Genomic DNA, 115,343 nt, shown 5'->3' with positions numbered 1-115,343 from the left:
CAAGCGCTGAAAACGGCTCATCCATTAACAAGATATCTGTGTCCATCGCGAACGCTCGCGCTAGGCCAACACGCTGCTGCATACCACCAGAGAGCTCGTGCGGGAATTTCGTTTCCCACTCAGACAAACCGACCATTTCGAGCTGTTCACGCGCTTTTTTACGGCGCTCTGCTTTGCCAATGCCTTGCATTTCTAGACCAAACGCAACGTTATCTAATACCGTTAACCATGGCATCAATGCAAACTTCTGAAACACCATGGATACGCGGTGAGTACGAAGGTGGCGCAACTTCTGTTCGTCACAGTTAGAGAGCTCAACCATGTCGTCGCCGTCTTTAATTTTCAGAGAGCCACGAGAAATTTCGTTCAGCCCGTTAACTGTTCGCAGCAAACTTGATTTACCCGAGCCTGAAAGCCCCATCAAAACACAGATCTCACCCTGTTTCACGTTCAGCGAAACATTATCAACCCCAACCACTTGGCCAGTTTCGTCGATGATTTCTTGTCGAGACTTGCCTTGGTCTAGTAGTGCTAACGCTTGTGACTGCTGCTGACCAAAAACCACATCAAGATTTTGAATAGTAATAGCGTCCATGATTAAGCCTCCTTCTGGTTTGGTGCTTTACACAAGCGGTCAAGAATGATGGCGACGAGTACAATCGCTAAACCCGCTTCAAAACCTTGCGAGATGTTTACGGTATTGAGTGCACGTACGACTGGCTTACCAAGTCCATCAGCACCAACAAGTGCCGCAATGACCACCATAGAGAGAGACAACATAATACATTGCGTAACACCGGCCATAATACTTGGTAATGCCGCAGGTAATTCCACCTTAAACAGCAACTTCATGCGGCTTGCACCAAATGCTTTGCCCGCTTCAAGTAGCTCCTCCGGCACTTTAATAATACCGAGGTACGTCAATCGAATTGGCGCAGCGATAGCGAAAATGATGGTCGAGATTAGGCCAGGGACAATACCTAAGCCAAACAGAACCAAGGTTGGAATTAGGTAAACGAATGTCGGTACGGTCTGCATCAAATCGAGGATTGGTCGCAACAAGGTGTATAACCAAGGACGGTGTGCTGCCATAATGCCCAACGGCACGCCAATTAATACGGAAATCGTTGTCGCTGCAAACACAAGGACAAAGGTTTCCAGCATTTCTTGCCAGTAACCAAGGTTGAGAATTGCGAGCAAGGCCAACACGATGAATACAACAAGCGGAATGCTGCGGTGTAAGAACCAAGCAATTGCCGCCGTCATAATGATTGGCGCTGCAGGTGGCATCCATTTAAAAATGTCCACCACGAAAAGAATGATCGTTTCAAGTGTAATAGAGATTGCATCGAAGAAACCCGATGCATTGATGGTTAACCAATCGACGCCAGTTTCCATCCATTGGCCCAACGGTAGTTTGTTGTCCGTAATAAAATTCAAAATAAAACCTTTGTGTTAATGAAGCGGGCATGACTGCCCACTTTCTTTTTCAAAAAAAACGCGCTTAAAAACTGCTTAATTAAGCGTTAGTTTTTAAATAATTTGTAATTGCTGTTACTGCGTCTTGACCATCCACCGTCTTAACGCCTTCTAGCCACGCTTCAATTTGTTCTTGGTTTGCGTTCAACCATGCTTGCGCTGCTTTCGACGGTTTCTGCTTCTGGTTGAGAATCGCTTCCATCAATTCGTTTTCCATTTCTAGGTTGAATTCTAGGTTTTTCACTAGCTGACCTACATTTGGACACTCAGCAAGGTAGTTTTTACGTACGTTTGTGTAGACATTCGCGCCGCCGTAGTTAGGGCCGAAGAAGTCGTCACCACCCGCTAGGTATTCCATTTCAACGTTGCTGTTCATTGGGTGCGGGGCCCAACCTAGGTACACAATCCATTGGTTGCGGCGCGCAGCACGTGATACTTGAGACACCATACCAGCTTCACTGGATTCGACTAGGCTGAAGTCTTTTAGGCCGAATGCGTTGCTATCAATCATTGACTGAATTAAGCGGTTACCATCGTTACCTGGTTCAATGCCGTAAATGCGGTCTTTAAATTTGTCGGCATGTTTTACTAGGTCAGCGAAGTTGGTCACGCCTGCGTCATAAACGTATTTTGGAACCGCGAGTGTGTATTTTGCGCCGACGAGGTTCGCTCGTACGGTTTCAACGGTACCTGCATCACGGTATTTCGCGATGTCACCTTCCATCGTTGGCATCCAGTTACCTAGGAAAATGTCGATATCGCCATTGGCCATAGAAGAGTAAGTAACAGGTACCGATAGTAGATCGGTCTTCGTTTTGTACCCCAACCCTTTTAGCAGCTCAGATGTCACGGCGGTGGTCGCCGTAATGTCGGTCCAACCTACATCTGCAAAACGTACCGTTTCACATTGGTTGGCATAAGCGCCTGTTGCTAAAGTACTTAGTGCGATTGTTGAGAAGATTTTTGTCATCTTAGACATATTGAATTCCTTGTAATGATTACTGACTTTTTTCGTTTTTATGAGATCGAATCGAGATCTCTTTTTGGCGGATGCATTCGTTGCATCTCTTGCCAGTTCGGTGCAATCCAAACTGGTGCGTTGTTCGACGTTTCCAGGGCGTTATCCAAAATCATGTCCGCGGCGCGTTCTGCCACCATAATAGTTGGCGCATTTAAATTACCGTTCGGAATGGTTGGGAAAATAGAAGAGTCCACCACACGTAAGCCTTGAATACCGCGTACTTGGCATCGCTCATTCAAAACCGCTAATGGGTCATTGTCTGCGCCCATTTTGCAGGTACAAGATGGATGGTAAGCACTCTCGACATTCTGCTTCACCCATTCATCAATTTGCTCATCCGTTGTGATATTCAGACCCGGCTGGATCTCATCACCACGAAACTCATCCATGGCTGGCTGATTGAGGATCTCGCGAGTAAGGCGAATACAATCACGCCAATCCTGCTTATCTTGTTCAGTGGAAATGTAGTTAAACTCAATCTTCGGCTTATCATTCGGATTCGCAGAGACAACTTCGACCGAACCGCGACTTTCGGGCTTGTTAGGTCCAACATGCACTTGGAAACCATGACCGTCAAAAGCAGCTTGTCCGTCATAACGCATTGCCGCTGGCAAAAAGTGATATTGAATATTTGGCCACTTTAGTCCCTCACGAGAACGGATAAACGCACATGATTCAAAGTGGTTAGTAGCCCCAAGGCCTTTGCGAGTTAATATCCACTCAGTGCCAATCAAGCCCTTGCTCACCAAACCTAATTTGCTGTTGAGCGTGATAGGTTGCTTACAGTGATATTGGAAGTACACCTCTAAGTGATCTTGCAGGTTTTTACCTACCCCTTCCAACGGATGTTTCACCTCAATGCCCGCTTTCTCTAATACTGCTTTAGGGCCAATGCCTGAAAGTTGTAGTAGCTGCACAGAGCCTACCGAGCCAGCACTCGAAATCACTTCATGATTCGCAAAACATTGCTGAACTGAACCTGATTTTTCAAATTCAACACCAACCGCTTTCTTGCCTTCGGCGCCTGTTTCTTCTAGTAAAACGCGATGAACCGTCACTCGCTTCATTAGGGTGAAGTTTTTGCGTTTTTTAGCACGGCTTAAGTATGCATTAGAGGTTGAAGCGCGTACGCCTTTGTCAACGGTCATATGCATTGGGCCAAAGCCCTCTTGCTGATAACCGTTGTAATCTTTTGTTTCTGGGTATCCCGCTTCTTTGCCTGCATCAATAAAAGCTTGGTACAGCGGATTGAGCTTCATATCGTTGCCGTTACATGTGCCGACTGGACCGTTATCTCCTCGGTATTCATCTGCGCCACCGACCCAAGACTCTGCCTTACGGAAATAAGGCAAACACGATTGATAATTCCAGCCTTTCGCGCCTTCCTCTTCCCACTGGTCAAAGTCACAAGCGTGTCCACGAACGTAAACCATGCCGTTGATAGACGAACTACCGCCCAGAACTTTTCCGCGAGGACAATGAAGTTGACGGCCATCCAATCCTTGCTCTTCAACTGTCTCAAACTGCCACGCGTATTTTTCAGTGTTCATCGGGTAAGAAAGCGCCGTCGGCATTTGGATAAAAATACTTTTATCCGACCCACCCGCTTCGAGTAATAGGACCGAATATTGACCACTTTCACTTAAGCGATCCGCTAACACACAGCCGGCCGAACCCGCACCGACGATGATATAATCGTAGTGTTGTTGCATTTGATTCTCCTAGGAGTTAATACCAATCACAGTAGATAAGTGAACGAAATTAGCGTAGGAAAAATGCTTGAGAACAAGGCGGAAATTTTCGATAAGTAGTTAGCCTACAATCAAAATTGACAACGCAGTTATCGAGCATTTTAACAAGCTAAAGTGGTCAGTTATCTACTACGATTGGTATCATTTATAAGGGCTTTCGAAGTCGCTTAGCTGAACCAGAACACTCTTCGTTTGCGTGTAATGTTTAAGGGTTTCGACACCGTTTTCACGACCAACACCTGATTGTTTGTAGCCACCAACTGGCATTTCCGCAGGTGAGTCACCCCATGTATTCACCCAACAAATACCAGCTTGAATTTGATGAATCACGCGGTGGGCACGAGATAGGTTTTGAGTAAATACGCCTGCTGCCAAGCCATAATCGGTGCCATTTGCACGCGCAATCACTTCCGACTCATCACGGAATTTCAGCACTGACATTACCGGACCAAAGATTTCTTGCTGAACGTGGCTCATGTTATCATCGCAATCGACAAATACGGTTGGAGTAACAAAGTTACCATTGGCTAAGCCATTCTCTGTTACTTTGTAACCACCAGTCAGTAACGTCGCGCCACTCGCTTTCGCGGCTTCAATCGCTCCTAGTACTTTCGATTCATGATCTTTAGAGATCAGCGCGCCAATTTGCGTGTTCTCATCAAGCGGATCGCCGACAACTAACAACTCAGTGCGAGCTTTAAGTTGTGCGATGAAGTCATCATAAATACCTTCATGAACAAACACGCGTGTACCGTGCGTACAAACTTCACCTTGCGTGTAGAAGTTCGCCACCATGGCCGCAGAAACGGCATCGTTTAACTTTGCATCATCAAAAATAATCAGTGGAGACTTACCACCCAGCTCCATCGTTACTTGTTTTAGTGTCTTAGCGCTGTCACTCATGACGACTTTACCGGTGCCTGATTCGCCCGTGAACGATACTTTTGCGATTTCAGGATGCGCCGTTAGCATCTGCCCTACTCGGTAATCCCCTTGTACGACATTAAATACGCCATCTGGCATGCCCGCTTCTGAATAAATTTCTGCTAGCCTAAGCGCTGTTAATGGTGTTTCTTCTGATGGTTTGAAGATCATAGCGTTGCCCGCAGCCAGTGCTGGCGCCGATTTCCACATCGCAATTTGAATTGGATAATTCCAAGCGCCAATACCTGCGCAAATGCCCAATGGCTCGCGACGTGTGTAGAAAAACTGGTCTTCGCTGAGTGGCTGCTGTTCACCTTGCAAGCTTGGAGCAAGACCCGCATAGTACTCAAGAACATCGGCACCTGTTGTTATATCAACCGCGATAGCTTCTTGAATTGGCTTACCAGTATCTGCCACTTCTAATGCAGCCAGCTCGTCATTACGCTCACGTAAAATGGCAACGGCTTTGTGTAAAATACGGCTACGCTCGATCGCAGTCATTGCTGACCATGCAGCAAAACCTTTCTTTGCCGACTCAATCGCCGCTTCGAGATCGTCTTGGTTCGCTTGTTTAATGTTGGCCAATGGCTCACCATTCGCCGGATTGTAAGTGGTGAAGTGCTCATCTGAACACCCGTTGTACATCGCACCATTGATATAGTGTGCTTTCATTTCCATTTTGAAGACCTGTGACTTTTATATTTTTTCAGAATAAAACGTAAGTTGTTTGTCGAGATAGTCGTTGATGATGATTCTCGCTCTTTCTGCATCAATGCCTTGCGGGTTGAGCGTTCCGCGCAGCCAAATACCATCGATAAGTGACGCAATACCATGAGCAACCAGTTCGGCCTGCTCTGCATTTAATAATGCTTTGAGTTCTTTTCTTAGGTGGGACAATAAACGTCGTTCATTGACACGCTGCAAACGCTTAAGCTGCTCGTCATGCATTGAGTACGACCAAAACGCCAGCCAAGTCTTCGCAACTTGGTTTTCTGCCTGATAGCCGACAAAGTTACCGTCAATGATGGCATTAATTCTCTGATGATGAGCATCGCTTGGCAGCTCACGCAACTTCTGCGTGATGGTGGACGAAAGCTGACGCAAGATCTCTCGCATCGTTTCCTCCAACAATCCATGCTTACCACCAAAATAGTGATTGATAATTCCCGTTGATACACCTGCTTCTTTACTGATCAACGAAATACTCGCAGCGTGTAAACCGACTCTATCAATCACTGACATTGTCGCTTTCACCAGCTGTGGTTTTCTGATTTCAGGCATCCCCACCTTTGGCATTTTGCGTCCTTGTTATTTTTAATTGAACGGTTAGTTAAATATAAAATGCCTGAAAATTAGTTCGAACTCAAATCATTTCTTAAGAAAAAGGTTATTAACAAAGGAAGGAAAGTTGATGGTGTACGCAAAATTTCTATGCGATAACTTGTCGTAAAAGTCAAAGATGCGTTTAAAAACCCAAATAAAAACACAAACAAACCAACAACTTATTGAAGCATCAATTTTTAACACACCTTTCATAGAATTGTTTTTCGTGCCACAAAAATCCACACCAGAAAAATTTTACATCGACCACTAATCATTTCACCTGTATCGGCTTTGTTTGTATAAAAAACAGACATACTCGTGTGTTATAGCTTCGTATACACAAGTGACATTAGTACTTTGAAAATGTGGGAGATAAAACGAGTAGATAATACTGAACGCTATGAGTATGTAATTCGATACTCTTAAGTGATTCTGAAGTAATCAGTAGGAAGGGTAAGTTCAGGCTCACCGTTTGATGAGCCTGCATTCTTGATTTTATTAGGTCAGCTTGCGCCCTTTCACGCAGTTACGTCCATCCGCTTTAGCTTGATAAAGTAATTTATCTGCCTGATCACAGAGTGATTTAAAATTCATCTCACTATCTTCAGTCGTCACAACACCAAAACTACAGGTCACTCTCACTTCTTCATTCTGTTCCGTGACGAACCCATGTAATGATAAAGCGCTACGTAATCGTTCAGCGGTAATGAGAGAGTCTTCATGATCGGTATTGGGCATCACAACAACAAACTCCTCACCACCAAAGCGTGCAACAATGTCATTTTCACGCACCGTCTCTTCTAGCACTTTGGCAACACCTGTTAGTACGGCATCACCGAACACATGTCCATAGGTATCATTTACCTGTTTAAAATAATCTACATCGATTAGCGCTAAACTTACCGGCCCCGACTGCGGCTTCTTTGGCACCATTTTCTGTTTATCGAGCTTGCTATCCACCCATTTGTTTAAAGCTAGGTAGCCGTACTTAACTTGCTCGACTTGCTCAGACACAAAATGCTGGATCTTTTCTTGCTTAGATTGAGGCGTCGGCTTTTCTTTGCGTTCACGTTTCGTCTCTACGGGTTTAGTGAACCAATCTTCTAAAAAACGGCGATTGAATAACCCTGTCAACGTATCTGTCTTTGCTAGGCGGCGCATTCTTAAACGTGATCGATTCACAACAAGGAATACCACTGCCATCAAAAAGAGAACACCAATGAGTGCTAGTAGCGCTTCACCCAATAGATAAAAGGTACGACGGTTATTTTCCAGTTCCATACGCTGCAACACGTTGTTCCAGTTGAGATCTTCGTTCTCATATTCAAGTCTTTCTAGCTCAAATAGCGTCTGCTGACGCTCAAGATTTTCAACTTCTCTTTGGTTGCTAAATTGGATGAATTTATCGTGATAGTTGCCGTAAGTTTTATACGCTAATTTAAAGTCATTGCTTCCCGCGTAGGCCATGGCAGCCACTTTTAGTAGTTCCATTTGCTGTTGCTTAACATATCGGCTCTCGATAATTTCCGGCAACATAGGCGCGATCATCACTAGAAGTGTCTCAAACTGCTTCTGTTCTAGCATATATTCGGCTTGCAACAGCTTAAATGTAGCTAAGTAGGCGCTAGAGGTTTCTCTATACTGTAAGTTCTCCGCCAACTTTAAGTGGCGAACCATCTTATTTTCTTGGTTCGTCTCACGGTATAACGCAGCAAGCTCGAGGTTAACTCGAAACCTAAAGCGCCCGTCACCAATGATTTGCGCGAGCTTTAGCGCTCTCTGATACGATACAATCGCCTCTTCGTATTGGAACTGTGCCTTATGAAGCTTTGCTATCGTTAAGACGCTCAGCAGCTCATTGAACGACATGCGTCTATCCCTAAAATAACGGTACGCTTGTTCCAACAATGCTTCTGAACGGTCATAGCCCTGAATTTTGACCAGTACGTCACCAAGCTCTAGCGCCGCCCGTTCGACCAATCCTTGAACGCCAGAGGACTCAGCCGCATCCATTGACGACATAATTGCGGCATAGGATTTTTTAAACTCGCCCTGCTCATCGTAGTAACGTCCTTTTAGCAACAGGATCTCCGACTCGAGCTGCTTATCGCCATTTTCACGCGATGTTTCCAACAAACTATCCAACGAAGAAAGCGCGGTATCGATATCGCTCTTTCCGACCATAGTTCGCATCTGAATCAACTTAAATAAGAGATACTCATGGCTTTGTGGACGCACAAGTTCCAACCCTTTTTGTGCGACGTTTTGGCTCTCTTCCGCGCGCCCAAGTAGCTCTAGAACCGTGGACTTTGCAAGCCAATAACGTACCAGTAGCTCTGTTGGTTGATTTTGTAGTAGAGAGTCTTCTTCTAACGCCTCAATCAAAGCCAAAGAGCTCTGAGGTAATGCGTAAATTTGATTTTCAATGCCTTCTAGCGACTGTAAAAACTTACCTTCTTGTTCAACCTTTTCTGCGGATGCCTGAATAGAAAGACACAGACACCCCAATAGTAGTGGCATCGTCCTAAGCGAATGAAATAGTGACATTATTGCTCTTCCCTAATGGGTAGTTACTTCAGTGTAATAGAGAATTCTGGTTATTTTATTATTAAGGTAGCTGAAGGTTATTCAGCCAGCCTCATATTCCCATGTATTTTGCGCTGAATAATAAATCACCATCTTTAGATGTCGAAATGGTTTTCGGTCACAATATAATCAATAAGAGTGTTTTTCATACCCCAAGAAGCAAAATCTCATCAATGAGACAAATAATTGTCTTGATTGTGAATTAATGTATTTACATAAAAATTAACACGAGAGCACTTATTCATACCAAAAATACAAAAGAGTTGTAAATGTAATCGGTACAGCAGCCGTTGCTAAAACATCCATTAAAAATTATCGATAGAAACAATATAAGAAAGGAGGAAGGAAGCGGACAATCAAGCTCGCTCCCCTTTTTAAAATGAGGAGGGGCTACATTCGCATTCCGCCATCGACTTCGAATACTCTTCCAGTCACGAACTCATTGGTTAACACGTATTTGATGGTCGAAGAAATTTCATCAGCAAGACCTAAGCGTCCGACAGGAATCATTTTAACTAAACGCTCCATCGCTTCAGGTTTTATTTGGTCCGTCATGGCAGTCTTGATGACACCCGGAGCAATCGCTACTGAGCGAATTCCGAAACGCCCTAACTCTTTCGCCCACACCGTCGCCATGGTGGCTACCGCCGCTTTGGATGCAGAATAGTTAGTTTGACCAATATTCCCCGCACGCGCGACGCTAGATATGTTGATCAGAACGCCTTTGCTATCGGTGTTCAGCATTACCTTGCTCGCTTCGCGGCCACACAGAAAAGTACCTGTCACATTCACATCCATAACAGACTGAAATTGTTCCAGCGACATCGCGTTAACCTGACCATCTTTAACTTTGATGAACATGCCATCGCGCATAATGCCTGCGTTATTGATCACGCCATTGAGCTGTTTGAAATCCGCTTCAATTTGCGTAAAAGCAGCGCACACTTCTTGTTCTTCCGTCACGTTCGCTACATAAAAACGAGTGGTGACGCCGAAAGATTCACACTCCGCTTTCGTTTCAGCCAGTTGGTCTGAATTGAGGTCGATAAGCGCAAGGTGAACACCGCTTTCCGCTAGCGACAGCGCCATTTGTTTACCAAGCCCCTGCCCGGCCCCCGTGATCGCAATAACCTTATTTGCTAGATCCATAAGCACTCCTTAGGCCTGATTTTGCTTTTGGTAGAACTCAAACAAGCTTGAAAAATCTTTTTGTCCGTTGCCCTGACCGTTGTGAAAATTAAACAGGTTACGAGCCAAGCTGCCCATTGGCGTTGATGTTTGACTGGCAACCGCCGCTTCCATCGCAAGACCGAGATCTTTCGCCATTAACTGACTCATAAAGCCGCCCTGATAACCATTGCTTGCAGGCGTGTTTTCCATCACACCTGGGCACGGGTTGTAAAGCTCTAGCGCCCAGTTACGGCCTGAACTTTGCAGCATGATGTCAGACAGCACTTTGGGATCGAGTCCGTTTTCCATGCCTAAATTGAGTGCTTCACAAGTGCCGCTCATCAAAATGCCCAACATCATGTTATTGCAGATCTTCGCCACCTGACCGGCTCCGGCATCACCTGCATGGAAAATGTTTTTGCCCATGCGGCTAAGCACCACCTTGGCTTGAACAAAGTTCTCTTGTGAGCCGCCAACAATGAAAGTCAACGTACCTGCCGCTGCGCCCGCAACGCCACCAGATACCGGTGCATCAACAAAGCTGATGCCAAGCTGCAGCGCCTTTTCGCCAACCAAACGAGCGGTCGCTGGATCGATAGTCGAAGAGTCGATTAGCAGCGTTCCAGAGTCTACGCTATCTAAGATCCCGTCTTGACCAAGATAAACACTTTGAACGTGTTGGCTAGCAGGTAGCATGGTGACCACCACGCTCGCACCTTGAACGGCTTGTTTTACCGAATCTGCACTCGACGCACCAAGTGCGGTAAGTTCTGCCACAGCGTTTGGATTCAAATCAAACACTTCGACGTTCAAGCCCGCTGTGAGTAGGTTCTTAGCCATAGGCGCGCCCATGTTGCCAAGGCCAATAAATGCAATTTTATCCATGTCGTATTTCTTCCTTGTCTAAAGTGCCACAGTGGCAACCGAGGATGCGGTCAGTGGGTATTCTGCTGAATCAATTGGCGCGAAGAAGCGTTCCAAAACTTGTGGCGTTACGTCAGAAACCGTGCGATGTTGCCAAGTCGGTTGATTGGTTTTATCGATAATCAGCGCACGAACCCCTTCCCTAAAATCACCTTCTAAGCCACAACGTAACGTCAGATTAAATTCCATATCAAAACACGCTTTCAAAGAGAGGTTTTGATACTGCGTTAGCTGCTGATAAGTGATATTGAGCGACAACGGACTGCCATAATTCAATGCTTTTTGCGCATTGATGAACCACTTATCATCAACGTCGGCACTGCTGATTGCGCGAACAATCGAATCTAAATCACCCGAACAAAGCTGCTCAATCAATCCCGCATATGGCATCAACATCCCTTCGCTTGGCTCGTCCACTTGTACCGAACGTAGCGTAGTGGCGATTTTTTCGTTGATGTTTGCTTCACCTTTCCAACTTACCGATGCGAGCAGATCCAACAGTGCTTGTTTGCTTTCTGGCTTTGCAATCCATTGGCTTAATCCCAACGCTTTCATGTCTGTCGCGTTGATTTGGCAAGCCGTCAAACTCAGAAAAAGTGCCAAGTGTTTTGGCAGCTGATTTAGGAAGTAGGTCGCGCCTACGTCTGGGTAAAGGCCGATTTTAATCTCTGGCATCGCAAAGCGTGTGGTGGTTTCTGCTACGCGATGACTTGCGCCCATAAATAAGCCCACACCGCCGCCCATCAGATAACCATGCCCCCACGCGATGATCGGTTTTGGATAAGTGTGAATAAGATGATCACAGCGATATTCGAGGTCAAAGAAGGTTTCCATCGCTGAAAACGCAGAATCAAAGTCTTGCTCTTTGTTTTCAAGTGCACGGTAAATCGCTTGAATGTCACCACCAGCACAAAACGCTTTTTCACCCTTGGCATGCAAAAAGACCGCGACGATACTGTCGTCCATTTGCCATTCATTAAGCTGTTTGTACAACTGCTCAATCATCACGTAACTCAGCGCGTTGAGGGCGGCTGGATTATCAAGCTCCAACACACCAATAACAGAGTCATCCGCGCACTCCAGTTTTGAAACATTTACTGTACCTGTCATTTGGCCTCCACTAGCTGTTTGTCCATTGTGGCTTACGCTTTTGCAAGAAGGCGTTCACACCCTCAGTCTGATCTTGTGTATTGAACAGCTGTAAAAACAGTTCACGCTCCAAAACCAATCCAGCCACGTGAGTTTGGCTGCGTCGACCTTGAATGAGCGTTTTGCACGCTGACACAGATTTCGGTGATTGACCTGCAACACGCTGCGCTAGTTCCATAGCCGCTTCGAGTGCTTGACCTTTCGCCACCACCTCTTCGACTAAACCAATTTTTTCCGCTCGCTCGGCCGTCACTCGTTCGCCACATAGAATCATACGCTTCGCCCAACCTTCACCTACCAACGCGGTCAGGTTTTGTGTCCCACCCGCGCAAGGCAACAAGCCGACCGATGCTTCAGGAAGTGCCATTTGTACTTGTTCTTCTGCGATGCGAATGTCACACGCCATCGCCACTTCCAGACCACCACCCATCGCATAGCCATTAACCGCTGCGATAGAAACCCCATCGAATGCAGACAGCGCTTCAAACGCTTCACCAAATGCGAACGCCATGTCTGCTGCTTGTGATTTATCACCCGATGCAAAGTTGTTGAGATCCGCTCCAGCAGAAAAGAATTTCTCGCCTTCGCCCGTCAGTACCAACGCATAAATAGAGCGATCATTACTGAGTTCAATCGCCAACTCTTTGAGCTGATTTAGGGATTCAAGCGTCCAAGTGTTCGCTGGCGGATTACTAACCGTGAGTTTGGCGATATGCGCTTCGCGCTCCAATTTGATTTGTGCCGTCATAATCTTTCAGTCCTTTTTAATTTCTTTAGGTAAGGCTGTGTCTCGCTTTCTAGAGCAGTTCAACGCCTTCCGTTAGTAATCGTCTTGCGACGATCAGACGCATGATTTCGTTGGTGCCTTCAAGAATTTGGTGAACACGAACGTCTCGGAAATGGCGCTCAACAGGATATTCTTTGATGTAGCCATAGCCGCCATGGATTTGCAGCGCCTGATCACACACCTTAAAACCCACATCCGTTGCAAAGCGTTTCGCCATTGCGCAGTAGGCGCTTTTTTCTGCGTGTTTCGCGTCCAGTTTGGCGGCGGCGAGTCGCACCATTTGGCGCGCTGCCACCAGCTCTGTCGCCATATCAGCAAGCTTGAACTGCAACGCTTGAAATTGCGCCAGTGAACGGCCGAACTGTTTACGCTCGGTCATGTATTGCTTGGCTTCGTTCAGTGCTTGTTGCGCAGTACCAACGGAACAAGTGGCGATATTGATTCGACCACCATCAAGGCCAAGCATGGCGAACTTAAAGCCTTCTCCCTCTTCACCCAACAGATAGTCAGCCGGAATGCGGACATTTTCGAAGGTGATCATGCGCGTTGGTTGGCAGTTCCAACCCATTTTGGCTTCTTTCTTACCGTAGCTAATGCCTTCGATGTCAGCAGGAACGACAAACGCAGAAACGCCACCCGCCCCTTCACCGCACGAACGCGCCATCACGACGAGAACATCTGTATCACCCGCGCCAGAGATAAACACTTTTGCGCCATTGAGGACAAACTCATCGCCGTCACGCACTGCACTTGTCGTCAGCGAAGCGGCGTCCGAACCCGCATTTGGTTCGGTTAAACAGTAGGAAGCGAGCTTTTCACCCGAAATTAGATCCGCGCTAAATTGCTGCGCCACTTCCGCTTTGGCAAAGCTGGTAATCATCCACGTCGCCATGTTGTGAATGGTCATAAACGCAGTAGTCGCGGTACAACCCATAGCCAACTGCTCGAAAATGATCGCCGCATCCAAACGAGACAATCCCAAACCACCATGCTCTGGCGGCGTATAGATGCTCAGAAAGCCAAGTTCACCTGCTTGACGCAGTACATCTTTAGGGAAGTGATGGTTTTCATCCCACTCGGCCGCATGCGGCGCCAACATTTGGTCTGCAAACTGCTTTGCTACTTCGGCAAACGCGAGTTGATCTTCGTTTAATTCAAAATCCATCTTGAAGTCCTAAGGTCTAATTCGTTGCATTTGTATCCGAGCCAAGCCCTCTAAAGGGTTGAAAGGCTTGGCTAGAGGTGTCGCTACTTCTGTGACTAGCTCAATTGAATGGTCATGTTTGGACCGCTTGGAATGTCATCTTCAAACCAACGCGCAGTTACAGTTTTCGTCTCGGTGTAGAAGCGAACCGCTTGTTTACCGTAAGCATGCAGGTCGCCGTAGAAGCTGCCTTTCCAACCCGTAAATGAGAAGAACGGCAATGGCACCGGAATCGGCACGTTGATGCCTACGTTACCTACTTCGATATTATGTTGATACTTTCTCGCGGCAGCGCCGTTCGCCGTGAAAATAGACGTACCATTACCAAAACGGTTCGCGTTGATTAGCTCAATTGCCTCATCTAAATTGTCGACTTCCATGGTGAGCAGCACTGGACCGAAAATCTCTTCCTGATAAATCGACATGTCTGTCGTCACATTGGTAAACAGTGTTGGACCGACCCAGTTGCCGTTCGGGAAGCCAGATACTTCGCAATCTGTCCCATCCAGAACACAATTCGCGCCTGACGCTTTGCCTTCATTAATCAGATTCACCACGCGCTGCTTCGCTTGTGGGCTAATCAGTGGGCCATAACCGGCGGTTTCATCATCCCACGCGCCAGGTTGAACCTGAGCTAACGCCTCTTTAAGCTCTGGAATCCATTCTTTGGTTTCGCCGACAAATACCGCCACCGAAATCGCCATACAGCGTTGGCCTGCGGCACCGACTGACGCGCCAACTAGGTTATTGATGACTTGCTGCTTGTTTGCATCTGGCATGATGACCATGTGGTTCTTCGCACCCGCAAATGACTGCACGCGCTTTAGGTTGTCCGTACCCGTTTTGTAGATGTACTCACCAACTGGCACTGAGCCAACAAAAGAGATCGCACGAACGACTGGATCAGTCAGAATGCGGTCGACTTGCTCTTTGGTGCCGTGAACAATTTGCAAAACACCTTTCGGGGCGCCTGCTTGTTCAAATAGCTCTGCCAATTTCATTGCAGTCAGCGGAACTTGTTCCGAAGGTTTTAGAATAAAGGTGTTGCCACAAGCGATCGCCATTGGGAACATCCACAATGGAATCATCGCAGGAAAGTTAAACGGTGTGATGCCAGCACAAACACCGAGCGGTTGAATGTAAGAGTAACCATCAATATTGGTTGCGACGTTTTCCACCGTTTCACCCATCATTGAGCTACAAATGTTCGCCGCTTGTTCTACGACTTCAATCCCACGCCAAACATCACCTTTTGCATCCGCTAGGGTTTTGCCTGTCTCGCTCGAAAGCAGTATCGCCAACTCATCGTGTTGCTCTTTTAGAAGGTGTTGGTAACGCAGCATCAATCTCGCACGCTCCGGCGCTGCAACTTCTTTCCAACGCTTGAATGTTTCTGTTGCGCTGGCGATCGCCGCATTCATTTCCGATTCCGTGGCACAAGGTACTTGCGCAATCACTTCGTTGGTTGCCGGGTTGGTTACATCTAGCCATTGTTTTGAGTCGGAGATGGCGAATTCACCACCGATATACTGCTTTACTTGTTCTGTCATGATGACATCCTTGTATTTTTCAGCGTTTCACTGACTACTGTGAGTAATTGAGTTGAGAATGATTTAGCAGATTTCAATCGCGATTGCGGTAGCCTCGCCGCCACCAATACAAAGCGATGCAACGCCGCGCTTACCGCCCGTTTGTTTAAGAGCGTGAATCAAAGTAACGAGGATTCGGTTGCCACTTGCACCAATTGGGTGGCCTAATGCACATGCACCGCCGCGAGAGTTCACTTTGCTCGCGTCCAGTTCGAGTGTCTTCACCGCGTATTGAGTGACAACAGCAAAGGCTTCATTGATTTCCCAAAGGTCCACGTCTGATTTGTCCCAGCCCGTTTTTTCCAGCAGCGTTTCAATCGCGAATACGGGTGCGATGGTGAACTCATCAGGCTGTCTTGCATGCGTGCTGTACGCGACAATTTTGGCTAGAGGTTGAAGGTTTTCCTGACGGCCAAATTCACTATCAACCAGTACCATTGCCGATGCACCATCAGAAATAGAACTGGAATTTGCTGCCGTTACGCCGCCATCTTTGGCAAACGCAGGTCGTAAGGTGGGAATTTTATTGACGTCGAGTTTGCTCGGTTGCTCATCGTCTACCACCAAGGTTTCGTCGCGTCGACTTTTTACGTTAACAGGCACGATCTCTTCTTTGAACAAACCTTGCTCAATCGCTTGCTGCGCACGAGTCACCGACTGCTGCGCCCAGATATCCATACTTTCACGGCTGAACTGATACTTTTGCGCGGTTTGTTCGGCAAAGACACCCATCAATTCGCCTTGGTAGGCATCCTGCAAACCGTCATAAAACATATGATCAAGCACTTGCTCATGGCCTAAGCGGAAACCATCACGCGCTTTCTTAAGTAGATAAGGAGAAGACGACATGTTTTCCATACCACCAGCGATAACCGCGTGCGCGTTACCAGATTGAATAAGATCATGTGCCAGCATGACGGTTTTCATACCCGAACCACAGACTTTATTCAGTGTCGTACAACCGATCGATTGTGGCATTTCTGCTTTAAGACTTGCTTGTCTTGCTGGCGCTTGCCCCACGCCAGCGGGTAAAACGCATCCCATTAACACTTCGTCTATTTTTTGCACATCGAGTTGGCTTTCGGCTAGTGCCCCTTGGATGGCCTTCGCACCGAGTTCCGTGACATCTGTTGAAGCTAATGCACCTTGAAAAGAGCCGATAGGCGTTCGCTTGGCGGCAACAATCCATGTTTCATTTTTCATTCCATTAACCTTTTGTTGACGTTTACGTCATAACTATACTAACATTTACGTTAACGTCAAGTTTGCGGTTGTTGTTTGTTCGAGTGATTCTTTTATTTCGAGTAAATGCGAGTGATATCAAGGCTCAAGAGTGGATGTTGTTTATTTACTTTAACGTTAACGAATTGTATATTCGTATGAATGTTATACGAAAGTCGTAAGGTTAAGGAATGAACACATTTAAGATCAGCGAGCTCGCGAAAGAGTTCGACATTACTACCCGAAGTATTCGCTTCTACGAAGATTTAGGTCTCCTAACTCCAGAACGTAAAGGCAACACTCGAATCTACAATGGTCGCGATCGAATTCGACTAAAACTGATTTTGCGAGGTAAGCGATTGGGCTTTTCTCTTGCAGATATCAAAGAGTTATTTGAACTCTACGATACCGATCAAAGTACTGAGCAGTTGAACTATATGATTCGGTTGATCGAAGAGAAGAAGGCAGCATTGCAACAGCAAGCAAACGACATTCAAGCGGTAATGATGGAGTTAAACGCGGCACAGTTGCGATGCCAAAACACACTGAGATCCATGAAAGGCGAAAAAGTCACCTGACACCTCAGCATTGGGATGTAGGTGACGTAAAGGCAAGGACACGCAATGAAATCTACCTACTCTTCCCTGAACTTTGTTTATGACGAAAATACCGATTTGCTTCGCGAGCAAATCAATAGTTTTGCTGCAAGAGAAATTGCGCCGCTAGCGCAATCTATCGACCAATCTAACGACTTTCCAAACCATCTTTGGTCCAAACTGGGTGACATGGGTCTTTTAGGCGTGACCACCAGCGAAGAGTTTGGTGGTGCGAACATGGGTTATCTCGCCCACGTTATCGCTATGGAAGAGATCAGCCGAGCATCCGCTTCGGTTGCGTTAAGTTACGGTGCTCACTCCAATCTTTGTGTCAACCAAATCCACCGCAACGGCACACAAGCGCAAAAAGAGAAATACCTACCTAAGCTCATCTCTGGCGAACATATTGGTGCACTAGCAATGAGTGAGCCCGGAGCAGGTTCCGATGTAGTCTCTATGCAACTTAAAGCGGAACGTAAAGGCGATATATTCCTGCTAAATGGCAACAAAATGTGGATCACCAACGGCCCTGATGCATACACCTATGTTGTCTACGCCAAAACCGACCCAAGCCAGCACTCCAAAGGCATCACGGCGTTTATTGTGGAACGCGGATTCCCTGGATTTACTCAAGCACAAAAACTCGACAAGTTGGGTATGCGCGGCTCGAATACGTGTGAGCTGGTCTTCCAAAACTGCGAAGTCCCTGCGGAAAATATTCTCGGCGAAGAAAACCAAGGCGTGAAAGTATTGATGAGCGGCCTCGACTACGAACGTGTGGTGCTTGCAGGCGGCCCACTTGGCATCATGCAGGCGTGTATGGATATCGTTGTGCCTTACATTCACGACCGTAAACAGTTCGGTAAATCCATCGGTGAATTCCAGCTAGTTCAAGCAAAAATCGCGGATATGTACACACAAATGAATGCCGCTAAAGCGTATGTTTACGCTGTCGCTGCCGCTTGTGATCGCGGTGAAACCACCCGTAAAGATTCTGCTGGCGCGATCCTCTACAGCGCAGAGCTGGCAACCAAGATGGCACTGGATGCGATTCAACTACTTGGCGGTAACGGCTACATCAACGAGTTTGATACGGGCCGTTTGTTGCGAGATGCCAAGCTGTATGAAATCGGGGCGGGCACGTCAGAAATTCGCCGCATGCTTATTGGTCGCGAATTGTTTAACGAAAGCGCCTAATATCAGCCCAGGCGTTCTGACTCAAAAACATTTTCTTACTCAACCTAAATAAAGACGGGTGGTGACACCCGTCTACCGAATGGAGATCGGCTATTTATGGCTTGTTTGACGACCAATATTAATACCCATTCAGAGCAGTATCAGGAAAACTACCGCTCTATGGCATCACTCGTGGATCAACTCTATACCGTGACTGCGCAAATCGAAGATGGCGGCGGTGAGAAAGCACGCGAGCATCAGCAGAATAAAGGCAAACTTCCGGTACGTGAGCGCATTCTTGCCCTACTCGACCCCGGCTCATCTTTTTTAGAAATCGGTCAGTTTGCTGGCTGGGATGTGTATCCAGATTACGTTCCATGCGCGGGCGTAGTAGCGGGTGTTGGTGTGATTGACGGCACCGAGTGCATGATCGTCGCCAACGACGTGACGGTAAAAGGCGGCAGTTACTACCCACTTACCGTGAAAAAGCACTTACGCGCACAGGAAATCGCAGAGAAGTGTCAGTTGCCGTGTGTTTACTTAGTCGACTCTGGCGGTGCTAACCTACCCCGCCAAGATGAAGTATTTCCAGACAAAGACCATTTTGGCCGTATTTTCTATAACCAAGCTCGAATGTCAGCCAAGGGTATCCCGCAAATTGCGGTGGTCATGGGGCTATGTACCGCTGGCGGTGCTTACGTTCCTGCCATGTGTGACGTTTCCATCATCGTCAAAGAACAAGGTACGATCTTCTTAGCTGGCCCTCCTCTGGTAAAAGCAGCAACAGGCGAAGAAGTCAGCGCGGAAGATCTTGGTGGCGCAGACGTTCACTGCCGTACGTCTGGCGTAGCCGATTACTATGCTGAAAATGATCACCACGCGTTAGAACTGGCAAGACAAGCTGTCTCTCAAATCAACCACTTGAAACCCGTCCAACTCAAGCAAAAAGCGCCACAGGAACCACGCTTTACTGCGCAAGAGCTGTACGGCATCGTCGGAACCGATCTTAAAAAGCCGTTTGATGTCAAAGAGGTCATTGCCCGAATTGTTGATGATTCACAATTTGATGAATTTAAAGCCTTGTTCGGTGAAACCTTGGTCTGTGGATTTGCTCATATTCACGGAATGCCGATTGGCATTGTCGCTAACAACGGCATTCTATTCTCGGAATCGGCGCAGAAAGGTGCGCATTTTATTGAGCTGTGCGCACAGCGTAAAATTCCTCTGCTTTTCTTGCAGAACATCACTGGCTTTATGGTCGGTCAGAAGTACGAAGCCGAAGGCATCGCTAAACATGGTGCGAAAATGGTAACTGCTGTTGCGTGTGCAGACGTGCCAAAGTTTACCGTGGTTATTGGTGGTTCGTATGGTGCAGGTAACTACGGTATGTGTGGCCGCGCCTATGATCCAATCATGATGTGGATGTGGCCGAACGCGCGCATCTCCGTTATGGGCGGCGAACAAGCGGCTGGCGTAATGGCGCAAGTGACCCGCGATATCAAAACGCGCAAAGGTGAAAGCTGGAGCACTGAAGAAGAGGAAGCGTTCAAACGTCCTATCGCGCAGCAGTACCAGACTCAAAGCCATGCTTATTACGCCAGTGCTCGCCTGTGGGACGATGGGATTATTGATCCTGCAAAAACCCGTGATGTTGTGGGTATTGCTCTATCTGCTGCGCTTAATGCACCAATACCAGACAGCAAATTTGGCATCTTCCGTATGTAGTCGGATACAAAGCAAAACCCTAACTCCTCGCTATCCATCAATGATGAATAAAGTGCTGATTAGCGAGTATTGGAATATCAGACTGAAATGTCAGACAAAGGAAGTCACATGACCGGACTACTGCTTGAAAAAGACAGCAATGGCGTTGCCTGGTTGAGCCTGAATCGGCCAGAAAAACACAACGCGTTTAATGACGCATTGATTGCCTCACTAATTGAGACACTAGAACAGCTCGAAAAGGACGATTCTCTCCGTGCACTGGTGTTAAGTGCACAGGGAAAACACTTTTCTGCGGGAGCAGATCTGGGCTGGATGCAATCAATGGCAACCAAAACCGAAAGTGAAAACCTGCAAGATGCACAGCAACTAGCAAAACTTTTGCATACGCTGGATACCTTCAGTAAACCAACGATTGCCATGGTGCACGGCGCAGCATTTGGTGGCGCGCTTGGGCTGATCTGCTGCTGCGATATTGCCATTGGCACACCTGAGAGCAGCTTCTGTTTGAGTGAAGTGAAACTCGGCTTATTGCCCGCGACCATCGGTCCCTACGTAATCCGAGCAATTGGACAACGACAAAGCCGACGCTACTTTTTAACTGCCGAGTTGATTGATGCCGAAACCGCGCTATCGATGAACATTCTTCACCAGACCGACTCTCAGCCAAGAGAAGCCGTCAACCGCATCATTGATCACCTGCTTAATAATGGTCCGCAAGCGATGCAGGCAGCAAAAGCACTCTGCTTACGTTGTGATAGCCAACCTATCGATCACTCATTAATTGAATACACCAGCCAAGCCATAGCAACCGCCCGCGTGTCCAGCGAAGGACAAGAAGGGCTGACTGCGTTTTTTGAAAAGCGCACCGCCAATTGGAGGAATCATGTTTAAAAGAATACTGATCGCAAACCGCGGTGAAATTGCCTGCCGAATCATTAAAACCGCAAAAAGCATGGCTATCGAGACGGTTGCCGTCTATTCCGAAGCGGACCGCAGCAGTTTACATGTTAAACAAGCGGATTTCGCTGAATTCATTGGCCCAGCTCCGGCGAGTGAGTCTTATCTTGATATCGATGCGATTATCGATGCAGCGAAAAAATGGCAAGCCGATGCTATCCACCCTGGGTATGGTTTTCTTTCCGAGAACCCGAAACTAGCCAAAGCGTGCAGCGAAAATGACATCGTCTTTATTGGCCCTTCCACCAGCGCAATTGAGGCAATGGGTTCAAAATCTCAAGCCAAGGCAATCATGTCAGAGGCGAACGTGCCCTTGGTTCCCGGCTATCACGGCACAGACAACAGCGTTGAGCACTTATTGGCTGAAGCAGAGAAAATCGGTTATCCAGTGATGCTCAAAGCAACCCAAGGGGGCGGCGGTAAAGGCATGCGAGTGGTCAACAGCGCCGCCGAAATGCCCTTGGCCATCGACGGTGCGCAGCGTGAAGCGCTCTCAAGCTTTGGCGATAAGCAGCTTCTAATCGAAAAATGCATATTGCAGCCTCGCCACGTTGAAGTTCAGGTATTTGCTGACCAACATGGCAACGGTGTTTACCTTTCTGACCGCGACTGTTCCATTCAGCGTCGTCACCAAAAAGTAGTCGAAGAAGCGCCTGCTCCCGGTCTTAGTGATGAACTGCGTAAACAAATGGGTAAAGCCGCGATTCAGGCCGCTCAAGCGATCGACTATGTTGGCGCTGGTACGGTTGAATTCTTGCTCGATAGCCGAGGTCAATTCTACTTCATGGAGATGAATACCCGTCTGCAAGTTGAACACCCTGTCACTGAATTGATCACTGGCGTTGATTTGGTTGAATGGCAATTCAAAGTCGCAGCTGGCGAGTGTTTACCTATCTCGCAATCCGAAATCACCCATAACGGACACTCAATCGAGCTGCGAATTTACGCCGAAGATGCCGACAACGACTTTATGCCGTCGACTGGACGCATTGATTATTTACAAGAACCCATTTCGGACAGCAATGTTCGACTAGCATTTTTGCGCGTTGATAGTGGTGTGACCCAAGACGATACCATTAGCGAGTACTACGATCCGATGATCAGCAAACTGATCGTCTGGGGGCAAACACGTGATATCGCGCTCAAGCAGCTTAAGCAGGCGTTAACTCAATATCACGTGCGTGGAGTGACTACAAACATCGGTTATCTGCATAGCATTATTTCGCAGCCAGCCTTTGCCGAGATTGAGCTTGATACAGGTTTCCTCGTCACACATCAACAAAGTATAAATGAGCAGCAAAACGTGTCGGATTCGATCTGGCTAACGTTGGCGGCGGTTGCTCGCTGGAATGATCTCATTTCAAAATCAGACAGCTCAACGTTACCCGCGCCAACCTCACAAGGTTTTAGGCTGTCAGTTGACAACGTTTATCGATTTAACTTCACGGATGCCAATGCCAACCATCAAGTACGCTTGCAACAATCATCGCAAGATACAGGGGCTCAGCATCTTAACCTCTTCACTGTCCGGTGCGGCGAGGAGTTGCATCAAGTCATCCTGCTTGAAAGTGAGAGCCAGTTTATCGTCGATATCGATAGTGTGCGTTACACCTTTAATGCGCTCAACGACGAGCAAAAGACGACGCTGTTTTATCTTGGTCAGCAACGCACATTCGAACACCAACCAAGCTTTGAATCAGCAAAAGGCGAGGATGATGAGCTAAGCCCAACCGCGCCACTTAACGGCATAATCTCTGCTGTCATGGTGAATAAAGGCGACGAAGTGGCGGCTGGTGATCCATTGTTAGTTCTCGAAGCGATGAAGATGGAATACACCATCACAGCTCCGGTAGCTGCAACTGTTGATGAGATTTTTTATCAGCATGGAGACCAAGTACAGCATGGTTCGATACTGCTGCATTTAGCTTCGATACCCGAAAATGTCTCTGTCGATAAGGAGCGTGAGTATGCTACCAGCGAAGGTTAATATCGTCGAAGTCGGTGCTCGCGATGGCTTACAAAATGAAACGGCAGTGACGCTGGTCGATAAAATCCGTTTTATCAATCAGCTAAGCAACAGTGGTTTAAAACATATTGAAGCGGGTTCTTTCGTCTCACCTAAATGGGTGCCACAAATGGCCGACTCTGCTCAGGTGTTTGCGGGTATCACACAGCAACCAGATGTTGTTTACAGCGCGCTTACTCCCAACCTAGCAGGGTTAGAACGTGCGCTGGAAAGTGGTGTAAAGCAAATTGCAGTCTTTGGTTCCGCTTCTGAAGCGTTTAGCCAAAAGAACATTAACTGCAGTATCGCTGAAAGTCTCTCTCGATTTGAGCCAGTTATCGAGCTTGCAAAGCAGCACAACATTCCTGTGCGCGGGTACTTGTCTTGTACCATGGTGTGTCCATACGAGGGAGAAATAAAACCAGAGCAAACTACCAAGGTCGCGAATGCGCTTTTTGATATGGGATGCTATGAAATATCTCTGGGCGATACTATCGGTAAAGCAACGCCTAATCGCGTTGTCGCCATGCTGGATTCGCTGTTAACGCAACTGCCAAAAGACGCGCTCGCGGTACATTTTCATGACACCTATGGACAAGCGTTGGCCAATATTTACCAAGCCTTGTTAATGGGCATCAACACCATTGATAGTGCGGTTGCTGGTTTGGGCGGCTGCCCTTACGCGAAAGGTGCCAGTGGCAATGTTGCAACGGAAGATGTGCTTTATCTTTGTGAGCAACTTGGGATTGAAACAGGCATTGATCTTAAAATAATCAACCAAGCAGGTTGGCAAATTTGCCGAGCCTTAGGTAAACGGCCGATGTCGAAAGTGGCGTTAGCATTGGGCGATCCAAACAGCTTGTAAATTGCTCAACCCACGATACACAATTACAAACGAGCATGTTTAATAACATGCTCGTTTTTTTGAGCCGATTTAATCTAACCGAAACACTAAACAGAGGCGTGCTTTTCCTCTGCAAGGGTATGGCATCCCCACTTCGCGATCATATTAAGCAAATCACTTTTCTGAACTGGTTTTGTCAGGTAATCATCCATACCTAATGCGATACTTTTTTGTTGCTGCTCTTGCATCGCATGTGCGGAAAACGCAACGATTGGACACCAAGGAAACGCACCACTTTCCTGTAACTCACGAATGTCTTTTGTCACGCCAAAACCATCTTTGTTTGGCATAGAAATATCGGTAATCACCAAGTCCGGAGAAAGCTGTTTATAAAGTTCAACGGCTTCAACACCATCTTCCGCCAACGTCAGTTTAACACCTGTGTCTTGCAACATTTTTTCAATCAATATTCGATTGATATGGCTGTCTTCTGCGACTAATAGGTGCAGGCTAGAAAAGTTAGGGGTCTCATCTGAGGAAAGTTCTCGACGCTTTTGTGTCTTAGTAGAAAACAGAGCTTGCAGTTTATGCTGCGTGACCGGTTGCGGCAATAAACGATCCCGCTCGCACGACCAAGCATGCCCTTCCTCCATCACGCAAGGTGCAAGAAACATTACCCGTTTGGCGGCGGATTCTATCGCATCAAGCTCATAGAGCGCATCTCTATCTTGAGCATTGTTTACACTCGCGAGGATACGATCAAAACCATCCAATTTTTTACCCAAAGACTGCGCAGTTGACCAGTCGTTGGCATGAGTAACTTCAATGCCAATCTCTTGAGCTAAATGTATCAAGTGTTGCACGCGCGGTTGATAATCATCAATCAACAATAGTCGATTTGCACTCAGCTCTATCGGATCGGAAAGAAGCTGACTTTGCTTAGGCAACTGCAAACTAAAGCTAAAACACGACCCTTTGCCAAAATCTGAATGCACACAAAGCTCGCCGTTGTACATGCTGATCAAACGTTTTGAGATTGCCAACCCCAAGCCTGTACCTTCATGACGTCTTGTCGCGGAGGTATCGACCTGCTCAAACTTATCCATAATATGAGCCAATCGGTCTTCGGGAATACCAATGCCCGTATCACTCACGGAAAAATCAAAACCGTGCTCACTTTCTCTGACTTTGAGTAGCACATGGCCTTCATCCGTGAATTTCACCGCATTACCGATCAAGTTAAGCAAGATTTGATTAATCCGACCTTTATCACCGACCACGACCGTATTCATGGCCAATGGCATATCAACCAACAACTTGAGGTTCTTTTTATCCGCCTGATAGGCACACAAAGCGGTGCAACTCTCGACGAGTGAACGCAAATCAAACTCCTCTTCAACTAACGTCAACTTGCCCGCTTCTACTTTGCTGTAGTCGAGGATGTCGTTAATGATCGTCACAAGGTTGTTGGCAGATTTGTGCAGCAAGAGTAATAACTCCCTTGGCTCTCGACGGTTTTCGTTCTCAAGCAATATCTCGCTGATCCCCATGATCGCGTTCATTGGGGTACGAATCTCATGGCTCATGTTCGCCAAAAATTCCGATTTGGCTTGCATCGCCTTTTTCGATTTATCTAAAGCAGACGACAGACGCCTCTCCATCCTGCGCCTGTCGGTGATGTCACGCTCTACCGCAATAAAACGTAACAGCCCGCCATCTTCATCAAACACAGGAGAGAGCTCCAACTCGACCCAATACGGGTGCTTCGACTTGGTGTAGTTGAGTATTTCAACCCTAATAGGAGAGTGCTTACGGACACTTTTTGAGAGCAATGCCACCGTATTTGGATCTGTGTCTGGCCCTTGGAGTAACTCGCCCGGCGATTTGCCAATAACTTCTTCCAACGTATATTCGGTTAGCTGTTCAAACGCAGGGTTTACCCATGCAATAGTGCCGTCAGGGTGAGTAATGATAATGGTATCACGCGCATGTTCAGCAACCTCAGCAAGCTGCGATATTTTGGCCGATAACTGTTGCTGGGTTTGATGCTCTTGCTGAAGTTTAGTTTGCGCTTGCGCTAAAGAGCGTGACATTTGGTTAAACGCTTCGCCAACACGTGTAACTTCGTCATTGCCTGAAATCGAAATTTGCGAACCCGGACCTTGCTGTGAAACCTTGATTACTCCAGTACGAAGAAGATCGAGCCGCTTCATCAAATAGCTACCGAGAGCATACGAAAACATGGCCACCAGCGACATTTCAATAAAGGCGATAACCAAACTTGCTTGAGTCGCAAATGAAAGAACTTGATGTACATGTTCAACATTCACACCCATTTCAACCTTACCGAAAGCCTGCTCTCCAAGAGTAATCTCCTGCGCAACATCGTAAACTCCATCGGTCACATCAAACGGTCTCACACCAGTATCAACACCGCTGTAATCCCCCTGTAGCGTCAGCTCGACGCCATCTTGGTTAACAATACGAATATAAGCCAGCTCGCGCTCACTCACGACAGAACGAGCAAAACTGTCTAGATAGGCTAAGTCCGTCGCAATCACCGCATCTCTCGACGCCTGAGCAAATACACTCACCAAGTGTTGGCTCCCAACCTCGAGGCTAGTCTCGTTGGAACTTTCCAACCAATTAAGCCCACTAATGATGAGTACACCGAGCGCAAGGGCCTCAATAAGAGCAATGCCAAGTATCGTTTTCGAACGCAGCGTCATAGGACAACCATTTATCTTGAGATTCCCAATTGAACAACATCTTGCCAATCTTGGTCTTGTGCAAGCTGTAACCCGTCAATGTTGAGTAAAGTAAAACTCTCCTGTGCTTTTGGATCGTCATTAAGTTGCGAAATTGCCTTTCGTAAGGCAAGAGTAATCTCTTCATCGACATTATTTGAAACCGCAATAGCATGAGGCGTATAACCAGCAGTTGTATAAATGATGCTAAGTTGGTCTTTTATTTCACTCGGTAAGCTCTCAAAGGTACGCTTCACGCCACCACCAGCAATGTACAAACCTTTAAGTACCCCCAAATAGACTGAGTCGTGCGAACCGACGTATTTAGGCGTAAACTTGATGCCTTTCCGCGCCAACTCTGATTGTGTGATGATAGAAGCAGCAAATGCTCGTGGGGCAGGAAAAGCGATGGTCTTGTCTTGCAGCTCATCAAGGGAAACCGACTTCCCTCGCCTTGCTACAATAATGCCTGTGATGCGCTTATTCTTCGCTCTTGCTAAAGCCGTATAACCTGGGTTTTGATTCACCAACGTAAAGTGATATGGGTTCATGTATGCAATGTCGTAGGCTCCAGCCATCAAGCGTGCTTCGAACGTGGGAATATCACGTGCCGTGGCAAACTTAATCTCAACGCCAGCAAGATCTCCCCAGCGTTGCAGTAATGGCTGCCATTGTTGCACTAGTTTGGTCGCCGACTGTTGCGGTACGACACCAAAAACAATGGAAGGTTGAGCAACGACAGAAGGTGACCATGTGCATAACACCATAAGCAACGTAAATATTCGCTTGTGAAGCCGCCAAATCAACGTCTTTAGTTGGGAGTTCAACAAAATCATCTCCTTATGTTTGTCTTTCGTTAAAGATAGATAGCTATCTGAAAGATTGCGAATTATCGGATTAAATTGCCTCGTGTCTCAGATACCATTTATACTCAAATGAACACCTACAACAGGAGCAGGTAAATGCTTATTACATTTCGTTGCCATAGCCACTCGAACGTCACTATGTTTGGCGATATTGCGATAAAGATGATCAAAATGATGGGGCATAGTGGCTCAGTACCAGGGTCAATTTCCGCTCAAGACATCCCTGATGCTCTATCTAGATTGACCTCCGCTCTCGCAGCACAAGAAGCGATAGAGCAGAACAACAGTCAAGCAATGGAAGAAGATGAGGAGCAAGAGGAACAAACGGTCAGTTTAGGACGCAGAGCATTTCCACTTATTGAGCTTTTAAAATCGGCTATTAAAGAAGAATGCGAAGTGATGTGGGACAGCCAATAAATGCTCCAAATCAAGCTGTGGAGAGGAAAGCAACATCCAATCTATACTTTCCTCCCCTGCTAAAAGGAACTCACCCAATTCACTTCACTCCTCTATTTGAATGACTCTTAACGAGTGCTTACTCAAAACTAACCTATTGAATATAAATCAGTGATAAGCCTCTGATTTTATAATAAAAATCCCCTATTGACTGAAACACTCACTTATCATTGTGGCCTCAACTGCAAACCATTAATGGAATGATTGTTATGTCAGAACTGACTCGGATGCGCTCTGGAGAAACCTATAATTGCCTGGATGAAGAACTAAAGCTAATGCGCGCCAACACTGCGCAGCTTGTCTTCCAATTTAACCACGAGCCAAACCCAGATATCCGTAGACAACTATTGGCGGAAATGGGCGTCCAATTAGAAAACAGCGCCTGTATAGAGCCACCGCTTCAACTTACCTACGGTTGTCACTTGTCCATCGGGGAAAACACCTACATCAACTGGGATGCCATTATTCTGGACAATGGACAGGTTGAGATTGGTGCGAACGTCATGATTGGGCCTAGAGTGCAAATTTACACAGCCGCTCATTCACTCGATACACAAAGACGCTTAGCCGGAGATGAGATCGCCAAACCGGTCAAAATCGGCAATAACGTTTGGATTGGTGGGGGCGCAATCATACTGCCAGGCGTGACCATTTGCGATGAGGCCGTCGTCGGCGCTGGCTCTGTCGTAACCAAAGATGTTGCGCCAGGCGATCGAGTTGCTGGAAATCCGGCGCGCTCCATTAAACCAAAAAACTGAAGAAAGTCGCTATTTTGCCAAATGTTCGCGAATAATGTTGGCAAGCAGATTGAGAGCATGGACGTATTTGTCATTGAGCTCAAAAGAAGCGTTAAGACGAATACAGTGATCGTATTGTTCTGTCAGGCTGAACATCTTTCCCGGTGCGATGCTGATATTGTCTTTTAGCGCTTCTCGATATATCTGCAAGGCGTCGATATGCTTGGGAAGCTCTAACCAAATAAAGTACCCGCCGCTTTGGCTTAACACTTTGACTTCTTCAGGTAACAGCTCACTAAGCCGATCCGTCATCTTACTTTTACGTTCAAACAGCTTTTTCCGTAACTGCTTCAAATGCGATTCATAATTGCGGCTTGTTAAATAGTGCACCAATGTCATTTGTACTGGTGCACTCGTCGCTAACGTACTCATTAACTGTAACTTTTGTACCTCTAGCGCCCGCTTTCCCGCCGCAACCCAACCAATACGTAGCCCTGCGATTAATGATTTTGAAAACGAGGAGCACAACATGGTATTGCCCGTGTCATCAAACATTCTTAGTGGGTAAACCGAGTCATTCCCGGCATGCAGTTCGCTGTACACATCATCTTCAATCACTGGCACGTTATATCGCTGTGTCAGTTCAATCAGCTTTTGTTTTTTCTCGTTGGAGAGCGTAAAACCCAGAGGATTTTGGAAGTTCGACATCAGCCAACATGCTTTCACATCGTGTGTTTGCAGCGCTCGTTCCAATGAATCTAGGTCAATACCCGTGACTGGGTCTGTTCTTACTGAGAGCGCTTTCAAACCTAACCGCTCTAAGGATTGCAATGCGCCATAGAATGCAGGCGACTCCACAACCACCCAATCTCCCGGTCTTGTGCAGGCTTGCAAACTGAGCGTTAACGCCTCCAGCGCGCCTGCCGTAATGACAATTTCATCGGGTGAAATTTCAATGCCTTTCGCAGCATAACGCTTCGCGATGATGGTGCGTAATTGTTCGTTTCCTGGAGGTAAGTTATCAAAGGTGGTGGAAATCGGCATATTGCGAGCGGCTGCGCTCATCGCCCGATTCACGTGATAGCGTGGGTACAAACTTGGATCTGGATAGGCAAAGCCAAAATTGATCATGGATGGATTTTTACTCGCCTGCAGCACATCAAATATAAACTCATTGATGTCTACCTGCTCTGTCCACGAAACCGCGGCTGGCGCTTGGGGTTCATTTGAACTCTTAATATTGGGAGCGACTCGATAACCAGAGCGCGGCTGTGAGGTGACCCAGCCTTGAGATTCCAGAATTTGATAAGCGTGCAATACCGTCATCAAGCTCAAACCCGAGTGTTCAGATTGGCGACGCAGAGAAGGCAGTTTGTCACCCGGGTGCCATATCCCCGATTTTATCTGCCTTTTAAGCTGTTCCACTAACTCTTGATACTTCGCCAAACGCAAACCCCCTTCCATAAAGCCGAATGCAAAATAATAACACTTCAATATTTAATCTGTTATAGGTTTATAGTCACTGTCTGTACCTACTTCCCTCATTCCGCTCCTTTTAAAATAGCTCTCTCATAAAACTTAAAAGATCAAAGGAAGTTTAATGTTTGGCCTCGACGCATTTATGCTTGCACGGATACAGTTCGCCTTTACGGTATCCTTTCATATTATTTTCCCCGCTATCACCATAGGTTTGGCCACCTATCTCGCCGTGCTGGAAGGCTTATGGCTAAAAACACGTAATCCCGATTACCAAAAGCTCTATCACTTCTGGTCGAAAATTTTTGCAGTTAACTTTGGGATGGGCGTTGTATCTGGTCTTGTCATGGCCTATCAATTCGGCACCAACTGGAGTGGTTTCTCCGACTTCGCTGGTTCTATCACTGGCCCATTACTGACTTATGAAGTGTTAACGGCTTTCTTTCTCGAAGCTGGATTTCTTGGCGTGATGCTATTTGGTTGGCGTCGCGTCGGCGAAAAGCTGCACTTTTTTGCAACCTCGATGGTGGCGTTAGGCACGATCATTTCGACCTTCTGGATTCTCGCCTCCAACAGTTGGATGCAAACGCCACAAGGCTATGAAATTGTCGACGGACGCGTGGTACCAACCGACTGGTTTGCTATCGTTTTCAATCCTTCATTTCCTTATCGTTTGGCGCACATGAGCATCGCGGCTTTTGTCAGCTCTGCACTCTTTGTAGGCTCGTCAGCAGCTTGGCATTTATTGACAGGCAATCAATCGACTGCGGTAAAGACCATGTTTTCGATGTCGCTCGGGATCTTAGTGTTCCTTGCGCCACTCCAAGCCGTGATTGGCGATGTGCACGGGTTAAACACCTTGGAACACCAACCCGCCAAAATCGCTGCCATCGAAGGACATTGGGATAACAGTGATGGCAAACCAACCCCATTGATTTTGTTCGGAATGCCAAACATGGAACAAGAACGCACAGACTATGCCTTAGAAATTCCTGTTCTAGGAAGTTTGATCCTACGCCACAGTTTAACTGAGCCAATCCCGGCGCTGAAAGACTTCCCGAAAGAGGAACGACCGAACTCACCTATCGTCTTTTGGTCATTTCGAATCATGGTCGGACTAGGACTTCTGATGATTTTTCAAAGCTTCTACAGCATGTGGTTACGAAAAAAGAACACGCTTTATACCTCGCGTTGGTTCCTCAAGTTTTCATTGTTTATGGGGCCATCTGGTCTTATCGCAATACTCGCTGGCTGGTTTACGACAGAGGTTGGTCGGCAACCTTGGATCGTGTATGGCGTACAAAAAACGCGTGATGCGGTTTCTGCACACGGAGACCTACAAATGAGCATCAGCCTGCTGTGTTTCCTTGTTGTATACAGCTTGGTATTTGGTTTTGGTTATTACTACATGATCCACCAAATCAAGAAAGGCCCCGATGCAATCGAACACGATGAGCACGACATGACGACCGTTTCAGGCCGCATCTAGAATTTGTCACAAAGTGAAGGTAGAAAATATGCATTTTGATTTATCCATGATTTGGTTCGCGATCATCGTTTTTGCCACTTTGATGTACATCATCATGGACGGCTTCGATTTGGGTATTGGAATACTGATGCCCTTCATCAAGGATGAAAAACAAAAAGACGTCATGGTCAACAGTGTCGCGCCTGTTTGGGACGGTAACGAAACTTGGATTGTGCTTGGAGGTGCATCTCTATTTGGCGCTTTTCCCATGGCTTACGCAGTAATTATTGAAGCGCTAACCATCCCTTTAACACTGATGTTGATTGCTTTGATCTTTCGTGGCGTAGCATTTGAGTTTCGCTTTAAAGCATTGGAAAACCACTTAAAGTTCTGGGATCGCTCTTTTATGGTCGGCTCGATTTTAACCACGTTTTTCCAAGGCATCGTTGTTGGCGCGGTAATTCAAGGCTTTGCGGTGGAAAACCGCGTCTTCGTAGGTAGCCAACTAGACTGGCTCAGCCCTTTTCCCATCTTTTGTGGTTTGGGTTTAGTCGCAACGTACGCACTGCTTGGTAGCACATGGCTCATCATGAAAACGGAAGGTGCACTGCAAAACACGATGTACCGCTTCACTAACAAAACTCTACTGGCGATGATCTCCGCATTAGTCATTGTGAGCGCTTGGACCCCACTTGCTTACCCTGCCATTGCGGAAAGATGGTTTTCTCTGCCTAATTTGTTCTACTTATTGCCCGTACCTGTCATTACTGGGCTGGTATGTTTGAAGATTGCTGACTCCGTTAAAAAGCGTAAAGAGCGCAGCCCTTTCGTGATGGCGCTAGTGATCGTGATTCTCGGGTTCGCAGGGCTTGGCATCAGTATCTGGCCAAATATCATTCCTCCTAGCATATCAATATGGGAAGCAGCGGCTCCTGCAAGCAGTCAGCGCTTTATGCTCGTTGGAGCGGTGATCATCATCCCGATAATTCTGGCTTACACCTTTTGGAGTTACTACGTCTTCTCCGGAAAAGTAAAAGAAGGCGAAGCGTACCATTAACGAGTTAATGAGGAGTGAGTATGAAAATCAAAAATTGGTGCCGCCAGTGGGCTTGGATGGTTGGGATCTGGGCGGCCAGTGTGCTAGCTCTGGGGTTCGTATCAATGCTGTTTCGCGTCATGATGACCGCTGCAGGGTTAAAATCTTAGCTCGGCACTTTTAAGTCAATAAAAAATGGAAGCCTCTAGATCTTGTGTAAGAGCTAGAGGCGTTTACATTCAAGTCCGACTTTTCACGTGTGCAGACAATACGATAGTAGATTCAGAACCGCGAGCCACTTCAAAATAGCCACCAGCGCGAGATAGCTGGCGAGCCATCAGTTTTTCTTTGCCCAGCTTTTCAAACCAATAAGGTGCCAATGAGCACTGAGCTGAGCCTGTGGCAAGATCCTCTGAAATACCGATTTTAGGTGCAAAGTAACGCAGCACATAGCCACTATCAGAGCTTTGAGCCGTCACGATGACTGCATGAAACTCATCAATTTTAATCAGCTCATCAAAGTTAGGCTTATAGTGAGCAACATCATCTTCGGATTCGAGAACAACAACCAAATCACGCGTTGTAAAAGCATCTACGGGGCGATTTGAGAAGCCTGAAATATCCAAGGGGATTACATGAGGCTTTGCTTGCCAACTTGGCATCACTATCCGATACATTCCATCCAGTTCAGTAACGGTAATATGACCATATTGGCTTTTTAGAATGACCTCATTCTGATGATAGTTGGAAATGATTGCAGCGCCTGCGCCCAAACTTCCGTGTCCGCATAGGTTGATCTCTCCTTCTAGGCTAAACCAGCGAATGTGGTAGTCACTGCCAGACTGAACCACAAATGATGTGACAGGTTGAGCGACCTGATGAGTGATTTGAAGTAACTCAGAATCACTCAGCCAGTGATTTAGTTCGACAACGCCACAAGGGTTACCTTGAGCCAATTCATCACAAAATACATCATATACTTGCGCTTTAATCATCCATCATCCTTGCGGTTTAACGCTGCACTAAGTTGTGAACAACGCTATCATTAACCCGAAACCAAAAAATGACAAGCCTCGGGAGTCCCTCTCAAATGCTTTGTTAGTCTTTTTATGCATCTATCTTGGCTAGTTCAACCGTAAAACCCATGTTTTGTAACCGTCTACTGTGATGACGCAGGTTTACTTTTGAAAAAATGGCAAGTGCACTTCACCTTTCTTCTTGTGCATAATTGCGAGAACAACTCTATGTGTACGCGGTGACTCATCTTTATTAAAAACAATACTCAAATAAGTATCGTCTAAGTGTTTGTTAACTTGTGCAAGCACTGAGTTATCATTTAACAAAAGCTCAGTTGCAACCGTTGCTTGTGAAAATAAATGACTCAATACCGAAGATGCACCATATTTTTTAACATGAATAAAAGCATTGCATTGAGAAAGTAAGTCGCAAAACTCTATTCGAGTTCCTATACCTTGAGGGTAGATCCATTTTTGATCTAAAAGGGCAAAGTTTTCACCATCTGCAATTTTATTGAGATACTCACCTTCAGTAAGAGTTCCGTATGGTGGGAAGTCGATTTTCGACCTAGGTAAATGTTTGAAATACTCATTAACCGAATCACTGAACTTTCTTTCAACTCTATACCATTGAGAATCATTTAAGACGAATACATCACCTTCTAACTCTACTTCTCCATTAAGACAACGAAAAATTGACCATGACTTGAATCTCAGCAGAGTTATAGGCGTAAACTTGTTTGCGCTTTAATGTCTCCACGCTTGTAGGAAGCTTCAACTTGGCTTCTTTCACATACAACTCCAAATCAAGCTCAGGGTGCAGACAAACTGAACAACCTTTTTTGGCTCTTGTTGTATAAGCAAAACCTGAAAAGTCCCCATAATCCATTATTTCAGGGCATGCAATCCAAATTGAATTATAAGCTTGGGAACTAAACTGTTGAACAATCTTGTCATTTAATATTGAAATCGTTTCTGGATCAGTTACAGCTTGTATAAAATCGACCCAAGGGTAATTAGACAAATACTTATCCGAAGCATATGCAGACATTATCCTATCAGCAATTTTAGGTAGCTCCTCAAGACTTACTTTTGTATATAAGGATACAGAATCGTAACCTGAAACAATTTCTAGTTCATCACCTTCAGTATCAACAACTGCAGATATTGACTTTAGAATTTCGTGATCAAACTCGAAGTCAAAATCTGAAACGTTCGTATTTTTTGAAGTTTGAGAGCGTGTCTTAAGTGCAACTTTGTCTAATGTTGACTTATCTATTGATTTGATTTGCTCTGAATCACCAATATTGAGTGATACTCTCAGTCCGAAGCCACGCTGAATTACATGCTGAAAAAGTAATGACTTGGCGTGTCCGAATGTAAAAGCGACTAACCTTCCCTCTGCTTCTACCAAAAACACTCCACATATGCTCTCAGCATAAAACATAGAATCATCAACGTCAGGGTGGATGGTAAAAATATCGCTCCATTTAGGCTTAGATCTAGCATTTTTAATGTAAAGACTATTGGAGCTATCGTTTATGCTAACCTCTATCTTTCTAGCATTTTTCTTAGGGTTGATTATATCGGCCTCTTCGTAGCCTTCTTTGATCAAATATGCAACGACATTAAGCTTCATTTCATCCCTCACCACTCCTACACATAAGCAACTAATATCTCATCAAAGTTCTCCATATGGTATGACATCTGTCATAAATATTACCAATCGTAATGAATAGCTTTATCCTATTAAATCCACTAAATGGCTTTCATTAAACTCTGATAGCTTTTGCAGCTTTAGACTGGCTTCATTAAACTCTTGGTAGAACTTATCAGGTTGAGGTATCACGACTGTTTTTATGTTTGCTCGTGTTGCCGCAAGCATACCCGAATAAGAGTCTTCAAAGGCAATACAGTTACTTGAATCTACACCTAGTTTATTGATTGTTGAAAGGTAGACATCTGGCTCTGGCTTGCCCTGTTCTACATCGTCTGAGGATGATATCGCGTCAAAGTAACTGGCAATACCGAGTTTGTTCAAAATCGTGGGAATGAGTTGATAAGGTGAATTAGTAGACAGCCCTATCTTAAACCCTTTTTCCTTAAGCAATTTGAGTGTTTCTGTAACACCCTCTAATTCGCATCCTTTTTCAATTATTAATGCCTCCACTTTATCCACAACAGCATTCTCTACTTCTTCTAGGCTCTTTTCTTGCCAAGGATTACGTTCATACCAAAACCTTGTTACTTCATCTGTCGTCATCGTTGCAGTCTGCTTTGACAGTACTTCGGTTACCTGGACGCCAACTGATGAAAACACCTGCTTTTCCGCTTCCTTCCACAAAGGTTCTGAATCAATCAGCAACCCGTCCATATCAAAGACCGCAGCGTATATCATTGGTACATCCTCAGTAAGTTCTATTCGTTGAGTAAGATTTGTCTATTCAACCAAAGCATGGCTTTGCATATAACGAGGGAGAGTATCACATTTGCCTGTGGCTATCAGAGCCAGTTCGATGACTCATCTTTAAACCTCAACATGACCGATGTTCATGGCTACTTTCAACGCTTGTTTATTGAGATTAAATGCCTCCCAAGCAACAACAACACGACTAGTGAGAGGGATATCATCAATCTCGGCGACTGTCGCGGAATCATCGAGATGTTCAGCCAGTGAGCGCGGAACGAGAGCGATACCTAACCCGGCCTGCGCCATGGCAATCGTCGTACGAAGTTGCGGTGCTGCGAACTGTGGTTCGAGCCTTACTCCTGCGTCGGCAAAAAGTGTGCTCATGCCATCAAACAATGCGGGTCCAGTCTCTCGTGGAAACAGTAAAATTTTATGGCCTCTCAACTGTTTCATCTGGATACAGGGATATTTTGCCAGTTCGTGCCCCGCCGGAATCACAGCGACAAACGGGTCGTTAAACAACACCTTGTGCTCAAAAGGCTCACTGGCGTAACAGGGTAGCCGCATGATTGCGAGATCAAGTTGTTTGCTTTTTAACTGAGCGGCAAGCTCTGGCATTGACAGTTCCGCCGCCTGTAAATGAACCCCATTCTCTTGAATACGCCCCACCCTCTCTAATACCTTAATGCAGGTTGATGTTGACGTCGCGAACCCAATTTTAACCTGCGTATTTTCACCACGGGCAATCTGTCGGGCTTTTGCTTTAGCGCGTTCCACATCAGCAAGAATATTTACCGCATCCGTATAAAAGACTTGCCCCGCATGGGTCAGTTCTACCCCTCTAGACAAGCGCTTAAATAGGTCCACACCAAGCTCGTGCTCTAACTTTTTGATTTGTTGACTTAAAGGAGGTTGCGCAATCCCTAACTGTTCAGCGGCTCGGGTAAAGTGACGAGTCTCGGCGACCGCGACAAAATACTTCAGGTAGCGAAATTCCATATATTTTCCATATCAAAATAAATCTTTTTTATATTGGATTTAGCACCGTGTAGAAGTCAATCTAAATATACTCTTCATTGCATAACTGGTCTTACTCATGCGTGGATTTTATAACCCTCTATGTGCTTGTTCGCTTGAAGTAGCGAAAGAATTTTCTGAATACCATCACGTTACCGGAGATGGTGAGATTTATCAGACTTCGTTAATGAGTGCTTTGATCGCTGGTGTTTACGAAGGCTCAACAACCATAGAAGAACTGCTGAAACATGGGGATTTTGGTTTAGGTACATTCAATGAACTGGATGGTGAGTTGATTGCTTTTGATAAGGAAGTTTTTCAACTCAAGTCGGATGGCTCCGCAAACCCGGCAGATCTGGCGCAAAAAACGCCCTTTGCTGTCATGACTTTTTTTAAGCCTGATATCGAGCTGCCACTGACATCGCGCATGTCACGTCATGAAGTCCATAGCCTCATAGACGACATGGTTCCAAGCGATAACCTATTTTGCGCAGTGCGCATTGATGGCGTTTTCGATTCAGTTCGTACTCGCACCGTACCTAAACAAACACGCCCTTATCGGCCAATGCTTGAAGTGGTCAAAGAACAACCAACGTTCCGCTTCACGCATAAGCAAGGCGTGGTCGCCGGCTTTCGCAGTCCTAAATATACGACTGGCATCAATGTACCCGGCTATCACGAACACTTTATTACCGATGACCGCCAAGGAGGTGGTCATATTCAGGATTACAGCATTTCGTCAGGGTTCCTCCAGATTGGCAAAGTCTCGCGGCTAGTGATTGATACACCACTATCGACAGACTTCCTCAGTGCCAATTTGGCTCCAGAAGATATAAATACCGCCATAGAAAAGGCGGAAAAGTAACAAAGTCAGGCAAATGATAAGGACAACAAATGCAATCCAAACCTTCAAATAAAAATGGAGCTCAGTTGATCGCTCAACAGCTAGAGTCTCTCGGCATTAAGTACATTTTCGGTATTCCCGGTGCAAAAATCGATCGACTGTTCGATGCGATTGAAGACACTAACATCCAAATGATTCCGGTACGTCACGAGGCTAACGGCGCGTTTATGGCGGGCGTTATGGGAAGACTAACCGGCAAAGCAGGCGTCACAATGGTTACGTCAGGTCCAGGCTGTGGAAACCTAGTTACAGGGGTGGCAACAGCAAACTCCGAAGGCGATCCGCTGATTGCTATCGGTGGTGCTGTGAAACGAACTGACCAGCAAAAACAAACACACCAGAGCATGGATACCGTCAGTATTTTTCGCTCTATAACCAAGTTCAGTGCTGAAGTGCAGCATGTGGACGCCGCAAGCGAGATCATGGCGAACGCATTTCGTATCGCAGAGTCAGGTCGTCCTGGGGCTTGCTTTTTGAGTCTCCCCCAAGATGTTTTATCCGAGCAAACCCAAACGGACATTATTGTCCCCTCGCCTTACACACAGCATGGTTGCGCAGACATCGCAGCAATCGAAGAAGCGGTCAGTCGAATCAGTAAAGCAAAGCGTTGTGTGGTTTTACTTGGCCTTCACGCGAGCCGCAGCCAAAACGCTGCTGCTATCGCCCGATTTCTTCAAAATACGCAGCTACCCGTTGTCGGCACTTACCAAGCCGCCGGAACGGTAGACATCAACTACTATCACCACTTTGCTGGTCGTGTTGGTTTATTTAACAACCAACCCGGCGATGTTTTACTGCGTGATGCCGATTTAATTCTCACCATCGGCTTTAGCCCAATAGAGTATGACCCTGAGCTTTGGAACAGCCACCGCAACCCAGTGATTCATCTCGATATTGAACCGGCAGAATACCAACTTAATTATCAGCCTTGTGTTGAAATCGTCGGAAACATTGCGCAGTCATTAGACAAAATGGGCAGCTATATCTCTGAATATGCTCGTCTTTCCCCAACGGCACTTTCAGTACTGGAAGAGGTAGCACTGCAACGGCAAGTGATCAAGACCTATCCCAATGTCTATAACAAGCAAGGGTTTCATCCACTGGCACTGATTAAAGCCATGCAATCTATCATCACACCAGATACCACGCTATGTCTTGATATGGGGAGCTTCCACATCTGGATCGCTCGTTACTTAAGCTGTTTTCGAGCTCGCCAAATGCTGGTGTCTAACGGCCAACAAACGATGGGCGTTGCACTGCCATGGGCCATTGGTGCCAGCCTACTAAAACCTGGTAGCAAAGTGGTATCGATATCGGGAGATGGCGGTTTTATGCAATCGAGCATGGAGTTAGAAACCGCGGTTAGACTGAACTGCAATATCGTCCATATTGTGTGGGTTGATAACGCCTACAACATGGTAGAAATGCAAGAGATCAACAAATATCAGCGCTGCTCTGGTGTGAAATTTGGACCAATTGATTTCAAGGCGTACGCCGAGGCATTTGGCGCGAAAGGCTTCGCAGTGACTAGTCAACACGAATTGCTACCGACATTGAATAAAGCCATGGACGTTGAAGGACCAGCAGTGGTGGCTATCCCCGTAGATTACAGCGACAACGACAAACTGATGTTGCCGCGCACAGAGAAAAATCAAGATCCCGTTTTTGTAAGTTTCGAAGGAGAAATCGCATGAGAGGATTAAAAAATAAAGTCGCACTCGTCACTGGTTCTGCCAATGGTATTGGTTTGGCCATCGCAAAACGTTTGTATGAAGAAGGCGCAAACGTCGCTCTTGCCGATTGGAATGAAGAGCAGTTGGCAAACGCCGTTGAGGGCTTTGATAAACAGCGCGTGTCTGCGCATTCCATTGACGTTTCTGATCCAGACAAAGTCGCAGCACTGATTTCTGATGTTGTTACCCGTTTCGGTAAACTGGATATTTTAGTAAACAATGCTGGCGTACATGTCCCTGGTTCAGTGATTGAAGGTAGTGTGGAAGACTGGAAGAAGATCTCTGGTGTAAACATTGACGGCGTCGTTTATTGCGCAAAGTTTGCGTTACCTGAACTCTTAAAAACGAAAGGTTGTATGGTGAATACCGCGTCCGTTTCTGGTTTGGGTGGTGACTGGGGTGCCGCATTCTATTGCGCGAGTAAAGGCGCTGTGGTCAACCTGACTAGAGCGATGGCATTGGACCATGGTGCGGAGGGTGTAAGAATTAACGCCGTATGCCCAAGCTTAGTAAAAACCAACATGACGAACGGCTGGCCGCAGGAAATCCGCGATAAATTCAATGAGCGCATTGCGCTCGGCCGAGCCGCCGAACCTGAAGAAATTGCGTCCGTCGTGACTTTCTTGGCAAGTGATGACGCATCTTTCATTAATGGCGTAAACCTACCTGTAGACGGCGGTGCCACCGCATCAGATGGTCAACCTAAAATAGTATAAGCATTAACACTGACTGAGCAGAATTTTTAACTGTAAGGTATCCACGCCAAAAAAAGAGCCGAGTTTGTACTCGGCTCTTGTGTGTCTGTTCTTAAGCCTGCGACGTTGCTAAACCTGCCGACGCGCCGCCTAATAACACATGATTAAACTCCATTCGAGATTCTTGGGCTTGTTCAGACAGTTCTTGCTTCTTCTGTTGAGCCAACTCAAGCGCTTCGGTTAGTTGCTGTAGCTCTGTTTGCATCTCTTCTGGTAAATGATGGTCCGAAAACCCAGATTCACAGCTGTGTTCTAAGGCAAATGCGCGAATTCTCTTACGCATGCTCATCAGGGCCGCCATTGCTTCGCGCTCTTCTTCAGCCGCCTGTTGAGCTAAGTCTTTAAAGCGCTCAAATTTCGCCAAAGCCATTCCCTCTGTTGACCAAGGGTCAATTTCCGGCAGTTCTTCAATGTTAATGGTTGGCTCTTCGTATTCTGCTTGATGTTTAATATCTAGGCTCGCCGCGCGAACAAAGGACACCATCAACATCACCGAGATAACTAACAACGGTAAACCTCCCACGATCGCAGCGGTTTGTAATGTCGATAAACCTCCCATGAACATTAGGACGGTTGGCAGAAAAGACAAAGTAAACGCCCAGAACAAACGGTTCCAGCGCATCGGTTCTTCCGTCACATCATTTTGAACCACAGACGCAAGAATGTACGAGATAGAGTCAAACGACGTCGCCGTAAAAATGATACACAACAGTGTAAAAACACCAATAACGATTGGCCCTAACGGTAATGTGTCTAGCGTTGCAAAAATAGCCGCCGGTGCGCCCGATTCGTTGAGGATTGCGATGACATCAAGCTCACCCGTCAATTGCAACGATAAACCGTAGTTACCTAAAACAATGAAGAATAAGAAACAACCTAAAGAACCGTAAAATATAGAACCTACGACCATCTGTTTGATCGTTCTTCCACGCGAGATACGCGCAACAAACAATCCCATGCAAGGAGCAAAGACCAACCACCATGCCCAGTAGAAAATAGTCCAGTCTTGCGGGAAGTGTGTATCTGTAAACTCACCATAACCACCAAACGGCTCCGCCCAGGTAGCCATAACAAAGAAGTTAGACAACATACGACCAATAGAATCTAAGCCTGTTTCTAACATGAATACGGTTGGCCCAACGGCGAGTACAAAGAGTAACAAGCCCATCGCACCCCAGAAGTTAATGTTACTAAGGAATTTGATCCCCTTCTCAAGCCCTGCATACGCGGAGTAACCAAAAATCGCAGTACAGAGAAGTAATACAGCCACTTGGCTGAAGGTATTGTTTGGAAGACCGAAGATATGATGTAGACCACCGTTGATAAGAGGCGCTGCTAAGCCAAGCGTAGTCGCCGCTCCACCCAACATACCAAAAATAAACAGCACATCAATAAACTTGCCAATACCACCGTTTGCACGCTTTTCTCCTAATACAGGCATTAACGCACTAGAGATTTTCAAAACAGGTTGTTTGCGTACATAAAAGAAGTAAGCGATAGGTAGAGCAGGAATAAGGTAAATTGACCAAGCGATCGGTCCCCAGTGAAACAGACCATAAGTCGCGGCCCAGCGAATAGCTTCTTCACTGCCTGCTTCCAACTGAAATGGTGGTGATTGATAGTAGTATGCCCACTCGATACACCCCCAATACAGAATACTTGCGCCAATACCTCCACAAAATAGCATTGCAGCCCATGAGGCGTTACCAAATTCTGGTTGCTCGTCGGCTTCACCAAGTTTGATTTGGCCAAGATCGCTGAACACGGTGTAAATCATAAAACACATTGCTGCGATACCCAGTGCGAGGTATAACACACCAAGCTTATCGGTCATGAAAAATTTGGCCGAAGCTATCCAATCCGCACCTTGTGTGGGAAATAAAATTAAAGGTATAACAACGCTGAGTAAAAGAAAGAGTGAGCCTAAGAAGGTAGGCTTATCGATGAGAGAAAATGATTTGTCCATATTATATATCCTTATATTTTCAAAGGACATGATCTACATTTCTCACAACTTCGCCAATTCACAACACTTATCGTTACCACAAGAATAATTGTCTTTAAAATATGCATTATGTGACGCTGATTTTGTATTCATTATTTGATGCCATAGCGTTTAAATACGGCAGCTTTTCTGCCACACCATCCAGCGCTCTCTACCTTTAAAAACCTCAACACTGTTTGCCACCACTGAGGATTCCACAAGCTTAAACGCCGGTTCTAGATAACCCTCCAACTCCCCACTTCGCAAACAAAATGGAGGGAAGCGAGAGTGGTAATCATCATCTATAACGAAATAACCAATTAACAAACCGTCTCTTGGCAGCAATTTATCCACCATAGCAAAATAATCTGGCCACTGGTCTCTCGGTAGTGCAGCGAGAAAGGCACGCTCGTAAATCACATCAAATGAGTGCGTAGAGTCAGCGTTAAATACATCCCCCAGCACGACTTTATCTTTGTACTTGCCTAACGTCGATTGCGCCATTTTTACTGCTTGTTGGCTGTAATCCATCGCGATCACATCATGCCCATATTGAATAAAAGAGCTGAGTTCATAAGCAGCACCACAGCCAGGGATAAATACAGATTGACCGCTATGAAGCGCGTTTTCTAGGTAAGCTTTTAGCTCTTGAGGTGTGGTTTTGGCATCCCACGGCATGGTGCCTTGGGTAAACAAATTATCCCAAAACTGTTGATTGATGGTCGGTGCCTGCTTCATTTATCGCCCTCCTGATTGTACTGGCACAAAAAGAAAGGGATACGCAGCACAATGTGGTATCCCCTCTCCTAGCCTTTGATTTTTACGTTGTTAGCTTTTTATAAATGCGTTTTACAATGATGGGTTAACTGCGCAGGTCATTGATTAACGGCTGCTCCGCTTGGTTCGGTACAAACTGGACATTGCCTTTCAGTTTAGTGACAGACTGGAGTGTTGCTTGAATGTCCTCTGCTGATACATGAACATCATGACAGCAGAAAGTAATGGTATCGTTGAAGCCATCACGCTCAATTTTCAAAGAACCTTTAATATCGTGGCGACGACAGACTTCTTGGATCTGATGCGGATAAACAAACAGGCCTTTCACTTTCACCGCTGAGTCCGCACGCCCCATCCAGCCTTTAATTCGCGCATTCATGCGTGGCGAATCCGAGCCCGTTTCTAGGTATGCCGATAAATCTCCCGTTGCGTAGCGAATCAGCGGAAACTTCTCATCGAGCGATGTCACGACCACTTCGCCGACTTCTCCCGGTTGTACAGGAATGCCATCAGGATTAACGATTTCCACGATGATATCTTCGGCAATCACCAAGCCTTGCTCGCCAGACACTTGATAAGCAATCAAACCAAGCTCTGCACTTGCGTAGGCTTGAGAGACTGCAATGCCTTTGTCCTCAAACATCTGTTGCATGTCTGCGGTGACCGCTTCACCAGAGACCAGCGCTTTGGTAAAACTCGGCGACTCATCGTATTGTTCTTGGTACTTTTGTAGCAACGTCAGCAAGTAAGAAGGCGTGCCCGTATAACCCGTTGGCTGCAGCTGTTTAATCGCTTCAATTTGTGCTTCGGTATTCCCGACACCCGCCGGAAATACCGCGCAGCCACAAGCTCTTGCGCCACCATCCATAATAAATCCACCAGGCGAGAAATGATAAGAGAGCGTGTTATGCACTAAATCGCCCGCACTAAATCCAGCCGCGTGAAACGCGCGCCCCATACGCCAGAAATCCATCTCATCCGTTTGTGCCTCATACAACGGCCCCGGTGATTGGAATACACGCGCCATCTGACCAATCGCAACACTATTTAAACCACCAAACGGCGGTTTAAGTTGCTGTTGGTTTGGCATATTGAATTTGCGCGTAACCGGAAACTGGGTAAGCCCTTCACGATTATTTGCCAACGTAGGCTCTAACTCAGCAAAATGCGCCGCATAATGTTCGCTGTTGGCTTTTGCACTTTCAATCAGTGTCGGCAGACGTTGAAACAGCGATTCTTCTCGTGCCTGCGGAGACAACGATTCTTTCGCATCAAATAGTTCGTTCATCCTTGCTCCTTATAACCAACGCTTACGACGTTTGTAAGATTTCAGATTCTTGAAGCTCTTGCGATCTTCATCGCCGCCGCCAAGGTAGAACTCTTTCACATCTTCATTGTTTAGCAGTTCGTGCTTGCTGCCATCCAGTACGATTTTGCCTGATTCCATGATGTAACCGTAATCGGCCGCTTGAAGGGCAAAGTTGGCATTCTGCTCAACCAAAAGCATGGTAATGCCTTGATCTTTATTAATCTTGTTAATAATGCTGAACACCTCCTTCACCAACAGCGGCGAAAGCCCCATCGACGGCTCATCCAACAAGATCATTTTCGGGCGAGCCATCAGTGCACGACCAATCGCTAGCATTTGCTGCTCACCACCTGACAAATAACCCGCTAGACCGGTGCGCTCTTTAAGACGAGGGAAGTAATCAAACACCATTTCGATGTCTTGCTCGACTTCGTTGTCCGTGCGCGTGTAAGCGCCTAAGCGAAGATTTTCTATCACCGTCATGTCTTCAACAATTCGGCGCCCTTCCATAACTTGGAAGATGCCCGAACGGACGATCTCTTCCGGGCTTTTGTTGTCTATGCGCTCGCCCATGAAGTTGATTTCGCCGCGCGTCACTTCACCATCTTCGGTTTTCAACAAACCAGAAATGGCTTTTAACGTCGTGGATTTACCCGCACCGTTGGCGCCCAGTAAGGTCACAATCTGCCCTTTTGGAACTTCTAAGCTCACACCGCGAAGTACTAGTATTACTTCGTCGTAGACGACTTCAATGTTGTTCACTGAAAGCAGTATTTCTGCCGGTTCGATATTCGTTGCTAATTCAGCCATCAAGCTACTCCTTGCTAGGGTGAGAGTGTTCTCTCACCCATCCTTATTTTCAGTAAGCTTTGTTATTAATAAGTCGTCGATTAGTAACCTAGCCAATCGTCACGACGTGACAATGTCACTTGGGACACTTTCTTAATATCGACTGCGCCGCCGTTGTTGTTACCCATAAACACGTTCACGGTTGTTGTGCCACGGTGATCTTCCGGCTTCCAGTTCGCAGGTACACAAACACCTTCTAAGCCTTGTGGGACCCAGTTGTCATGGACATACATGCCCTTCTTGATGTTTTCACCCGTAATGCCACCGTTGTCTTTCGCCCATTCCATCGCTTCTTTCATGTAGAACGCAGAACAAATGCCGCGAATGTAGTGGTGAGTTCTAAACTCGCCCGGCTCTGATTCAGACTGTTTAGAAATTTCACGAACCAGTTTCATGCCTTCGTTATCGTCTCCCCAAAACGCCGTCATGCCAGGGAAAACGTAATCTTTAAGGCCGTCACCCGCCGCTTCAAGTACTGGCTTGTCACCGCCCCAAATGTTCGCCATGTACTGGAACTCAGTACCAACCGTGTTGCAAGACTTCACTAGCGAGATAACCGAGCTACCGATATTGGCAATGTAACCGTAGTTGGTGCCAGACTCTTTAAGTGACAGACACTGTGCTTTGAAGTCCCCTGGTTTTAGTGACACAACGACTGGGTTTTGCACTTCAAAACCAAGCTCTTCTGCATATTCTGCACACGCTTCTTTTGGTGCATTCGGGAAGGGGTGGTTATCACCAATGTGGGTAAATTTCGGCGCACCTTGGTTACCCTTTGACTCCCAATCTTCTTTCGCCCACTTCACCAGTGCACGACAGGCATCCGAGTACGATGCACCATAGAAGAAGTTGTAAGGCGCTGGTTTCGCGGTTTTAGGGTTCTTGCCGGTTGGGTCAGTTAAGTGACCAGAGTAAGAAGCAGAGAACACCGGCACTTTGTCTTTGGTCACAAACGAGATCAGTGCTTCGGTATCCGCAGTCCCCCAGCCTTGCAGCGCAACCATGTTTTTGCGCGCCACCCAACGTTTGTAGTTGGAAATGGCTACTGGCACCTTATACGCCATGTCTACCGTTTCAAATTCGAGCTCAGTACCGTTAATACCACCGTTTTGGTTAATCCAGCGCAATGCGTCTCGCACGCCAGAACCATAAGGCTTACTCACATACGCCGTTGGTCCGGAAAAGTCGACCAATTGCCCGACGAATACAGAGTCTTTTGCCCAAGTTGCGGTAGTAAACAGTGCCGAAGATAGCACCAACGTTGTCGCTAAATGTCCTTTGTTCATAACTCGTTGTCCTTGTTATTGAGGTATATTCCACTTAATTACACGTTAATAAGAAAACGGATAGTGTTTCCAATATGCTCGAATCTGTTGCCAGCGATGCGATAACCCTTGAGGTTCGAAAATAAGGAACAGCATGATGACCAAGCCGATCGCCATTTCTTTGAAGTAAGCAAGCCCATCAACGAACGAAGTGTTATTGCTAAACGCAGCCAACCCCGTCACGCCAAACTCCAACACTTCTGGCAGTAATACGATAAATATCGTGCCCATCAATGTGCCTTTGACGGAACCCAAGCCACCAATGATGATCATTGCCAAGAACTGGATAGACATCATGATGGTGAAACCTTCTGCTGATACGAACCCTAAATAATGCCCGTAGAGTGCACCCCCGATGCCTGCATAGAACGCACACACACCAAATGAGAGCAGACGATACTTGGTTAGGTTGATACCCATGATTTCTGCCGACAGGTAGTGATCTCGTACCGAAACAAACGCGCGACCATCACGAGAACGGATCAAGTTCGATGCCCACATGTACATAAAGATCAGCGCAAACAGAGCAATGTAGAAGAAGCTTTCATCGGTCGTAAACTCAAAGCCAAACAGATTGATAGGATTTGCACCAGCACCATATGAGCCGCCACTGAACCAGTCTGCACGAGCAAAGAAGTCCTCTAAAATAAACTGCGCAGCCAAAGTCGCAATCGCGAGATATAAGCCTTTAATTCGCGCAGCCGGCAGACCAAACAGCATCCCCACAATCATGGTTAAGTAACCCGCAAGCGGAATCGCAAACACGACTGGAATATTGAACTGGTTATTCAGCCAAGCCGATGCAAAGGCACCAAAGCCAAAGAACGCACCGTGACCTAGGGAAATTTGTCCGGTAAAACCAACCAGAATGTTTAAACCCAGCGCCGCGATACCGAGATACGCAATCTGAATAAACAGGTTAAGAAAATAGATATCCAATACCAAAGGCGCAGCCAACATGGCGATGACACCTGCAATCGCAAGGCTTCTGATGGTTTTGGTTTCAAAAATTGGCGTATCACTTTTGTATGTGGTTCGAAAATCCCCACATGGGCGCATGCTAAGTTGAGCCATGTTATTTCTCCTTAAATACGCTCGATATCTTTGGTACCAAACAGGCCGTATGGCTTGAAGGCAAGAATGATTAACAGCACATAGAACGGTGCGATGTTATAAAGGTTACCCACTTGCAGGTATTGGCTATCAAAAAACTCAGCTAAGTTCTCTAGCACCCCGATGGTGATGCCACCGACAATTGCGCCGACTACAGAATCTAAGCCACCTAAAATAACGGCTGGGAAAACTTTGATACCAATAATGGATAGCGCGTCAGATACGCCGTTAACGATCCCGATAACAATCCCTGCTGTTGCAGATACCATGGCCGAAATAGCCCAACTGATGGCGAACACTTTCTTGATGGAAATGCCAAGACTCTGCGCGACTTGCTGGTTAAATGCCGTTGCGCGCATCGCCAAACCCATTTTGCTGAATTTGAAGAACCAGTAGAACGCGCCCATGATGAGCATTGAGAAGATCAAACTCAGAATGTAAGCAAACTCAACATTCAAACCACCAATATTCACCACGTTTGTTTCGAACACTTGCGGATACGATACAGCCGAGACACCAAATATCCATTTCATCAATGCTTGGAAGAACATAGACAGACCGATGGTCACCATGATCACAGAGATAATCGGTTCACCAATTAACGGTCTGAGCACAATGGTTTGCACGGCGATACCGAACACCATCATGAACGCGAGCGTGAGTAAAAAGCCGATAAAAAATGGCAGTTGCAGATGAACAAGTGCCGCCCAACATACCCACGCGCCAATCAGCAAGAACTCACCCTGAGCGAAGTTGACCACCTGGGTCGATTTGTATATCAGTACAAAGCACATGGCGACCACGCCATACAACATGCCAACGATCACGCCATTAATGACGAGTTGCAGTAATAAATCCGTATTCACTATGCGATCCTCCGTTGTTCGCTATCCACCAGTGTTGGCTCATGTTCAATAAGCGTTTCAATCACTAGCGACGTTTGAATGCGTGTTTTGGTGCCATCCTGATAAGTGATCACCGTATCCACATCGACTTTTGGATCGTCGCTGTAGATGGTTTCGATGATGTCTCCGTATTTCTCCGCAACCACACCACGGCGCACTTTACGCGTACGAGTTAGCTCGCCATCGTCGGCATCCAACTCTTTGTAAAGTAGAATGAATTTGCTGATCTTCTGTGCATCCGGCAGTGATTCGTTCACTTTCAGCACTTCTTCACGAATCGCTTGATACACTTCTGGTTGAGCGGATAAGTTGGTGTAGTTAGTAAATGCCAAACCGCGCTGCTCTGCCCACTTCGCAACAATCGCGTAGCGAATACAGATGATGGCGGATAGCCAAGGTCGACCTTTGCCCACCACTACGGCTTCTGCAATAAACGGCGAGAACTTGAGTTTGTTTTCAATGAACTGCGGAGAGTAGCGGTCGCCATGGCTGGTTTCCGACATATCTTTCAGACGATCAATCACCACCAAGTGGCCAGAGTCTTTAAAATAGCCCGCATCGCCTGTGTGCATCCATCCGTCTTGTACGTCTTCGTCATACGCTTCCTGGTTGTTCAGGTAGCCAGTAAACATGCCCGTACTTTTCGCGATGATCTCACCCACGCCATTGCTGTCTGGGTTGATGACTTTCACTTCTGCATTGTCAAACGCGACGCCGACGGAATCGTAATCCACGTCATCGGCTTGGTGGACGGTGTACGCACCACACATTTCGGTTTGACCGTAAAGCTGCTTGAGTGGTACGCCGATCGCTTGCAGATAACGGAAAGTATCAGGTCCCATCGCCGCACCACCCGTCGCAGCAGATGCTAGATTCGAGAAACCTAAGCGGTCACGCAGAGCACGTAGCAAAATCCATTCAGCGAGTTTTGAACGTTTACCCTGCTCCAACGCTTTATTCGCTAAGCTCATGCCCAGTTTGTACATCTTCTGCTTAAACGGTGTGGAATCCATCATTCGTGCAGACACGTCTGCCACAATGTTTTCCCACACTCGCGGCGCAAGCAGCACGAAGTTCGGGCCAATTTCGCGCAAGTCAGACATCATGGTTTCTTGTTCTTCCACGAAGTTAACGATTTGACGAGAAATCAACGCCTGACCAACCACATACACCTGCTCCATAATCCAAGGCAAAGGCAGAACAGAAACGTAGTTGTCGCCTGGAGAGCGCGGGTCGGCACGCAGATAAGCCGCACAGTGATCTAAGAAAGTGCCGCTGTGTAGCTGAGCCAACTTTGGTTTGGAAGTCGTACCCGACGTGGTACAAAGAATCGAAAGATCACTGCCTTTGGTTGCCGCAACCATATTGAGATATTTATCCGGATCCGCTTTGTCGATCAGTTGACCTTTTTTATAGACCTGCTCAACATCAATCAGTCGTGGGTCGTCGTACTTGCGCATTCCACGCGGGTCACAATAGATAATGAATTCTACGCTTGGGATCTCATCACCGAGCTCAAGTAGCTTATCGCATTGCTCTTCGTCTTCCGCAACCACGACTTTTGCTTTGGCATAGTTGATGAGGTACGCCACTTCTTCGTGCATGGAATCTTGATAGATGCCCAGCGAGAAACCTTTGATCGCATGTGCGGCCAACTCGCCCCATACCCATTCCGGGCGGTTATCACCCAGCAAACCAACAACGTCTTGCTCACCAACACCTAAATCTTGAAGTGCCAGAGCCATCCACTTCACTCGATTTTCATAATCTTGCCAAGTGAACTCTCGCCAAATACCAAACTCCTTTTCACGCATTGCGACTTGCTCGGGCCAGTGCTTGGCATTGTGCTGCAACACTTTTGGAAAGGTATCTAAGCGGGTTATATCTGCCCAATCATTATGTTGCTGTGCCATTATGCACTCTCCTCTAATGTCGGTAGCTCTTCGCCTAAGTACGCTTGTTTCACATGTGGGTTGGCCATCACTTCTTCTGGCTCGCCCATCGCAATGTGTTTACCAAAATCCAACACCAATACGCGGTTAGAGATATCCATCACCACGCCCATATCGTGCTCGATCATGATGATGGTGATGTCTAACTCTTCGTTTAAATCCATGATGTAACGCGCCATGTCTTCCTTTTCTTCCAAGTTCATGCCTGCCATTGGTTCATCAAGCAGCAGTAACTTAGGTTTTAAGGCAATGGCACGAGCAAGCTCTACACGTTTACGTAAACCGTAAGAAAGTGTGCCAGCGGTGGCTTTGCGAATGTGCTGAATTTCAAGAAAATCGATTACGTCTTCTACGTATTTACGGTGCGCCATTTCTTCTTTCTGCGCGTTAGAGAACCAGTAAAGTGGTCCTGTGACGAAGTTGTTTTTCAGTAGGTGATGTCGACCAACCATAATGTTGTCGAGTACCGACATATGAGAAAAGAGTGCTAAGTTCTGGAAGGTCCTTCCCAACCCTAACTCAGCTCGTTGGCTAGGTGTTCGTTTGGTTACATCATCTCCAGCGAAGATTACAGAGCCTTTGTTTGGTGTGTATCGACCAGAGATGCAATTGAGCATTGAGGTTTTACCTGCACCGTTTGGACCAATGATTGAAAAGATTTCCTTTTCATTCACATGGAAGCTCACGTCAGTTAGAGCTTTCACCCCACCAAAAGCCAATGAAATATCGTTTACCTGCAACAGAGGCGATTCCGATACCATAGTTGATCTCCCTTTCGTTATTTAAGTGCGTTCCATTGAGCACTATTTGATCAAACCTAACTTTGATACTGGTAACCGCTTTTACACCTATGCATCAACTTTGTATTCAGTTTACGTAAACGTCAATTTAAAATCAGAATAGTGCTTGAAAGATTAAGTTGCAATCGAGTTCATCGAGAAAGATTTGAACTAACGCAAACTTTAAGTAAATAAATTGTTAATAAAAATTATTCTCAGACGACTACATATTCGGATAGTTAGGGCCACCACCACCTTCCGGCGGTGTCCAGGTAATATTTTGACTTGGATCTTTGATGTCGCAGGTCTTACAGTGGATACAGTTCGCCGCATTTATTTGCAGCTCTGGCTGCTCCTCCCCCTGTACGATTTCATACACGCCAGCCGGACAATAGCGCTGTGCTGGCTCTGCATATAATTCAAGGTTCTGCTCAATAGGAATCCGCTGGTTCGCCAGTCGTAAGTGGCATGGTTGATCTTCCTCATGGAAGATATTGGATAGATAAACAGAAGAGAGGCGATCGAAACTTAACACGCCATCAGGCTTCGGATAGACAATTTTATTGCTGTTTTCCGCCAATAACAGAGACTGATGATCAGGCTTATCACAGCGGATATGCCACTTAGCTTTACCTTTTAACACGTTATGTTCCAGCAGCGCTAAGCCACCGCCCAGCCACGATCCAAAGCGGTGAATGCCACTTGAGAAGTTACGTGCTTGATAAAGCTCTTCATACAGCCAAGACTGTTTGAAGAGCTTTTGATAATCAGCAGTAACTGACTGACTCTCAAGGGCTTCACATACAGCTTCGGCGGCAAGCATGCCTGATTTCATTGCGGTGTGCGTGCCTTTAATTTTAGCGCCGTTAAGCGTTCCTGCATCACAGCCAATCAACAAACCACCAGCAAACTGTTGCGTGGGAAGCGAATGGAAACCGCCCTTGGTGATCGCTCTTGCGCCATAACTAATGCGTTTACCATTTTTGAGGTATTGCTCAATCAACGGGTGATGTTTAAAACGTTGAAACTCATCGAATGGACTCAAGTGCGGATTCTTATAATTCAAGTCAACAATCAACCCAACGGCAACTTGGTTTCCCTCTAAATGGTAGAGGTAACTGCCACCTGTGGCTTCGTTTGATAACGGCCAACCTAATCCGTGCACAACTAAACCTTGCTGATGCTGCTCTGATGGGATTTCCCACAGCTCTTTAAAACCGATAGCGTAATGTTGAGGCGTTTTCTCTTCAGCAAGATTAAATCGGTTAATCAATTGCTTACCAATATGACCCCGCGCGCCTTCAGCAAACAGGGTAAACTTCGCTCGCAGTTCAATACCAGGTTCGAAATTGGCTTTTTGTTCGCCATTTTTATCTAACCCCATATCGCCCGTGATAACGCCACAAACACGGTTGTCTTCATCAATGATGGCTTGGCTGGCGGTAAAGCCTGGGTAGATCTCCACCCCTAAGTTCTCGGCCTGCAACGCCATCCATCGGCATAGATTGCCCAAGCTGATAATGTAATTACTGTCGTTATGTAACGTGTTAGGCACAGCCCAAGAAGGCAGCTCATGACCATTAATTTCATTGCCTAGATAGTAGGTTTTATCTTGGTTTACTTTGGTATTGAGTGGAGCGCCCTTCTCTTCCCAGTCGGGAAACAGTTCATCCAAACTTCGCGTTTCAAACACCGCACCCGATAAAATATGCGCTCCAACTTCAGAGCCTTTTTCTACCACGCAAACAGAGAGGTCTTGTTCTTTTTCTGCTGCTAATTGTTTGATTCGGCATGCCGCAGACAAACCTGCGGGACCAGCGCCTACAATCAGAACATCAAATTCCATGCAGTCTCTTTCCATGATTGCATTCCTTTTTCTTTGCATGTTGCCAACTTGTTAAGCAACAATATATTTAAAGTTGACGCAAACGTAAAGGTAAATTAACATCATTTTAAAGACGTCATCACATCGTCTTCACTGTAAACACATAGTCTTCACTGTAAAAAGGAATCTAACGTGAAAATACTAGTGCCAATCAAAAGGGTCATTGATCCCTACATTAAAGTTCGCGTGAAAGCGGACCATAGCGATGTTGAAACCAATAACGTCAAGATGACGATTAATCCATTTTGCGAAATAGCCGTTGAAGAAGCCGTACGACTAAAAGAGCAAGGTATTGCAGATGAAGTCATCGTTGTCAGTGCTGGCGGTAGCCAATGTCAGGAGCAACTACGTACTGCGCTTGCGTTAGGTGCCGATCGCGCTATTCATGTCGATACTGAAGACAAAATAGAGCCATTAGTCGTCGCTAAGCTGCTCAAAGCTCTGGTTGAGCAAGAACAAGCACAGCTTGTGATTACGGGTAAACAATCCATTGATACTGACAACAACCAAGTGGCTCAGATGCTGGCAGCCCTACTTGACTGGCCTCAAGCAACTTTCGCTTCCGACGTTAAGATAGAAGATCAAAAAGTTCAGGTCGTGAGAGAAGTGGATGGCGGCTTGATGACGGTTGCGATGAACTTACCTGCTGTGATCAGTACTGACTTACGCCTGAATGAACCGCGTTTTGCCTCTTTGCCTAATATAATGAAAGCCAAGCGCAAGCCGTTAGATACAATCACACCTGACAGTCTGGGTGTTGAAGTGGTATTTAGCCAAACCATTCAAGAAGTCACACCGCCAGCGCAAAGAAAAGGTGGCATCAAGGTTGAATCTGTCTCAGAGCTTCTCGATAAGCTGCGTAACGAAGCGAAGGTGATTTCATGAAGAACTTAATCATAGCAGAACATGACAATAACCAATTACATGCGGACACACTCAAAGTGGTTAATGCAGCAAAACAAGTCAGCCAAGACAATGTTTTGATCGTAGTGGGCCACCAGTGTGAAGAAGTCGCTCAGCAAGCTTGTCGCGTTGATGGTATATCAAACGTAATTTGTGTCGATGATGAGCAACTTAAGCATCAATTTGCCGAGAGTATCGCACCTATTGTAGTGAGTGTTGCTGAAGGTTTTGACGCAATCTGGGCTAGCTCATCATCAAAAGGGAAAGATCTTGTACCGCGAGTAGCAGCGAAGTTCGGCGTTGGGCAAATTTCTGATATTGTCCAAGTTATAGATGAAAACACTTTTATCCGCCCTATTTACGCAGGAAACGCATTTGCCAAAGTGACCACCAGCGACAAGGTTCGCGTCATCACCGTGCGCGCGTCTGCGTTTGAGCCGGTTACTTGTCACAACCAAGCTGATATCGAGCATCAGCAAGTCACCATCTCAACTCCATTGGTTGAATTGGTTTCTGTCGATAAAACCGTGTCAGAGCGTCCTGAATTAAGCGCGGCAGAGGTGGTTGTGTCAGGTGGACGCGGAGTCGGTAGCAAAGAGAACTTCGCATTGATCGAACAAGTCGCCGATAAACTGGGGGCTGCCATTGGCGCTTCTCGCGCGGCGGTTGATGCTGGGTTTGTAGCCAACGATTTACAAGTGGGTCAAACCGGTAAAATCGTTGCACCTAAGCTTTATATTGCGGTCGGGATCTCTGGAGCCATCCAACACCTTGCAGGAATGAAAGAGTCCAAAGTGATTGTCGCGATCAACAAAGATCCTGAATCTCCTATCTTTGAAGTTGCCGACTATGGATTGGTTGGTGATTTATTTGAGGTACTACCTCAGCTTGCCGAACAACTTTAAACAATCAGATAAGGGGCGAACACTGCTATGTTCGCCCCTTTATTTTGTTTTGGTCATATTCAAAAAGAATTGAAATTAGAGGGACCTATGCAAAATTCTGCACCTATTTGGTCACCATCTGCTGAGCGCATCTGCAATAGCAACTTGCTACGATTTATCGAGACGGTTAATGCGCACCAAACCGAAGATATCTCAATCAATAATTACACGTCTCTACACCAGTGGTCCATTGACCACAATGACGAATTTTGGCGACATACCTGGCATTTCTGTAACGTCATTGGAAATATTGGCTCGCAAGTCAAAAGCCTTGGTGCTCCCAAGTGGACACATACAGATTCTACTCAGAGCCATGTCAATAGGGACACCGTATGGTTTGCTGACGCCACGCTTAACTACGCAGAGAACCTCCTATCTCAGGCCGAACAAACACCTGAACGTGAGTTTATCGTTTTTACTAATGAACGCGGTGAACACAAGCAGCTCACTGGTACACATTTGCTCGAACAAGTGTCTGTCATTCAGCAATGGCTAATCACTTGTGGTGCTGGCAAAGGCGATGTCGTTGCGGGTTATTTGCCCTACCTTCCAGAAACCGTTATAGCCATGTTGGCTACTACCAGCCTTGGCGCCATTTGGACTTCAACCTCTCCTGATTTTGGTATCGATAGCGTCGTAGAGCGTTTTGGTCAGGTCAAACCGAAAGTTCTTTTTTGCTGTGATGGCTACCAGTTCGGAGGCAAAGCTTTCGATATGACGGACAAAAACACCACTCTTAGTAGTAAGTTAAGCAGTACCTCCGAAGACGCTACTATTAGCGTATGCCAAATCGAATATTTACAAAATGCTAAGAATGCTAGCACTTCTGACTTTGTGTATTGGTCTGATATTACTCACCACTTTTCTCCAAAACCAGTTCAATATCAATCAACACTGTTTAATGACCCGTTATTCATTTTGTATTCTTCTGGCACAACGGGGCAACCTAAGTGTATTGTCCATTCCGTGGGCGGAACCCTGCTCAATCACCTCAAAGAACACCAACTACATTGCGATATCAAACCACAAGACAAGGTTTTCTACTACACAACATGTGGTTGGATGATGTGGAACTGGCATGTTTCCGCTCTTGCGAGTGGTGCAACCTTAGTGATTTACGACGGTAGTCCGGTTTACCCTGATCACTCCGTCTTATGGCGATTAGCAGAAGAACATAGCGTGTCGCTGTTTGGTACTTCAGCGAAATACTTAGAGGCACTGGAGCATGCGAGCTACTCTCCCAAGTCAGAACATGACCTGAAGTCACTCAAAACTCTGTGCTCAACTGGTTCGGTGCTTTACCCAGAACAATTTAATTATGTCTATCAGCACATCAAGCAGGACTTGCATCTCGCTTCTATCGCTGGCGGCACGGATATTTGCGGGTGCTTTGTACTTGGAAACCCTATCTCACCAGTTTACAAAGGTGAATGCCAAGGCGCAGGGCTGGGAATCGACGTGCGTGTTTTGGACGACGAGGGAAAAACCATTACACAGCAACGCGGCGAACTGACTTGCAATAACTCACTACCTAACTTCCCTATTGGGTTTTGGCACGACAACGGCGAACGCTATCACAACGCTTATTGGAGCAAGTTTACTGATATCTGGCACCACGGCGACGATGTGATGCAAACCGAACATGGCGGCTTTATTTTTTATGGCCGTAGCGATGCGACATTGAATCCAGGCGGCGTACGAATCGGCACCGCTGAGATCTATCAGCAAGTGAACGCGTTACCCGAGGTCGAGGACTCCATCGCCGTCGGCAAGTTAAACCAGCAGTCTGAAGAAATCTGGTTACTAGTAAAACTCGCTCACGAGGTCGAGTTAACCCAACAACTCACCGATTCAATTCGCCAAACACTAAAATCAAAATGTTCACCACGCCATGTGCCACGCCAAATTTTTGCTATCAGTGATATTCCTAAAACGCGATCAGGCAAACTGGTTGAACTAGCCGTGAAACAATTGGTTAACGGACAAGCTGTAAAAAACATTGGTGCTATTGCTAACCCAGAAGTGCTGGAAGAAATTAGTCAGCTTAATTAATAGTGACAATTGGTTAAACAAGAAAAAACTTAATCATTACGCCAAATTTTGTAGCCGACCTCTCGCATTGCTCTTCCGAGCAGGTGGGAGGCGACTGGTGCCGTGAGAACGATAAACAACATCGTACCGATAACTCGGGAGATCACTGTGACTTCAGGAATTGATAGGGCAACCGCTAGTAGTAAACAACTAACTCCGACGGTACCGGCTTTGGTTGCAGCATGCATTCGGGTATATAGATCTGGCAACCGCAACACACCTAAACTAGCGCTTAGGATCAATAACGTCCCTAAACATAAAAACAGCCCAATCAGCACATCCATTATTCTTTCTCCTTCCTTTTAACGATCAAACGCGCAAATGCGATTGTGCCAAGAAATGCGACCAAACCTAATGTAATGGCGATATCTAACAAGGCATCCTCACCACTGTCTAAGGTGTAAACCGTAATAAAACCGATGGTGATAAATGTAATCAAATCTAACGCCACAACTCGGTCAGCCAGCGTTGGTCCTAAAATTAAACGGAAGAAAGCCATAACAAAACTGAGTAATAGCCCTGCATAGGCAAAAGTGACACTTATTTGCAGCCAACTATCCACGCGTCACCTCCAAAATTCGATGCTCTAATCCGTTTTTAATTCCACGGATAACTTCTTCATGCTCAGGTGCAAACATGGCATGAACGATAAGATGCTTTTTATCAGGCGTAACGTCCAAACTGAGTGTGCCCGGGGTTAACGAAACCATATTCGCAAGTAAGGTGATTTCAAGGTCGGAATCGACGTCCAAAGGGACATAGACGATATCTGGCTGGCTCAAATGCGTTGGCGTCACGACATCCCACACGACTCTTGCAACCGATATGATCATTTCATAAGCGAAGTACACCAGTAACTTTAATGCCGACGCAAAACGTCGAAAGTAGCTGGTTTTTAATCCAAATGGTTGGCTCAACCGTAAGGCAAAAAAACCGACCGTAAACCCGACAATAAAATTCAAACTCGAATAGCTGCCGTTTAACATCATCCATGCTAATGCTAAGAAAAGATTGAGGAATAGATAGATCATAGATTTCCTCCCAATACCGCTCGAATGTATTCATTCGGATTTAACAGTTGTTCAGCAGCTTGAACAGAAAACTGATAAAAAGGCTCCGCCACCAAGCCTATGATCAACGTGAACATGGTCAATACGGCAATTGGAACGCAATACAACCAATGTACTTTGACTTGCAGAGTCTGTTCTGTTCTCTCCCTAACCGGCTTTTTCCAGAATGCCTCACTCCAAATTTTCGTCATCGAGTAGACGGTAAGCAGCCCCACCAACAGCGCGGTACCGGCTAACCAGTAATATTCAGCCTGTAAACTCGATTTGATCACCAAAAATTTGCCCCAGAAACCAGAGAGCGGCGGAAATCCTGCCAGAGAAAACGCAGGGACAAGAAACAAGAACGCTAACCAAGGCATTGCTTTATATACCCCGCCCAAATGTTCAAGTTGACTAGAGCCATATTTGCGCTCAATAAAGCCACCGATTAAGAACAAATTCGCTTTTACAATAATGTGATGGACAATGTAGAAAATGGCACCAGCCAAAGCTAAGGGAGTGTAAATCGCCAACCCCATTATCATGTAACCTATTTGGCTAATGATGTGAAAAGAAAGAATTTTCTTAATATCGAATTGACTTGCCGCCCCCAAAACGCCCGTTAACATGGTGAGGCCAGCAATCCAAATCAACGTCGGCTGCCAACCACTCTCGGCGAGCGGAAATACTAATGTGAAGACTCGTATTAACGCGTATACGCCGACTTTAGTAAGCAACGCAGCAAACAGCGCAACCACACCACTTGGTAAAGTGTGATAAGAAGCTGGCAACCAAGCAAATAAAGGAAATAGTGCCGCTTTGATAGAAAAGGCAAACAAAAACAAGGCGGACAACATCATGTTGATGCTCAGTTCGCTCTCTCCCGCTTTGGTATAGAGATCGGCCAAGTTCAAGGTGCCCGTTGCGCCATACAACAAACCGATGGCAAGCAAGAACACTAGCGTCGAAATCAGGTTCAACATCACATACTTCACTGCCCCATCAATTTGAGTTTTCGTTGCATCTAATACCATTAAACCAAATGACGCGATGAGCATGACCTCGAACCAAACATACAGATTAAAAATATCTCCGGTGAGGAACGCGCCATAAACACCAGCAAGCAACACGTGCGTCAACGCATGGTAATTGCTATAGGAAGGTTTTCGGTGAAGGTCCGCCATGGCATAGAAAACACATATCGCACCAATCACTGCGGTAATCATCACCATGGCAACGCTGAAGTAATCTGCGACAAAGACGATACCAAACGGTGCTTGCCACTGGCCAAAAGCAACGGCTTGAATACCATTACTTATGATGTTTTCTGTGAGAAGGCCTGCGACAACAAGGTTCAAAATCGCACTTGCGCCACTTAACCACTCAACACTTTTTGTTGAGCGACGTACAAAGAAAATGGTCAGCGCCGTACTCAATGAAAGAACAACAGGTAACGTCAGCAAAATCGAACTCATTGACCCTCCTCAGAACGTTGCATTTCGTCGACGTCTGCGGTTCCAGAATCTTTATAAGCTCGATAGAACAGCATTAAAGCAAAAATAAGTAGCCCAAAACCGATGACTATCGCGGTTAAAATCAGCGCTTGAGGTAATGGGTTTGCCGCACCATCTGGTGGAAAAAGTGCATTATCGCCAATCAATGGCGGCTCTCCAGGAGTCAGCCTTCCCGCGGTAAAAATAGCAAGGTTAACCGCACTGCTGAGTAACATGATACCGAACAAAAGACGCAAGATATGTTTTTCAAGCATTAAATAAACACCTGCGGCGACAAATACTCCAACGACAACACTCCAGACAATTTCCATCACTCTAGCTCCTCATTAATACGAAGCAGCATCCCCATCACGCCACCTATAACGGCAAGATAAACACCAACATCAAAAACCAACGGCGTACCCAGTGGTATCACATCTTTCCACCACAACCCGGTTAAAAACGGTTTATCAAACGCAAAGCTCAAAGCTCCTGATATCAAGCTCAATGCAATGCCAGATAACGCAATGAAAAACGGCTTGAAATACAATCTAGAACGAACGTATTTCGGTGATTCCGCGAACATGAGAAGCGATAAGCCAATAACGGCAATCAATGCACCAATGAAGCCACCACCCGGTTCGTTATGACCACGTAATAACAGATACACTGAGAACACGAGCATGAGCGCCGCGACGATATGTGCCGTGGTTGCAAAAATTAATGATTGAATACGGTTTTGCTTTTTCGCTCTTGTCTTAAGCAAGCTCACTGCTGCAATCCCAGCAATGACAACGACGACAACCTCTCCCAATGTATCGAACGCACGAAAGTCGACGAGAATGACGTTGACAATATTGCGCCCATGCCCGCCTGGGACACTATTTTCCGCAAAGAAATCCGACACCGATGAATCCATCGGCTGGGACGTGATTCCTAACAAGAGGAAAGTAATCGAAACACCTATCACGCCCGCTATACAAACATTCGCCAATTTACGTTTTATTGAATGCTTGGGCACGGTGGTTAAACGCGGCATATGACGCATTAACAATGCTAAAAAGACCACCATTAATGTTTCCACTAACAGTAGAGTCTTCGCGACGTCCGGAGCACTGTAGATCATAAAAACAAGCGTGGTCATAAAACCAATCATACCTAGCGCAGAAATCGCAAGAAGCCTTGAGTGAGACAACGTACATACGATCGCTGCACCAACCAGCAATAAGGCAATGCCAATTTCATAGAAAGCCACGTTTGAAAGCTGTTCAAACAAAGGCAGAGGAATAAATGCTACCTGACCAAGCAAAGCGACGGCGAGTACCGTGAAAAATAGCAGGACATAACGACTCAACTTCTTTTGCTGCAACAGCGCCGTTTGCCACTTCGCCAGTGTCATCATGCCATCTAATAGTCGTTCAAAAGCGTTCTCCGCTTTAGGTACGAACAGATGTAACCGCTGAAAAAATGCAGATACAGTAGGATAAACACGGTACACCACATACCCCAATACTAGCGTGATAACGCTTAGGACCAGCGGTACATTCACACCATGCCATAATGATGTCGCTTTAAGAGCAGCTGTGGGCAGAATGTCAGCAGAGCCCGGAAAAATGATATTGCGATCGAACCAATTTAAACCGACTAAAGGAACGATGAGACTGCCAAGTGCCAAGAGTAAAGGTGAAACCCACATAGCCTTTTGGGCCTCAATCGGCTTCGTTTCAATTGGCACGAGATCACGGTGAGCAAAGAATGGTCTCGCAATAAGCATAATAGTTAGCGCAACCATCAGTATATTCACGATTAAAAGTACAAAGGCGATCCAGTTATTGAGCTCTACGGCGGATTTGTACATGTATTCTTTGCTCAAAAAGCCTAACAACGGCGGGAATCCCGCTTTAGACAATGCAGCCAAACTCCCCGCAACCATGCTGATGACGAGCACTGACTTCAAGCCGTACAGTTGATCGATATCTCGTGTTCCTGTCGCTTTGTCGATATTGCCCACCACCATAAACAGCGCTGCTTTATAGAAAGAGTGAGCGAGAATAAACATCAATACTGCGCTCACGGCCAAATCTGTGCCCATACCTAACAATAATGTTAGTTTCCCCAAAGCCACGTTCGTGCTGTAGGCTAGCATCAGCTTCAAGTCAGTTTGTTTTAATGCGACAAACGTGCACCAAACGGCGGTGATACTCCCTGTGATCACTAAGGCATAAAACCAAACCTCGCTATGAGCATAAACTGGCGATAAACGTGCTAACAAGTAAATGCCCGCCTTTACCATTGTTGCCGAGTGTAAATACGCACTGACTGGAGTGGGCGCTGCCATCGCGTTAGGTAGCCAAAAATGAAACGGGAACTGCGCAGATTTAGTAAATGCACCAAGTAGTATGAGCACGAGAGATGGGATAAACCATTCATGCTGCGCAATAGTGTCTGCCTGCTCGATAATGGTATTTAGCTCATAACTCCCTGCCATTGCTCCCAGCAAGATAAGACCAGCTAGCAACGCTAGCCCACCAGCACCTGTAACGATCAACGACTGCAGTGCATTTTTTCGTGACGTTTTGTTTTCGTGATTAAAACCAATCAGTAAGTAAGAAGTGATGGTGGTGAGTTCCCAGAAAACAAATAACAACAGGATGTTATCGCTCATCACAATCCCTAGCATGGCAAGCATGAATAGGGTTAGGTATAAATGAAAGGAAAATCGGCTATCACTCTCTCGTAAGTAAGCCAAAGCGTATATTTGGATCAGTGCGCCAATCCCGCTGATCAGCCCGGCAAAAAGGAATGACAGACCATCTAACCTAAAGCTGAAGTTAATATCGAGGCTAGGTATCCATTCCGCATTCCAGCTTACGCCTGCGGGTGTGTAGATGTAAAAAAGAAAAGAGAAGATTAAAATTGGCAGCACAGGGAAAATCAGTAAGACCAACTGATTATCGGGATTTTTCGGCAGGTTTTCTTTACCCGTTATGCTATTCAACATCGCAGCCCATTCATTTTTATAAGAAAGTTCGCCCTATTTGGCGCAAAGATAAAAAGCTCCACTTGATTGTTTTAGCCCAAGTATTCCAAAAAAGATCATAAAACCAAGGGATAAGTAGCAAACAGCAATCACTGAATGCTACTTAAAGGAACGTTAATACAAACAGCTACTTGCTGTCCGCTACGGTGTAAGAACGTAGATCACTACTTACGTGTTCTCGACTGAATGTGTATGGATTATCGTCATCAGTTAACTCGAACGCATCGTAGGTGCAGTCACCGATATCATTTCTCGGACAAACATAAACGTTCGAACGTTCTATCATTTCTGTGTGGCATTTCGGGCATAGGTTTTTCATGTCACTCTCCTCTGATAACTTATTGATACACTGATAATTCCATGTTCTAGAACTCCGTCTCCCTCCTTTACCTAAAACAACCACTTAAACCCAGGTTTGTTACACACCAATTACTGAATCGGCGATACAAAACCATCGGGCTTAAGAGCGACCAAACTACAGTTTATAGATTGCAAAATGTTTTCAGCCGTATTACCAATGACGTAGCCAGATATCCCTGTTCTCGCTAAGGTACCCATGACTAGAACGTCCACTTCTATGCTTTCTACGTAATCCGGGATTTTTTCATCAGGCTTTCCGTGTAAATGATGAATCACAATTTCACCCGTAATCCCCGACTCTTCCAGCAGTTGTTGTAGAGCTTGTTTATGATCGGCTTTTGCTTTGTCGAGTTCATGTTTCAACTCAGCATCGTCGACTTGAATCCAAGCATTGTCATGTAGGTAGTTCTCTAAGTAATATTCCCAGCAAGAAATCACATGTAAACGACTGTCACAGGTGTCGGCTATTGAACGAGATAATTCAAGCAAACGCACCGCTAATGAGTGCTGTTCATCGCTCGCCGTTAACGGATCTATAGCAACAGCCACGCGGCGTTTGTCTCTCGGCTTATCAATCGGTCGGTGTAACCATAATGGACAAGGACATTTGCGTAACAGTGTCATATCAATGGCTTTGAAGCCTTCAGCGCCTTCACCGAGTGGTTCAGCTTCTTTGATGATAAGATCTTTGTTGTCAGCTAATGCTTCTTTAATGATACAGACAGCGGGTTTTTCACTGCTTTTCACAGTAAGAGGAAATGCCAGATCATCTTCAGAAAGATCGAGCTTCTGTCTGTATTCCTGAATGCTTTGTTTGAGGGAGTCTTGTAGCGATTGCTCATAACTTTGCTGATACTGGAGCATATCCACGGGGAAATCGGGGCACGCAATTAGCCCTGAAACAGGTACTTTGTTGCTGGATGCGATCCTCATCGCTTGTTCGAGCGCCTCACTATGACCAGGCAATCCTTGTGTTGCAAAAAGTATGTTCGCGAATCGTTTCATACACACCTCCTTGTTTGGTTAAATATTAACCACCCACAAAGTATAATACCTAACGGATAATTGTAACGGCTTGTGACGTTGATGAAATCAATTCTCATTAAGCTATGGATATTGCTTCATTTTGCTTTACGTCACCTTCTCCTTTTCTTTACGACTGTGGCCCGCTGACCCCAATAGAGCTACATACTAAAAATTGAGACCAAATAAAAACCCAAATTACTCAAAGTTTTTTCTCACCTTGAGTAACTTGGGTATAAGCAATAACACACTTAGGCTACGGACTTAAATGGGTAACCTAAATTTTCATACGACTTAGTTGAAAGATGCCATATCAATCACGAATCGGTGTGCAAATATTCACAGCCCTAATGATCCAGAAGTCGCTGTAAATTAATGTTAAGGTTGCTGTTTTGTCGGTGCCAAAGCAATTTCGCGAACACATACACCTTGCGGTTGCTGATAAGCAAACAGCACTGCTCGTGCAATATCATCGGCTGCCAACACGCCCCCCATATCCTCTTTCCAAGCATCATAGCCATCTTTAATATCTTGGGACGTAGTATGTGAAAGTAATTCAGTTTCCACAGCGCCAGGTGCAATAGTCGTAACGCGAACATTCGATGATGCGACTTCTTCACGTACGTTTTCAGAAATCGCATGAACCGCAAATTTGGTACCACAGTAAGCGGCATGATCAGGGAATGTTTTCTTGCCCGCAATAGAGCTGATATTAATGATCGTACCACTGTTGCGTGCTTTCATCGGTGCTAAGACGGACTGCATACCATTGAGCAAGCCAAGTACGTTCACATCAAACATGCGCTTCCACTCCGATGCGTCCTGAGTATCTATCTGGCCTAGAAGCATAACGCCTGCGTTATTTACAAGTGCATCTACCGGACCATACAACGCTTCAGCTTTCTCAATTGCCGCCTCAAAAGAAGCTTTGTCGGTCACATCTACCTTTTCACAAAGCGTATTTGGTAAGTTTAATGCTTCTAAACGTTCTACACGTCTTGCTAACAAAAGAAGAGCATGGCCCTGTTCACTGAAGTGACGTGCAATCGCTTCACCAATGCCTGAACTAGCGCCTGTAATAACAATTAACTTTTTCATTTTGAATCCTTAATAGAACGGTTTACCTCAGTGGCGATAAGTTTAAGAAAACTTTGTTTGTTGATATATACCGACCTAGTTGAAACACTGTTGTTATACTGCAACAATACTTTTTTGAATTACGCAGAAGTCATCATGCAAACACACATCAACCTTGCGGATATCCGCTCTTTCGTCCTAATCGCTCAACTAGGAAACTTCACGAAAGCAGCAGAGCAACTTGGCGTTTCTCGCTCACACGTTTCACGTCAAATAACAAATCTGGAACAACAGATTGGTGCCACTTTGCTACAAAGAACCACTCGAACACTGAAGCTCACCGAAGCAGGCAAGGTTCTGTATAAACAGTGTGAAACCGCCCTTCACAATATTGATCAAGCTGTTATGGCAGTGGTTGATGATGTAGAAGAATTAAGAGGCGAAATTCGTATCAACTGCGTGGGGGGGTATTTAGGGGAAGACGTTGTCGCAGATATCGTTGCTCAGTTTCTAATCCAACACCCACAAGTGAACATTAACTTAGATTTCAGCAGCCATCGTGTCGATCTAATCGCGGATGAATTCGACATCGCTTTTCGAATGGGAAAGTTAGAAGACTCCAACTTTATCGCTCGCAAACTGATTGATGTGGAAATGGGGACGTACGCAAGCCCAAGTTATTTAGAAACATATGGCTATCCTTCGCATCCAAAAGACTTAGAAAAACACATTTGTTTGACAGGCAGTGTGACACGCTGGGCATTCGAGAACACAAATACAAAGCAGTCAACGGAACACCAGATACGTGGACAGTTACGATGTAAGAGTGGCAGAGTAATGATAAAAGCAGCGTTGGCGGGAAATGGTATCATCCGTGTACCAGCACTTTATTGCCAACAAGAACTCCAGACAGGCAAGCTAAAAGAAGTGTTTATCGACTGGAGCATTCCGAGTGTGGAGTTTTCACTCCTTTACCATCACGACCGACATCAACCAAAACGCATCCGAGCCTTTATTGACTTTGCTACTCAATATTTTCGTCAGCTGCCGAGTAAACACAAGTAACGTGCACGTTGGTATCTCTCTATGTACTCTTCATAGGCTGAGCCTATGAACCTAGGATTTGTTCTAGAAAGAGTGTGAGTATTTTGATGCTTAGGGCTTGGTTTTCATAAACGTCAGAGGTGTTTGCCCAGTTTGCTTTTTGAAAAATGCAATAAAAGCACTGTCTGACGAAAACGCCAGCCAATCAGCAACGGCGCTAACTTGCATTCCCGTTGATAACAATTCAACTGCTTTTAAGAGCCTCCACTGTTGACGCCAATCTTGATAATTCATACCCGTTTCCGACTTAAATAATCGTGTTACCGTCTTGGTACTTGCCCCCACTTTGCTTGCAAGAGTAGTAAGCGAAGGAGCGAGAAATGAAGGTTCAACCAACTCCCGGCGAAATGTTGTTAAGCGCCGATGTGATGGCAAAGGCAACTGAAACGAATAACGTTTCGCAGCATAAAACTCCTCCCAGAAGAGTGCTGTCGTATTTAGCATCTCGCTGTTAGGCTTATCCCACTCCCAAAATGACATTTTATCAATGAGGGCTTGGAGTAAATTATTCACTTCTATCATCGTGATCTTACTCGGACAGGCAAACTCCTCACAATCAAAATACAAAGATCGATACGCCACCACATTCGTCATTAGTGCGCGATGCGGCGTATTAGGTGGGATCCAAACCGCCTTTGTCGGTGGCAAAATACAAATCGAGTCTTCCAGAGCAAAACTCATACAACCTTGAGGTGCGTACAATAACTGCCCTTTTTTGTGCTGATGCATACCTGAGTCGTGCTTGCCAATATCCGCAGCAATTCCCACTACACAATTAGAAATTTTGTCTGCGTCAAACTGTGTTTCTTCGTCAATAAGTGCCATTTTGTCCGAATATTGATGTATTTGGTTTTTATGTTGTTATTGGCTCAATCATAGCCTCATTTATACTGCCCGCCAACTTCATTAACAATGGGTAACAATATGAATACTAAGCCCTCTTTATGGCTCATGCTGGTTATGTTGATGTTTCCGCAAATTGTAGAAACCATCTATAGCCCAGCGTTGAGCTCAATCGCTCTATCATTTGATGTAAACCACGCACAAGCAGCACAAACACTGTCGATTTACTTCCTAGCGTTTGCCATTGGCGTTGTAGTTTGGGGAGTGCTCGCAGATAAACTGGGAAGAAGGCCTACCATGTTAATTGGGCTCTTTATCTATGGTTGTGCGTCTTTACTCGCAACTCAAACCGAGAGTTTTGCTGTTGTCATGGCTGCGCGAGCTCTGAGCGCATTTGGTATCGCGGTAGGTTCCGTTGTCACACAGACCATGCTTCGTGACGCGTTTGACGGTCAAGAACTGAGTAAAGTCTTCAGCTTAATGGGGATGGGTATATCAATCAGCCCGGTAGTTGGCATGCTATTAGGCGGGCAGCTTACAGCGCTTGGTGGATACCGTTATGTGTTTTTCGCTTTATTTTTAATCGCGTTAGTATTGCTCGCTTATAACGTTATTAAACTTCCTGAAACACAGAAGGAACAGACACCAGTACGGTTGCATCAACTTAGCTTGAAAATGCTAAGAGACGCGCGAATTTGGCGCTCAGCATTATTAGTCGCTTTGTATAACATTGCTCTGTTTGCTTATTACCAACTTGGCGCATTTACTTTCTCAGCACTTGGGTATAACTCCGAACAATTTGGATACAGTGGCATGGTACTGGGGTTAGGCACTCTGCTTGGAAGTTATTTAAATAAATCCCTAGTGTCTAAAAATGTTCGAAAAAGCCAACTACTTTGGCTCTCAGCAGTATTGCTTAGTTTGGGATCAGTCGGTGTGTTGATTCTGAGCCAATCAATCTGGTTTGTTGCTCCAATGATGTTAGTCGTCATGTCGTATGGGATTGCGATACCCAATATACTCAGTGACGCACTCGTTGATTATAAACAACAGGTAGGTAGCGCAGGCGCTTTATTTGGGCTCATGTACTACATCATGATCGGGACGGGATTAGCGATGGCTGGAACAGCACAAAACTTAGGTGTCGTTCTACTAGCATGTAGCTGTTTAGCGATTTTATTAGCGTTTTCTAAAAGGCAAGTTCATACCAACTTGTGACCAGATACTACACATTGCTTGCCTAATCTTCCGAAGATTGGTCTACATCTTTTCTAACGGTTAACTAAAACGTAAATAAAAAGCGCCTGTCGGCGCTTTAATTATCCATAGATCTTATTGCCATGTTGGCTCACCGTACTCTTCACAACGTTGCTTGTCGTAATTTTCAATGCGCCCGCGTTTACCTACAAACTGAACCTGAACAACCATTCCAGCTTCAACATATTCACTGAAATAATCGCAAGAAACACGAAAACTAGTATCGCGTATAACAATTGGTACCCATTCATAACCGCCGCTGCGTGGTAAGTAAGACTTGAAGGTAATGACCCCGTCATCTGAAACGTTGATTTCTTCATCATATTCATTCAACTTATAAAAACGTTGTCCATCAAACTCTGCCTTTGCTTTTTCAATTATTTCCTTCGTTGCTGTCGATTGCATCGGCGTATTTGAGACCAGTTGACACCCAACAACAGATGTCAATACGGACAAAGCCAAAGCGAGTTTAGTTATTTTATTCATTTACCTAACCACTGTATAATTATTCAACACTTACCATTTTAAAAGGAGGGAGACCATACTTTATTTTAAAGAAAATAAAAAGCGCCTTTCGGCGCTTTTTATCTGAACATTTCTTATCCAAACATCTCGAGTAAATTTTCTAGAAAAGCTAACTCTTTATTACAATGAATTTTATTTAGGCTCTCACTGGAATCTATTGCTATTTAATCCCAAGCTTCAAACTCATTGGGCTTTACGTGTTTTATTTTTAATCTAACGTTGGGATCCAGAGCTGTTTCAGTTTCCAATTCACAGTAGTACTCAACAGCATTTTCATCTTCAATCATGTCAACGGAGTTAGCAACGACACTCAACCGCCCACCACCTCTAGTCAATGAAAAATACGCATTCTTGTTTTCATTTACTTCAAACTTCAAAGGAATGAATTCAGGTTCTTCAAAAGAAATATCTATCCATTTATAGTTATCTAAACTCTTCCCTTGTCTTGGAGTATAAACTGTTTTCAACCCATTTTCGTCAACAACAAAATACATCGAATTCTCGGCTTGATTAAAGCAAGCTTTCAAACTGCCACCTTTATTTTCTAAATCACATGTGAATACGGTGGATTCTTGATCACAGCTTGCACTTACAGAAAGTGAAAGAGACAAGGACGATAAAAAGCTAATGATGTTTATATTCCTAATGAACAAGGAGCCCCCTCATCAAACATTCAAGAGTCACGCGCAAGAACCAGAGGATCGTTATAAGCTAACACATCTATTGTAAATTCAGTGAAACTCCGGTTCATTTGGGTCTTGAAATTGTTCAGGAAATCTTTTGATTAGTTCTTCTTCTAATATCACCGAGCCTGATGATTGACCTCCACCAAACGTGTTCAGCTCGGAAGTCTCTTCGCAAGATGAGCTAAATACAAGCTCACTACCTTTATAAACATGCAAGCTACAGTTATCAGCTAAATAACCGATACTATATCTGTAATCCCCTGAATAGAAAAAAATATTCCTACCTTGTAACTTACCAAGTCTTATATGATAACTTAAAAATTTACCTTTTGGGGTTTCTGCACTTTTTGGGTATTCTAATTCTACTTTATCGCTTGTCCCATATCGATACTTTACATAACCAGTACTTGGACTTCTATGCCCAGCCCCACACAAGGAAACATATTTTCGGTTCTCTAACTTTGCATTAAAGTAAATGTCCTCGTTGCTCTTACACAAAGTGACTGTTGTATCGCTTAGTTTTTTGTCTATCTGTGGGTGTACTGCTAAAACTGGGAAGCTTATTATGAGAATGCTTGACATAGCATGAAGTTTAATATTTTTTATCATTAGTTAAATACCTTATTTTCCCATAAAAGTTTGAAGTTTTCTCTACGCTTCCGGTAAGATTTATTGCTAGTATAACGGTTTACCTTACGTGTTATTTCATTCACAACTTTATCGTTGGCTCCTTTATCTGCCCTCTCAGGACCTTTAATATCTAGCCAAAACCAAGCAGCAGAGCGAGTCGCATATTTAGCCTCTAATATAAGCTCTGGTGTATTTAAAAAATCTACGACGTCCAATGGCCACTCTGATTGATTTTGTAAATGCCATTTATTGAAACGCTCATAATTGTCTCTGCCGGTAAGCTGTTTTAATCCACGCCCCCTAAAAATCCACCCATCATCAGTTGTCAAAAAATCACCATTCTTCATTTCGCTTCTGCCTCCATACATAACGTTAAACAATATCCTTTTGTCATCAAGAGTAGGAGAAGTACCATCTTTTTTAACGAATTTACCATTTTTCTTGTCTGCGATACCGTGAACATCAATATAGCGCTTACCTGCATATTTAGGGTGATCTAAAGGATATCGACGTGACCTAGCAGTATTAAATTCTGATGTATCCAGCGTAGAAATACGATAATTGGTATATTCAGCCATATTTAGGCTCTCACCGGTTTCTTGCATAAGCTGAGCAAAAAAGTGTGTTCTACGTAAAGGCGTATCTAGCTTATAAAAAAGCATGTGATCATTTAGTTCATTAACAATACCTTGTAAGACATCCCGCTTAGAGTCTTTAACTTCAGGGTATACCTCTTGTAGCATTTCTAGAGTAAACTTAAAGGCACCTTGAGTTTGAGGAATAAAAGGCCAATAATGCCAAAGACTCTTATCATCGCTTAGTTGCAAATCACCTTGTAAATCTTGCATCCATGAGAACTTATCTGCTCTTTCCAGTTCGAATTGCGAGAAAAGATCAAAGCTATCCATCACTTGATCGCGCCATGGGGAGTTACGGTAGTCCTCTATAGTCACAAAACCAGCGGAGCACTTAATATCTAGAGCTTCCTTTGCGGTCTGATGGATTGATTCATAAAGACTTTGTGACGACTCTGTATGCCAATCTGTAGGATGTTTCACAATAAATCGCTCAAAGTGTTTACGCTTACCGTCTAAGTATACTTTGGCATCGCGAGCAGTGAACGAGGAGAAGTCCGTTACTTGATCTTCTGTCACAGATTCAAGTAATTGCTGAATAAACGAATTACTCATATCAACGGCACCGCTACTATTGGCCCCATCGAGAACAACAAGTGGATTTTCTTCCGCATTTTTGGGAGAAATCTGTTTTTTGAAAAATTCGGGCGGCTCCTCAAAAGAGAACATCTCGATATGCACACGATTATCTTCTTTCTTAGTTCCAATTGCATCGTTACTGTACTCATGCAGTCCCATGTAACCGATATCTTCCCCAGCTGAAACCTTTATCCCCTCTCTAAATAGGAGTGGGAGTAAAGAAACCACACTACCGTCCCTAATCATTGCCGCCTTGTCCGACATCCATTTAGGTTCTGAAACTGGTTCTGATAGGACAGCAGAGGAATCTTCTAAAATGTCAAAGTCACTATTGAGACCCGAAGCAAACCAAACAATCTTGTTTAACAGTGCTTTTTCGCTACCACTTGCCGATTTACCATTCTCTACCACACGGCACTTTATCATTTTGTAGGTATTTTTGTCGATCTGGTATGGATGGGTCTCCTTCTCTTCTGCATACAGGTATTCAAGTAATGTTCCTTTAGACATCGACTGTTTTTTTTCACCAGAATTAGTAGGCACATCACTATGTTTGAAAGTGCGTACATTTCTCGCTTCTTGTAAACGGTAACGCGTGGTTATAGATGAATTGGCGCCAATATCTGAAGGTGGCGCAAGGTGCATATAAAGTGTATAGAACTTAAATACATCTTCATTATCTTCGGGGTTTACAGCCTCATGCTCGATAAGCACAAAGTTATTACTATACTTAAACTCTTGCTCTTGGTACGTTGATGTTAGGTAATCAGGATTTATGCGAAATGCCACTATTTTTCCATCAAGCATCGCTTGAATAGGTCTGAGCCCTTTCCCCCACGGTAACATTTTTGATGTTAAGTGAATGCCACTATGCCAACCGTACCCTTGTCCTATTAAATAACGACCGCTCTTAGCTTGATCAAACAATTTCGTAAAATCACTGAGCGTGTAGTAAGCGTCACCTTCTCGTTGCGCTATCGGAAAAACTGCATCCATGATTTAAATGTCCTAGTCAGAAAAGTTATCGTCAAAAGTGACAAATGATGGGCGGTTCAAGTTGTTTGACTTCGTGTACACCACCGCATTAACCCTACCTAAATTAGTAGCAAAGCTAGATTGGCTCGCTATGTTAACGGTACTCCCAAGGGCCATTGCCGATATAGAAATTAGGGTGTCATTTTTGGTTTCGAAAATTTGGCTAATGACGTCAGGAAGTGCTTGTTTGAAGTGGTTAAGTGCTTTTTTATAACCGTTTATACCCTCTTCAACAGAACTCAACGATCTTGCAGAAGCTTGGCTTTGTATAAAATCTAAACGACCGATGATTTCACTGTTTAGCTCATCGATGTATGAACAGATTTGATTGTTTATCAACGTCCATAAAACAAACTGCAAATACTTCACAGTATTCCCAGTCCCTAAAAAGCGAAGCTTCGCTAATAATTCATAGGGAGGCTCAAACACATCAGCTTGATATAAGACTCTCAATATATCGCCATTTTCGTGCACTTGCTCCAAGAGCAGTTCAACTAAAGATTCATATTTCTCTAGCGCAGTAGTATCAGTTTGGATGTGATAAAGTGCCGAAACATAAGCATCAGAAAAATCTTTAGAGTGATTTTGACTAATCGCATAAGGAGACGATATACGGCTTTGCTCTAACACAATATCTTTAAAGTCATCATCACTGAAGGAAGGGGACATCAATATCCCCCAGTCATTAGCAACCCCAACACGATCTTCCCAAAATGGCGAGCGGCGACCTGCGACAAACGTACAAAAATCATTCGGATCAGGGTAAGTTTCCGTCACAATATTTTCAGCTAAAGATTGGTTCGGCGTATAAGAGTCTTGAGTTTCGCTGAGCACTAACTTGCATTCTTTTAGAGCGAGACCATTAACAGATGCTTTTCCGCTAGAATCCAGCACTCCACTCCCAATGACAGCACCTGAAGGTTCGACTAAAGAAAATTGTGCATTAGAGTAAGGGAGCCCATTTGGATATTTGCATTCTATATCCAGCGTATACGTCCCTTCCTGCTCTTCAGTCACAGAAACCGATGGGTTTTGTGCGCCACCCAAACACATAGTGTTGGCTTTGTTCATGGTCATTTGATCGGACAGGCGACATACGCCCTTACCTTCAAACTTAACCGTTGGTGAAGCTGAAATGAATTTTGCTTCGGCTTCTATCGTGCCTGAGGCAACGCCTTTTCTGTCACCGCCCGCATCGCCGGTACTTTTTGAGAACGTACTGCCCTTGATAGCAACACTGTTACCGCCATCCATAGAGACCGTCGTAGTCCCACCAGCAAGGTCTGCTGATTTAGCATTGTTGCCATAAGGGATAGGAACGACTGGCTTGCCGACCTTAGTTAAACAAACATCTGGGAGCGTTGCATTCGCTTCACCACCTGAGCCTTTATGAACTATCGAAAGTCCATTCGCACCAACTGTTACGCCCATAACCAATCCATTTGAATTTTATTGATTGAATGATAAAAGAGATCGCACATTGCAATCTCTCTAAATGACTAGTGAATTTCACTAAAAGACCAGTGATATTCACAGCAAACCTTAAAACTGGCAGAAGATCTCATTTTTAGATTTCTGGTTATCTATACACTTCAAGCAGTTGCTGGAATTTTAAGTCTATGACGATGTAGGTTGCCGCATACATAAGCGCAAACGTCATCGCACTAAGACTCAAGATCAGCTTGGGTGAAATTACCCTTTTTAACGGCTTCTTTAGGTATTTAGCTTTAAGGTTGATTAAAGAAACTTTTTCTTGTTCTGCTAGGCGGTCATCTCGCACTAATCGATAAATGGTGCTGCCAATTTCCGCTAACTTTTCGTTACCACGCTCTTCACGGCCGTACTTGCCTTGGAAACCAAGTTGAAGCAATAAATAGAGAAACTCTATAACGTGACGGTATTTACGAGGGTCGGCTTTTAAGCGGTCGAGAATAACGAAAAACTTGTCACCACCAGATGTTTCGTTATGGAATTCAGACAGTAAGCTGTTCTGGCTCCAGTGACTATTTGCCCCCCATTCTTGCCGACAAACAGATTCATCAATCGCCGCACACAAGCAGTAACGAATAACAAGAACCGAAGCACGATCGAGCTCCATTTCATTAAGTTTTCGTTCACCTTTTCGAATCTCACGTGCCACTTGTTCACGAAATGGCATCGGGTCATCAAGCCAAGGGATCGAAGACATACAAGACAGACTGGCGATCAACCATGAGAACTGGTCCACTAGCGGGTTAATACCCATGTTGTCGATAGATAGATCTTGTACTGCGATGTTTCTCGACAAGTCAGGCGCTGGCATTACCTCCATTGGTTTGCCAGGCTCTGGTTGGAATAAGACTACGGTGACGTCGGTTTCTGCGTAACTCATAGACGAACGGCCCAAAGTTGCAATGATAAGTTAGCGAAATCGCCCGCAACGTGAATCGCAATCGCAGCAGTGTTCTTCAATGCCATCCACTCTTCGCCCGTTTTATCGAGCTCGAAATAGGTATAGCCAGCGTGATACGGCAGCGCGCGTGGCACAACTGGCATTGGTTTGATCTCAATCCCAGGCAGTTGAAGGTTAATCAAGTCGCGAATGTTATCGATTGAACCGATCTTCGTTTGGCTGACAAACTGCGTATGCAGGACATCCAAGGTAACGTCGGCTTTAACTGCAAGAATAAAGGTCGTCGTATCAATGATCTTATTGTCAGGGATCGCTGCCGTTCTGATGCCATAGTTCTGATCTTTTAAGGTCAGTGGAATTGCTCTTTGTTCAGACATCACGCTCAATGTCATTTTCGCACTGTCTAGAACGCGAGAAAGACAACTAGTTAAATCACCATGATTGTACTTAGTAAACTCAATAGGTCGGCGTGTCGTCGAGCACAGCGTCGAAAGCTCGCCCTCTGCCTGAAGAAGAATTCGATACAAAGACTCAGGGTGTACAGCTTCTGTGTTTGCAAAATGCCAAAACAAGGGTTCGTATCTATTGAGCGCTTGCAAAAGCATAAAGTCAGAAACTGATGATACGCCTTGTTGATCCACTACCCCTAATCGCTGAACTATGGATTCTGCGCGGTGCTTCAGCATAGAAGCAAACTCCGTCGCGAACTTATTAAGTACTGTAGATGCGTGAATATCAATACAGGTAGGAATGAAACTATCATCTAAGATCACGCTACCATCTGGCTTCACTTCCGAAATCTTGAGGATCGGAATAGACGTGTAAGCACTTTTATCTTCATGGTCGTACATTAAGCAAAAGTTAAGCTTACCGACAACGATATTTGCCATGTCTTCCGAATCATAACAAGCATCAACCGCTTCTTGAGATTCCATCGTATAACGTGCACCGTCTTTTTTAGTGCCAAATAACTCAGCACGTTCCGATGGTAACGGACAGCACAAATAAACCACTTTATCGGCAATCGAAGGATCCACATCTTTCACTTCTGGTAGTTCAGCGAGCAGTGGAAGCTCAAATGGCGTGCGGTCCTGTAGGATGCCTTCTGCACGCGTAATACCAATTTTACCGAGGGCTAGCAGTTGTGAATTTATTTCCAAACGCTTAATCCCCCAATGTAAAGGAGATGCGTTGTTGCTCAACATGCTCGACAGTTTACTTTGCGAACGATCGAGTTGTTGAAAATGCTGCGGCTTCATGAACATTCCATCTTGCCAAACAACTGGATTGTATAAAGACATGTTTCTATCCCTTAAAAGTAAACCTGTTCAATGCCGCGAGTATTATCAGAAATTAACTCACTGCCTTCTAACTTGAGCTTGATGTAGTACTCGCTCTTCTCTTCAATGACTTCAACTTTACGCCATGACGAACCATCAATATCACGAAAGGCCACAGAAAAACCGACGGCACGAGTGTCAGGGTCTAGCGTTAGCATTTCATGAACTTTTCCACCTGGCTGTATTTGATATTCATAACGTTTGATGTACTCATCACCCAACGACGCTTTATCGTTTTCAAACAGCGCAAAAAAATCTAAGCTTCGGAATAAAACTGGCGAATTTAATTCGTGAAGGCGGAGAATGACCGGAGATGACTGCCCCCCATCTCTCACATTGAGTACAGGTGACGCCTCAATAACCAATTCAATGGACGAAGTTTCTGGTGTGATACCCGTGGACTCTTTAAATTGATCCCACATGGAACAACCGGACAACATGGCAAATCCGAGTAATACGGCGATACTACGCATGGTTTCCCTTAATCACTTTGTTATAGTTTTTCTTAATCAGCCCTTTTAAGGATGTTTCGTTGAGCAGGCGACGATTATTAGAGTAGAAATCTAAATATTCGCCCCACAGTTTTGACTTCGTTGAGAACAAAGATTGACTCGCCACTTTGTTAGCAAATGCAACGGGATCGTTCGTCTCTGATTGTTCTAAAATGAGCTCATTCAGCGCTTTGTTAAACATGACTTGGTGGTCATTCAACTCATCAAGCATTTGTTCTACCAGTTCATTTGGAGCCAGTAGATGTTGGCTATTGAGAGTCAGCATCAGCTCTGCAATGTTAGAGTTAGACTCACTCGTACTCTGCTCTTCTTTCAAGGACTCTACTTCGTGTAATTCTTTCTGTAGGTTATCAATACATAAGCGCAAACAAGTGCCCATTTGTTTGAACAACTGAGCTTCATTCGTCATTAGCTCAGGATTTCTTATACCCAAACCATCAAAAAACGCTTGTGCTATATCTTGAGAACAGGCGGTTGCTTCGATACCCGCTTGCTCTTTAGTCGTACTGTTTATCGTAGGTTCTACCGCAGGCATTTGAAGTGGCTGATTAGTTTGAGAAGAAGGAGTAAATGACTGTGTCATCTCTTCCCATTTTGAGCCCGTAGCAGTATGTTCGACGATCGCCTCTGTGGAGTTAGGTGCACGATGTTGTCTTTGAACTGCCCTATCTAGAATCGTCGTTTGGGGTTGAACCGTCTCTTCTGAGACAATATCTTCTCTATGTGGCGTACCGTTCTCTACCTCTATCCCTAACGAACCCTTTATTGATGCGTTACTCTTGGTCTCCGTAGCCATCCAATCTTCAGGGATGAGGCTTGGCTGATCGAACTCGGAGTATATGCTGAAACTGTCATCGACCACCTGACGTGTGCTTTCCACCGTTTTAGGCTGTTCAGGTTCTGGATGCTCATCGTCACGAATTAAATAATCATCATCTCGCTGCATTGAAAAGTTAAGGTGCGCAACAGGATCATGACAATCAATGTCATCCTGTTTAGTCTCCATAAACAAATCTTCTAAAGCGCCTACTTTTTCTTCTTCTTCGACAACTGCGTCACCGAGGCTAACCAAAGGATCATTGGATACTCGCTCAGGGGCTATATCAGCGGCAATGTCTTGTGTCGAGGTAACATGCTCCAGAGAAACGCCAATTTCATATTGTCCTAAAGAAATAATATCGCCATCGACTATCGCAACAGGTTGATTTTTGAGTGTTTTGTTTCCGTTAACCATAGTGCCATTAGTGGATACGTCACTAATATAGTAGGTATCTCCATACACACTGATCAGGCAATGAGTGCCTGATATAAAGCGGTTGTGATCGGTTAAAGACACACTACAACTTGGTGAACGCCCTATTGAACCACCACTCTCGGGCATTTCAATGTGCTTGACACCTGTGTATTCCTCTGGGCATTTAGAAATAAATAGAACTAGCTGATTTGAGTGCATCTATATACCTCAAAATAGCATAGAAACAGACAGTTCAAGCCCACCTATCCCATCATTGATAACTGGGAGAATATAAGAGGCTTGAGGAATGATTTGTATATGAGCATCTGGGTTACTACCTAGCTTAATGACTGTACCAACGGCAATAACTGCACCCAGCTCGAACTGATCGATGTCCTCGACACTCTTATAGCGGTAACCTTCTGGGTCAACTTGCCAACGGTTTGAATATTGTGAGTAACCTGCAGATAAACCAGCACCTACGTACGGTGTGAAAACGCTCCAAGAAGCCAGCGCATATTGCGGTACAACACGAAGTTCATAGTTAGTTACTTCTTGATATAGACCGCTAGCTGGCGCTTCGATATCTTCTGCTAGGTAGTTAAGCCCTAACCACCAGCGCCAACGGTTATTATTTTCATCAATAGGGCGAGAATGAACCAAGCCAAACCTCAGAGTGTCTTGTTCACCACTGTTACCTTCTTCGTAATTAATGCTATCGATAGTCAACATACTGGCAGAGAGTCCATAACGCTCTCCCTTTGCGACTGCAAAAGAAGAAAATAGACACATGGCTGAAATCAGCCCGATTTGACTTGGTTTTAGCATTTCGTCCCTCTAGGAAAACCGATATTCTACTTAGAGGCGAAAGATATCAATTATATTCTCTTTTTCAATAAGCCTAAAAAAACACCTATAACTTAATACATTTCAACTACAGGGTTGGTTATTTTACCTACAAACAAAAACTAATGGACCGAACTGAGTTAAAGCAATGAGCCTGTAAACCTATTTAATTAAATAAAAATTAAGAAGGCTCTATCACCAATTTAAGAGGGCTATTTTAAAGAACACAGACGAACAAAAAACAGACAAAATTAACAATTTAATCACATTTATTAACTCAAAAGATCGACTTCGTCATATATAAGGCTCTCCTTAAAAACAAATCGAACTATTGACATTAATATTATGAACAAAGATCACACTAAGGATAATTTAATTTATTTTTTAAGTGTTTTTATTATCTAAACAACTTCTTTTGTCTATAGAATCACTTCGGTAATGCACTGCTTACAATTTAATATAACAGCAGTGGAGTCCTATATACCTTAATACTTCTATATGATCAGTTGGAATTTGCCTTATGTTTTTTAGCGACTTCGCTCGAAGACCAATCGATGAAAATAACCCAAGCGGCTCTAACCCTAATGGCTCTGAAGACTTTGACGAAATAAAACGTCAAATAAATAATCTTAATAAAGTCACCGGAAGAGTCTCTTGGAAAACGGTTCAAACACTCTCAAAAAAAATCTTGAGCACTCACGCTAAAGACTTACGTTGTTGCTGCTACTTCACGGTCGCATCAACATATAACGATGGTCTAAGAGGCCTTGTTGAAGGGTTAAATTCATTGCTTGATGTGTGTGTGGTCTATTGGAACACCGCATACCCTGAACATTCAAAGTCAAAAGCACGAATGAGCGCAATTGAATGGATGGTGGAGCATACTGAAAAACGTATTAATAAGCACCGTGCGTTGCCGGAAGAACTTCCACTGATTGAAGCTGCGCACCAGTTGTGTTTAAGAATAGAGGAAGAGCTTCGCCTTCATTACGGTATTCAAGCGCCTTCATTTGGTCGCATTCGTCGTATCTTAAATCAATGGGCTGAACAGATAAAAGAACAACAACATGCCATAGAGTTACGTGAGAAAAAACAAGCAAATACTAACGCTTCAGCTTCCGCACAGGCAACACCTGAAATTAAAGTGAATGTATCTCCCTCTCCTGCCCCGGACTCGCCATCCCCCCTCAATAACAGTGAAAAAACGAACCCAACAAAGTCCGGCCGATTTATGATCTACTTCATCATTGGCTTGATTGTTACGGCGATATGTTCACATTTTGTGTACGAACAACAACGCTATCGAACGCTGGAGCAAAAAATTAGTCAAGCTTCACTTAATGAACTTGTAAAGTTGGTCGCCTCGTTAGATTACGAAAATAAAAAATATGCCCAGTCACTGAAAACACCAACTATTAATCGCGTAGATATTATGATGAATAACTGGTTTTTAGACTCGGCCAAAGTAAGTAACGTCAGCGAGCTCGATAGCTTGACCAATGAATTAATCGCAATCTATCCAGATTCATCTTCTGCCCAGCAGTTACGTCAAAACTTTTTGACACAGAGCGCCCATTTAGAAGACCAGTTTATGGATGTGTATAAGCGATTCTCAGACGCAAGAACGGTGTTTGCCAACGTAGCTAGACAGAATGTAGATAAGAACTCTAAAACGGCGTACGAATATAGTAACTCACTATTTCCGCTTCTAGGTCGTATTGAATACGCTGAAAAGTATTCACAGCAAAAGGAAATTGACCGCGCAACCCTTTTACTGAACATCTACCTATATAAATTGAGTCAGCTACAAGCTGAAAAAACTGACAATAAATAACAATACAATTAAAGAAGTTTTAGGCTTATGTTCAAACAAAAACTGTTTAGAAATCCAGTTGTGATTTCTACTATATTAACGCTTTTAGTGGCGATAACCATTACCGCTATTTATCTTCTTTTTCTAAAAGATGCAGATAAACTGTATCTTTGGCTGAGCCTTGGTGTTATCGCCATTTTCTACGTCACTTTTCAATTCACACTATGGTTGAAAAAAAAGAACAGCGCTAAAGCTCAAAATTTGGAAACTGAGGAAGAAGCTCTTTCTATGGTCATCCAACCTCTTCTTGCTAACTCAGGCAAGAAACCAATTTATCTGATGCTTGGTAATAAAGGGTCAGGGCGACGTCAATTTTTATTTAATTCTAGTGCAATTAAACCAATGGATCGCACGAGAACCGCTAAGAATGATTTTTTTGAATGGTACGAATCTGACAGCGCTGTATACATCAAACCTGACCAACGCTTAGTGTTTCAAGAAATATCAAGCAGTGATGCTTCTTTATGGAATACATTCATCGAAGAAGTGATTCGCCACCGACCTAGAAAACCATTTTCTGGCTGTTTATTCTTCATCGACTTCGAGTTCATGATCGTCTCTGAGCCAGAACAAAAAGAGTACACTATTTCGTCGTTATTGGAGCGCTTGAGCACTATCAACTCTAAGACGTCGTCGGCATTACCCATTTATCTAATTATGTCGAAGCTAGACAAGTTAGATGGATTTAAAGAATACATGCACTTTAGCTCTCTTAAGACACGTGTAGAGTTCCTTTCTATCCCGCTGAAAGAGGCCAAAGGTGTTTTTTCAGAATACTATCGTGATAGCTACCGAAATCTAGTTAAAGTGCTTGAAAGTAACGCGCTAGATGCATCAGCTAACTCAACAGATATCGACGAGAAACAGGCAATTCTCGCTTTCCCTAAGCAGTTTGAGCTATGTCAGTCTGAAGTCAGCTATGTTCTAGAGCGTCTGTGTGATGTTAACAACGGTGTTTATTCGCTAGATATCCGTGAAATTTTCTTTAGCTCAAGTTTACAAGGCGGTCGTAAATACAATTTACTAGCAAAAAGTTGTAGTAACTACTTCAACTTACCAATTATCGCCTCTGAGCATACCCAGTTGACGGAAACACCGTATTTTTCTCGCTTTCTGATTGATTCGCAAATATTGCCTGAAAGCGATTTTGCGGGAGAAAACAAGACGTATCTTCGTCTAATTCAGAGACAAAGCCGTTTAGCCATACTCGGCTCCATTATTCTGCTTGCTGGCGGTAGTTACTTTTTTGCAACTACGTTAGACAGTAACTTACATGTGATGAATCAACTACTAAGTATTGATGACAAATCACAAGCAGAGCACGATGCAAGATTTAGTGAGCTTTTAGAGAATGCAACCAAAGCGATAGAACCGTCTTATGGGGCATGGCTTAAAGGTTCTAAGGCTTTAGATGAGGAAATATTACCACTCAATATTAGCCGTTTGGATCAAAGCACTCGCATTGCCTACGAAGCGTTACTTAAGGAAGTCGCTCAGCAGCTAATACCTCTGATTGAGAAAGGTTACCGCCTACAATTGGCACAAAATCAAAACGCTTTCACGCGCGCTTTACCTCTATTGAAGGGGTATTTAATGCTTAATGATCCATCTAAGCGTGATATCCGTTTTTTACGTCATCAAACACTCCAAATGATGAGTGATTTGAGTAACCAAAGTGACGTCGTTGATCAGGCCATGCGCTACTTAGACGCCTACTTTCGCACACAATTTGCTCCAATCGATATCAATATGGATCTTGTTCGTGCAACACGTCGTTCATTACTTGCAAATTCGAATGTCGACCTCGTGTATGCAGGCATTTTAACCGAAGCAAGCTCTATTGATTTAGGAACATTAGATCTGCAACGAGCCGTCGGTTTTGAGTTTAGCAATGTATTTAATACGCCAATCGATAGCGAACGCTTAATCGTCGATAAGATCTATACCTCCACTGGTTTTAGCACCTTTTATCGACCACGCGTGGACTTAATGTCGCAACGAGTAATCAGCGACAACTGGGTTCTAGGTCTATCGCAACATGTCATCCCTACCAACGAAGAGCAAGAAGCCTTTAAAGAAGAAGTGCGAAAAAAATATACTGATGACTACATCAATAACTGGCGTAATGCGCTGAGTGAGCTCAAAGTCCAAAACTATGACAACGTTGGTGACCTGACCAACGCGATAGACTTAATCTCTGGCCCTTCTTCACCAATGACAACGGTATTGAAGCAGGTCTATGCCAACACACAATTTTCACCCGTTGGCGAAAAAAGCGCTCTAATTTCAAAACTTGACCCGAAACTCGCGGCAGCAGCAGATTCTGCATCAGATGCCGTAGAAGAAGTGGTAAAACCTGATTACTTGCTAATGCAACGTGTTGAGCAAGCCTTTCACCTATTAAACCAGCTTCAAGTGAGTGAGACACCAAACTCCCCTACTCCTTGGGATGAGACCGTTGCAGCGTTGAGTCGTGTTCGCACCTACATGAAAGACATCGCCGACGCGCCAGATCCACAAATGGCGGCGCTAGCAGCAGCACAGCATCGAATGAACAGTACTGAGGCGGACCCATTAATCAAGCTTAAACAGATTGCGCAAAAATCACCAGAACCCGTTCGCAGCTGGTTACTAGATGTGGTTCAGCAAAGCTGGTCAGTAATGATTACAGAGTCCGCAAAAGGCATCCAAACTCAGTGGTACAGTGAAATTTATACCAAGTTTAAAGAGATTGGATTGGGGAAATATCCATTTGACCTAACAGCGACCGAGGAAATCTCAATTGAAGATTTCGAATTGCTATTTGCTTCAGGTGGCTTGTTAGACACATTTATTCAGAAAAACTTTGCACCGTTCTACGATACGAACTTGTGGACGCCAAAGCAGGTAGATGGTGAGACGATGCCAATCTCTCCAGCTCTGCTAGTGCAACTACGCAACTATAATGTCATTCGAGATACATTAATTAATAAAAGCACCAACCGAGTTCATATTCCGTTTAGTGCAAGAGTACTCGACCTTGACTCTAGTGCAATTAGAGCCAGTTTAAAAATTGCAGATACCAATATGAGTTACTACCACGGTCCAAGCCGAATTCGTGAAATGGCCTGGCCACCGCAAAATGGTGACTTCAATATTAGTATCACACTCCAGGATGTAACCGACGAAGGTAGACAGCACGTTTTAAATAAGAGTGGTCAATGGGCGATATACAGATTGCTAGGTGACTCGACCTTGACAAACACTCATAACGGCAGCTTTGTCAGTGACATAAAAGTGTCAGGGAGGGACTTAAGCTTACGCATCACTCCATTGACGCAGAAAAACCCATTCACTCTTGCTGAGCTATATAACTTTACGCTCCCAGAGTCGATTAAATAACAATATAAAAACAAAATAGGCAGAACACATGATTTCAAACATGACTTTACAAGGTTTAGATAAATTAGATCGAAAAATACTTTCAAGTCTATTGTCAAACGGGCGTGAGTCTATTGCGAATCTATCTCGAAACATTGGTTTGTCTCGTACAGCAGTAGCAGAAAGGATTAATCGTTTAGAAAAGACCGGTATTATCAAAGGCTATACCGCACAAATTCGTGTAGAAAACGAAGGGCGCAAAGCCGCAAGCTATCTATTGATATCTTGTGAAAAGGGTAAGAAAAATGATGTAACAAATGCGCTTAAAGAAATCCCTGAGGTTCGCTTAACAAGCGTTGTTGGTGGCAACTTTGATATTATTGCCCTAATTGAAGCGCCCGATCTGCAGTCTATTCATCATCTTTGTAACGAAATTGAGTCATTTAACGGGATTCAAAGGCTTGACACTACCGTCGTACTTCACCAGCCGATCAGTCGTTAAGCTTTTCTGACCTTTTTGATGACAACATAAAAAGCCGCTCGTAGAGCGGCTTTCTTATATGCTTCCGATGACTCGGATTTTGGCATCTTTATCACTTGGGTTACCTAACCAGAATGTTTGTCCTAAGTGGTTCCCTTCCCCATTACCTAGCTTATTCTCTGGAATACTATCTAAGTTAACTGTCAACTTTAAGTCCCACGACATCGGGTCACGCAAAATGAAACGCATCAGGCCAACCAGTGTTTTGTGTAACTCACCATCGTAGGAAAACTGCTTAAATGTTTCAAAATCGATGCTGTCGATGCAGAGATTAAATTTGCCGTTTAAGTCCGCAATGCTTTGTCCTAAGTGCAAATTTTGCCCTAATATGCAATTAGCACGGTTGAGTTTATTCCGTTGGCTTTCTGCGATTTCTACGCGGCGATATACCCACTCTTCAATACGCACGCTAGGCAACGAGAAGTAATGCGAAACAATACCGGAAATCAGCTTCGGCGAACGCGTACGCGTAGAAAGTTGGTTTACATAAGACAGTATTTTCGCTCGATCTAACTCTGCGACCTTACTATCTTGCATTACGCTAGATAGGCCCGCCAAGTGCAGAATACGTCCAGAGAAGGCATCACTTGCCCCGCTTTGGTACTGCACGTGATATCGGTATTTCTTCCAAACCCGGTACAACAAACTGGTGTACCGATTATGGAAAAAATCAAAGAAATCTTTTACCGGATTGTCTTCAGGATCTCGCCCTGCCAGTTTCTCAGTATAAGAAGCAGGAAGTGGTGAGCTTGAACCATGCAAGCCAAGAAAGTTAGTTTCGACTCTAGAATACTGCTGGCCATTTCTCTCCATATGAGCAATAAAGTCCATATCGCTCTTTGGAAAAGATAAGTTTGGCGAAACGCTGAACTCAATACGTTCTTGGTGGAAGTACTTGTTCTCACCGACGGCGACAAAGTTAGAGTTCGGCTCTAGTTGATAATGCTTCTCTAGCAGCAAGACTGCTTGATAGAAACTAAACTCATTCGACTTATCAGAAAGTGTATTAATCATAGTATCGTCTGCTGTCCGATAAGACTTGCCCAGTTATAAACCTCGCCTGTCGCTTCATCAAACACTTCCAGTTCGGTAAAGGAGTTCACACTCGAATACAAACGGATGAATTCGTTAAGCACCGTCGCCATCAAGAACATGTCGCCTTCATTGACAAAAAATTTGGAATTGGTGACCAACTTAAACTGATTGCCGCGTACCGAAACGCCACGAAACACACGGTCGATTGGTTTCATTTCCGAAGAGATAACCCCATCAAGTCGATGAATGGATGCACGGTGCGCTTGTCTGTCAACACGAGAGTGGAAATCATAGGTAGAGAGAAGCACTTTAAGTACATCAATATTTGCCAGCGATAGGTAGTTGAGTGACATATTCGCAATTAACTGCCACTGAAGCTCACCATTCACTTGTGGACTGACCGATTGAGTGGGCTTGGTAATATTCCTAAACGTCGCATAGGTCGGTGATTTATGAGTCGCGTAAGTGATGTCCCCCACTGACAAACGTTCCGCCAAATCTGCGTTACTACATTGCAGTTTCATGAGTACCGTTTCTGTCCCCAGTTCCGCAATATCCCCATTATGAGTATGAAATGATATGTAGCGTTCAAGGCCTCTACCGCTTACACGCTCAGCAACTTTAGATTTGTAGAACTCGCGCTTATCTCGTTGGTTAATTTGATGCTCAAATGATTCAAATTCAATCAGAGACTTTCGACGACGCTCGTCTTTACTCCAGCTTTCCACTTGCTCAATGGAATAGACTTCGTAATGCTCCTGAGTGTTGCTTTGCGGACGTACCTTGTACTCGTTACGTCGGTGCTCTAAACGAATTGGATCGCCATCTTTTTCAAATAAATTAACGGCAGGCGTACAGTGCAATTTCAAGTGCTTATCTTTAAGCACCACTTCTGACGGTAATGCACGCTTAAAGTGGAATTTGATTTTGACCGTGCTACGTTGTGGAATGCCTTTTAGCCACTCTAAGCCTTTAATGTCGAAGAACATGAACTTATCTGGCAAAGAGAAGAATTCTTGCAGCAAACGGTAGCCTGCAAATGAATTTTTGCTGTAAGGCAGGAGCGCTTCGTCCTCTTCATGCCCAACTGGCTTAACATATTCTGGCCCTAAGCGATGTTTGTAACCACCACCAACATCTAATTCGACATAATCTAGGTAACGGAACAGCCATAAGAAGACAGTTCGAGTAATATGAATCTCGCCATGCAGGTGTAATCGCAGCGTGTCTAAACCGATCCGAGACAGTTCAAGACCATGCTCCGTCGATAAAGTCACATCAATCATCGAACTGGTGCGGCTGTTGGTCTGTTCGATGTTAGTGATCGTAATTGGGTATAGATTGACGTCGTAACAAGTACGGAACAAACATTGCGTGCCCTCTACCTGTTCACTCGCCATTTCTGCGCCACGTTTCACCACGGTTTTCTCAGTAACACTTCCGGTATGCGGTTTTAGTTCGCTAATGCACAAAGACGGAATCGAACGCATGTAATGTGGCCACAGCAAAGTCATCAGAGATTGCGTCAGCTCAGGCAGTTCATCATCAATCTTCTCGCGGATTCGACCTGTCAGAAAGGCAAAACCTTCGAGCAGTCGTTCGACATCTGGGTCAAAGGTTCCCTCAGAGAGAAAGTGAGTTAACTTCGGATGATATTTGGCAAACTCACTACCCGACTCACGCAAATACGTGAGTTCATCTTGAAAGTATTTACTGTTACTCAAGTGGCACCTACTAAACGTTAAATTGGCCGTCGGTTCCCATGTAGACGTCTATCGACATTGGGACTTTACCGCCGTTATGGGAAACTTCGCCGCGAATACCAAAGCCGAGTTGTAGCGGGTTATGGTGATCTTCACGGTAATTAACCTCGACATTCAACAGTCGCGGTTCAAAGCGTTCTATGGTTGACGTGATATTTTTTTGAATGTGGCGAACTAGGTTCGTGTTATTAGAAAGTACGTCATTAAAATCTGGTAAACCATACTCATTGTCGATCATTGCATTCCCAGAATGGGTATTCAGCAAGTCTGCGAGATGAGAATGAATAGATTCAATCAAATGCTTGTGAGAAACGACTTTCTCGTAACAGTTTTTGGGTTCACCAAGCTCAATCCGCTCTAAAAGGCGATAACCTTTTTCCATCTTCACTCCTACGAAAAAAGCAGCCAGTCTTTACTGGCTGCTTTATGGTTTCAGCAATGGGTTATTGGTCTAACTTACCAACTAGAGACAAGTCGAAGCTTGCCCCCATGTACTTGAAGTGAGGACGCACAGACATTGATACTTTGTACCAGCCTGGGTCGCCTTCTACGTCTGACACTTCAACCTTAGCAGCACGTAGTGGACGACGACCACGGACTTCCGCTGGCGGGTTTTCCTGGTCAGAAACGTATTGACGAATCCACTTGTTCAGTTCGATTTCTAGGTCAGAACGCTCTTTCCAAGAACCAATTTGCTCACGCTGTAGCACTTTGATGTAGTGTGCTAGACGGTTGATGATGAACATGTAAGGAAGCTGAGTACCTAGCTTGTAGTTCATCTCTGCTTGTTTGCCTTCTGGCGTGTTCGCAAACACTTTCGGTTTTTGAACTGAGTTTGCAGAGAAGAACGCCGCATTGTCAGAACCTTTACGCATAGTTAGCGCAATGAAGCCTTCTTCTGCTAGCTCGTACTCACGACGGTCAGAAACAAGAATCTCAGTTGGGATCTTAGTTTCGATTTGACCCATGGCTTCAAAGTTGTAAACCGGTAAGTCATGCACAGTACCACCGCTTTGAGGACCAATGATGTTTGGACACCAACGGTACTTAGCGAAAGACTCACTAATTTTTGATGCCATCGCGTACGCAGAGTTACCCCATAGGTAGTTGTCATGGCTGTCTGTTACTTGCTCATCGTAGTCAAACGCCTTAATTGGGTTATCTTCTACGGAGTAAGGTGTACGTAACATGAAACGGGAAGTACACAAACCTAAGTAACGCGCATCTTCGTGTTCACGTAGACTACGCCATTTAGTGTATTGTGGGCCTTCAAATACTGACTTAAGATCTTTTAGATTCGGTAGCTCTTCATAGCTATCTAGACCAAAGAACTTCGCAGACGCCGATGTAATAAATGGAGCATGAGACATTGCACCCACGTTTGCCATGTACTCCATCAGTTTGATGTCTGGAGACGAAGCCGACATATCGTAGTCACAAATGACTGCGCCAACAGGTTTACCACCAAATTGGCCATATTCACGCGTATAGATTTGTTTGTACAAACCAGACTTCACCACTTCTGGTGCGTCTTCGAAGTCATCAAGAACTTCATCTTTCTTTGCAGAGATCAATTCAATTTGAATGTTCTCACGGAAGTCAGTGTGATCAACCAGGTACTTAAGGCCACGCCAAGTTGATTCAATCGCTTGAACTTCTTCGTTGTGAAGAATTGCATCAACTTGCTTAGACAGTTTTTGGTCAATTTCTGAGATCATCAGATCAACTAAAGACTGATCCACTTTCTCTGTGTTCGAGCTGCTTAGTAGCTCACTGATGAATGCTTCTACGCCGCGTTTTGCAACATCAAAACCTTCATCACTTGGCTTTAAACGAGTTTCGTTAAGAATGCTATCCAGAAGTGAGCCTGATTCAACTAAGGCTGCTTCTTGTTCTGGCGCTTGTGCTTCTGCAGACATGATATCCCTTACTCTTCTTTCGCTTCTTGGTCGTTACCAATGCTTAGTTCATCCAACAGTTTCTTTCTCGCGTCTTCATCTTGAAGTACTGATGCGATCTTCTTGCGGAATGCAGGAACATTACCTAGAGGGCCTTTCAGCGCCACCAAGGCTTCGCGAAGTTCAAGCAGGCTGTTTAGTTCGGGCACGCTTTTCGCAATCGCTTCTGGAGAGAAGTCCTTCATATTTTGGAACGTTAGATCAACACCGATTTGGCCGCCTTCTTCATCAGAAAGACGGTTTTCAACGTTCACTTTAACGTTTGGAGACATGCCTTCTAGCACTTCGTTAAAGTTGTCTTTATCGATATTGATTGGAGTGCGTTCTTCAATTGGCGTCTCATCTGCACGTGCAGTAAAGTCGCCAACCACCATCATGCTTAGCGGCAGTTCTACGTCTTCTTGCGTATCGCCAGTTGCTGGAACATAACGGATATTAATTCGCTCTTTAGGAGCCACCGAGCCGTCACGTGACATAATTCGTTCCTTATCTAACTCTTTAATTAGTCATAAATTGCTTTCCACTCTTCATACTTCTCAGGTAAAAGATCCTTACTTCTGAATAACTGATGGAGTGTTTTTCGAATCAGGTCTTCTAACTGCGACGATAAGTGGGGTTCCCAGCTCGCGAGATTAAACGCATTTTGTACTTCCCACCCCTTCTCAAGATACGGCAAACACAACGGGTATAATCCAACAGACTGGTAAGCTGCTATCAATTGTAAATACAGCATGAACTGTCCACGCCCTGAGCCATCCAGCTCAAGCTTGCGGGCGAGTTCTGCGGCATATTCCCCTAGATTTTCTAGAGTGATATCCTCCACCAGCAATGAATCTTCTTCAGCGATCACAACCGTCTGTACGACAGTTTGTGCTGCCGATGAAGTAGCATCTTGAGTAGACAACCAACTCAATGTTGCTTCATCTGCAAATGGTATAGAATTCTTAAAAGAGAGGCGTTCGATGCCCTCCAGTGACTCAACAAACCGCTTTACTTCTTGTTTCACGGCAAGTGCTGCGTCATCAAAACCTAAGTTAGTAAGCATCAAATACACGAAATGGTGGCCTGTGAGCCAAAATGGCGCGTCAGTTAGCGTACGCTCCAAACGTTTAATCGTGTCGATGTCACTTTCCTGATTGGCTTTGTCGCGGTATTCCGCTTGTTGATCGGACGATACCGCCAAGCTCAATGGCGTTTGATCGTTTTGGTGGTCAGGTAGACCATCAATGTCATCCCAAGTCAGATGACGATAAATTCGGTAAGCCAGCGGATCACTTGGATTCGCATGAAGCATGACTTCCGCGACTTTTTTTAACGTGCGTTTTGAAGCCGTAGGCGATGAGAAATCTGTATCGACATCGACTTCTTTTGCTACGGCTTTCTTAACTGGCGCAGGTTTAGGGGCCGGCGGAACCGTCTTCGCTGAAGCGGTTTGAACGTCGTTCTGTGCTGGCGTTTCTACCGCGGCAGGCTGCGTAGCTGGTGCCGCTTGTTCGATGGTAGCTATTGCGTCATCGCTCTGGTCATCGGCAGCTGCTTGTTGAGATAAAACATTGAGCTGCGTACGAATCTCAAAGAAGTCCGCTTCTGAATCTTGGTAAACATCGTCGTACTGACGCTGCACTTCTTCAATAGTCGAAATGCAACCTGAAACTAATTCCCAAGATTGCGCACTGTCCGCAAGTTTAGTGCTCATCAATTTAAATTGATGATTCAACCACTCCACCGCACCGTCTCTACCGCGTTTCCGTGACGGGTAAAGATCACTACCGAAGCAAGCTAACGCCTCATTAAGCAGTTTCAGACCTTGCTCAAAACCTTTGAGCCCAGATTCCTCGGCAAGCGCTCGTACTAAATAGCAAAGTGCTTTTAAATCTTTACTATGATGCTCGAGCACTTCCATCGCATTGGTTTTTACTACATTCCAGTCGACTGTTTCGCCAAATAGAGAACCGAACTTTTTTACCTCGGCTTCCATCATTTCATAGCAAAACTCGTAACGAGCATCGTTACCCGCAGGAGATTCATCAGAAATCGGTTTAAGAAGGTGATCAGTATCAATGTTGGACAAAATTCGCATCTCCTTCAGTCAAGTAGTCTCTCAATGCACGAGCTACGGCAATGGCACCATTTGCAGGCTTAGAAAACTGATGACTCTGATTAATCGCATCCGACGCCATGCTATCTAGAATTTTTGTGATTTCTGTAAATTTTCTTGGCGCATTTCGTTCTAAATCAGCAAGGGACTCATGCAATTTCTGTTTGTCGAAAATGGATTGCTCCATCACCGTACTAAACAAAATAAATTCGCTTCTTGCGATGATTAAGTCTGTTATTTTTTTTTCTAGTTCTGGCGTATTACCAAAGTAGTCTTTGGCTAATTCAGCTTCTTCAATCGCTTTGGTATAAAAGTGCGCTTCTGCATGTTTATCAATGGAGTCATTAATATTTTCCATCACTCTCTTTGGTAAGATTTGGCTATAGAAATATGCCTGTGACTGGTTTAATAACCACGCCTCTTTCATTTCTTCTTCTGCGAGCTTAGCTTCACCGCTTAAAATTAAGTGAGCAATCTGCTTATCACGACTGCCAGCAATGGCAGATACTTTCATGGAATCAACAGAGGCGACATTCAAACCCGACATCACTTTAGTCAGTGTTTCGTCCGCATAGGGAAACAATGCACCATCACGAACGAGCTCCTCTCGTAACGTGACAAGCTCCTTGCGTAAATCCACTAATGTCTGTGGTAGTCCATCAGCTAAAGCTTGATAAGACTTCAACTGAGTCTGTTTTTCATTATATAAACCCGAAAGGCTTAATTGCTGAACTCGATACGCTTCTCGGTAGGCTTTAGTTGTATCAACGCTCTGCTCAGTTTTTGCTAATACTTCTTTGATTTTCCATGGCGGCTCAGCCAAAAAAGAAGCAGTATCTGTGGGCGTGATTGTGTGACTTAAAGGTGTCGTTTCTTTGGCAAAAATAGCATCCAATGCATCCGAATTTTGCTGATACAAATAACTTCCTGTCATTGCCACCACACTCAACACTAAACTCGCCTCCAATAGTTTGAAGCGTCCGTACGCTGTTTTATCATTCGACTTACAGTGTGTAAGCAGAAGATCCGCATTACGCAAGCTACTGAAAATTGGTGCGTTAGAATTTGAGTTAATCGATTGAGTATCGATTCGTGCTAACTGCTGGGCGAAAGAAATAGCGGTATAGCCATGCCCTCTTGGTTTATTGATGACTTGTTTCAGCAACTTCCAAATATGAGCCGGGATCAAAGCCGGACGCTTTCGGTCTTTTAATTGTTTATTCCAAGTATCACCAAATATTGAACCCAAAAATAAATGTCCAGCGAGCAAAGCAAGGGAGTAAACATCATCTTGCGGTTCCGCGATGCCAGTTTCGATATAAAGAGGTGAAGCATAGTTCAAGCTTGCTTCTGCGTAAGGTTCCGTTTCTCCAATATAACGAGCAGCACCGAAATCGATGAGTTTAACGTAATCGCCTTCACTCACTAGTACGTTGGATGGCTTAATATCAAGATGGCAGATGCCTCTTGTGTGCATAAACTCTAAGGCACCAGCGAGTTGATATACCAACCAAGCGATATGGTCGTGGCGGAAACCTTTAGAAGAGTGGCGCTCCATCTTTTCTGAGAGTGATTCACCTTGGATCCACTCGTACATCAAATATGGGCGTTCGAATTCGTTGCCGATTTTTATGAAGTTAGCCACGCTCGGGTGTTGGGAAAGCTCTAATCGACTCGCTTCGTTAACCAACATTTTGCTCGCAAATTCTGGCGAGTCATCATTGATAACTTTGCAACAGATCTGCTTCTCTGGCTGCCCTTTTTTTGCAAGATGGTAAACCGTTGTCTTACCATTTTTAGAAGGAAGCTTGTCTAATACATCAAACTGTGAAAAAAGCACGTACTCAAGCTTCGGCTTATTTTTTTCTGCTAGCCTTTGCTCATTCAGTTTCTTTTTCTCAATAGCTTTCACAACCAACTGATCGATATATCCTTTGGCTGTACTCTGATTATTAGACACTTAGTACTCTTTCATAGAATAAATATTATTAGAGTTGAATAATATTTTCTTGAACATACTTGTATCAAGGCTAGTATTTAAAACAAACAGTAAGCCTATTATTTTAGTTATTATTACTAACTTATTAGAGTTTTTTACTTACGCTTTCACTGCATCACTTATACGCTTTTTCATGATACAAACGTAAACCTAATAATATGAGTGTAATTTCATTGCCATTTGATCGATGAGTGCCTACTAACATTGCAGCAACTGGAGAATCCCTTTGTCACCATGAAAGTCAAACATTAACAACGTGGTTGGTTGCCTAAAATGGTGATCTCTGACCGCAAAGGCGATTAAGGCTAGAGAAGAGCAACTGCCCAACGTGCCCCACAATTCGTTAATAAGCTGTGGCTGTTCTGGATTCGTGAACCGTTCCGCTTTAGCCCCCAGAGCAAAGCCGTAATCTTCCGTGTGCATGCGAAGGTTCGTCATATCGGAATACACTTCACCAAATGAATCGAGCTTTTTGCTCGCACGTTGAACAAGTCGAAACATACCTCTTCGGTCTGAATTATTTAATTCCGTATCAATATAGCCAAGTTGCGCTTGAGGCTTAAGTTTCAATGTCTCTATGGTATTTCTTCGACAAAGAATTAAACCCGCCCCACCCTCACTCGGAATAACACCCCATGGATTATTGGTACTCATTACCATCGCATCGTCGATAAGTGTTTGCATCGAACTCACCAAGGAATCGACACTGATACACATCATGGCATCGTATTTATCCAATGATTTCATGGCCTGGAGAACGAAACTGGGCCCACTAGAATGAACAGCATTCACCACAGAGAGAAATTCAGCATAGTTACTTTCACCAAGCCATTCTTGCACCTTTACTAATGAAACAGACGCAGGCACCGCTATAAGTAACGGAATCGGCTTTAAAGAACGCGGCAATTGTTCCAACAATGAATCAAGCAAGTGGGTTATTAACTCACACGTTTTCTCAAACTGTTCCATTTCTTTGGTGTATTCGATTTTTGCGTAAGTAAACCGCTCGATACCATCATCCCCTACACATTGGTCGAATCTTCCTAAATCAGCATACGAAACTGCACTGGCAATATCTAAGTTCATACCAGTTGGTGTCATCACTTCCATACCCAACACATAGCGACCTGTTGAATTATGCATGCTCGCTTACCTCTTCCGACTTAGTGATCGATGTCGACACCAACAAATGCTCCTTGCCCTGACAAGGAAACGCGGCGGTGTAACTGATTGATATAGTTTTCTTTTCAGCATCAACGAATAAGGTGTACATCGCCATATCAACTTGATAGCTATCGTTATTAAAAACGGCAGTTGCTCGATATTTCTCTTTAGGAATGCGGAATGAAAGCGTGTCATCATGACAAAAGCCACTCATCATCAAACGCTCTCCTCCACGAAGGAAGCCTTTGCACTGTTGATCAATAGGCGCGCTTTGGAAGAAACGCTTATCAAAATCGAGTGGCAACATTGGCTTGCGGTTCTCAATCCAATCGTCATCGAACGTGCCGGCCAGCTTCTGGCGCGACTCAAAGAAAGGAGGCTCGGGCCCGAAACCCGCAACACGTAGTTTTTTTGCGGCGGCACTCCAGTCCTCACGAGGATAAAAAACCGAAGGTACTTTATGTTCAAGCAACTCTTTGTTGGAATCGGCAATACCACCGCCAATTCGGTTGCGTAAATCACCGCCAATCGCACAAGTGTAATCAATGTCTTTTTCAATAAAAGGAATAGGTTTACTCAGCGTGATACTGCCAGCATGCTCAACCCATATGCGTTCCCCGTGAATAGCGAGAGTCTTATCGATATGACCATCAATCAGCACACGACACTCTTGGTATGTCACTGGCCTTTTCGCGTAGCTGCGCGCTTTGCCGTAAACAAGTACATCTGTGTTTTCTTTGGTATACGCGAACTCGTGGTCAACTTTCATCGCAGAGAAGCCTTCTTCGCCCAAATATTGTGGATCATCGAAGATTTCACTTTCACCTAATTCGTGCCAAACCACACCATCGAATTGCCATGTGCGTTTGGCGACCACAACCCAGACTTCATCGCCGTTTTCGTCACGTTGAAAACGACCTTTAAGTGATAGCTCAGGGTGCGCCTCAATATCCCATAACTGCATTGCTATTCCTTAAGTTGAATCGTTCGCTCGCAGAAGGTGCGGCCTTTAAATTGTTAAAGTTCCAGTCTTGTTGATGAATCGGCATTGCCATATCCCAAGGCACGTAGGCTCTGGATTGAATACAGAGTTGACGCCATAGCCAATCGCGGAACAGAACATCGACGTTGGCATCTTGCATCGCCGCTAACGTAGACTCGAAGCTCAATGCGTAACCCAAGCGGCTTGGTAGATTTTGGATATATTTTTCATCTTCCACCCACTCATTGAGCAGATCGACGATCTCTTCCCATTCATACTCGACACCAACATCTTGCGGAGTCAGAGGAAGAAGTTTTCCGTAGACGACATACAAGGCTTGAAGCCAAATTTCACCCTCTGCTTCCTCTAGGCTTTCCAAGTGCTCGATGATTTGGGGCACCAGTTTCCAATCGCCACTCAGCGCAAAATCAACAGGTGCTAATGAAGAAGAGATATCAAACGCCTCAAACTCTTTTAACTCAAGCAACTTGGCATAAGAGAGCACTTGCGCTGATGGTAATCCATTTGGTTCGATGCCAAAGCTCTGACGGAACCAAGTGCCTCTGTCACGTTTGGTAATCAAACGTTCAAATAGGTATTGTTCTCTGCCTGCATTGTCATTAAGCCAATCAATCCCCTCTTTTACGTCTTGTAAAGCGAGCAGTGGCAAAGCAACTTGAGAGCTAATGATGCTGGCTTTGTGCCAGCGCTTGATGAGAGAAACACTTAATGTTTGACGTACACGTAAGCATTCAAAGTAAAACGCACTGGATGTCGCATTACCCTCAATAAGCTCCGAAAGCGTGCTATCCATAGATTCAACCGAAGATTGCACAGCAACGACCATTGCAGTTTTAGCGTCAATATCTTCGAGCAAACTCAGTCCACACAAAAGGTTATCAAGATCTGAACCTAGCTCTCCTTGTAACATGAGCCAGATATAGATTTCTGGCTCTTTGCTTCTTAATTGATGGAGTAAGCCCGGCGCTAATCGATAAAACGACAAGTACACTTGCTTCAGTTCTTCAATTTGGCGTTCGATCAGTTTGAGATACTCCAACTCACGACTTGGATAACCCCTTTTGTGAATTTGAACTCGCTGCCTGATTAAAAACCCGATACTTTCAGAAGCAATGGACAGCTTTTCATTACAGAAATCCAGCCACGTTACTGGCAATTGGGAAAGGTCGTTCACAGCACGCTCAGCTTTTGCTAACGCGCCTTCGACTTCTTGATTGGTTATGGGTGCCTTTAGGTGCTCGACACCAATTCTTTGTCGCATCTAGTTATCCGTTATTAGCGTGCCATAACGCGATTGCAATTAGTTAATACGAAGTAATTAGCTAACTCGGCGTAACTTGTTAACACAAAACCATTAGCTAACGCGAGGTAATTAGTTAATTGCGATCGTTCCGCCTTGAATTTTTTGTGCTTTTTCTGCTTGAGAAGTGACGTACTTCGCTTTAGTGGTAATTCGTCCATCGCGCCCGCTATAGCGAGTTTCTGTCTCACCACTTTTGACTACCAACTCTTGTTCTGTCTCGATAACCATCTTCTTCGCTCGCAATACAAACTCATCAGAGTCATCCAGAATGGAGAAGAAAATGTCCGTCACAAGAGGCAAGCTTAAGTCGTCGTTCAAAAACTCAATTCGACAACTTAATCGATTATCGATAGCCATTTGCAGTTCAGAACGACGAAAGCCACGTCCTAGTCTCGCAGTGAGTGGCTGTTTAAATGGGTTACCATCAAAATCAACTCGCACACTGCCCGTAGACTCATTGATAGCCACTATTATTCCAAAACGCGAAAAGCAAGCCGTTGATTCGGCTTGCTGCTCTGATATTACTTCTGTTGTAAGAGGTTGTTTTTCCATTGTTAGTTAACCACTACGTTGCCACCTTTCACGACGACTTTGTCACTGCCTTCGATCGTAATAGCCGAGCCTGATAACTTTATTGAACCATCACTGTTCATCACTAAAGAGGAACCACCCGTTTTCAATACAATCTTGTCGCCACTGATAATTTGCGTCGCACCATCGGCTTTATAAGCGGTGTTCCCTTTCACTGATACCGTTAAGTTGCCACCAACCGTCTGGTTATCATCAGCACCAATGTCTGAACTCTTAGACGCACCGATAGTAAGGTTACTGTTTTCACCAATATCTAAGTCATCATTTTTGCCGATCTTAGTCGTACGGTTATCACCAATTTCTAAGTCAGAATTGTTTTTCACATACTGAGCTTCATTCGCGTTGTATGTGACGGTAACGTCTTGCTCGACTGTCTCGGTAAACGTACTGTTTACTTGTGTCGTTTTATGCCCATGAATGGTTTCTTTATGGTCACCATGAACTTCATTCGTTTGGTGACGTGCAACCTTCAAGAATTCATCTTGACCGATATCACGGTAACGGTTGTTGAGCACCTTGGTCGACATGTCTTTTTGAGCGTGAATATAGACTTCTTCTTGGTTCGCTTCGTCTTCAAAACTCAACTCGTTGTAACCTGTTCCTTTGTGCGTTTGCGTCCGGAACGTGGTGCGAGTTTTGTTTTCAGGTAAAGAGTACGGAGGAAAATGTAAACCGTTGTAAACTGCGCCCGTAACTAACGGACGATCTGGATCCCCCTCAAGGAAAGTCACTACGACTTCATGGCCAATACGCGGCAAATAAACTGCGCCCCATGTTGGCGCCGCCATGGATTGGCTTACACGAATCCAACAGCTTGAATGCTCGTTGTTATCACCGTAGCGATCCCAATGGAACTGTACTTTCACTCGACCAAGCTTGTCGGTGTAAATCTCTTCACCTTCTGGTCCTACAACGACCGCCGTTTGAGGGCCATCCACTACTGGTGCCGCTAGTTTAGGCGCTTTAAACACCACATCACGTGGAATACACGAGAACTGGTTGTAGTAAGTGGTTGGCATACCACTCGCTTCATCTTCATGCACTTGCGGATCTTGACCTGTGTGCATTACAGACAACATGAGGTAATCGCGGTTAATCTCAGAACGCGGGTGGTCACTGACGTTAAAGCTGTAACCAGATGCTAAGCGCATTACGTCACTCGTTGCTTCCACTTGTTGATTATCGACTATGTGTTCCGACATCCACTCCGTGGTTCTCACCTGACCCATCAGCGGGTCGACGTATCGTCCAGGATAATCAAACTGCTTGAGATCTTGGTCTAGCTCGCCAGCCTGTGTCATCTCTTGTGGAATTTTAGGGTGTTCGTAGTTGTAATCTGTGTACGTAACCTGTCCCGTTCTAACGCGGTTAACTAACTCGAGATCAGAGATATGTTCGCGATCGGCAACACCGCCACCATCGGCATGATAAACAATCGGCCCAATGTAAGAAGCATTTATTGGCGAGCTTATCAAAGGTGCAATCGCGTCATTACTGTCGACAATGACCATCGTATGATTTGAATCGCTATGGTCAAAGTAATACCACATACCGTGTTCAGCCATCATACGCTGCACGAAGTGCAAGTCAGACTCACGGTATTGCAGAACGTATTCTTTTGGAGGATAAGTACCCGACACTTCAAATCGGTAATCGGTGACTGCCCCATCATCGAGTACTTCTGTGATGATGTCTTGCGCTGACTTTTGCTGGAAAATACGACAATCTTGGCGCTGAGATAAGAACCAAGCTTGAGGAACCAAGACTAATTGATAACGAGAAAAACGACGTCCAGTCCCTAAGTAACGAACTTCATTCACCACGCCGTTGAACACACGCGCAGCCCCAACACCTTGTCCGTAAAGTGTCAATGTTCCTGCTTTACGTATTAACTCATCGAACGAGATATCTGGATCAAGTGAAAGTAATGAGAGATTGATGTGGAAAGGCTTAGATAACTCTTCATGAACATGAAAGCTCTCAACCCGAAATTCATGCCCACATCCAGGCACTTCAAATTTAAATTCTACGTCATTCACCATATCTTTTACCTGATACAAATAATCGAATTAGGGCCAACAATCGTTGGCCCTGAATCTTTACGCGACGAGCAATTAAGCTTCGCGTGGAGCACGCCAGTCGTCGTTACCCGCAGTACCACAGTTTTCGTGAGTTACTTCGATCGCACGGTAAGTGAACTTAAGCACTTCTTCTGTCACGCGGTCAGCTGTTGCTGCGTCTTGACAGTGGTTCATACGAGTTTGGATATCGACAAGTAGCGCATCAATCAATTTGATTGAGTAGTAGTGCTCTTGTTTACCTTGAACTGAAGTACGGTAGAAGCGGATCACACACTCAGGAAGTTTTTCGCCAGATACTAGTGCGTTGAATAGTAGTGGAGATGAGCGATCTTGAACTTTAGTTACAACAAGTGGACGGTGTACACGTTGACCAGTTGGCTGACCACTTTGTGGATCACGTGGAACAGTTAGCACGTGATCAAGTTCTTGTACTAGGAACTCATCAACGTGAGCTTCTTGCCATGTGTTACCTACTGAATCTGCAGAGTAAGTATCTTTAGTAATATGGCCTTGAGTCTCACCTTGGATAGACATATATGCTGGAGTTGGCATCGCTATTTCCTTTTCTAAAATCTGTTTTGTTTAAATCACCAAATCGCTTATCACCGCGACTACTTGGTATAATCAAAGTCCATGCCAACTTTAAAAATTAAACAAAAACAACAACTTAAAAAATTTATACATTATTCGATAATATCTTGAGTACAATTTATTGGATAAAAAACCAAAAAGTTGGATTAAGATAATAATAAATTGTTCAAATTTTAAAAAGTGAAAATAACCATATAAAACAGTGTAAATAAAGTCATTAAAACTAATAAATCCGACACTTTTACTATCAATTAATTTAGAATAACAACGTCATTAAAATAACCACAAACATTAATGTCACAATAATCATTAAAAATAACCAACAAGCGATAGTCAAAATATCTTGATAAAAAAAGAACGCAATCACTTTTAGTATAATAGCCGCTACCTCTTTTCCTCTAAAGAATAAAATGGCTATGATAAATATAAACCTTTCTTCATTAATTCAGCGTCTACACCCGATTGCAAAAGTAGCATTAGAAGACGCCGCTGCACTTGCAGTCTCTGAAAAAGCAAACGAAGTTCAAATTGAGCATTATTTACTGAGTCTATTAGAAAGGCCAAATAGTGATTTTGACGTCTTATTAAGTCATTTTGATTGTTCTGAGAACTTATTAAGACAATCGGTTCGATCCACACTCGACACCAACGCCAAAGGAAATGGCAGCAAACCTGTTTTTTCTGCTTTATTAATCGAATGGTTGCAAGAAAGCTGGCTGGTTTCTTCTTTAGATCTATCCGAAACACAAATCCGCTCTGGCGCCCTACTCCTTACTCTTGTTAGCAACCCTCTCCGTTACGGCCAACATGGTTACGCCTCTATCCTTGAAGCGGTAAACCCTGACAGCCTTAAGCGTAACTTTGCAGAGCTAACAAGCCACTCTATTGAGGCGCAAGTCGCGACTTCCGAGAAAACACAAGCTCGTGAGGATGGCTCAGCGCTGAGCAAGTTCACAACAGACTTCACTGGTAAAGCACGCAAAGGCGAAATCGATCCTGTTTTCTGCCGCGACCAAGAAATCCGCCAAATCGTGGACATTCTTGCTCGTCGCCGTAAAAACAACCCTATTGCTGTTGGTGAACCGGGCGTTGGTAAAACCGCAGTAGTAGAAGGCTTGGCACTTAAGATTGTACAAGGTGACGTACCAGACAACCTCAAAGGTGTTGAGCTTTACGGCCTGGACATGGGTCTTCTGCAAGCTGGTGCAAGCGTAAAAGGCGAATTCGAAAAACGCCTAAACGCAGTATTGGATGAAGTGAAAAATTCGCCAACCCCTATCATTCTTTTCATCGATGAAGCACACACCCTTGTTGGTGGTGGCAACCAAGCGGGCGGCAGCGACGCTGCAAACTTGTTAAAACCTGCCCTAGCACGTGGTGAAGTGAAAACCATCGCTGCGACAACATGGTCGGAATACAAGAAGTACTTCGAGAAAGATCCTGCCCTTGCGCGTCGTTTCCAATTGGTAAAACTTGACGAGCCGTCTCCTGAACAAGCAGCATTGATCATTCGTGGTCTTCGCCCTGCATACGAGAAGTCACACAATGTTTACGTGCGTGATGACGCCATCACTGCTGCGGCAGCACTTTCTGCTCGTTATATCTCTGGCCGTCAACTGCCAGACAAAGCGATCGATGTGCTAGATACAGCGTGTGCACGAGTGAACATCAGCCTTAATGCCATTCCTGCTTCTGTTGAGACTCTACAGCAAGAACTTGCAGCTCAACAGCGCGAGCTAGAAGCACTTGAGCGTGATGCTCTGCAGCAAACTGGCGACAAGCACAGCCTTGCTAATATTCCAGACCTAAAACTGGCAATGGAAACAACGAAAGAAGAGCTAGCAGAACAAGAAGCTCAATGGCACAAAGAAAAGGAGCAGATCCAAGAGATGATTGCTCTACGCTCTCGCTTGCATGAACTGGTTTTTGGCGAAACAAATGAAGAAGAGCTTGCTGCAGACGAAGATTCAGAACAAGAGCAAGACGTTTCTCCATATGCAGAAATGGATGAAGAAGCCGTTCGCATTGCCATTTCGGCCTGCCAAGAACAGCTAGATGTAATCCGCAATGGCAACCCACTGGTTCACTTTGAAGTGGGCCCAGATGAAGTCAGCCATGTGATCTCGGACTGGACTGGTATTCCAATGGGTAAGATGCTTCAAGACGAAGCAGAAACCACGCTAAAACTGAAAGAAAGCCTAACACAAAGCATCAAAGGCCAAGAATACGCTATCGATGCACTGTCTGAAGGCATTCAAACTGCGAAAGCTGGTCTAGGTAACCCAGACGCACCAACAGGCGTATTCCTGCTGGTTGGCCCAAGTGGCGTGGGTAAAACCGAAACGGCTCGTGCGATCGCTGATCAAATGTTTGGTGGTGAGCGCTTTATGACGACCATTAACATGTCTGAGTTCCAAGAGAAGCACACAGTATCTCGCCTAATCGGTTCACCTCCGGGTTACGTAGGTTACGGCGAAGGCGGCATGCTGACAGAAGCGGTTCGTCAACGTCCATATTCTGTTGTTCTTCTTGATGAAGTGGAAAAAGCCGACCCTGAAGTGTTGAACCTGTTCTACCAAGTGTTCGACAAAGGCACGCTGAACGACGGCGAAGGCCGCACAATCGACTTCAAGAACACGCTGATCATCATGACCAGTAACCTTGCAACGCACGAAATTGAATCTTTGGTTCATCAATCAAAAGACATCGATGCGAACATCATCGCAGAAGCTATTCGCCCTACTTTGAACCAACACTTCAAACCGGCGCTGTTGGCACGTATGTCGGTACTGCCATTTGTTCCACTGTCTGATGAAGCAATGACTGAAATAATTCACCACAAGCTAAACAAAGTTTCTCAGCGTCTACAGAGCCATCACAAGTTGTCGCTAAGCTACGAAGAAAGCTTGGTTGAGTTCGTACTAGGTAACTGTCGCCTTGCTGAAACCGGCGCGCGTAATATCGACGCGGTCATCAACCGTCAGTTGCTGCCGCAACTATCGACTCAGCTATTGGTGCATGACAAGGATGATTCACATACGCAAATCGAAGTGTCTGTCGATGAGCAAGGAACACTAACCTATGCGTTCAGCTAACCATAGCGAACTTAGTAACGCCCTACTTGCGATCAGTCAGTCTTTGGCTGATCGCAGCCAGCTTACCCAAACGTTGGATGCTGTGTTGACCGCTGCGAGACAAATGACCCTCGCAAAGCACGGCATCATTTACGTTTTGGACCAGACTGGGCAGGCGTTGATTCCAAGTACCGCTCACCATAACGATAAAACTATCGTTTCCCACCCTTGGGAAGCATTACAGTTAGACTCAGCCAGTGAGAACGACCCATTTAACTTTGCCATTCGTAATGGTGAAGTGGTGTTGATTAACGAGTTGTATAAGTACAACGGCTATGACTGCGAAAGCATCTATCAAACTGAGCAGACACTGGGATTAAAAAGCGAGAACTTATTGGCTTGGCCTTTGATTGATAGCGAAAGCAAAACCATTGGACTGTTAGTCTTACTCGATTTAAGTGTTATCGACAATGAAGCTGCATTGACTGAGTTTTGTCGTATGGCCGCGAGTAATATTCGCCAAGCTGTGTGGTTAGAGCAATACGGGCAAGTAATAAAAAATCTCAATGCCGACAATCAAGCCCTAGTGCGCGAGAACACTCAGCTCAAAAAACGTACCCAGAAAGCCTATCAAGGTCCTATTGCAGAGAGCGAAGAAATGCTCAATGTCTTGAATCGTCTTGATAAGGTGCTATCTCTTCCTGTCGACGTTCTGTTGCGTGGTGAAACGGGCGCTGGTAAAGAGGTGATCGCGAAATACATTCACGAAAACTCTAATCGTTCAGAACAGCCTTTGATCGTTCAGAACTGTGCGGCTATTCCAGAGCAGTTATTGGAATCTGAGCTTTTTGGGCATAAGAAAGGTTCATTTACGGGCGCAGACAAAGACAAAGTCGGTTTGTTTGAAGCAGCCAACGGCGGCACGCTTTTCCTAGATGAAATTGGCGATATGCCAATGCTACTGCAGGCAAAGTTACTGCGTGTACTACAAGAACGCAAAGTTCGCCCTATCGGTACCAGCAAAGAGATTGAGGTGGACGTTCGCGTTATCGCCGCAACCCACTGTAATCTTATGCAGCAAATCAAAGATGGCGGATTCCGTGCCGATTTGTTCTATCGTTTGAATGTGTTCCCTATTACATTACCACCATTGAGAGCTCGCAAGTCAGACATTATTCCCCTTGCCGAACATTTCGTGCAACACACAACCAACACGCTAGGTCTGCCGCAAGCGCCAGGGTTAAGTGCCAACGTACGTAAACAGCTCCTTGCCTACCAATACCCAGGGAACGTGCGTGAGCTTAAGAACATCATTGAGCGCTCGGTGCTACTGTCCGATTTTGAAACCATTACTCACATTGAGTTTGGCGAACAAATCCCAGAAGATGTACCAAGTATCGACATGAAAGCAGCTTCACCTACCCCAGAGCAACCTGCTTACGAGCAGCAAGCACAAGCGGATTTAGAAGACGTTTCAAAGAGCCTTAAGGACGTTGTCAGCCAATACGAGCGTACAGTGATCATCGATTGCTTAAATGCCTGCAATTGGCACACCAAGAAAGCCGCTGAGCAATTGGCGCTGCCAATGAGCACTCTCAACCATAAGATGAAGAAATACGATATTTCTGCAGCGGGTTGATGGGGCTTAAAAAGAAAATTCTAAATTCAGTATGAAGTCATAAGAAAAGAAAAACCGCCCGAAGGCGGTTTTTCTTTGCATCTAGGAAGGGTTATCAAGTGACTTTTCCAAGGGCTTGGGTGCTTGAGTTACCGCAGGTTGTTTCTCAATCCAATCTTTCAGCCATTTCTTGCGTTGAGATTCGTTATACTGCTTCCAAGTTTCAGCCGCAGACTTGTCTACGCCTTCCTCTGTCGACTCTTTCTCAATTAGCCAAGGCATATCACTAAAGAAATTACCTGCCAAAGCACTATCCGCATTTAAAGAAGGAATAGAAATTACAGCATCACGACCAATATCATAGTCATCAACTCCATTTAATCCGACTTGTTTTAGATGAGCAACCGAAAGCTCCAAGTTCGCTTTACCACCAATTACACCACCAAACGGTCTTAAGCCTTTTAACCTAACTCCCGTTGGTGCGACATATTCCAAGTTAAACCTCATGCAGTACATCGTATAGTTTTTGCTCTTAGATAGATCATTCTCTTTAGTGAGACTGCTTACTGCTTCACCTATAAACTCACTCATGGCATCAACTTGTTCTCGATGGTTTTCTGAAATAGATTCAGTAAACATCCATTCTTCGTTTTTATGGGCAAACTCACCAATATGATACATATCGGTGAAGTAAAGAGGACCTTTAACTGGCTTGCCATCATTTCCGTCGAGCGCCAGTTGAATACACATATTCACTGCTTCCCACGGCATACCCAAACGTTCATAAAGTGCTTTTTCATGACTTTCACCCGAAATCAGCACATAAATACTGGCAGGATCGTCTTTCTTTTTGTTTCCCCATGAGAAACCATCACGCCAGATATTATCAGCCGATTGGTACCATTTTCTTTCACTGAAAAAGTTCAAACCAGACGCTTTGGTGTCTATAGCCACCACTTGCTGTTTAATGCCATGAAGTATAGGGATGGTATTTTTGTCTCCCTCACTTGCCATTAAGGTAAAGCTCTCTACCATAAGGTCCTGTTCACGTAGACGCAGTTGCTGCTCTCCCAAATAGGTATCAAGTAAAACCAGTCTAGTTTCCGTACTTAAAGCGCCAATTTGCAACTCATCTTCAGCATCATCAAACTTCTGCCCCAGACTGTACTCTTGTGGTAAATAAAAACTATGTTGCCCTTGATTCGTTCTAATTCCCAAGCAGTAACGCATATTTTGGAAGCCTCCGCCTTTTACATAGCGTTTAAAGGAATCCGCTTCTGCAAAATAGTCACTTGGCTGACCCGATATCGCTGCTCCGGAAACTGCCATACTGAACATTGCATCAGAGAACATTAGCTTTGCTTTAGAGGTCATTGGTTTCATACCGTCGATCATCACATCACCGAAGCGGAATGAGGGAATATGCTCAATAGCAATCAACGTAGCGCCGTCATCAATCCCCTGTTGCTTGTAAAAAGCACTTATTCGCCCATCAGGATCAGCTTTGAAGTCACTAACCTTCATTGGCAACATCCAGTCACTGAAAGCTGGGCCTTTAATATTTTCGAGCCCGTCGACGCGATCGTAGCCAATAGTAACTGGTTTCGCATACTTGTTTTCTTTTTTAAGTACCAACTGCACTTTCACTTTATCGTATGGACCTAGACGACTGTTGCTAGATTGCTGAATCCAACTATCGTATGACATCCATTCCGGTTCATCACTTTCAGCATAGCGAGCTGACTGAACTAGTATTCGACAATAGCCGATTTCATCTTTCTTTAACTCACTTCCCTGCGGGTTAAATGACTCGGTAAAGTTATCAAACATCGTTTCATTTGGATGTTCAAACAACATAGTTTGTATCGGGAAGATTTGATTAAATGCACCTGCCGCTTTAAGGCTATCCCTGTTTTCGGTTATAGAGAGATGAGAAACTTTGCTATTAGTTGTTATTGGAGCAGGCCAATACTGTGCACCTTGTGGCACATTTGTCGATAATTCGATGTAGTACTCGTTATCACAACGGTTCTTCCAGTTAGCCGCTAAGGTGTTTCCTTTGATCGTATGTACAGACCAATCATCGCTCAAAATGTAATTCTCAATGTATTCCTTCACCTTGTAACGCTCAACCAAAAACCTAAACGAGATATTAGAATTCCGTTTGGTTTGAGATCCTAGGTCAGCAAGTAATAACACTAAGCCATTAATAGCAAGCGCTCGTAGTTGGTAGCGTTTTAACACCTCCTTACGAACTTCTTCGCTCTCAAGGTGAGTAATGAGTTCCTGATAAGACCTACATTCAATACCTACATCTACCTTACTGCGTCGCAAATCGTTAAGTAACTCGATATGTATTTTTGCTAGCCTTTCAAGCTCACTGACAACCTCATGGCTTTGCTTTAACTCTTCTAGGAAGGAGTCCAACATTAAACTATCAATCACTTTCACCGCAGATATTGCTGTCTTTGACCCCTCTATGGCAAGCATAAACCCTCTTGCCGCAGGAGCTATAGCAGGAATATAGGAAGCGACGTCAACGACACTGTCAAAAATCGCCATTCGCAGTGCGACTTCTGCTTTATCTTGCGCAACCATCTCAGCTTCTAGAGCAAGCCTAGAGCGTTCCATTGCATGCGAGCCATAGCGACTGGGATGAAAGAATATGTTCAGGGATTGCAGGTAAATACGGATTACAACCCGACGGTTTTGTCTTAGATTAGGGTTGTTGCGGTCGACTTTTTCACCTTGTTTGGGAACATAGACAGGTTTACTTTCACCAAAAGCGGCTACCGAAACACGACCTTCAAAAACAGGGAACTCCTTCATGAGCAGTTTTTTCGCATATTCTGCGCGCTCTGCCGAGACCTGCATATTTGCTTTCTCGGTACCGACTTGGCAAGCATGCCCTTCTATCTCTACTCTAAGGTTTGGCTCATTCTCTAAAACGTTGGCAAGAGAAGCAGCAAGCTGTTTAAATATAGATGCATGATCCTTTAACTCTTTTTCACGCGAGTTAAAGGCAAATTCTATTTTTATTCCTGCGCCTCTAGAGCTATTTACGAGAATGGCGTCAATCTGATTGCCAGATTGATCACGCGCATCTTTTAAAGCCTGTTCTAGTTTTTCTTCCTGGATATGGTTAGCTGTCTTCCAAACTGGAATTTGAGCAAGGTAGTCTTTTGTAACTTCTTCTGTTCCTTGCTCTGCTTTATCAACCTTTTTATTTTGATTAACCAGCTGTTTAGCTTTTTTATACAAACTAAGTGCTGTCAGTCCCGTTCCGAAGCCATTAAAACCAACGGTTTTACCACCAGAAAGCCAAGCTTCCGCAACTCGCCCGGCAACCACACGTCGGTTACCCAGACGTGATTCTAAAGAAAGTGCTAGTGCGCTTGCCCGAGCTTCATTGGTGTTAAAAACCTTATCGTGAAATAGCGCCTTCCAACCAATACCCGCGATAGCTGGATTGTGGAGTTCCTGCAATTTATCAAGCGCTTCTTTCGTACTGTAAATACCGTAATACAATTCGCCCGCCGCTTTCATCGCAGGCGGCATCTCGGACTTAACTGCATCCCAATACAGTTTCGAGACGTTATTAAACACCGCTTGGCGGCCATCACGGTCTAAAGTGTCTTGCAAGCTACCGCTCAGCAGCCCTGCTCCTAGCTGAGCAGACACATCTCGGATATTCTTGAGTAACGCAATACTTCTTGAAGCTGGCGTATTGGCAGTTGCACCTTGTACATTACCGTGAAGGTAATGTTTCATATTTCCAAAGTACTGAGGGTATTGATAAATCAAGGATTCCTCAAGGGAGATCATATCGCCACTGACAATAGCAAATTTCCCTAACGGAGTGCTTGAAGAAAAGGTAATCTGTTCACGTAGCTCGTAAGTGTAGACTGTATCTAAGCCTTCAGAAAATTGCTGAATATGAGCGTCTTTAATGAACTGTGGAACGCCATTTTTCATCTGGCTTGGAATAAATTCAACACGGATACTGTATAAGCCTTCTTTAAAATCAGCAGGATCAACGTGAAACATCGCGCATGGGTATTGCTTAGCATTTTCTTCTGAATGCTCATCTTCAGGTAATGCTGCTTGTACTGAAGAACCTATTGTTTTGTATTCCCCACCTTCTTTGGTTGAGTCAAATTTTTGCAAAGTAACCGTCGCACTTTCATAACCTTGATCAGAAAAAACTACAGCGCAACTCGCCACAACAGGTAAAACGAAGCCTTTTAGTGTCTCTCCCGATTCACTTACATCTTCATACCACTTGTTATATTCTGCCTGTTCTTCGCTGAGCCCCCCGTTCGCAGCTGGTTCGTAAGGCTTAGCCAATTGTTCAATGCTGATCTCTGTCAAGGTCAGTTTTGCTTCGCTGTTTTCCAACTGGCTACTCAACTCTGCAACTTTTGTAGCTAACTCTTTGGGGTTTAACTCAGAAAGTGAAGCTATTAAAGGCAAGGGCGGAAAGCGGAAAGTGAAGGTCTGCTCACCCTCTTTGGGTAGATCCCTACCTAAAGCATGAATTGTGTGCTCTGGTGTCAGAACCTCAAAAGCCCCATATTGATCGGGCTTTCCGTTACCCAGTGAACATAACTTAAATTTATGGTCGGTAGCCCAAAGCTTAGGGCTATCGCTATCGGTTACGTTAAGCATCGGCACTTTCGCTAAAGGGCGAATATTAGCGATTTGTTTTCTTACCAAGCTTTCCTCTGAATGCCAAGATGGGAATTCAGTTGTTTTAGTTTGAGAGTTAAATTCCCCCTCATAATAAACACCAAACAAATAGTAATTTGCACACAAAGGTATCGCGTTACTGGTATCATGAGTGCTCACAGTTCATCCCCTTTAACAAAATCACCATTGTTGGCAAAGGCGTTGTAAAGAGAAGAGTTACTGGCACTATGGCCTGTCCCTATTTGCTCCCATTTTAAATAAGAACCAAATTCTTTATTTTCTTTTAGTTTACTGAGGATGACCCGTGCAGCTCCATCCCGAGCATAATTCGCATCTTTACTCAAAATTTCAAAATAGCGCAGCTTACCTACCGCTCGCGGTACAATTTCTTCTTGTTGAAATGAACTCTGCTCGATATCAATTAGATAACGAAACTTCCTACTTTCACCCCAAGCGTACTTACCATCTGGACTAATACTACGTTTGTTAAACTTATAATCACCCAGATTTTGTTCATCAGGATTAATTCCCGTGCTAAAGAGAAATTCGTCTTTTGCCTCATCATAAACTGCAACGCCAAAGTCGTTTAGTACGTATCTTTTTCCTTTTTGAATCACGGAATACTCATTAAACTCTGTGTCTACTTGCTGTTTTTCGCCTGTCGCTAAGGTGTACTTCCAGTCTTTAAACTTGTCTACGTAGTAAAGGTAGCTGCTGTCTTCTGCCCATAGAAACTCTGGGTAGCCACGTGAACGACCTAGTTCAATATACTCACCCGTCTTAAGATCTTTAATTACTTTAAACATCCCTTCTGAGGCCGAATAGGCCAAAGCCAAGTAGCGATTATTTGGAGAGACACGCATTAGACGAACTTTGCCAACAAACTCATCTGCGACCAGACGCAAGTCCGTCCCATCCGTTTTGATACTCCACACTTTATCCCTTTGATCATAGTGGTCTTTCGCTTCATTTCGGGCATTATCCCAACGGAACACTACACGTGGTAAATCATAAGAGCTTTCATTGGTGAGATCTTCACGTGGCCATTCTTTAGCTTTAAAAATAAAGTGTTTAGGTTTACCCGTCTCTTTGTCATAAATAACGTAATTGTTTTCTGTAATATAAACACGACCATCTTCCCACTGTTGAGCATTTTTTTCTGCGACTCGGTCTTGAACCGTCTGAGGTTTTGGCGCGTGTTGTTCTGGTTCCTTGGCCGATTCTTGATTACAGCCAGATAAGACCGCTAAAGTAATCAAGCATAATGTATGACGTAGATTCATCTTATATTCTCTTCGTTATCTTTCTCGATCGCGTTTAATAGTGTGACAACGCAACCCGAATAAGTTGTTTTGTTAACTTGGCTGATCTTTTTTCTTATAAGCCAGTAAATCCGCAATGGGTGTTTGAGCAAAAATGACCGTTTTATTATCTCTTCCGTGATGACTATTGCCCTGATAACCACGGAGAAGATCCACTTCTTTAACCTCTGCAGGCCAACCAGTAAAACGAATCAACCTAGAACCATTCTCTTTTTTTATACATTGGCGCAAGCACACTCGCTGCGACCAATCACCATCGCTTTGCCTTAACTCAAAGTAATCATCTGACTCGTCCAGCGTCGTATAGCCCGGATATTCGAAAACTATCTCGACAGATTTAAGTAAATACACGACCGCTACATTTTTATTTACCTGGCTTCGTAACATTGCGTATTTTTCAGGTTTTGAGGTCACAGCACTTGGTAATACTGAGAGCAGACGAACAGAACCGTCTCCAATTTTAAAGCTTTTCTCACTGCTATAATGGTTAAGATCAGTGACTTTTATGGCCTTGGTTCCGGGATCACTTTCTAGTTCAGATAGTTCACTCTCGCTCAATCGTTTACTGTTATAAGCCAAATATACTTCTTGCGGCTCACCTTTAATCTTGTAAGGAAGCCATATATGCGGGAGAGGATAACCTTGCGCGCTCCGCTCCACTGGGCTAGAAGCATTAATAGGGCTCAAATTTGTTTCAATCTTTTCTTTGATTTGTGGCTCATAGCCGGTCATGACTATCTCAACTTTTTCCTCAACTAAGTTGAACACTCGAGCCTCTCCAGAGCCATTCAAAGAGCCTTCACTTACCACCTTGCCGTTCTGCACGATTTGGAAAGGCTCATAAGCGAAAACACCGCCTGTTTCAGGATTGGTCATATAGATATCGGCGTGCCTTTTGCGTCTAGAGCCTTCACGAACACTATTAATGTCCGTATCTGAAAAGTAACCATTTTCCGTAATTGCCACTTCGCGCCAAATTTTATTGTTCCAAACAACATACACGTAGCCTGATGTAAACACTTCTGCAGCTTCATCTGATTTATCGCTACTAGGGAAGTGCAGCGGAACCACAGGCACCAACACGTTATCCCACTCATCCATCTGAGTATCTTTATCAACGGGTTGCAAGTCTTCGGCGAGTTTAAGCAAAATTGGCTGAGGCTGGTCAGTGCAAGGGATTTTGATATAGAGCGTTTTGCCCTCAGCTTCGAGATCTTTAAATATCGCGAGGCTGCGGTGTTTGTTTTCTGTATCAACCTTGCCTACTGTGACTTTTTCTTTTTGAGCTTCGGTTTTTCCCAACATCAAACATGCCGCGTTGCTAGACCACTGCCCTGCAAACTCGACAACGATTTTTTGATCTGGACTTGGCTCAGAGGGGACATGCGTGTAACTACGAACTAAAGCAACATCTTCGGTAACCTGCTTGTATCCTGCTTTAAAAGCTTTGCTTTCATTCGAAGCAGATACAGAGTCAACGAGTGTTTTAAGTCTAGGGAAGCTTTGCAGCTGAGAGTCCGTCAATGGCGACCGACGAGCAACGGTAGATAATGACACCCAATTGCCTTTTCCCAATTCGATTCTTATAGCAGCTAGCAATGCGCTGGTCGTTTTTTTGGCAGAGATGGAAATCTTTTGCGCCAATTCTTTAGGGAGGTTTCTAAGGATGTCATCTGAATTTCGCAAACGCGAAAGCTGTCCTATACACTCGTCCGGTGTAAGAACATAAGATAGCTCGTTGGAGGATAGCTTCGAGCTAGGTATAAATTTGCAAACTAAATGCATTTGAATTCTCCACAACCAACATCGTAAATATGGCTGCGGTGACAATTAAGCTGATAAGGCTTACAAGTACGATTTGGTCTGCGTATCCTACTTACTTAGCCATTTATTTTCAACGAGATAGAAAAATCGCCCGAAATCAAAAACACCAAACAAATGGTGATTTTTACTATCAAAACATGCGATTTAACCACAATAAAAGCCAGTAACATCACCCACTCTGTCAAAATGGTAAAATCTTACTCTCTAAAAAAATTTAATTTATGGACTGAAGTTAACAAAAATCGTAGTAACGTGCGCTTCAGGTAAGCTCGAGGAAATTCAGAAGTTTATGAGGTGCCCTCCTCAGCAACAAACAACAAATTGACTGTTACTGAGGAAGTTTAAATAAAAAGGTGAGCGCATTACGCACTCACAAAAGTAACTGCTCTGAAGCTTGCTAGGATTAAATTTGCTTCATCGCGAGTTAAAGAGGCGAGGTATTACCCATCGACCTCATGCAGAACACTATACTCAGAGTATAGAAACGAGCGTAAATATATAATATTTAAAAAGATTTTCAACGCGACACATTCACCACAGCACCTACCGAGCGACCATCACAATCACGTCATACACACCTAAAAGCAACATTGGCCTAGTTATTATAGTTATTCAGCCTTGTATTAAGACGATTCATTAATTCGAGTAACTTATCAATAAAGGCAATTATTTTGATAAATATCACAAAAAGTCCCAAAGAAATAAAGCGAGCTAAACGCTCGCTTTATTTATGCCGCATTTTTTAAAGTTTTGTTATCACTAAAATATCGGTTGTAAACAGCACCTAAGGAGGCTGTACTTGCGAAACGATCATAGTTAAATGTTGCTTGAGCCTCTTCGGCAGAGGCAGACAGCTTGTTGGTACCATTCACATAAATCGTCACCGCCCCGTCTTTCAGTCCTGAAAGATCTAAGTCAATTGTCCATGAGTCTGAAAACACGGTTGCCATGCCTGTGGCTTCTGTACCATCAGCGTCGACTGCTTTGATATCTATGAACTCACTATCTTCAAATCGTTCACTGCTACCACTTATTGTCACGCTTTCCACTCCAGCAACATCATTGATAGCATCTAGATGTATTGTTGGTGTGATTGGCATGGAGTAAGCCGTGTTCTGGCTACCGGTGTTTCCTGATAAGTCTTGGTAGTCACGAACTAGTAACGCCACATTCAGCTCTGACGAGTCTGGTACCACTACATCACCAGTCCAAACACTTGGGTCCGCGGTTGCCATTAATGAGGTGATCGTCGTGCCACCTAACTCCGCCGCTACGGATTGCAGATCTTTATCGAATTCCAGTGTTACCATCACGCTTTGGCCGATGGCTTGGTGCCCAGGCGTAAACGTCACGTTAGTCAAGGTTGGCAGAGACTGCGCGAGTGTAAAGCTCTGGCTTTCACTCACTTCAATACACGCTGAGTTCGTCCCCGTCACCATCACGGTGTAAGTGCCATTGGTTTGGTGACTCATATCAATTACGTCACTGGTCCAAGTGCCACCGGCTTGTACTGTCGCACTGCCGCTTTTTAGTACCGTCGCGCTGCCTTGGGCTTTCACTTCAAGACGCAGGGACTGACCGTCAAAACGTGTCGACGTACCTTCGAATTGTAGCGTGGCAGCATGCGTTTCATCCACACTGCCCACTGGCGTGATGGCTAAGGCGGGCGTGATCGGCATGGAGTAAGCCGTGTTCTGGCTACCGGTGTTTCCTGATAAGTCTTGGTAGTCACGAACTAGTAACGCCACATTCAGCTCTGACGTGCTTGGTACTACCACATCACCAGTCCAAACGCTTGGGTCCGCGGTTGCCACTAATGAAGTGATCGTGGTACCACCTAACTCCGCTGCGGCGGATTGCAGATCTTTATCGAATTCCAGCGTTACCGTCACGCTTTGGCCGATGGCTTGATGCTCAGGAGTAAACGT

Annotated in this window: 91 protein-coding genes and 2 pseudogenes (2 of these 93 running past the window's edge); 24 read left to right on the top strand and 69 right to left on the bottom strand. The window is 44.8% G+C overall.

The features are described from left to right. From choV to NDJ01_RS21760, 14 genes are all read right to left on the bottom strand, one after another. Positions 1-595, bottom strand: partial view of a choline ABC transporter ATP-binding protein gene (choV, locus tag NDJ01_RS21825; protein WP_237310926.1) — the 5' portion only. It extends 584 nt beyond the left edge of the window; the window shows 595 of its 1,179 coding nt (coding positions 1-595); it begins with the start codon at positions 593-595; its stop codon lies beyond the left edge, outside the window. 2 nt (positions 596-597) lie between these two features. Next, the gene (choW, locus tag NDJ01_RS21820; RefSeq protein ID WP_005392552.1) at positions 598-1,440 is read right to left on the bottom strand and encodes a choline ABC transporter permease subunit; all 843 of its coding nucleotides are present in this window, start codon (positions 1,438-1,440) and stop codon (positions 598-600) included. A gap of 79 nt (positions 1,441-1,519) precedes the next feature. Continuing rightward, positions 1,520-2,458 (bottom strand): choline ABC transporter substrate-binding protein, encoded by a 939-nt coding sequence (locus tag NDJ01_RS21815; protein ID WP_005392553.1) that lies wholly within the window; start codon positions 2,456-2,458, stop codon positions 1,520-1,522. Between the two features lie 38 nt (positions 2,459-2,496). Next, positions 2,497-4,212 carry a choline dehydrogenase gene (gene betA, locus NDJ01_RS21810; protein WP_258587339.1) on the bottom strand — a complete coding sequence of 572 codons (1,716 nt, stop codon included), beginning with the start codon at positions 4,210-4,212 and terminating at the stop codon, positions 2,497-2,499. A 180-nt stretch (positions 4,213-4,392) separates the two neighbouring features. After that, positions 4,393-5,853 (bottom strand): betaine-aldehyde dehydrogenase, encoded by a 1,461-nt coding sequence (betB, locus tag NDJ01_RS21805; protein WP_258587338.1) that lies wholly within the window; start codon positions 5,851-5,853, stop codon positions 4,393-4,395. A gap of 18 nt (positions 5,854-5,871) precedes the next feature. Continuing rightward, positions 5,872-6,471: a transcriptional regulator BetI gene (gene betI, locus NDJ01_RS21800; protein WP_005392557.1), complete on the bottom strand. Its 600-nt coding sequence runs from the start codon at positions 6,469-6,471 to the stop codon at positions 5,872-5,874. A 525-nt stretch (positions 6,472-6,996) separates the two neighbouring features. Then, the gene (locus NDJ01_RS21795; RefSeq protein ID WP_374044619.1) at positions 6,997-9,018 is read right to left on the bottom strand and encodes a diguanylate cyclase; all 2,022 of its coding nucleotides are present in this window, start codon (positions 9,016-9,018) and stop codon (positions 6,997-6,999) included. A 456-nt stretch (positions 9,019-9,474) separates the two neighbouring features. Beyond that, positions 9,475-10,233 carry an SDR family oxidoreductase gene (locus NDJ01_RS21790; protein ID WP_005392559.1) on the bottom strand — a complete coding sequence of 253 codons (759 nt, stop codon included), beginning with the start codon at positions 10,231-10,233 and terminating at the stop codon, positions 9,475-9,477. A 9-nt stretch (positions 10,234-10,242) separates the two neighbouring features. Next, the gene (gene mmsB, locus NDJ01_RS21785; protein WP_237309456.1) at positions 10,243-11,139 is read right to left on the bottom strand and encodes a 3-hydroxyisobutyrate dehydrogenase; all 897 of its coding nucleotides are present in this window, start codon (positions 11,137-11,139) and stop codon (positions 10,243-10,245) included. Positions 11,140-11,157: 18 nt separating this feature from the next. Next, entirely contained in the window at positions 11,158-12,288 is a 1,131-nt protein-coding gene (locus NDJ01_RS21780) for an enoyl-CoA hydratase/isomerase family protein (RefSeq protein WP_258587336.1), read from the bottom strand. Between the two features lie 10 nt (positions 12,289-12,298). Continuing rightward, a complete protein-coding gene (locus tag NDJ01_RS21775) occupies positions 12,299-13,075 on the bottom strand; it encodes an enoyl-CoA hydratase (RefSeq protein WP_258587335.1) in 777 nt (258 codons plus the stop codon). A 49-nt stretch (positions 13,076-13,124) separates the two neighbouring features. Next, positions 13,125-14,279 (bottom strand): acyl-CoA dehydrogenase family protein, encoded by a 1,155-nt coding sequence (locus tag NDJ01_RS21770; protein ID WP_170892914.1) that lies wholly within the window; start codon positions 14,277-14,279, stop codon positions 13,125-13,127. 95 nt (positions 14,280-14,374) lie between these two features. Beyond that, a complete protein-coding gene (locus NDJ01_RS21765; RefSeq protein ID WP_170892915.1) occupies positions 14,375-15,868 on the bottom strand; it encodes a CoA-acylating methylmalonate-semialdehyde dehydrogenase in 1,494 nt (497 codons plus the stop codon). 63 nt (positions 15,869-15,931) lie between these two features. Next, the gene (locus NDJ01_RS21760; protein ID WP_258587334.1) at positions 15,932-17,110 is read right to left on the bottom strand and encodes a thiolase family protein; all 1,179 of its coding nucleotides are present in this window, start codon (positions 17,108-17,110) and stop codon (positions 15,932-15,934) included. Between the two features lie 209 nt (positions 17,111-17,319). Here NDJ01_RS21760 and NDJ01_RS21755 point away from each other — a divergent pair, with 209 nt between their 5' ends. From NDJ01_RS21755 to NDJ01_RS21730, 6 genes are all read left to right on the top strand, one after another. After that, the gene (locus NDJ01_RS21755; RefSeq protein ID WP_005373242.1) at positions 17,320-17,706 is read left to right on the top strand and encodes a MerR family DNA-binding transcriptional regulator; all 387 of its coding nucleotides are present in this window, start codon (positions 17,320-17,322) and stop codon (positions 17,704-17,706) included. 45 nt (positions 17,707-17,751) lie between these two features. Then, positions 17,752-18,921, top strand: coding sequence for an isovaleryl-CoA dehydrogenase (locus NDJ01_RS21750; protein WP_170892917.1), 1,170 nt, complete (start codon positions 17,752-17,754; stop codon positions 18,919-18,921). A 96-nt stretch (positions 18,922-19,017) separates the two neighbouring features. After that, entirely contained in the window at positions 19,018-20,625 is a 1,608-nt protein-coding gene (locus NDJ01_RS21745; RefSeq protein WP_170892918.1) for a carboxyl transferase domain-containing protein, read from the top strand. Positions 20,626-20,733: 108 nt separating this feature from the next. Further along, the gene (locus NDJ01_RS21740) at positions 20,734-21,516 is read left to right on the top strand and encodes an enoyl-CoA hydratase/isomerase family protein (RefSeq protein WP_170892919.1); all 783 of its coding nucleotides are present in this window, start codon (positions 20,734-20,736) and stop codon (positions 21,514-21,516) included. Beyond that, complete coding sequence (locus tag NDJ01_RS21735) at positions 21,509-23,569, top strand: acetyl/propionyl/methylcrotonyl-CoA carboxylase subunit alpha (RefSeq protein ID WP_170892920.1); 2,061 nt, start codon at positions 21,509-21,511, stop codon at positions 23,567-23,569. Before NDJ01_RS21740 ends, NDJ01_RS21735 begins: the two co-directional genes overlap by 8 nt. After that, entirely contained in the window at positions 23,550-24,452 is a 903-nt protein-coding gene (locus NDJ01_RS21730) for a hydroxymethylglutaryl-CoA lyase (protein ID WP_258587333.1), read from the top strand. Before NDJ01_RS21735 ends, NDJ01_RS21730 begins: the two co-directional genes overlap by 20 nt. Before the next feature lie 86 nt (positions 24,453-24,538). On the opposite strand, the gene NDJ01_RS21725 is transcribed toward NDJ01_RS21730, so the two are convergent. Both NDJ01_RS21725 and NDJ01_RS21720 read right to left on the bottom strand, forming a co-directional pair. Continuing rightward, positions 24,539-27,160 (bottom strand): ATP-binding protein, encoded by a 2,622-nt coding sequence (locus NDJ01_RS21725; protein ID WP_258587332.1) that lies wholly within the window; start codon positions 27,158-27,160, stop codon positions 24,539-24,541. A gap of 11 nt (positions 27,161-27,171) precedes the next feature. After that, positions 27,172-28,008: a phosphate/phosphite/phosphonate ABC transporter substrate-binding protein gene (locus tag NDJ01_RS21720; RefSeq protein WP_309474518.1), complete on the bottom strand. Its 837-nt coding sequence runs from the start codon at positions 28,006-28,008 to the stop codon at positions 27,172-27,174. Positions 28,009-28,140: 132 nt separating this feature from the next. On the opposite strand from NDJ01_RS21720, the gene NDJ01_RS21715 reads away from it, so the two are divergent. Further along, positions 28,141-28,461: a DUF1840 domain-containing protein gene (locus NDJ01_RS21715; RefSeq protein ID WP_031427956.1), complete on the top strand. Its 321-nt coding sequence runs from the start codon at positions 28,141-28,143 to the stop codon at positions 28,459-28,461. Positions 28,462-28,709: 248 nt separating this feature from the next. Next, the gene (locus NDJ01_RS21710) at positions 28,710-29,258 is read left to right on the top strand and encodes a sugar O-acetyltransferase (protein ID WP_074190546.1); all 549 of its coding nucleotides are present in this window, start codon (positions 28,710-28,712) and stop codon (positions 29,256-29,258) included. A gap of 9 nt (positions 29,259-29,267) precedes the next feature. Here NDJ01_RS21710 and NDJ01_RS21705 read toward each other — a convergent pair whose 3' ends face one another. Beyond that, complete coding sequence (locus tag NDJ01_RS21705; RefSeq protein WP_309474517.1) at positions 29,268-30,701, bottom strand: PLP-dependent aminotransferase family protein; 1,434 nt, start codon at positions 30,699-30,701, stop codon at positions 29,268-29,270. A 136-nt stretch (positions 30,702-30,837) separates the two neighbouring features. Between NDJ01_RS21705 and NDJ01_RS21700 the strand changes: the two genes are divergently transcribed. From NDJ01_RS21700 to NDJ01_RS21690, 3 genes are read left to right on the top strand one after another with little or no spacing between them, the layout of a single operon-like run. Next, on the top strand, positions 30,838-32,202 hold the full coding sequence (locus tag NDJ01_RS21700) for a cytochrome ubiquinol oxidase subunit I (protein WP_258587330.1): 1,365 nt from the start codon (positions 30,838-30,840) through the stop codon (positions 32,200-32,202). Positions 32,203-32,230: 28 nt separating this feature from the next. Further along, complete coding sequence (cydB, locus tag NDJ01_RS21695) at positions 32,231-33,238, top strand: cytochrome d ubiquinol oxidase subunit II (protein ID WP_258587329.1); 1,008 nt, start codon at positions 32,231-32,233, stop codon at positions 33,236-33,238. Between the two features lie 20 nt (positions 33,239-33,258). Next, complete coding sequence (locus NDJ01_RS21690) at positions 33,259-33,387, top strand: DUF2474 domain-containing protein (protein WP_015313385.1); 129 nt, start codon at positions 33,259-33,261, stop codon at positions 33,385-33,387. 69 nt (positions 33,388-33,456) lie between these two features. Here the strand turns inward: NDJ01_RS21690 and NDJ01_RS21685 are convergent, their stop codons facing one another. The 5 genes and pseudogenes from NDJ01_RS21685 to NDJ01_RS21665 form a co-directional block, all read right to left on the bottom strand. After that, positions 33,457-34,212, bottom strand: a complete 756-nt coding sequence (locus NDJ01_RS21685; RefSeq protein WP_048624921.1) for a PhzF family phenazine biosynthesis protein — start codon at positions 34,210-34,212, stop codon at positions 33,457-33,459. Between the two features lie 112 nt (positions 34,213-34,324). After that, positions 34,325-34,929 (bottom strand): annotated as a pseudogene (locus NDJ01_RS21680) (TIGR04141 family sporadically distributed protein). Further along, positions 34,913-35,872: a TIGR04141 family sporadically distributed protein gene (locus NDJ01_RS21675; RefSeq protein ID WP_258587328.1), complete on the bottom strand. Its 960-nt coding sequence runs from the start codon at positions 35,870-35,872 to the stop codon at positions 34,913-34,915. Before NDJ01_RS21675 ends, NDJ01_RS21680 begins: the two are co-directional and overlap by 17 nt. Before the next feature lie 102 nt (positions 35,873-35,974). Further along, positions 35,975-36,631, bottom strand: a complete 657-nt coding sequence (gene hxpB / locus NDJ01_RS21670) for a hexitol phosphatase HxpB (RefSeq protein WP_053807854.1) — start codon at positions 36,629-36,631, stop codon at positions 35,975-35,977. A 129-nt stretch (positions 36,632-36,760) separates the two neighbouring features. After that, positions 36,761-37,642, bottom strand: a complete 882-nt coding sequence (locus tag NDJ01_RS21665) for a LysR family transcriptional regulator (protein ID WP_258587327.1) — start codon at positions 37,640-37,642, stop codon at positions 36,761-36,763. 97 nt (positions 37,643-37,739) lie between these two features. Between NDJ01_RS21665 and budA the strand changes: the two genes are divergently transcribed. The 3 genes from budA to NDJ01_RS21650 are packed head-to-tail and all read left to right on the top strand — an operon-like array spanning position 37,740 to position 41,013. Further along, entirely contained in the window at positions 37,740-38,525 is a 786-nt protein-coding gene (gene budA / locus NDJ01_RS21660; protein ID WP_258587326.1) for an acetolactate decarboxylase, read from the top strand. Positions 38,526-38,554: 29 nt separating this feature from the next. After that, positions 38,555-40,258 (top strand): acetolactate synthase AlsS, encoded by a 1,704-nt coding sequence (gene alsS, locus NDJ01_RS21655; RefSeq protein ID WP_258587325.1) that lies wholly within the window; start codon positions 38,555-38,557, stop codon positions 40,256-40,258. Next, positions 40,255-41,013 (top strand): SDR family NAD(P)-dependent oxidoreductase, encoded by a 759-nt coding sequence (locus NDJ01_RS21650; protein WP_005392589.1) that lies wholly within the window; start codon positions 40,255-40,257, stop codon positions 41,011-41,013. The genes alsS and NDJ01_RS21650 overlap by 4 nt, the downstream gene beginning before the upstream one ends. A 91-nt stretch (positions 41,014-41,104) precedes the next feature. On the opposite strand, the gene NDJ01_RS21645 is transcribed toward NDJ01_RS21650, so the two are convergent. From NDJ01_RS21645 to NDJ01_RS21600, 10 genes are all read right to left on the bottom strand, one after another. Then, positions 41,105-43,018: a BCCT family transporter gene (locus NDJ01_RS21645; protein ID WP_048624916.1), complete on the bottom strand. Its 1,914-nt coding sequence runs from the start codon at positions 43,016-43,018 to the stop codon at positions 41,105-41,107. A gap of 150 nt (positions 43,019-43,168) precedes the next feature. Continuing rightward, positions 43,169-43,774, bottom strand: coding sequence for a TPMT family class I SAM-dependent methyltransferase (locus NDJ01_RS21640; protein WP_258587324.1), 606 nt, complete (start codon positions 43,772-43,774; stop codon positions 43,169-43,171). Between the two features lie 124 nt (positions 43,775-43,898). Beyond that, a complete protein-coding gene (locus NDJ01_RS21635) occupies positions 43,899-45,101 on the bottom strand; it encodes a phenylacetate--CoA ligase family protein (protein ID WP_258587323.1) in 1,203 nt (400 codons plus the stop codon). Positions 45,102-45,110: 9 nt separating this feature from the next. After that, the gene (locus tag NDJ01_RS21630) at positions 45,111-45,932 is read right to left on the bottom strand and encodes an ABC transporter ATP-binding protein (protein WP_005392594.1); all 822 of its coding nucleotides are present in this window, start codon (positions 45,930-45,932) and stop codon (positions 45,111-45,113) included. A gap of 80 nt (positions 45,933-46,012) precedes the next feature. Then, positions 46,013-47,257, bottom strand: a complete 1,245-nt coding sequence (locus NDJ01_RS21625) for an ABC transporter substrate-binding protein (RefSeq protein WP_145534754.1) — start codon at positions 47,255-47,257, stop codon at positions 46,013-46,015. 45 nt (positions 47,258-47,302) lie between these two features. Next, the gene (locus NDJ01_RS21620) at positions 47,303-48,370 is read right to left on the bottom strand and encodes a branched-chain amino acid ABC transporter permease (RefSeq protein ID WP_006741060.1); all 1,068 of its coding nucleotides are present in this window, start codon (positions 48,368-48,370) and stop codon (positions 47,303-47,305) included. Between the two features lie 11 nt (positions 48,371-48,381). Continuing rightward, complete coding sequence (locus tag NDJ01_RS21615; RefSeq protein WP_005392598.1) at positions 48,382-49,275, bottom strand: branched-chain amino acid ABC transporter permease; 894 nt, start codon at positions 49,273-49,275, stop codon at positions 48,382-48,384. Then, complete coding sequence (locus tag NDJ01_RS21610) at positions 49,275-51,227, bottom strand: long-chain fatty acid--CoA ligase (protein ID WP_145534748.1); 1,953 nt, start codon at positions 51,225-51,227, stop codon at positions 49,275-49,277. The genes NDJ01_RS21615 and NDJ01_RS21610 overlap by 1 nt, the downstream gene beginning before the upstream one ends. Continuing rightward, the gene (locus NDJ01_RS21605) at positions 51,227-52,027 is read right to left on the bottom strand and encodes an ABC transporter ATP-binding protein (protein ID WP_005392600.1); all 801 of its coding nucleotides are present in this window, start codon (positions 52,025-52,027) and stop codon (positions 51,227-51,229) included. Before NDJ01_RS21605 ends, NDJ01_RS21610 begins: the two co-directional genes overlap by 1 nt. 241 nt (positions 52,028-52,268) lie before the next feature. Further along, positions 52,269-53,906 carry an electron transfer flavoprotein-ubiquinone oxidoreductase gene (locus NDJ01_RS21600; RefSeq protein ID WP_258587322.1) on the bottom strand — a complete coding sequence of 546 codons (1,638 nt, stop codon included), beginning with the start codon at positions 53,904-53,906 and terminating at the stop codon, positions 52,269-52,271. A gap of 156 nt (positions 53,907-54,062) precedes the next feature. On the opposite strand from NDJ01_RS21600, the gene NDJ01_RS21595 reads away from it, so the two are divergent. The 3 genes from NDJ01_RS21595 (at position 54,063) to NDJ01_RS21585 (ending at position 57,829) form a co-directional block, all read left to right on the top strand. Continuing rightward, positions 54,063-54,815: an electron transfer flavoprotein subunit beta/FixA family protein gene (locus NDJ01_RS21595; protein WP_048624911.1), complete on the top strand. Its 753-nt coding sequence runs from the start codon at positions 54,063-54,065 to the stop codon at positions 54,813-54,815. Continuing rightward, a complete protein-coding gene (locus tag NDJ01_RS21590; RefSeq protein ID WP_145472809.1) occupies positions 54,812-55,738 on the top strand; it encodes an electron transfer flavoprotein subunit alpha/FixB family protein in 927 nt (308 codons plus the stop codon). The genes NDJ01_RS21595 and NDJ01_RS21590 overlap by 4 nt, the downstream gene beginning before the upstream one ends. Positions 55,739-55,825: 87 nt before the next feature. After that, on the top strand, positions 55,826-57,829 hold the full coding sequence (locus NDJ01_RS21585) for an acetoacetate--CoA ligase (RefSeq protein ID WP_258587321.1): 2,004 nt from the start codon (positions 55,826-55,828) through the stop codon (positions 57,827-57,829). A gap of 29 nt (positions 57,830-57,858) precedes the next feature. Here NDJ01_RS21585 and mnhG read toward each other — a convergent pair whose 3' ends face one another. From mnhG to NDJ01_RS21540, 9 genes are all read right to left on the bottom strand, one after another. Further along, entirely contained in the window at positions 57,859-58,152 is a 294-nt protein-coding gene (gene mnhG, locus NDJ01_RS21580; RefSeq protein WP_054867462.1) for a monovalent cation/H(+) antiporter subunit G, read from the bottom strand. Then, positions 58,152-58,430, bottom strand: a complete 279-nt coding sequence (locus NDJ01_RS21575) for a cation:proton antiporter (protein ID WP_258587320.1) — start codon at positions 58,428-58,430, stop codon at positions 58,152-58,154. The genes mnhG and NDJ01_RS21575 overlap by 1 nt, the downstream gene beginning before the upstream one ends. Beyond that, positions 58,423-58,899, bottom strand: a complete 477-nt coding sequence (locus NDJ01_RS21570; RefSeq protein WP_005392607.1) for a Na+/H+ antiporter subunit E — start codon at positions 58,897-58,899, stop codon at positions 58,423-58,425. The genes NDJ01_RS21575 and NDJ01_RS21570 overlap by 8 nt, the downstream gene beginning before the upstream one ends. Further along, entirely contained in the window at positions 58,896-60,392 is a 1,497-nt protein-coding gene (locus NDJ01_RS21565; protein ID WP_258486460.1) for a Na+/H+ antiporter subunit D, read from the bottom strand. Before NDJ01_RS21565 ends, NDJ01_RS21570 begins: the two co-directional genes overlap by 4 nt. Further along, complete coding sequence (locus NDJ01_RS21560; RefSeq protein WP_182032890.1) at positions 60,389-60,742, bottom strand: Na+/H+ antiporter subunit C; 354 nt, start codon at positions 60,740-60,742, stop codon at positions 60,389-60,391. Before NDJ01_RS21560 ends, NDJ01_RS21565 begins: the two co-directional genes overlap by 4 nt. Beyond that, positions 60,742-63,411, bottom strand: a complete 2,670-nt coding sequence (gene mbhE, locus NDJ01_RS21555) for a hydrogen gas-evolving membrane-bound hydrogenase subunit E (protein ID WP_258587319.1) — start codon at positions 63,409-63,411, stop codon at positions 60,742-60,744. Before mbhE ends, NDJ01_RS21560 begins: the two co-directional genes overlap by 1 nt. 166 nt (positions 63,412-63,577) lie before the next feature. Further along, positions 63,578-63,769, bottom strand: coding sequence for a hypothetical protein (locus tag NDJ01_RS21550; RefSeq protein WP_005392611.1), 192 nt, complete (start codon positions 63,767-63,769; stop codon positions 63,578-63,580). 110 nt (positions 63,770-63,879) lie between these two features. Next, positions 63,880-64,815, bottom strand: coding sequence for a universal stress protein (locus tag NDJ01_RS21545; RefSeq protein ID WP_005392612.1), 936 nt, complete (start codon positions 64,813-64,815; stop codon positions 63,880-63,882). 396 nt (positions 64,816-65,211) lie between these two features. Continuing rightward, on the bottom strand, positions 65,212-65,931 hold the full coding sequence (locus tag NDJ01_RS21540; RefSeq protein WP_046875926.1) for an SDR family oxidoreductase: 720 nt from the start codon (positions 65,929-65,931) through the stop codon (positions 65,212-65,214). A gap of 135 nt (positions 65,932-66,066) precedes the next feature. On the opposite strand from NDJ01_RS21540, the gene NDJ01_RS21535 reads away from it, so the two are divergent. Then, positions 66,067-66,975, top strand: a complete 909-nt coding sequence (locus tag NDJ01_RS21535; protein ID WP_258587318.1) for a LysR family transcriptional regulator — start codon at positions 66,067-66,069, stop codon at positions 66,973-66,975. A gap of 90 nt (positions 66,976-67,065) precedes the next feature. On the opposite strand, the gene NDJ01_RS21530 is transcribed toward NDJ01_RS21535, so the two are convergent. Continuing rightward, complete coding sequence (locus tag NDJ01_RS21530) at positions 67,066-67,839, bottom strand: helix-turn-helix domain-containing protein (RefSeq protein WP_258587317.1); 774 nt, start codon at positions 67,837-67,839, stop codon at positions 67,066-67,068. 99 nt (positions 67,840-67,938) lie between these two features. On the opposite strand from NDJ01_RS21530, the gene NDJ01_RS21525 reads away from it, so the two are divergent. Then, positions 67,939-69,075, top strand: coding sequence for a multidrug effflux MFS transporter (locus tag NDJ01_RS21525; RefSeq protein ID WP_258587316.1), 1,137 nt, complete (start codon positions 67,939-67,941; stop codon positions 69,073-69,075). A 114-nt stretch (positions 69,076-69,189) separates the two neighbouring features. On the opposite strand, the gene NDJ01_RS21520 is transcribed toward NDJ01_RS21525, so the two are convergent. From NDJ01_RS21520 to NDJ01_RS21475, 10 genes and pseudogenes are all read right to left on the bottom strand, one after another. Then, positions 69,190-69,600, bottom strand: a complete 411-nt coding sequence (locus NDJ01_RS21520; RefSeq protein WP_054577796.1) for a hypothetical protein — start codon at positions 69,598-69,600, stop codon at positions 69,190-69,192. A gap of 203 nt (positions 69,601-69,803) precedes the next feature. Further along, a complete protein-coding gene (locus NDJ01_RS21515; RefSeq protein WP_258587315.1) occupies positions 69,804-70,292 on the bottom strand; it encodes a hypothetical protein in 489 nt (162 codons plus the stop codon). A gap of 78 nt (positions 70,293-70,370) precedes the next feature. Further along, on the bottom strand, positions 70,371-70,934 hold the full coding sequence (locus NDJ01_RS21510; protein WP_049775473.1) for a hypothetical protein: 564 nt from the start codon (positions 70,932-70,934) through the stop codon (positions 70,371-70,373). After that, on the bottom strand, positions 70,934-73,165 hold the full coding sequence (locus NDJ01_RS21505; RefSeq protein WP_258587314.1) for a hypothetical protein: 2,232 nt from the start codon (positions 73,163-73,165) through the stop codon (positions 70,934-70,936). The genes NDJ01_RS21510 and NDJ01_RS21505 overlap by 1 nt, the downstream gene beginning before the upstream one ends. 893 nt (positions 73,166-74,058) lie before the next feature. Continuing rightward, positions 74,059-74,635: pseudogene (locus NDJ01_RS24790) on the bottom strand (DUF4150 domain-containing protein); the annotation flags it as partial. A 148-nt stretch (positions 74,636-74,783) separates the two neighbouring features. After that, positions 74,784-75,575, bottom strand: coding sequence for a type IVB secretion system protein IcmH/DotU (gene icmH / locus NDJ01_RS21495; RefSeq protein WP_025767903.1), 792 nt, complete (start codon positions 75,573-75,575; stop codon positions 74,784-74,786). Continuing rightward, positions 75,572-76,897 carry a type VI secretion system baseplate subunit TssK gene (tssK, locus tag NDJ01_RS21490; protein WP_258587312.1) on the bottom strand — a complete coding sequence of 442 codons (1,326 nt, stop codon included), beginning with the start codon at positions 76,895-76,897 and terminating at the stop codon, positions 75,572-75,574. Before tssK ends, icmH begins: the two co-directional genes overlap by 4 nt. Positions 76,898-76,908: 11 nt before the next feature. Then, positions 76,909-77,409, bottom strand: a complete 501-nt coding sequence (tssJ, locus tag NDJ01_RS21485) for a type VI secretion system lipoprotein TssJ (protein ID WP_005392625.1) — start codon at positions 77,407-77,409, stop codon at positions 76,909-76,911. Continuing rightward, positions 77,402-78,901, bottom strand: coding sequence for a type VI secretion system-associated FHA domain protein (locus NDJ01_RS21480; RefSeq protein WP_258587311.1), 1,500 nt, complete (start codon positions 78,899-78,901; stop codon positions 77,402-77,404). Before NDJ01_RS21480 ends, tssJ begins: the two co-directional genes overlap by 8 nt. 9 nt (positions 78,902-78,910) lie before the next feature. Further along, a complete protein-coding gene (locus tag NDJ01_RS21475) occupies positions 78,911-79,510 on the bottom strand; it encodes a hypothetical protein (RefSeq protein WP_005392629.1) in 600 nt (199 codons plus the stop codon). A 538-nt stretch (positions 79,511-80,048) separates the two neighbouring features. On the opposite strand from NDJ01_RS21475, the gene NDJ01_RS21470 reads away from it, so the two are divergent. Genes NDJ01_RS21470 through NDJ01_RS21460 form a run of 3 tightly spaced genes read left to right on the top strand, consistent with a single transcriptional unit; the run spans position 80,049 to position 85,263 of the window. After that, entirely contained in the window at positions 80,049-81,362 is a 1,314-nt protein-coding gene (locus tag NDJ01_RS21470; protein WP_085343945.1) for a type VI secretion system ImpA family N-terminal domain-containing protein, read from the top strand. Between the two features lie 27 nt (positions 81,363-81,389). Further along, entirely contained in the window at positions 81,390-84,782 is a 3,393-nt protein-coding gene (gene tssM / locus NDJ01_RS21465; protein ID WP_065645837.1) for a type VI secretion system membrane subunit TssM, read from the top strand. Between the two features lie 28 nt (positions 84,783-84,810). Continuing rightward, positions 84,811-85,263, top strand: a complete 453-nt coding sequence (locus tag NDJ01_RS21460; protein ID WP_005373369.1) for an Lrp/AsnC family transcriptional regulator — start codon at positions 84,811-84,813, stop codon at positions 85,261-85,263. Between the two features lie 54 nt (positions 85,264-85,317). Here NDJ01_RS21460 and tssG read toward each other — a convergent pair whose 3' ends face one another. The 13 genes from tssG to NDJ01_RS21395 all read right to left on the bottom strand — a co-directional run bounded on the left by tssG (position 85,318) and on the right by NDJ01_RS21395 (position 100,849). After that, positions 85,318-86,316 carry a type VI secretion system baseplate subunit TssG gene (tssG, locus tag NDJ01_RS21455; RefSeq protein ID WP_006741089.1) on the bottom strand — a complete coding sequence of 333 codons (999 nt, stop codon included), beginning with the start codon at positions 86,314-86,316 and terminating at the stop codon, positions 85,318-85,320. After that, the gene (gene tssF, locus NDJ01_RS21450; RefSeq protein ID WP_006741090.1) at positions 86,313-88,061 is read right to left on the bottom strand and encodes a type VI secretion system baseplate subunit TssF; all 1,749 of its coding nucleotides are present in this window, start codon (positions 88,059-88,061) and stop codon (positions 86,313-86,315) included. Before tssF ends, tssG begins: the two co-directional genes overlap by 4 nt. A gap of 10 nt (positions 88,062-88,071) precedes the next feature. Next, positions 88,072-88,482, bottom strand: coding sequence for a type VI secretion system baseplate subunit TssE (gene tssE / locus NDJ01_RS21445; RefSeq protein WP_005392634.1), 411 nt, complete (start codon positions 88,480-88,482; stop codon positions 88,072-88,074). Between the two features lie 61 nt (positions 88,483-88,543). Further along, complete coding sequence (gene tssC / locus NDJ01_RS21440; RefSeq protein WP_005392635.1) at positions 88,544-90,019, bottom strand: type VI secretion system contractile sheath large subunit; 1,476 nt, start codon at positions 90,017-90,019, stop codon at positions 88,544-88,546. Positions 90,020-90,027: 8 nt separating this feature from the next. Next, positions 90,028-90,534 (bottom strand): type VI secretion system contractile sheath small subunit, encoded by a 507-nt coding sequence (tssB, locus tag NDJ01_RS21435; protein WP_006741091.1) that lies wholly within the window; start codon positions 90,532-90,534, stop codon positions 90,028-90,030. 26 nt (positions 90,535-90,560) lie between these two features. Continuing rightward, positions 90,561-92,129, bottom strand: coding sequence for a type VI secretion system protein TssA (tssA, locus tag NDJ01_RS21430; protein WP_258587310.1), 1,569 nt, complete (start codon positions 92,127-92,129; stop codon positions 90,561-90,563). Next, entirely contained in the window at positions 92,116-94,116 is a 2,001-nt protein-coding gene (locus NDJ01_RS21425; protein ID WP_258587309.1) for a protein kinase domain-containing protein, read from the bottom strand. Before NDJ01_RS21425 ends, tssA begins: the two co-directional genes overlap by 14 nt. 237 nt (positions 94,117-94,353) lie before the next feature. Further along, positions 94,354-95,298, bottom strand: coding sequence for a hypothetical protein (locus NDJ01_RS21420; protein ID WP_258587308.1), 945 nt, complete (start codon positions 95,296-95,298; stop codon positions 94,354-94,356). After that, a complete protein-coding gene (locus NDJ01_RS21415) occupies positions 95,291-96,283 on the bottom strand; it encodes a DUF2169 domain-containing protein (protein ID WP_258587307.1) in 993 nt (330 codons plus the stop codon). The genes NDJ01_RS21420 and NDJ01_RS21415 overlap by 8 nt, the downstream gene beginning before the upstream one ends. After that, positions 96,264-97,583 (bottom strand): hypothetical protein, encoded by a 1,320-nt coding sequence (locus NDJ01_RS21410; RefSeq protein ID WP_258587306.1) that lies wholly within the window; start codon positions 97,581-97,583, stop codon positions 96,264-96,266. Before NDJ01_RS21410 ends, NDJ01_RS21415 begins: the two co-directional genes overlap by 20 nt. Before the next feature lie 111 nt (positions 97,584-97,694). Then, positions 97,695-98,177, bottom strand: coding sequence for a hypothetical protein (locus NDJ01_RS21405; protein WP_005392644.1), 483 nt, complete (start codon positions 98,175-98,177; stop codon positions 97,695-97,697). Between the two features lie 2 nt (positions 98,178-98,179). Then, complete coding sequence (tssI, locus tag NDJ01_RS21400) at positions 98,180-100,258, bottom strand: type VI secretion system tip protein VgrG (RefSeq protein ID WP_258587305.1); 2,079 nt, start codon at positions 100,256-100,258, stop codon at positions 98,180-98,182. Positions 100,259-100,330: 72 nt separating this feature from the next. Next, entirely contained in the window at positions 100,331-100,849 is a 519-nt protein-coding gene (locus NDJ01_RS21395) for an Hcp family type VI secretion system effector (protein WP_005373415.1), read from the bottom strand. 455 nt (positions 100,850-101,304) lie between these two features. Here NDJ01_RS21395 and tssH point away from each other — a divergent pair, with 455 nt between their 5' ends. Both tssH and NDJ01_RS21385 read left to right on the top strand, forming a co-directional pair. Continuing rightward, positions 101,305-103,983: a type VI secretion system ATPase TssH gene (gene tssH / locus NDJ01_RS21390; protein ID WP_167416130.1), complete on the top strand. Its 2,679-nt coding sequence runs from the start codon at positions 101,305-101,307 to the stop codon at positions 103,981-103,983. After that, entirely contained in the window at positions 103,970-105,601 is a 1,632-nt protein-coding gene (locus tag NDJ01_RS21385; protein WP_033906404.1) for a sigma-54-dependent Fis family transcriptional regulator, read from the top strand. Before tssH ends, NDJ01_RS21385 begins: the two co-directional genes overlap by 14 nt. 81 nt (positions 105,602-105,682) lie before the next feature. On the opposite strand, the gene NDJ01_RS21380 is transcribed toward NDJ01_RS21385, so the two are convergent. The 4 genes from NDJ01_RS21380 to NDJ01_RS21365 form a co-directional block, all read right to left on the bottom strand. Beyond that, positions 105,683-110,428, bottom strand: a complete 4,746-nt coding sequence (locus NDJ01_RS21380) for an OmpA family protein (RefSeq protein WP_258587304.1) — start codon at positions 110,426-110,428, stop codon at positions 105,683-105,685. Beyond that, positions 110,425-111,552, bottom strand: coding sequence for a Tricorn protease domain-containing protein (locus NDJ01_RS21375; protein ID WP_258587303.1), 1,128 nt, complete (start codon positions 111,550-111,552; stop codon positions 110,425-110,427). Before NDJ01_RS21375 ends, NDJ01_RS21380 begins: the two co-directional genes overlap by 4 nt. 72 nt (positions 111,553-111,624) lie before the next feature. Further along, positions 111,625-113,376, bottom strand: coding sequence for a hypothetical protein (locus NDJ01_RS21370; RefSeq protein WP_258587302.1), 1,752 nt, complete (start codon positions 113,374-113,376; stop codon positions 111,625-111,627). A 767-nt stretch (positions 113,377-114,143) separates the two neighbouring features. After that, positions 114,144-115,343 carry the 3' portion of a tandem large repeat gene (locus tag NDJ01_RS21365; RefSeq protein WP_258587301.1) on the bottom strand. It continues 8,634 nt past the right edge of the window, so the window shows 1,200 of its 9,834 coding nt (coding positions 8,635-9,834); the start codon falls outside the window, past its right edge; the stop codon is at positions 114,144-114,146.

This window comes from Vibrio sp. HS-50-1, from assembly GCF_024747315.1.
Lineage (GTDB): Bacteria > Pseudomonadota > Gammaproteobacteria > Enterobacterales > Vibrionaceae > Vibrio > Vibrio diabolicus.
This window is presented reverse-complemented; position numbering and strand designations above follow the sequence as displayed.

Coding starts and splice junctions, on each gene's coding strand:
- NDJ01_RS21745 (WP_170892918.1), top strand. CDS start 19,018: ATGGCTTGTTTGACGACCAATATTAATACCCATTCAGAGCAGTATCAG.
- tssH (WP_167416130.1), top strand. CDS start 101,305: ATGATAAATATAAACCTTTCTTCATTAATTCAGCGTCTACACCCGATT.
- NDJ01_RS21565 (WP_258486460.1), bottom strand. CDS start 60,392: ATGAGTTCGATTTTGCTGACGTTACCTGTTGTTCTTTCATTGAGTACG.
- mmsB (WP_237309456.1), bottom strand. CDS start 11,139: ATGGATAAAATTGCATTTATTGGCCTTGGCAACATGGGCGCGCCTATG.
- NDJ01_RS21765 (WP_170892915.1), bottom strand. CDS start 15,868: ATGACAGAACAAGTAAAGCAGTATATCGGTGGTGAATTCGCCATCTCC.
- NDJ01_RS21415 (WP_258587307.1), bottom strand. CDS start 96,283: ATGCAGTTATGGGATATTGAGGCGCACCCTGAGCTATCACTTAAAGGT.
- NDJ01_RS21420 (WP_258587308.1), bottom strand. CDS start 95,298: ATGCATAATTCAACAGGTCGCTATGTGTTGGGTATGGAAGTGATGACA.
- NDJ01_RS21755 (WP_005373242.1), top strand. CDS start 17,320: ATGAACACATTTAAGATCAGCGAGCTCGCGAAAGAGTTCGACATTACT.
- NDJ01_RS21715 (WP_031427956.1), top strand. CDS start 28,141: ATGCTTATTACATTTCGTTGCCATAGCCACTCGAACGTCACTATGTTT.
- NDJ01_RS21370 (WP_258587302.1), bottom strand. CDS start 113,376: ATGCATTTAGTTTGCAAATTTATACCTAGCTCGAAGCTATCCTCCAAC.
- NDJ01_RS21535 (WP_258587318.1), top strand. CDS start 66,067: ATGCAAACACACATCAACCTTGCGGATATCCGCTCTTTCGTCCTAATC.
- betI (WP_005392557.1), bottom strand. CDS start 6,471: ATGCCAAAGGTGGGGATGCCTGAAATCAGAAAACCACAGCTGGTGAAA.
- tssC (WP_005392635.1), bottom strand. CDS start 90,019: ATGTCTGCAGAAGCACAAGCGCCAGAACAAGAAGCAGCCTTAGTTGAA.
- NDJ01_RS21590 (WP_145472809.1), top strand. CDS start 54,812: ATGAAGAACTTAATCATAGCAGAACATGACAATAACCAATTACATGCG.
- mbhE (WP_258587319.1), bottom strand. CDS start 63,411: ATGTTGAATAGCATAACGGGTAAAGAAAACCTGCCGAAAAATCCCGAT.
- NDJ01_RS21690 (WP_015313385.1), top strand. CDS start 33,259: ATGAAAATCAAAAATTGGTGCCGCCAGTGGGCTTGGATGGTTGGGATC.
- NDJ01_RS21570 (WP_005392607.1), bottom strand. CDS start 58,899: ATGATCTATCTATTCCTCAATCTTTTCTTAGCATTAGCATGGATGATG.
- NDJ01_RS21725 (WP_258587332.1), bottom strand. CDS start 27,160: ATGACGCTGCGTTCGAAAACGATACTTGGCATTGCTCTTATTGAGGCC.
- NDJ01_RS21550 (WP_005392611.1), bottom strand. CDS start 63,769: ATGAAAAACCTATGCCCGAAATGCCACACAGAAATGATAGAACGTTCG.
- NDJ01_RS21520 (WP_054577796.1), bottom strand. CDS start 69,600: ATGAATAAAATAACTAAACTCGCTTTGGCTTTGTCCGTATTGACATCT.
- NDJ01_RS21705 (WP_309474517.1), bottom strand. CDS start 30,701: ATGGAAGGGGGTTTGCGTTTGGCGAAGTATCAAGAGTTAGTGGAACAG.
- budA (WP_258587326.1), top strand. CDS start 37,740: ATGCGTGGATTTTATAACCCTCTATGTGCTTGTTCGCTTGAAGTAGCG.
- NDJ01_RS21760 (WP_258587334.1), bottom strand. CDS start 17,110: ATGAAAAATGAAACATGGATTGTTGCCGCCAAGCGAACGCCTATCGGC.
- NDJ01_RS21525 (WP_258587316.1), top strand. CDS start 67,939: ATGAATACTAAGCCCTCTTTATGGCTCATGCTGGTTATGTTGATGTTT.
- NDJ01_RS21635 (WP_258587323.1), bottom strand. CDS start 45,101: ATGAACGAACTATTTGATGCGAAAGAATCGTTGTCTCCGCAGGCACGA.
- NDJ01_RS21395 (WP_005373415.1), bottom strand. CDS start 100,849: ATGCCAACTCCAGCATATATGTCTATCCAAGGTGAGACTCAAGGCCAT.
- NDJ01_RS21770 (WP_170892914.1), bottom strand. CDS start 14,279: ATGGATTTTGAATTAAACGAAGATCAACTCGCGTTTGCCGAAGTAGCA.
- NDJ01_RS21545 (WP_005392612.1), bottom strand. CDS start 64,815: ATGAAACGATTCGCGAACATACTTTTTGCAACACAAGGATTGCCTGGT.
- NDJ01_RS21620 (WP_006741060.1), bottom strand. CDS start 48,370: ATGGCTCAACTTAGCATGCGCCCATGTGGGGATTTTCGAACCACATAC.
- NDJ01_RS21405 (WP_005392644.1), bottom strand. CDS start 98,177: ATGGAAAAACAACCTCTTACAACAGAAGTAATATCAGAGCAGCAAGCC.
- NDJ01_RS21410 (WP_258587306.1), bottom strand. CDS start 97,583: ATGCGACAAAGAATTGGTGTCGAGCACCTAAAGGCACCCATAACCAAT.
- NDJ01_RS21650 (WP_005392589.1), top strand. CDS start 40,255: ATGAGAGGATTAAAAAATAAAGTCGCACTCGTCACTGGTTCTGCCAAT.
- NDJ01_RS21510 (WP_049775473.1), bottom strand. CDS start 70,934: ATGATAAAAAATATTAAACTTCATGCTATGTCAAGCATTCTCATAATA.
- NDJ01_RS21730 (WP_258587333.1), top strand. CDS start 23,550: ATGCTACCAGCGAAGGTTAATATCGTCGAAGTCGGTGCTCGCGATGGC.
- NDJ01_RS21385 (WP_033906404.1), top strand. CDS start 103,970: ATGCGTTCAGCTAACCATAGCGAACTTAGTAACGCCCTACTTGCGATC.
- NDJ01_RS21775 (WP_258587335.1), bottom strand. CDS start 13,075: ATGACGGCACAAATCAAATTGGAGCGCGAAGCGCATATCGCCAAACTC.
- NDJ01_RS21600 (WP_258587322.1), bottom strand. CDS start 53,906: ATGGAAAGAGACTGCATGGAATTTGATGTTCTGATTGTAGGCGCTGGT.
- tssE (WP_005392634.1), bottom strand. CDS start 88,482: ATGGAAAAAGGTTATCGCCTTTTAGAGCGGATTGAGCTTGGTGAACCC.
- NDJ01_RS21480 (WP_258587311.1), bottom strand. CDS start 78,901: ATGCACTCAAATCAGCTAGTTCTATTTATTTCTAAATGCCCAGAGGAA.
- NDJ01_RS21560 (WP_182032890.1), bottom strand. CDS start 60,742: ATGGAAATTGTCTGGAGTGTTGTCGTTGGAGTATTTGTCGCCGCAGGT.
- NDJ01_RS21375 (WP_258587303.1), bottom strand. CDS start 111,552: ATGAATCTACGTCATACATTATGCTTGATTACTTTAGCGGTCTTATCT.
- NDJ01_RS21530 (WP_258587317.1), bottom strand. CDS start 67,839: ATGGCACTTATTGACGAAGAAACACAGTTTGACGCAGACAAAATTTCT.
- tssB (WP_006741091.1), bottom strand. CDS start 90,534: ATGTCACGTGACGGCTCGGTGGCTCCTAAAGAGCGAATTAATATCCGT.
- betB (WP_258587338.1), bottom strand. CDS start 5,853: ATGGAAATGAAAGCACACTATATCAATGGTGCGATGTACAACGGGTGT.
- tssM (WP_065645837.1), top strand. CDS start 81,390: ATGTTCAAACAAAAACTGTTTAGAAATCCAGTTGTGATTTCTACTATA.
- NDJ01_RS21750 (WP_170892917.1), top strand. CDS start 17,752: ATGAAATCTACCTACTCTTCCCTGAACTTTGTTTATGACGAAAATACC.
- icmH (WP_025767903.1), bottom strand. CDS start 75,575: ATGAGTTACGCAGAAACCGACGTCACCGTAGTCTTATTCCAACCAGAG.
- NDJ01_RS21605 (WP_005392600.1), bottom strand. CDS start 52,027: ATGGTATCGGAATCGCCTCTGTTGCAGGTAAACGATATTTCATTGGCT.
- tssG (WP_006741089.1), bottom strand. CDS start 86,316: ATGATTAATACACTTTCTGATAAGTCGAATGAGTTTAGTTTCTATCAA.
- hxpB (WP_053807854.1), bottom strand. CDS start 36,631: ATGATATACGCTGCGGTCTTTGATATGGACGGGTTGCTGATTGATTCA.
- NDJ01_RS21645 (WP_048624916.1), bottom strand. CDS start 43,018: ATGGACAAATCATTTTCTCTCATCGATAAGCCTACCTTCTTAGGCTCA.
- NDJ01_RS21815 (WP_005392553.1), bottom strand. CDS start 2,458: ATGTCTAAGATGACAAAAATCTTCTCAACAATCGCACTAAGTACTTTA.
- NDJ01_RS21585 (WP_258587321.1), top strand. CDS start 55,826: ATGCAAAATTCTGCACCTATTTGGTCACCATCTGCTGAGCGCATCTGC.
- betA (WP_258587339.1), bottom strand. CDS start 4,212: ATGCAACAACACTACGATTATATCATCGTCGGTGCGGGTTCGGCCGGC.
- tssK (WP_258587312.1), bottom strand. CDS start 76,897: ATGTCTTTATACAATCCAGTTGTTTGGCAAGATGGAATGTTCATGAAG.
- NDJ01_RS21740 (WP_170892919.1), top strand. CDS start 20,734: ATGACCGGACTACTGCTTGAAAAAGACAGCAATGGCGTTGCCTGGTTG.
- NDJ01_RS21795 (WP_374044619.1), bottom strand. CDS start 9,018: ATGCCACTACTATTGGGGTGTCTGTGTCTTTCTATTCAGGCATCCGCA.
- NDJ01_RS21625 (WP_145534754.1), bottom strand. CDS start 47,257: ATGAACAAAGGACATTTAGCGACAACGTTGGTGCTATCTTCGGCACTG.
- NDJ01_RS21540 (WP_046875926.1), bottom strand. CDS start 65,931: ATGAAAAAGTTAATTGTTATTACAGGCGCTAGTTCAGGCATTGGTGAA.
- alsS (WP_258587325.1), top strand. CDS start 38,555: ATGCAATCCAAACCTTCAAATAAAAATGGAGCTCAGTTGATCGCTCAA.
- NDJ01_RS21685 (WP_048624921.1), bottom strand. CDS start 34,212: ATGATTAAAGCGCAAGTATATGATGTATTTTGTGATGAATTGGCTCAA.
- tssI (WP_258587305.1), bottom strand. CDS start 100,258: ATGGTGAATGACGTAGAATTTAAATTTGAAGTGCCTGGATGTGGGCAT.
- NDJ01_RS21780 (WP_258587336.1), bottom strand. CDS start 12,288: ATGACAGGTACAGTAAATGTTTCAAAACTGGAGTGCGCGGATGACTCT.
- NDJ01_RS21505 (WP_258587314.1), bottom strand. CDS start 73,165: ATGGATGCAGTTTTTCCGATAGCGCAACGAGAAGGTGACGCTTACTAC.
- NDJ01_RS21700 (WP_258587330.1), top strand. CDS start 30,838: ATGTTTGGCCTCGACGCATTTATGCTTGCACGGATACAGTTCGCCTTT.
- tssJ (WP_005392625.1), bottom strand. CDS start 77,409: ATGCGTAGTATCGCCGTATTACTCGGATTTGCCATGTTGTCCGGTTGT.
- NDJ01_RS21470 (WP_085343945.1), top strand. CDS start 80,049: ATGTTTTTTAGCGACTTCGCTCGAAGACCAATCGATGAAAATAACCCA.
- NDJ01_RS21675 (WP_258587328.1), bottom strand. CDS start 35,872: ATGAAGCTTAATGTCGTTGCATATTTGATCAAAGAAGGCTACGAAGAG.
- NDJ01_RS21610 (WP_145534748.1), bottom strand. CDS start 51,227: ATGGCACAGCAACATAATGATTGGGCAGATATAACCCGCTTAGATACC.
- NDJ01_RS21790 (WP_005392559.1), bottom strand. CDS start 10,233: ATGGATCTAGCAAATAAGGTTATTGCGATCACGGGGGCCGGGCAGGGG.
- NDJ01_RS21710 (WP_074190546.1), top strand. CDS start 28,710: ATGTCAGAACTGACTCGGATGCGCTCTGGAGAAACCTATAATTGCCTG.
- NDJ01_RS21735 (WP_170892920.1), top strand. CDS start 21,509: ATGTTTAAAAGAATACTGATCGCAAACCGCGGTGAAATTGCCTGCCGA.
- cydB (WP_258587329.1), top strand. CDS start 32,231: ATGCATTTTGATTTATCCATGATTTGGTTCGCGATCATCGTTTTTGCC.
- mnhG (WP_054867462.1), bottom strand. CDS start 58,152: ATGGATGTGCTGATTGGGCTGTTTTTATGTTTAGGGACGTTATTGATC.
- NDJ01_RS21630 (WP_005392594.1), bottom strand. CDS start 45,932: ATGGCTGAATTAGCAACGAATATCGAACCGGCAGAAATACTGCTTTCA.
- NDJ01_RS21475 (WP_005392629.1), bottom strand. CDS start 79,510: ATGCTAAAACCAAGTCAAATCGGGCTGATTTCAGCCATGTGTCTATTT.
- NDJ01_RS21640 (WP_258587324.1), bottom strand. CDS start 43,774: ATGAAGCAGGCACCGACCATCAATCAACAGTTTTGGGATAATTTGTTT.
- NDJ01_RS21460 (WP_005373369.1), top strand. CDS start 84,811: ATGATTTCAAACATGACTTTACAAGGTTTAGATAAATTAGATCGAAAA.
- NDJ01_RS21665 (WP_258587327.1), bottom strand. CDS start 37,642: ATGGAATTTCGCTACCTGAAGTATTTTGTCGCGGTCGCCGAGACTCGT.